This is a genomic window from Chitinophaga hostae, from assembly GCF_018224885.1.
GTDB lineage: Bacteria > Bacteroidota > Bacteroidia > Chitinophagales > Chitinophagaceae > Chitinophaga > Chitinophaga hostae.
The window spans coordinates 461,372-576,714 of sequence record NZ_JAGTXB010000001.1 but is presented as its reverse complement, the minus strand read 5'-3'; the positions used below and the strand labels follow the sequence as shown (position 1 = coordinate 576,714).

Here is a 115,343-nt window from a genome sequence, read left to right as displayed (position 1 = left end):
ATATGCTGTACCAGGTTATCGGCCTGTGTTTCTATGTCAGATCTTTTGGTATGAAAAGCATCGGAGAGCGACAGGAGCACATCGGTCCAGGAAGGCCGGTTATAAGCCTGCTTTGGCGGAAAATAGGTACCGCCGTAAAAGGGTTTTTTATCCGGCGTAAGAAATACGTTGAGCGGCCAGCCACCGGCGCCGGTCATCGCCTGAACGGCGTCCATGTATATGTGATCCAGGTCCGGCCGTTCTTCCCGGTCTATTTTAATGTTAATAAAATGCTCGTTCATGATGGCCGCAGTAGCCTCATTTTCAAAACTCTCCCTTTCCATTACATGGCACCAGTGACAGGCGGCATAACCAATGCTTACCAATATGGGTTTGTCTTCCTGCAAAGCCCGTTGTAAGGCTTCTTCTCCCCACGGATACCAATTGACAGGATTATGCGCATGCTGCAGCAAATACGGGCTTGTTTCACTGATAAGCTTGTTCATGGATTCCGCTACGCGATAAATTGATTGACAAAATATAATCTCTTACAAAGAAATTTATTTTTTCAGGATTACAAAGAAAAATTTTTGTCTTACCCCGGGATTAAACTGATTTTGATGATTTACAGGACGGCCTTTTTACGGCATTTGAAAAATTAACAAATACAAAAGCGGGTACCAGCGATTATATCCGCGTTTATATCCACCTGTCTTTTTTTAAACCACCGGATGAAAAAATCCTGTCAATCATCAAAATCAGTTTAATCCCGGGCAATACAAAACAGGGATGGCATAATGCCATCCCTGCTGAATTTTATTACAAAAAAACTGTTTACTTCTTTGCTAAGGTAGTGAGATACTGTTCCAGTGCAGCAGCCATAGAGGGCGCCTGCGGAAGTGGTGCTTTTACATCCAGTCTTAATCCTGCTTCTTCAACAGCTGCGGAGGTAGTAGGACCAAATGCACCGATATGGGTGCCGTTCTGCTCAAACTCCGGCATATTTTCGAACAGTGATTTAACGCCTGAAGGACTGAAAAACACGATCATATCATAAGCTGTAGCCGCCATTACTTCTTTTACATCAGTAGAAACGGTTTTGTAGAGGGTAGCGGTGGCGTATTCACACTTGTTTGCTTTTAACCACTCTTCTATGTCCTTTTTCTGGCTGTCAGAACTTGGGAACAGGAACTTTTCATTATCCCGGTGTTTGTTCATTACCTCCAGTACTCCTTTGGTAGAACCGTCTGCACCGTAAAATACCTTCCGCTTACGATAGAGAATGAATTTCTGCAGGTACAACGCTACAGCTTCTGTAATGCAAAAGTATTTACAATCCTGCGACACTTTCACCTTCATTTCCTCACAGATCCGGAAAAAGTGGTCTACCGAGTTACGGCTGGTGAAAATCACTGCCGTAAAGCTGAGAATGTCGATTTTCTGTTTTCTGAACTCCTTCGCTGGCAAACCTTCCACCCTAATGAATGGGAAAAAATCCAATTTAATATTGAACTTTTTGGCCAGATCAAAGTAGGGTGACTTTTCTGTTTCAGGCTTAGGTTGAGAAATTAGGATTGACTGAATTTGTTTACCTTGCAAATCTTTTTTTGGCCCGCCTTTTATCATACGTTTTTTGCTCTTGTGTTAACAATAGGCGGTAATCAGGGATTACCAGTTAACCAGATATTCTGCAGCACCTTGGTTAATATTAAAACAGGCGCTACTTCGAATGCGCAAAGGTAAAGAAAAAAATGCAATTTACTGAAAGATAGGTACTGCCTAACCAGTGAATAAGATCTAATATACCTATATACAATAAGTAATACTATGAAAAATAAAGATATATAGAGGAATGCGCGGGCAATTTCCGGGGTACAAAAGGCGATAATTACCAGGAAAGGCACCAGTAATACCCCTAAAATCTTGTTGATCAGGTATAAGATAAAAATATAAGCGTCCGCCAGCTCGCTATTACCGAATAACCAGCCGCAAAAGCGCAGCATCACATACTTAAAGCCATATACCACTGCCACCAACACAATTAAACCTGGAATCAGCAACCAGGGTTCCGCTTGTGGGAATACCTGCTGCCGGTATAATACGAGATAAAAATAAAGTCCCAGCGCAATGGAGAAAAAGATATTCAGCAACATATTGGGAAAGGGCGACTGTGACAGCTGGTCTTTCAACTGCCGCTGACTAAGCGTAGGATTCAGGAATGCCCTGAAAAGGTCTGCGAAATACTTCTGGTAAAACAGGCGGATAAGGCTCAATACCAGCAATACGCCTGCTATCAGGTAAATAAGCCAGTCCATATTGCGGTAAGGTCTTACCGGGTTGGTATCCACAAAACGGGGTTTACCAGGTTTCAACAAACTGTTTTCCTGCTCCAGCTTTTTCATGTACAGATCATACGGAGAAGGAACTTTCACCTTAGGAACCGCGGCCAGTGCCGTGCTATCTACCTTATGCCCGGTGGTATCAGCTGCCAACCGGCTGCTGTCTTTTTTTACATGCGCCGTCAACGGGGAAATGGCCCGGGTACTGTCTTTCTTCACTAAACCAACCCGTGTGGAATCTCTCTTCACCGGTGCTGTACGCGCCTTAGGACGCGATGAATCACCGGCAGCATGGGTGATAACCGGCTTTTTCTTTACTACCGGCGGCTTTACAGCACCGGAATCTGTTGTTTGTGCCAGTATCGGCAAATAACTGAGAGTGAATAACAGCAGTAACCAGTTTCGCACCAGGAAAATATTTTGCAATGACTTTAAATCGGTTTTTCAATAATCACGTTCCTTCCGGTGGCAATTAACACCGTCCTGCTCACATAACAAAACTGAAACGTAATTTTGACCTCACAAAGATATTAAAATAGTCCATAGTTGGCCCGTAAAACGGCAATGGCGGACCACTATAAAAACGCGCATGTCAGGAATTTATTTACATATTCCTTTTTGTAAACAGGCCTGTTACTACTGCAACTTCCATTTTTCCACTTCTGTTTCACAGCAGGGAGCCATGGTAAAAAGTTTGTTGCAGGAAATCACCTTGCAAAAAGACTACCTGGCCGGGGAACCGGTACACACCATTTATTTCGGCGGTGGTACGCCCAGCCTGTTACAGGCGGATGAACTGCAGGCATTGCTAGCGCATATATACGCTACCTTTCCCGTAGCCGCTGATGCAGAAATAACCCTGGAAGCCAATCCCGATGACCTCAGTGCGGAAAAGCTGCTCATGCTGAAAGCCGCCGGCATCAACCGGTTGAGCATCGGCGTACAGTCCTTTCATGAAACAGACCTCACCTGGATGAACCGGGCACATAACAGCGAACAGGCACTGAACTGTATCCGGCAGGCGCAGGAAACCGGCTTTCAAAATATTACCATCGACCTTATTTACGGCGGACCTACCCTGAGCGACGAAGGTTGGGCCCGGAATGTACAACAGGCCATTGCACTCGGCATCCCTCATTTGTCGTGTTATGCACTCACCGTAGAACCAGGTACGGCGCTGGATCATTTTATTAAGAAAAAGAAAATGGCGGCAACCGACCCGGATAAGGCAGCCCGGCACTTTGAAATGCTGATGGAATGGCTGAATACTGCGGGTTATGAGCATTACGAAATCTCCAATTTTGCCCTACCCGGATGGCATTCCCGGCACAACAGCAGCTACTGGCAGGGCCGGTCTTACCTCGGACTCGGACCTTCCGCACATTCCTTTAACGGCATATCAAGACAATGGAATATTGCCAACAACGCAGCATATATTAAAAGCATCGCCGCCAATAAAATACCTTTTGAAATAGAGTCGCTAACCACTGCCATGCAGTTCAACGAATATATTATGACAGCCCTACGCACTGCCGCCGGCTGTAACCTGGAATGGATAGCCGAAAAATTCGGGGCTGCGCTTGTTGCCCATCTGATCGCGCATAGCCAGCCCTATATAGTGATGGGGAGAATGGAGCGTGTAGGGGAAACCCTGCGGCTTACAACAGCAGGGCGACTATTCGCAGATGGAATAGCGGCGGGAATATTTATCTAGCGGTTAGCTATTAGCTATTAGCTGTTAGTAAATGTAGCGAGCCAGCCGTTTGCAAAATGCCGCAAAAGAAAGACGTGACGCGCCTTTGCCCCCGATTTTTAGCCCCGGCTTAAAACAAAAAAATGCAGCGAAGATCATCTTCGCTGCATTTCGCTAACAGCTAAAAGCTAATGGCTAAAAGCTGTTGGTAAACTGCTTCAGCAGTTTACCAACCCAGTATATATGCAAAGATCAGTGGTGCTACAATGGTAGCATCTGATTCTACGATAAACTTAGGTGTGTGAATATCCAGTTTACCCCAGGTAATTTTCTCATTTGGTACGGCGCCGGAATAGGAACCGTAGGAGGTAGTGGAGTCTGATATCTGGCAGAAGTAGCTCCAGAAAGGCACATCTGTCCATTCCAGATCCTGGTACATCATCGGCACTACGCAGATCGGGAAGTCACCAGCAATACCGCCACCTATCTGGAAGAAGCCAACGCCTTTACCAGCAGAGTTTGCACGGTACCATTCAGACAGGTAGATCATGTATTCGATACCGCTTTTCATGGTCGATGTTTTCAATTCGCCCTTGATGCAGTAGGAAGCGAAGATATTACCCATGGTACTGTCTTCCCATCCCGGAACGATGATCGGAATATTTCTTTCTGCGGCGGCAATCATCCAGCTGTTTTTTGGATCGATTTCGTAGTGTTCTTTCATCACACCGCTCAGCAGCAATTTGTACATATATTCATGCGGGAAATAACGTTCGCCTTTATCTTCCGCGTCCTTCCATATTTTGTGGATATGTTTCTGGATACGGCGGAAGGCTTCTTCTTCCGGAATACAGGTATCTGTAACGCGGTTGAAGCCCTGTTCCAGCAGATCCCATTCTTCCTGCGGACTCAGATCGCGGTAGTTAGGCACTCTTTTATAGTGGGTGTGTGCTACCAGGTTCATGATATCTTCTTCCAGGTTTGCACCGGTGCAGGAAATAATATCTACTTTACCCTGACGGATCATTTCTGCGAAAGAAATGCCCAATTCAGCCGTACTCATCGCACCGGCCAGTGTCACCATCATTTTACCGCCTTCCAGCAAATGTGTTTCATATCCTTTGGCAGCATCCACCAATGCAGCTGCATTAAAGTGGCGGTAATGGTGCTGGATAAATTGAGAAACGGGTCCCTTATTCATGTCGTTTAATCATTTATACATTAACAGTCTGGCTAATAAGCCTTAACAGGTGGCAAAGTTAAGATAATTTTTGGAGGGGCCGCAGGCAGGTGGAAAACAAAAGAGCCCATGGTAAAAACCATGAGCTCTGTATTTTTAACACTACTAAAACTAAGCTTTTTTAAGGTGGCTATATACCTTCATATTAGCCTCCTGGTCTGTTTTTATAACGGTCCAGGTATCGGTGCCTTCCAATGTTACGAAATATACGATGTTATCGCCGGAAGTATATTCCACTACGCAATAAATGCTGGTAGCAGGATATTTTTTATTCAGTTTACAGGCCACTTTCAGGGGCAGCTGTTCCGACTGCAGGTAGCGTGAAGTAGCCAGCAGGGTACCATCCTCCCGGAAGAAGGCCGTCACCTTGGTGTTGCTCATGGTGAACTTGGCAGTAAACGTTTTGTTGTCATCGGTATACCACTTAACGTCGGTAGCACCGGTGAAAGATTCTGTGAATGTACTGTTGATTTTTTTGTTAACAGTAGTTTCATAAGGGCTTGCGAAAAGCACATTTGCACTGAATATGAGTGCGGCACTGACTAATAAAATAAGTTTTTTCATGGCGGAAAAAATTTATGGTGATTGTGATTTTTTGTTTCGATGAGTCAAAGCTACGCCGGGAAGTGCCTGGTGGTCAAGGCATTCTTTACTGATGGGATCACATGATTAGTTGGTGTATCCGCTTATGAACGTCCGCCTGACCGATGGTGAACACAGGCCTGTAAAGACCAGCCATGGCTTGTTTGTTGGTGCCAGCCTGCCAATGTTGCATGGCCCGGAGTTAAGAAATTGTTAAAATGGATAAGGTTTGCGGGCCGGGGCTTCAAAAGGCTGTCCTCTCATAAATCCGTATCTTGAGGCCATGAACCACCTGGCCCATGCTTATTTGTCTTTCCGCCAACCTGAGCTGATCATTGGCAATCTCATTGCTGATTTTGTGAAAGGCCGGAAAAATATGGCTGACTTTAGCGCTGGTATACAACAGGGCATCCGCATCCACCGGGCTATTGACAGTTTTACGGACCAGCATCCGGTAACGGCAAAGGCCAAATTGTTTTTCAGGCCTTCCTGCGGTCTTTACAGCGGTGTATTTACCGACCTGGTATATGATCATTTCCTGGCGTCTGATCCTGAACGCTTTACAAACGATTCGCTGTATTCGTTTGCCCGTTACGTTTATAATGAAGTAAAACAGCAGTCGGCGGTGCTTCCACCGGCATTCCTGGAGATGTTTGAGTATATGCAGGCTTACAACTGGCTATACAACTATCATACAACAGCCGGTATTTCCAGTTCCATCAGGGGAGTGGCCCGGAGGGCCAGGTACCTTAAAACCGATGGCAGTATTGTGTTTGCGGTTTTTATGGAACATTATGCGGCATTGAAAACCTGTTACCAGGAGTTTTTCCCCGGGCTGCAGGCACATGTGGAAAACCTGCTTCAAAAGGAAAACCGCTAACAGCTTGTTAAAAGCGGATCACCGGCTTTTCTGATTCCTTAAAAATGGGTAGGTTTGCCGCCAATTACATTTAAAAGAAATAAAGCTTTCCAGGATGATGAAAAAAGTTCTCCTTTTTGCCCTAATCGCCGGCATGTTCAGCCTTCACGCTGCAGCACAGGATAAAAAATTGCCGCCACTTGATGCCAGTCCGATGGACATGGCTTATTACCCTGTAATGTATCCTTATGTGGTAAAAGTAAAAGGTGAACCAGGTTCACTGGTTGCCCGGGTAATATACAGCCGGCCGCAAACCAAGGGAAGAGATATATTTGGTAACCTGGAAGAATATGGCAAAATATGGCGTCTGGGAGCCAACGAAGCTACTGAAATTGAATTTTTCCGCCCGGTAACGATTGCCGGTAAAGCTATTCCAAAAGGCCGTTATACGCTGTATGCCATTCCTACGGAAAAAACGTGGACCATCATCCTGAACAAGGATACTGATATATGGGGCGCTTTTAAATACGATCAGAAAAAGGACGTGGTAAGAACCGCTCTTCCGGTAGTAACACTGGATACTGCTGTAGAGGCCTTTACCATGGTATTTGAAAAAGGAGATCCCGGCGCTAACCTGATCATCGCCTGGGACAAGGTAAGCGTAAGTTTGCCGATTAAATGGTCTGATGCAGTTACTGCCAAAGCCACCGGCAAAAAGAAAGCGTAAGGCAAAAAGCATAAAGCAAAAAGCCATTGAGCAGAAGATGTAAGCGAATAATATGCGCGCTGATCTTCTGCTCAATGGCTTTTTGCTTTATGCTTTTTGCCTTACGCTTTAAAAAAGAAAAAGCGGTAAGAATACCGCCTTAAGAATTTTAACCATATCCTATGAAAAACCTAAAACGAATTTAGTCCGATTATGCCTAACCGTTAGTAGCGAATTGGTGAACGATATAAAAATGTTCGTAACCGTTACATTTTCCAAGCTCATACGTTAATATTAACTAAAATGGACAAGTGATCCCTCTCATCATTTTGGGCGATCCCTGTTCCCAAAAACTGGAGTATATTTGGAAACCACCAGAAATTATTCATTTTAAACATTAAGACATGAAGCTGGGTACAAAACTCATACACGCAGGTGTAGCTCCCGATCCGTCTACCGGCGCTATTATGACGCCAATTTTTCAAACTTCTACCTATGTGCAAAGTGCGCCGGGAGTACATAAAGGCTATGAATATGCCCGTACACAAAACCCTACCCGCGACGCGCTGCAAAACGCATTGGCGGCAATTGAAAACGGCACTCATGGCATTTCCTTTGGCAGCGGTCTGGCGGCTACAGATGGCGTGATGAAGCTCCTGAACCCCGGCGATGAGGTTATTGCTACCAACGATCTGTACGGAGGTACCTACCGTATCTTTACGAAAGTATTTGAGCGTTATGGCATCAAGTTCAATTTCATAGATATGGCCGATGCCCGGAACATCGAGGCCCATATTACTCCCCAAACAAGGATGATCTGGCTGGAAACACCTACCAACCCCCTTTTAAGGATCATTGATATTGCGGCCTGCGCACAGATCGCCAGGAAAAATGAAACCATCCTTTGTGTAGATAATACCTTTGCCTCCCCCTATCTGCAAAACCCGCTGGACCTGGGCGCCGACATTGTACTGCATTCTGCTACCAAATACCTGGGAGGCCATAGCGACGTGGTGCATGGGGTGGTGATTGTAAAGAATGAAGAACTGGCTAAACAGTTATATTTCATACAAAACAGCTGCGGAGCCGTACCTGGGCCGCAGGATTGCTTCCTGGTGCTGCGCGGTATTAAAACCCTGCACGTAAGGATGCAGCGTCATTGCGAAAACGGCGTGGTAGTAGCCAATTTCCTTCGTAATCATCCTAAGGTGGACAAAGTATACTGGCCGGGATTTTCAGACCATCCCAACCATGATATTGCGAAACAGCAAATGCGGGGTTTTGGCGGCATGATGTCCTTTACCCTGAAAAACGACAGTATGGAATCGGCCAACCGGATTCTGAGCAATACACACCTGTTTGCACTGGCAGAATCGCTCGGCGGGGTAGAGTCGCTGATAGGCCATCCTGCCAGCATGACTCATGCCTCTATTCCGAGGGCAGAGAGAATAAAGAACGGACTGGCAGATTCCCTCATCCGGCTGAGCGTGGGCATTGAAGATGCAGACGATCTGACCGAAGACCTGGCCAAAGCTATCGGTTAAGTAATAGATTTTAATTCTTATCCGGTAAAAATTATCTTTACCTGAGCGTAAATATTTGCCCAACCATATTCAGCGCCTTTTTATATCAAATGTGACCATTGATATAAAAAGGCTTGTGGTAATACACATGTGATTTTAATTTATGAAAATCCAGAAACTGAGGGAGTTTTTAGATGCAAAGGCGGCATACTATAATCACCCGGATTTTATTGCAAATGATCCTATTTGCATCCCGCACCGTTTCAGTGTATTGCAGGATATTGAAATATCTGGTCTCTTTGCGGCCATACTGGCCTGGGGAAACCGGACCAGCATTATCAATAAATGCACGGAACTGTTGAAAATGATGGACAACGCGCCTTACGATTATATCCGTCATCATCAGGCGAAAGACCGTATGAAGCTATTTTCATTCTGTCACCGCACGTTTAACGGGTTGGATCTGTTGTATTTTGTCGAGTTCCTCCAGCACTATTACACCAATGTAACATCGCTGGAATTTGCTTTTAGTGCCCATATTACGCCCGAGGACGATAACGTGGAAAAAGCACTCATTGGATTCCGCAAGGTATTTTTTGCACTCGAGCACCCGGAAAGAACAGGAAAGCATATTGCCACGCCTGCAAAAAACTCCGCCTGCAAAAGATTGAACATGTATTTGCGCTGGATGGTACGACAAGACGAAAATGGCGTGGATTTTGGGCTTTGGCAGCACATATCACCTTCGCAGCTCGTATGTCCGATGGATGTACATGTAAGCAGGGTAGCTGCCCGGCTGGGATTAATACCTGAGGCTAAAGCCGATTGGAAAACCGCCGCCGCCCTTACCCACCAACTGAAGAAACTCGATCCTGACGATCCTGCCAGGTACGATTTTGCACTTTTCGGTCTGGGTGTGATTGAAAAATATGTTTGATCAAATAAAAAATGGTAATGAAAAGAATTCCGGGACTGATCGTAATGGTATTAATATTGGCTTTGTCCGCGAAGGCGCAGGAATATGTAGCCCTCAACTATACCTTCCATAAAGGAGAACTGTTTGAGCTGGAACAGAAAAGCAGAAGCGAAACCTATATGACAGTCAATGATATTGTACAACGTACCACCCGCGATTATAACAATATCATCACCATGGAAGTAACCGAAATACAGCCGGGTAAAACCACGCTTACCTTCCGTTACAAAGATCTCAAGTTCAATTTCAACGCAAAAAACCAGAACATCTATGTAGATGCCAAGGTCACCAAGGAAGACGAGCCATTCCAGGCTGGTCTTAAAAAAGTACTGGACCAACCTTTTACCGTTGAAATACAGACAACCGGTATCATCAATAAAGTAGAAGGCCTCGATAATATTCTTGATAATGCCGGCAGCGCTTTCAGCTCGCTGAAAAAAGACGAACAGGAAGCTTATATAAAACTGATGAAAGACCAGTTTGGCACCCCTGCTTTTCAGGGCTGGCTGGAACAACTCCTTATCATGTATCCTGCACATGGCATTAAAACCGGTACCCAATGGGAAGAGAACGTGCCTTTACGTGGCGGATTAGTGGGCAGCATAGACCTTTACTGGAACCTGCAGACCTGGGATGCGCAAACCGCTAAAATCGGAGGCACCTCTAAAATAAAAACAGATAAAGTACAAATGCTGACCCTGGAAGACGGCATCAAAGCTACTGCAGAAATCAGCGGTACTACTTCTTCCAATTACCTCATCAACCGCAGCAGCGGATTACCCAGTATCTGTGTACAAAATACCGATATGTCCGGCGACTATACTTACAAAGCCAACAAGGCCAAGCGTATAAAACGCGACCTGAAAGTACCTGTAAAAGTAGTGACCAACGCTTCTTACAAAATCAAACAAATGAAATAATGACAGCATCGCCAGCACAATACCTCCAGGAAACAGCGGCATGGACGCAGGAAAACTTTGAGATAAGTGTACCCGTTAATGTTAGCTATGAACTACTGGAAGAACTGTTGGCGAAACGGCTGGAGATACTGATCAGCGAAAATTTTCAGCAATTTATATTCATACTATACCGGACAGATGTAGCGGAAAAACGCGTGAAAATGATACTGGAGGAAGCAGCGGCTACAGGAACAGACCCCTATAAACCTATTGCTGCGCTGATTATTGAAAGACAATTACAAAAAATCACTTCCCGGGCTACTTATAAACAAGATCATCTCCCTGACGATGAAGAGAGATGGTGAGCCAGCTTTTAGCCATTAGCTGTTAGCAAATGCAGCAAACATCATGTAATGTTGATCTTCGCTGCATTTGCTAACAGCTAACAGCTAATGGCTAAAAGCTGATGCTAGAACATCAGTTCCTTTACTTTTTCCTTGTCTTCCTTCTCTTTATCCAGGTCGAAGAAGGTACCGAATACATGATCCCAGATAGAAGAACTTACGCCAAAACCCTTGTCCTCACTTTTGTAGTGATGCAGATGATGGTTGCGCCAAAGCGGTTTCATAAACCGGAACGGCGGATTCCACGCATGGATGGCGTAGTGCATACTGCCATAAATCAGGTAACCCAGGATAAAGCCGGGGAAAAACATAAATGTAATTTGCTGCAGGAAGATGTATTGTACACCAAATATAGCGGAGGCAAGTATCAGGCTTGGTACCGGGGGCATAAATAAACGCTGCTTGTCTCTCGGGTACTCGTGATGGTTACCATGCATTACATAAATAAAACGTTGCACTTTAGGCCTGTCGCTCGCAAAGTGAAACATAAACCTATGCATGATATATTCAAAGAAAGACCAGAATGCCATGGCCCCGATGAATATGCCCGCTACTGTACCGGGAGTAAAGCCTAAGGTATTGTGGCTATAATATAACATATAGCCGATAATGGGCAAATACAGCCCCCAGATCACCAATGGATGCGTTTTGGTAAGCATCTCAAGATACTGGCTCTCAAATAATCTTGCCTGTCCTTTGTTCTTAATCTTTTCAAACTTCATAACTCCGAATTTTAGAGTACAGTTACGGGATATGAATAAAACCTTCCTTATAAACACTGGCAGCCGCCTCAAAAATGATGCGCGTTTTAAATTCGACTGTCCAAATGGCACGCAAAAATACGACGTTCAGGTATTATTTCGCGCATATTGCATGGCTATAAGTTTATAAATAATATTTATTCCGCACTTGCTACTCTTTATATTTTATATTGAAATCATGCAGGTTGGGTTTATGTTTTCTCCTGCGTTGCAATTCATATTTATAAATAATTTCTCCTACTTCCCGGAAGAATGAATATCCTTCTCCTTCATATTCATATTTATTATCATTCAATATACCGTCCCGGTTAACGTACAGGTTACCTGTCAGCATAAACTCCACGCCATGTTTAAAATCCACAATGTATGCTGCATCTGTCAGGAAGCCATAGGACCACCCGGCCTTATTAAATACACGGATGTATGGCGGAATGTTCTGTTTACCATCTTTGAAAAAAAAAAATTTGGTAAAGCTGTTATAATACTCCGTAGTATCATACCTGGGCCAGGGGGTTTCCGACGGATATTGTGACATATAGCGGTATAAAAACCGGTAATCATTTTTTGTGAGATGAAAACGCTGTGTGGCCGGCACTGATGCGGGAAACAACACCGACTGCAACATTTGCTGTAATGCCGCCAATGGAAGGTTATTGTGCTTTGTAAAGTCCATTGGCAGAAATACCAGCTTATCATCTTTGTCGAGATATCCTGTACCGATTGTTGCCTTATGGCTGTAATCGAAAGACAGGGTATCATAAGCAGCTGGCTGCCCATATACCAGTTGCCCGTTTGTCACAAAGCGAATGGGATTGGTATGCCGGTTTTCTTCCTCGGTAAGCGGCATAAACCGTCTTACAATGCGTACGTTCGGGTATCCCATTGCCCATAGTCTTTCATGGATGTGCTGCTGCCCTACAAATTCATACAACCGGTTGTAAGCATCATTGTCGCTGATAAGAAATATTTGCCTGATATACTGATAAATGGAGGGCAAACCGTTTTCTGCGGTACTATCGGTGTACACCCGTACCTGTCCTTTCCAGGCACTGTCTGTAAGCATCGGTGTATTCCCGGTAAGACCCGGTATATTCAACTCGTGTAACTTTTCCAGCGCCAGCAATGCAATAGGCAGTTTAACGGTACTGGCAGGATTATAATACTTTGTTTCATCCACCTGCAGATAGTAATTTTTAAAATGGGGGGTGTTATCCGCGTCCCGGTCTATCTGGGTATAAATAAGCTGGTAACGGAAAGAATCCGGCCACTGCAAGATATGCCTTAGCCCCGGTGAAGCCTGCTGCTGCAGCAGGTTTTCCAGCATTGTATCTGTGCGGGATTGCGCCCGCACCATAAAGAGATGGCTATAAAATACCAAGAGCAGCAAACAGGGGCGCATATACGTTGGTCGTTCTGTGTATAAATATAAAGGAATTAGCCGGCTGCTGCGAGCATTTTTCCAGTCTTTTCACGGAAGCGGGCCGGAATAATGGAAAAAAATACCCAAACCATTTGAAGGCCGTTCTTATATTTGGTGCTTCATACAACCAGAACAATTATCAAAGACCATGAAACTAGTAAGCTATTTAAGAGAAGAAACAGACCAGCTGGCCATCCTGGTAGATGGGCTGTTATATAATACCCAGGAATTATTCCCCGATCTTCCTAATAATATGGGCATGTTCCTGATGATGTGGGAAGATGTGATTGATATTGCCAAACAGGCAGATAGCCTGCTAAAGGCAGGGAAGAATCCGAGCAGCGCTATTGGTATACCTGTAAAGGATGTGCAGTTGCTGTCTCCCGTACCGTTTCCCACCTCCTGCAGGGATGGTTATGCTTTCCGCCAGCATGTGGCTGCAGCACGCCGCAACCGCAAAGTGGCCATGATTCCGGAATTTGACCAGTACCCCATTTTCTACTTCACCAATCACAACGCATTACAGGGTCCCGGCGACATCCACTGCATGCCCGATCATTTCGAAAAACTGGATTTTGAGCTGGAAGTAGCGATCGTTATCTGCAAGGCAGGGCGTAACATTACCGCGGCCGAAGCCGACGATTACATTGGTGGCTATATGATCATGAACGATATGAGCGCGCGTACCCTGCAAATGGAAGAAATGCTGCTTAACCTCGGGCCCGCCAAAGGCAAGGATTTCAGCACGGTAGTAGGGCCTATGCTCGTTACACCGGATGAACTGGAATCGCTGAAAATACCGGCCAAACCTGGTCATACCGGCAACAATTACGATCTCAGGATGACCTGTAAAGTAAACGGCATCCCGGTGAGTGAAGGTAATATGGGTGATATGGACTGGACGTTTGCCGAAATAGTAGAGCGTTGCGCTTATGGTGTAAACATTCTGCCGGGCGATATTATTGGCAGCGGCACCGTAGGTACGGGCTGTTTCCTGGAGCTGAACGGCACCGGCAAACTGAACGACCCTGATTATGCAGAACAATGGCTGCAACCGGGCGACGTGGTTGAAATGGAAATAACCGGTTTAGGCATCCTTTCCAATACTATTGTGAAAGAAGACAGTGATTTTTCTATCCTGGCCCTCAAGAAAAAAGCGTAATCATGCAGATCGATCCGTCCCAGATAAAAACCAGTGAGTTGCATGCTTACCTGCTGGGCGCCGTAGCACCGCGTCCTATCTGTTTTGCCAGCACCATCGACACCAAAGGCAGGCCCAATTTGTCGCCCTTCAGCTTCTTTAACGTATTTGGGGCCAATCCGCCTACATTAATATTTTCCCCGTCGCGCCGGGTACGCGATAATACGGTGAAGCATACACTGGAAAATGTATATGCGACCAACGAAGTGGTGATCAACGTGGTAAGCTATGCCATGGTACAACAGGCTTCGCTGAGCAGTTGCGAGTATCCCGCCGGTGTAAACGAGTTTGAAAAGGCCGGGTTTACCCCGCTGGCCTCTGAAAAAGTAAAACCTTTCCGTGTAAAAGAAAGCCCGGTACAAATGGAATGTATCGTAAAGCAAATCATTGAAACGGGGCAGGAAGGAGGCGCCGGCAACCTGGTAATTTGTGAGCCGGTAATGCTGCACATTAACGAAAACATACTGAACGCCCAGGGAAAAATAGATCCGCATAAAATAGACCTGGTGGCCCGCATGGGAGGCGACTATTATTGCAGGGCTTCCGGCGATGCCGTATTTGAAGTGGCCAAACCCAACACCAAATGCGGTATTGGCGTAGATGCCTTACCACTGGCAATACGCAACAGCAATATTCTTACGGGTAATAATCTTGGTCAGCTGGGGAATGTACATGAAGTACCGTTTGTGGATGCCACCTTTCATGATGACCATCTCAAAAATATTATCCAGTATTACAGTGTAACACCGGAGGAAATGGATAAGGAACTTCATCATTATGCCAAAAAACTGCTCGACAGCGGAAAAATAGCCGAAGCCTGGCAGGTATTGCTGACAGCTTTTAGCCGTTAGCTTTTAGCTTTTAGTAATGCAGCGGAGATGAGTGTATGATCATGATCATCTCCGCTGCAATTATCAGAGGCGTTTATTTTGCTCCAAATACTTTTTTCAACAGGTCCGTTGTTCTGGCTGCCGGGTTAGCGCGGATAGCCAGTTCTTCTTTTGCAATCTGATCAAACAGGGCATTTACGGCCATAGTGGTTACGTAGTCCTGCAGATCTGGGTTTACCTTATTGAAAGTGGTAGGCAGCTTATTATAGGAAGTCACGATGTCTGAGTAATAGCGGGTAGCGCTGGTGCTGTCCAGTGTTTTTTTAATCACCGGTAAGAATGCTGTTTTCAGTGAATCGGTGGTTTTGCTCTTAAAGAAATCGGTAGCAGAAGTTTTACCTCCTTTTACCAGGTTCAACGCATCCGTGAGGGTCATTTGTTTGATGGCGCTTACAAAAATAGGCGCAGCATAACCTACTGCTTTTTCAGCAGAACGGTTAATCTGCAGAATGGCTTTATCCACCTGGCTGCCCAGTCCTATGGAGCGCAGGGTATTCCCGATTTTCACCGCATCCGGTGGCAACAGTAATTTGTATACATCACTCCCGAAAAAACCATCTGTTTTATTCAGTTTGGCGATACCGGCAGCTACACCTTTCGCCAGGGCTTCTTTGATACCTCCTCCGGCGTCAGCTTCTGTTAAACCGGCAAGCGAGGAACCACTGTTGTTGTTCTTGCTGTTACCGTTACCCGTGTTGTTTGTGTTGGTAGCAGTTTCCAGTTGTTTGCCCAGCTTTTTCAGAAATTGAGCCTGGGTGGCCTGCAGGCAAAAAAAGCCCAGCAGTACTAATAATGAACGTTTAAGCATAGTGTTATTATAAATATTAATATGTATCAAATGTATAAATTATTCATGTAAAGTCAGCAAAGGTATATGTGTCTGGTAAGCGAGCTTCGACGTACGACTGCGTTTAAAAATACTTTCAAACAACCCGTGTTTTTTTGGAATAGTAAGAATGATATCTGCTTTATTTTCTTCTGCAAATTCTACAATTCCCTCAATAACATTCGGGTTATCGATAAAATGATATTCCGGGTGAAAATCTTCCAGCAGCGTGTCGAGCATCAATGTTTCAAAAGGCGTATCTGTGCTAAAATGCCTGCTTTCATGATCAATATTGATCACCTGTAACTCGGCATTAAAAATATGCAATAGTTTCTTCAGCGGTTCTACCGGTGTTGTTTCCGCTACTTTACGCAGATCAGCTGCAAAAACTATTTTTTCAATCGGTTTATATTTCGCGGTGCCGGGTACGATTAGTACCGGGTAGCTGGTATTTTTTACCACATCGATGGTGTTAGAGCCTACTAATACTTCTTCCAGCTTACTGCCGCCTGTAATCCCCATTACAATCAGATCTACCTGCTCCATTTTACACACCTCTTCAATGGTAGCTGCCAGAAGGGTATTATCCGCGCGTGTAACCAGTGTAGTATCCGGAGATACGAGGGCATCCAGCTCTTTTTTCATTTTCTCCAGGCCCTCCAGGCTGGCTGTTTTCAGGTCATCAGGATTAACCATGGGTATCATGGTGGGAACGTCCGGGATGGGAACAATCAGCTCATATGCATGGTACAGTATAATACGTGTTGCGCCGAGGCTGTTTGCAAGGGCCAGGGCGTAAGTAGCAGCATTATAGGCGGTATCAGAGAAATCAGTGGGTACTAAAATTGTTTTCATATGGCTAATTTTAAGATCCTGATAAGTACTACTTAAAGTTAAGAATGTGCGTCGGTATATGAGCGCTTTATGAAAATTTAATGCCAGAATCGGCGGGGCGGAATGCGAAAAGGAGAAAGCATAGGGCCACCGGTAAAAGTAATGAGGAAAAATGGACGTCCATAAAACGATTGAAGCGAATGATAAAAGCGGGAAAATCCGCTCTTTTCATTCGCTTCAATAGCTTTATAATTTATACTTTAGGCCTTACGCCTTATGCTCCGGCTTCATTTGCGGGAAGAATAACACATCCTGTATAGATGGCTGGTTGGTCATCAGCATAGTTAAACGGTCGATACCAATACCGATACCGGATGTTGGCGGCATACCGTATTCCAGGGCACGCAGGAAGTCATAGTCAATATACATGGCTTCATCATCACCGCGTTCCATCAGTTTCACCTGGTCTTCGAAGCGTTCGCGCTGGTCAATAGGGTCGTTCAGCTCACTGTAGGCATTGGCAATTTCCTTACCGTTTACCATCAGTTCAAAACGTTCTACCAATCCGGCTTTGCTGCGGTGTTTTTTAGTAAGCGGACTCATTTCCACCGGGTAATCGGTGATGAAGGTTGGTTGTATGTAGTTGCCTTCGCATTTTTCACCAAATATTTCGTCGATCAGTTTGGCTTTACCAAATTTCGGATCTACGTGTATACCCAGCTGTTTGCATACCTCACGGAGCTGTGCTTCGTCCATGGCGGAGATATCGATCCCGGTATGTTCCAGGATTGCTTCATACATGGATACGCGGCGGAAGGGCGCTTTGAAGTCGATCGTTTTTTCACCTACCTGAACGGTGGTGGTGCCATGGAGGGTGAGCGCTACTTTTTCCAGCAGGGCTTCAGTGGTGCGCATCATCCATTCATAGTCCTTATAGGCGGCATACATCTCCATCACCGTAAATTCCGGGTTATGGGTACGGTCCATCCCTTCGTTACGGAAGTCTTTCGCAAACTCGTACACCCCTTCAAAACCGCCTACGATGAGGCGTTTCAGGTATAACTCGTTGGCTATGCGGAGGTAGAGCGGCATGTCCAGTGCATTGTGGTGCGTGGTAAACGGGCGTGCGGTAGCTCCCCCTGGAATTGGCTGCAGAATGGGCGTTTCTACTTCCAGGTAACCCAGGTTATTATAGAAATCGCGTATGGTTTGCATGATTTTGGTGCGTTTGATAAACACCTCTTTCACTTCCGGGTTAATCACCAGGTCTACATAACGCTGCCGGTATTTAAATTCAGGATCGGTTACCTCATCGAATACTTCTCCTTCTTTCTCCTTTACAATGGGTAATGGACGCAACGATTTGGCCAGCATGGTGATTTCTGTGGCATGGATAGAGGTTTCGCCGGTTTTGGTAATAAATACATATCCCTTCACCCCTATAAAATCACCGATGTCCAGCAATTTCTTCATCACTACATCGTAACCGCTTTTGTCTTCACCAGGGCAGATGTCATCCCTGCGAACGTATATCTGGATACGACCTACGCTGTCCTGGATCTGGACAAATGAGGCCTTACCCATGTCGCGTTTGTTCATCACGCGGCCTGCCAGGCAAACAGCCTGAAATTGTTCTTTCGTTTCTTCCGAAAAATTGGATTTTATGTTTACGGAAGTATCATTAACCGGGTACTCCGCCGCAGGGTAGGGGTCTATGCCTAAACTATGCAGCTCCTGTAATTTTTCCCGGCGTATAATCTCTTGCTCAGATAATTGTGTCATGTAGTAAGTTGTAATTGCCTGTTGGAGTGCAAAAATAGTAAAAAGGGCTGTAAGACTACAGCCCTCTTATTTTTTGACCATATCCTATGAAAACCAATTTAAAGATAACCGCTTCCACTGCTATTTTGAGCCAGAATTAACAGTCGCGGGGAAATCTTTCATAAATGGTGGAATTTGGCGAATGGGTGGTTTTGGGAAGATGCCCGTTTGTGTAAATTGTTGCCGCTATTTTTTAGTTATGCTTATTTTCGTCGGCCAAGTACAACAAAAAAAACCACCTGATACTATTCAAATGATGACAAGCGAACAATGGTTTAAGCCAACCACCATCGGTAGTGCAGCCTTGCTGCTGTTAACATCCGGTTTACATGCGCAACAAAAGCAGGATCTTACTTATGAACAGGCTTTTAAAGGAAAAGCCACCCACATCACTAAATCTTTACCAGCTATCCGGGAATGGGTAGATGGAGAGCATTACCTGGAATTGCGCCCCGACGCCGCCGGTGGCCGCATGCAGGCATGGAAAATAGATGCCCGTACCGGTACTGCATCCGTATATACGGCACCGATAGACGGGCCAAGTGTGGAGATACGTGAAAAGGATGTATTCTATAAGGCGGCTGATGGTAATAGCTTACGTTTAACCAACGACATTGCCGAAGAAAAAAATCCCACGCTTTCACCGGATGGAAAATATGTGGCCTTCACCCGCAACAATGATTTGTACAGCGTAGAAGTGGCCACCAAAAAAGAAACACGCTATACCAACGATGGTTCCGACGTAATCTACAATGGTTGGGCATCCTGGGTATATTATGAAGAAATTTTAGGCCGTCCTACACACTACCGCGCTTTCTGGTGGAGCCCCGATAGCCGCAAAATTGCCTACATGCATTTCAACGATACCAAAGTGCCTGTATTCCCTATTTATAGCGAGAAAGGCCAGCACGGTTATCTCGAAAATACCCGCTATCCCAAAGCCGGGGATCCTAATCCCGCAGTAAAGGTAGGCGTGGTACCGGTTACCGGCGGCGCCACCACCTGGGCCGATTTCAACGAAAACGACGACCAGTATTTTGGTACCCCATTCTGGACCGACGATAGTCACCAGCTGTGGATACAGTGGATGAACCGCGGCCAGGACAACCTGAAAATATATAGTATCAACCCGGAAAGTGGCACGAAGAAAGAGATCTACGACGAAAAACAGAAAACCTGGATAGACTGGTTTGATGCAGTTCCGTTTGTACAGGATAATAAAGGCTTCCTGCTGCAAAGCGATAAAACCGGCTGGTCGCACCTGTACCTGTATAATATGGACGGCTCCCTGAAAAAACAACTCACCTCCGGTAACTGGACCGTGAAGGATGTACTGCAAATAGATGACAAAAACCAACTGGTATACTTCCTGGCCAGGAAAGAAGCCTCCACCCGGTTTGACCTTTATAAAGTGAGCATGAAAACCGCTGTTGTTACCCGTTTAACAAAAGGCGATTACAACAATACTGTAAAAGTAGCACCGGGCGGTAAGTATTTTATTACCACTTACTCCAACCTGCAAACACCGGCGAAAATGGCGCTGATGGATAACAACGGGAAAGTAATCCGTGAGCTGGGCGACAGCAGGGGAGAACAGTTTGATAATTATAACCTGGCCCAAACAGAGTTAAAAACATACAAAACACGTGATGGTCTTACGTTACCCCTTACGATTACCATGCCGCTGCATATGGAGCCAGGAAAAAAATACCCTATCCTGATCAGCATTTATGGCGGACCTAATGCAGGAACCGTGTATGATACCTGGAAATTCAGCAATACACAACAATGGTGGGCACAGGAAGGGGTAATACAGGTGGCTATCGATAACCGCAGCAGCGGACAGCTGGGCAAAATGGGGATGAACTATATTCATCGCCAGCTTGGTAAGCATGAAATAGAAGATTATATGGATGCCGCTATCTGGCTCCGTTCACAGCCCTGGGCCGACAGCAGCAAAATATGCATGACCGGTGGCAGTTTTGGTGGCTATATGACCTGTATGGCGCTTACCTATGGCGCAGATGTATTTACCCATGGCATGGCCAATTTTGCGGTAACTGACTGGCAATTATACGATAGCCACTATACGGAGCGCTATATGGATACCCCGGCTGAAAATCCGGATGGCTATAAAGCAACAGCGGTAATGACCTATGCCGATAAATATAAGGGCCTCATCCGTATTGTACATGGCACCATGGATGATAACGTGCACATGCAGAACTGTATTCAGTTGATAGATAAACTGGAAAACCTGAACAAACACTTCGAATTTATGCTGTATCCGGGCGAACGCCATGGCTGGGGTGGCCTGAAAAGCGTTCATTCTTCCGGAGAAAGCAACCACTTTATTTACAATAACCTGCTGAACAAAGCCTACCCGGCGCAATTCCAGCAATAGTTATCTTATTATAGTTTTACCGGTACGGCCTGGCATGCAGATATACGCTGTTTGTCAGGCCGTAATCGTATAAGTTATTTGTAAGTGATTAATTAAAATTCCGGGGAGAGAAGATATGAAGTGGGAGGTCTTAAAAAAGAAACAGGGCTGCAAGACTACAGCCCCGAAAAATTTTAACCATATCTTTATTGAAAAACCTATACCAAAGGTGGCCGAATTTCCTGATACTGCAGTGCGCATTCTAGTGAATGATATATTTTTTCCGGTGAACGTATGAAATGAGACGGTGAACGTATAGGGTCAAAAAACACTTCATGATAATATAATATATGGTCCACCAGCGCTAATATGCTGATTATCAACTGGAATAGCTGTTAGAACATCTTTTTCATGGATTTCGAAAGAAATTGAGCTGAAAAGCAAAAAAAAGGGTGGTAAGAATACCGCCCTTGTAATAATTTTAACCATATCCTATGAAAAACCTAGAACAAAGATATACTGAGGAATTTAGTCTTAGGTTTCATTTCCGTGAACGATGTATTATTGTTCGTAAACAGGGGATAATGGTTTATATGCTATTATATTATTTTAATAATAATATTATTAAAAAATAAAATTAGATAAATTAAATATATACTACTTCGTATTAATCAATATAAAAATAATACCTTCTATAGTTTTCTTCATTTAATTATGCGATACGTTGCCCATTGATCACCTGCTTATCAGGTTGAAGTAAGGTAACTTCTTTGTTATCGCCTACCACACCCAATACGAGGCATTCGGACATAAAATTGGCAATTTGCCTGGGGGGAAAATTCACCACGGCGACAATTTGTTTTCCAATCAGCTCTTCTTTACGATAGAGACTGGTAATTTGTGCGGAGGACTTCTTTATGCCCAGTTCCGGTCCAAAATCAATCACTAACTGGTAGGATGGGTTGCGGGCTTTAGGAAAGTCGTTGGCTTCGAGGATGGTGCCTGCTCTTATTTCTACTTTTTCAAAGTCCGGCCAGTTGATAGTTTCCATTTTCTGTTATTTTTTCTGGCTGGAAATATAGCAAAGCCTCCCTGGGAATACAAATCTAAATACGGATGCCCGAGGCAACGCATTAAATTTTGTAAAAGGTAGCTATCCTGCATACATTATAATAAACCGGCATAATTATTGACATTGCTAACCCAAATTTTAGGTTAAAAAATAGGTTAAAGCGAAAGAACCCCACCTGCATAGGTGGGGTTCTTTCGTGTATATATTACCGTTACGATGACCAGATTAGTTTAATGCGGCGGTGCTGTCTTGTACCGTAATTGGTCCGCTCACTTTCAATATCTTCTTTTCACTGAAATCCTCATTGGCTTCCAGTCCCCATCCATGCAGGGAATCTGTTGGTGTTTTTATAAATACCTCCTGAGTGGAGTAGAAGATCTTTCTTTTGGGATCCCAGTTGAGTTCTTTGGTATCGAGCCGTTCTCCTTTCTTATTAATCACCACCACGCTGTCGGACAGGTATACGTAACCTTCCTCCTCGAGATACTTCCCTTTTTTGGCAGAAAGGGTACTTTCCAGTCCGAGGGTATCATTGTACATAAAAACCCGTAACCCATTATTAAAGGCCACATAGGAGGGCCGGTCGAGACTGCGTTCCATGGTATGCGCCAGTAATTTGGCGGTTACTCTTCCTCCCTGGCTGAAAATGGTGACAATTTCTTCCCCATTTTCCGTTGCGGCTTTTTTGGAATCAAACTCCATCACTGTCTGTATATCGTTTTCACAGCTACTAACGGCAATGGCTATAAGAAAAAATATGATGGTTCTTTTAATCATTTCAAGAAATAATGGGCCAAAGATAGCTATTAGCGGCTAGCTTTTAGCTACCGGTAAAAATGCAGCGGAGACATAAACAAAGTTTTAATATTAACTAAGCTTATATCTCCGCTGCCTTTTATTTATAGCTGAATGCTTTATTCGTACTTACGCTTAATGAACCACTTGTCGCTCAGGGTGAAACCGAGGGATATGCGGTAAATATTTTCTTTTAATACTGTTTGATTATTACCGCGATGCGCCACTTCAAACGCCAGGTTGATCATGCTGTACTGGTTAGAGTATGGCATACGACGAACAGGTAAGCCGGCGCCCACCGTAAAGCCCATAGTAGGCATATCAACACCATTTAATTTCAGATAGTCTTTCCCGTAGTAACCACCCAGGCGGTAGGCCACCCTGTTCCAATACCCGCTGAGTGCGGTGGCATTAGGTACAAATTGTCCGCCGACGGAGAGTTTCCAGGCATTTTGCAAGGAATCTCCCTTAGCACCGAAGCTTTGGAAATTATCCCATTGGCTGGTGTTGAAATCCACACCCACCATCCATTTATCATATTTGCGGAGCATGATACCACCGGCAAGTTCCTGCGGATAAACAACGGTACCTCTTTCTCCTTTTACATATTTAACGGTGTCCTGGGTAGAATAGTTGCCGCTATTGGCATCAAACAGCAGGGTTTCGCTGAGTGTTTCCTGGCGGGCATGCATATTTTGTTTCAGGCTACCGGAGGCGCCAAAGGTGAGGTCCATATCGGTGGCCACTTTTGCCCTGTACTGTACGCCCAGTTTATAAAAGAAGCTGCTATAGGAAGTACGGAACATTTTGTGGGAAGGGTAAATAGTTGGATCCGGGAACACGAGGCGGGTGTTATTTTCGATGTTACCAAAAAGGTAGCCCAGGTTCACTCCAACGCTGAAATTACCAAAGCGTACGCCTGTACCGGCATAGAGTTGATAAAGACCGCCGCTTCCTTCATATTTGTTGGTAAGCGGATAACGGAGGGTATCGAAAAATGTGCCGTTGAATCCTTGCTGTATGTTATAGGACACCCTGGTAACCGGGCGTAAACCCAGGTTCAGGCCCCATTTATTTTTCACGATGGGGATACCGAGCTGCAGGTAAGACAGGGTACCGAAACCGGAGCTGAACTTGTTACCCTGATCCGTGATGGATCTGCCTCCGCCTTCAACACCCACATCGAAGGTTGTCAGCAACAGGCTGGAATAGCTGGCCGGATTGACAAAATTTACTGACTGAGGATCACTATAAGCCTGAGAAACACCTCCCATACCACGGTTTACCGTATTCTGGTTGTTATTCAGGTCTCCTAATCCGTAGCGCGAATATGGTGAGTTGTCCTGTGCGATTGCCTTATTTGCCAACAGAAAAATGGTTCCCAGCAGGCAAAGAATACTGACTTTTGTCCAATGCATTTAGTTACAGAATTGAGTTTAAGCCCTTATTCCTTTGAAAATATGGGTCTGCAAATATCTACTTTTTAAGGCGGGAAGCAAAAAAAACAAAAATGCTACCTGTTAAATGCACGTTAAAGTTGCCTTTCGAGGGGCATCAAACGCATACCAGGCAGGCATCTTACTAAAAACTATAAATTGTCGGCAGATAAGTTTCTGAAGTGTCCGTTCAGCATCACCCGCTCTTTCAGCCTTTCCATCTCTGCCATCATCGGAATTACCTTATGCAGGTGGCGTTTCAGGTATTCGAGGCGCTGGGCTTCATAAAAGAGGTGGAGCATTTCATATTCCTCGTCGAGGGATAGCCCGGCGTGATGGGCCAGGTCGTACGACAGTAGTTCCTGGTCTTCCTTTTTGAAGGATTTATGAATCTGGAGAATGGCATGCAGCTCCCGGACCCCATGCAATACCTCCTGGAGCAGCCGGGAATGGCCCTCTTCATTATTTTCAGGATAATTTACGATGGCGCCGGCATATAATTTATCAGGAATGTCGGTTACCTGTTCCAGGATTCTGAAAACACTGTCGCCGGTGGTCACAATGTCCATTTCCCCGGAATCATATATTTTTTCTACCTTTTTTATTTGCACCAGTGTTCCATATTCCATTATTTTTTTATTTATTACAACAGGAATACCAAACGGCTTTTGTTCAGCTATACATGCACTGATTAATTGTTTGTACCGGGGTTCAAACACATGAAGGTTTAATTGTTCTCCCGGATACACTACAATTCCAAGCGGAAATATGGAAATAAAGTTTGTCATCTTAAATTAGCCGTATTTTGATAAAGTTAAAAAATCATCTGCCAACTACATAGCTAAAAGCAGTTAATAGTGGCTTAGCACCTATATATTAAATAAAAGGGATACCTTTATAAATAACATTATTACTTATTCGTAAACATGCTGACTACCACCCGCACAATATCACTGTTGATTTCTACTTATAACTGGCCTGCGGCCTTGGATTTATGTCTTAACAGCATCAGAAGTCAAACACTGTACCCAACAGAGGTTATCATTGCGGATGACGGTTCAAAAGAAGAAACCAGGGCACTAATCGACGAATTCAAAAAAGATTTCCCGGTACCTATTATTCACGTATGGCAGGAGGATATCGGGTTCCGGCTTGCTCAGATCAGGAATAAAGGTATTGCGCAATCGACCTGCGACTATATTATCCAGATAGATGGCGACCTCATCCTCGACAAACACTTTGTAGAAGATCATATGACATTGGCGGAAGAGGGTTATTTTATTGCAGGCAGCAGGGCAGTATTATCGGCCCGCACCACCCAGCGGATATTCAATGATCCGCATCCGTCTGTAAACTATACCTCAGTACCATTCAGTCATTTATTTAACGCCTTACGTATCCCGCCTATTTCAAACTTTTTGGCCAAAAAATACAAGATCAACGGTAAGTCCAAATACTATGTAAAAGGATGTAACATGTCGTTCTGGAGAAAGGACCTCATCCTGGTAAATGGTTACGATGAAAATTTTATCGGATGGGGAATGGAAGACAACGACATAGCGGTACGCCTGCAGAATGCCGGTGTGCAGAAAAAATTCATTAAGCTGAGAGGCATTGCTTACCATTTATATCACATGGAACGCTCCCGCAATAAGGAAGACGAGAATATATTACTGATGAATGCGGCACTTCTCAGCAAAAAAATATCGGCAGATAAAGGAATACGCGAATATTTAGTTCAATAAAGTGTGGGCATGTACCAATCATTAATAGACGGATTGGCGGGTAAAAATATTAAGTCGCTGGCCCGTTGCATTTCTTTGGTGGAAAATGAGGCAGTGGGTTACGAACAGCTGCTGGAACAGCTTCCAGTCAGCAACCACACCAGGGTGGTAGGCATTACCGGCCCTCCCGGCGCGGGTAAAAGTACACTTGTAAACGCATTGATCACCGACTTGCTGGAACAACAGAAAAGTGTAGCCATCATTGCAGTAGACCCTTCTTCTCCATTTAATTTCGGCGCACTCCTTGGCGACCGGATCAGGATGAGTCAGCATTTCAATCACCCTCAGGTATTTATCCGCTCTATGGCCAGCAGAGGCGCTTTAGGTGGATTAAGCCCTAAAATCATAGAAGTAAGCGACCTTATCAAAGCTGCCGGCTTTGATTACCTGTTCATTGAAACAGTAGGAGTAGGACAAAGTGAAGTGGAAATTGCCGGCGTAGCAGATACCACCATTGTAGTAGTAGTACCGGAAGCCGGCGATGAAATACAAACCATGAAAGCCGGTTTGATGGAAATTGCCGACATCTTTATTGTAAATAAGGCAGACAGAGATAATGCAGATATTTTTGTGAAAAATCTTCGCCTGCTGGCGCACAGCAAGCATCATGGCGACTGGGAAATACCTGTCATCAAATCAATAGCTACCAGGCAGGAAGGCATGCACGACATTATCGATGCTATAGCCTCACATCATAAAGCTATTTCCCATCAGCAGCAAAGGCATATACAACTGCTGGCTGAAAGAGCCTGGCAACTGATACAACACCGGCGAATGAAGCATATCGTGAAACAGGAACTGCAACAGGAAATCCAACAGCTGCTGCAGAAAAAAACGTTTAACCTTTACCGTTATATAAGCACCAAAAGCCAGGCATAAATGCGTTATCTTACTTTGGTTACCAATGCTTACACCGCAGCAGCAAACGCAGACAATGCGATCGCTATGAAGCGATATCTGCGGGATCAGTTTGAGCACCTGGGCATTAAAACCCCTGACCGACGTTATATCAACGCCACGATTAAAGCACAGCACGGTTTGCCGGCAGCAGCAGATATGCCCGCACTCATAAAGGCATTATGGAAAAAACCGGAACGTGAATACCAACACGCGGCCATCGATCTGATGCAGCAGCTACGCAAGGAATGGACAGCAGCAGATATACATCTCTTTGAATACATGATTACGCACAAATCGTGGTGGGATAGCGTAGATAATGTAGTATCATTTCTGGCGGGCCCCTGGCTAAAAAAATTCAGCACAGCGCAACCCGCCATCACCAATAGCTGGATCAACAGTGATGATATGTGGCTGCAGCGCTCCGCAATCATATTTCAGAATGCTTATAAGCAACATACCAACGAACAGCTTTTATTCCGGTATATCAGGCAGCATGCGCACTCCAAAGAATTTTTTATACAGAAGGCCATTGGCTGGGCGTTGCGGGAATACTCTAAAACTAATCCTGGCAGCGTACGCGCATTTGTTGACAGTCATACGCTGGCGCCATTAAGCAGGAGAGAGGCACTCAAAAGAATTGATTAAATAATTTTTGCCTACCTTCGCCGCATGCGTTTTACTTCATTCGGCATATCTATCACCTACGCGGTGTTTAATTACGGTCTCTGATCCCCGGAGCATAGGCATGTCATGCCCTTTATATCCAATATATTTTTTCTTTTTCTTACTTTCTAAATTCAGTATTATGCCTTGGTTACTCCTTGTCATTGGTGGACTGTTTGAAATAGGTTTTACTATTTCATTAAAGTATTCCGAGAACTTTTCCAGATTGTGGCCTTCCGTCAGCTTTGTTGTGTGTATCAGTCTGAGTTTCTTTTTTCTTAACAAAGCTATTAACAGCGGGCTTCCTATCGGCACTTCCTATGCAGTGTGGACTGGTATTGGTGCAGCAGGTACTGCTATTGCCGGCATGCTGTTTTTTAAAGAACCGGCTGCCCTGTGGCGCATATTCTTCCTCGCACTCCTGATAGGATCTATTATAGGATTGAAGTTTGTATCCGCTCACGATTAAAGTTCCGGTACGGGCGCAAGGTATTTAGTTGCCTTGCGCTTTTTTATGCGAAGCGATGATATACTGTACGCCATAATACAGGCGCCTGCTACAGGCAATGCTGTATGTATATCGTGGGTTAACTCCAGTGACAGTACCACGGCCGTTAACACAGCCCGGGAAGTGCCGGCCAGCATGGCTCCCATACCGGCCAATACCAATATGCCGGTATGCACAATGAGTGAGGGGAACAGTAACTGGATCAATACACCGAGCAACAAACTTCCCGCCCCGCCGGCAATCAGCAGAGGCGTAATACCGGTGCCGGTTTTATAAGCGCCGGAGAAAAAAAGCCATGCCAGCAGTTTCATGATCGCCAATCCAAACAAAATCGCCAGTGTTACATGCGCATGCAGCAGGTCATTAATATAATAACTTCCTGTTCCAGGCACCTTCGTGGAAACATAGCTGCAGCCGCCTACCAGTATGGCAGACAGCAGCAGGTACCATCGGCTTTTCATTGTTAGCTTTCCAAACCATTTCTCTACCACGCGGAACAGTTTTGTAAATAGTCTTGCCCATAATCCTATAAGAAGACCTACAGCCAGGTAGGCCAGTATTGCATTCCCGTTTACACCTGGTACCGGATCCATGCTATATAGCGGATTGGTTCCCCGGATCAGGTAACTGCCTGTGCCGGCTATAACGGCTGCACATATTACAGGTAGTAAACCTGCGAGTGTATAAGCTGAAAAAAATATTTCGATGGCCAGGAATATCGCGGCTACCGGGGCGCCGAAGATACCGCCTAAGGTGCTGGTGATGCCGGCCACCAAAAGAATGTAACACTCTGCCGGAGAGCAGCGGAATATTTTTCCCAGCCAGTTGCCGAGGGCGCCGGTAAATATCATGGCCGGGCTTTCTGCTCCCATGGGGGCGCCGGCGCCGATAGCCACTGCAAGTCCTGATGCCTGGAGAAAAGGAGAAGCGTACCTGCCAAGCCAGGTGAGCAACAGGGCGCCCGCTACCGGTATAAATATGATCCAGATGCCTAGTTCATCATTTTCTACCCCATTTGCTTCCGGCTGCAGTTGTCCATTATACAGCAGCGACATGATAGCCGGTATTATATGACTGATGAGCCAGCCGGCGGCAACACCTGAAGCCGCTGTAATCATTGCCAGTAAGGATATATATAAACTGCGGGGCCATGCAGCGGATGCAGCGGGTGCCGTGTTATCATCAGTAACGGGTACCGGTGGGAGACCTTTTCTATTGATATCGTACAATAAATTAATCATACAGTGTGGTTATACTCAGGAGTTCCAAAGCTATTGTGTTCGGTTTACAATCGCAAATAAAATTATATTAATATATAAATACTAACGCAAAGGAATATACGCCCTGATATAATTTTTTTAGTTAGGCAACCTTATTATATTTGTAATAACCAATCCGTAAAGGAATCTAAATCAAAATCTATGAACGATGCTATGCGGCATGGCACAGCTGGCTCTGAAAACCCCCAATACCCACCGGATGCCCAAACATTAGTCAGACTGAAAAGGATGCTGCTATTCACCAATGAAGACGAGCACTATCTGATAATGGCTGGTAATATACTGGTGGCTCATACAGAGGATATATTAAATAACTGGTATGACTTTATTCTAAAGAACGATTATCTCGCTTACTATTTTACGCGGGACGGTACCCCCGACGCAAGTTATCTGGAAACGCTGCGTCCTCATTTCCGTCAATGGATCACTGGTCTCTGTACCCGGCAGGAGGGGAAGAGCTGGTGGCAGTTTGAAGAACGGATTGCTGAGCAGCTGCACCTGACACCGGGATCTGCCAGTGAACTGGAGCCATTGCCGATGGTATACCTGCGGTACTTATCTACTTTCATTTACCCGGTTTCTGAAGCAGGCAGGCCTTACCTGGACAGGTACGGGCATCCCGGGGAAGACGTAGAGCGTATGCAACAGGCCTGGTTTAAGGCCATCAGTTTCAGTGTACTGTTATGGGTATATCCTGAAACCCGGCAGCTTCCTTTTTAATATAACCGTTTACGTTAGTTGCAAAAGTATACACTATGGAAGTCGCTGTTTTCGACACGTATGTTAAAAAGAAAGATGGGAAGTTCCTGCATTTCGACATTATAGTTACCAAGGAGACCTGTTTTGAGGAAGTGCTCATATTTGGCAATGACTATTTGCAATCCAAAAGGGAAAGGGGCCTGATGGTTTCGCAGAAAGATTGCCGTTTCTGTCATATTACTGAAATAATACCGCGGTGGCAGGAACAGATCCGGCAGAAGGGCTACTATATTCATGAACTGGAGGGATGTCATTAAAAAAAAGGTGTTTCCACAAGGAATGTCACTAATATGCTATTTCCCGCCATATATTTATATTGTACCTTGCCCCACTAACTAACTATTAAGGACAGCAAGAAAATATGGGGAAAGTTTCCACATTCAGCCCCGCACAGCAGGCAGAAAACACATCTAGTAAAGTAGTGGCCTCCCTGGAGCGATTATCAGAAGCCTTCCGCGTACTATTATGGCAGGAGGCCACCCAGTATGGGCTTAGTCCCATACAGATTCAGGTGCTTACCTTTTTACTGCACTACCCGGAGGAGAAACGAACTGTTACAACTTTGGCATCGTATTTCAATATGACCAAGGCCACCATCAGTGATGCAGTGAAATCATTGGAGCAAAAGCAGTACCTGACCCGTAAGGCAAGCGCTACAGACACCCGTAGCCACACCTTGCACCTTGTAAAGGAGGGACGGGCGGTTGCTAAAAAAGTAGAGCAGTTTGCAAATCCGTTACAGGATACAGTGGACCTGCTGCCTGCCAAAGAGCAGAACGGGTTACTGGAACAACTGATGCAGCTGATCTACCAGCTTAACCAGCAAGAGGTGATTTCCACCCAGCCAATGTGCTTTAACTGCGGTTGCCTTGGCGAAAAAAAGGGCTACTATTGTAACAAGTTGAAAATCTCCCTGAACAATGGTGGTTTAAGGATCGATTGCCCTGTATTTGAACTTCGGGAAGAAGAGTAGGGTGTTATTGTATGCGTGGTAGCTGGCAGGTCATTTCATTATCTCCTGCCGCAAACCCTAATTGTTCGTACAACAAGCGTCCATCCTGACTGGTATGTAAGCTTACCTTACCGGTATTACGTGCTTTTGCCTCTGCCATTAGTTTTTGCATTAAAGCTTTTGCAATGCCTTTACGCCGGAAAGCGGGGAGCGTATACACATTCAGGATATAGGCAACTTTGCCTTCAAGGTTGTGGTACAGTGGCGGCTGGTTGTAAAAAACGATGCCGGCACTGGCCACTACCCTGCCTTCTGCTTCGGCAAACCAGTTTACAAAGGTATTTTGGGAAAGATGTTCTTTTAAGTAGACCCTGAGATGATCCTGCAATACTACATCCTGGGAAGTATCTGCCTTAGGGTAAATTTCTTTCAGAAACTGCAGCCGCAGATGCACCAACTGCGGGATATCGTTTATATCCGCCTTTCTGTAGGTAATCATAGTTTTTTGGGTTGTTCGAATTTATTTATCAGGCTTCCTTATTGCTCTTCCACCAACGGAAGGCCAGGAATCCAATAATTGCAAGCGGAGTTAAAGCCAACATCAGGATACCGTTATTCAGGCCTTTCGCCGGACCTTCGCCCAGCTGCTGCGCCGTTTTGGTACACAGTGAACACTGTGCCATTACAGATCCGCTCATCATCATTAAAACACCTGTCAGCAATAACAAACCTGCCTTCTTCATAGTATTATCATTTGATCAGACAAAATTAGGCTATCTCTCCCAAAAAAATCTGCTAAATATATCAATGGTAGTAAGGGGAAATCATGATATAAACGATCACGCCGGTAACGGCCACATAAAACCAGATAGGCCAGGTAATACGGGCAATTTTACGGTGACGGGGAATATCGTTCTGGAACCCGCGCAGCAGGGTAAAAAGCACCAGGGGCACAATAATGCCTGCCAATACAATATGGGTCAGTAAAAGGAAATAGTACAGATAACGTATGCCACCCAGCACTCCTTTTTCTGCAGCATCGAGCACACCGTTGTGGTCAATATCGCCAAAGCGCGTTTCAGGCGCCAGGGAATGGTATGTTACGTATGAAAGCAGGAAAACCGCAGATAGTGCCACCGCCACCAGGTTAGTGGTTTTATGCGCCTTTACATGGCCATTTTTGATGAAATACAGGCTGGCCAGTAACAGTACAGCCGTAGCTGTATTCAGGATCGCATGGAACAGCGGTAATATCCTGATATCAAAACCAGGGTGCATATCCGGCTTGGGTAAAACAAACAATAACGCTACCAGTGCGGGGATCGCAATCGATACAATGGTAATGGGCGTATTGAGATTTCTATCTTTAAATTCCATATCTGCTCTAATAAAAAAAGGTGAATAAAGAAAGGTGAACACCTTTTCCCTATTCACCTCTCACATAAAATTATGTATGCTACTTCTCTCCGGAGAACAGTTTTTTGAGAAAGGCCCCAAAACCCGGCCGGTGTCTTTCCTTTGCCAGATGCAGTATGGCGATATCGCCTGCGCATCTTTTTACGGCATTGGAATCCAGGCCATCGTAGTATCCCCTGATATTTCCGTTTTTGTCGATCAGCACCAGCTTTTCGGTGTGTATAAAGTCGTCTGGCCCGCCGTCTCCTTTTGTCACAGAAACAAAAAAGTCGTTTCTGGCGAGGTCATAGATTTCTTTTTTACTACCGGTCAGCAGCCACCAGTTATCGGGATTGATCTGGTAGTCATAAGCATATTTACGCAGCTTGTCTACCGTATCCCTTTCCGGGTCTACTGAAAAAGAGAGTATCTGCAGCAAAGAATCGTTCTTTACGTAGGCGCTCTGAACCTTTTTCAGGTTTTTTGTTAAAGTAGGACAGATACTTGGGCAGGAAGTAAAAAAGAAATCAACCAGTAATACTTTTCCTTCCATGTCCTTCAAACTCACCTGTTCTCCTAATTGGTTAGTCAGGTGGAAGTCGCGGATCTTATGAAAAACGGTATCGTAAGATACTTTACCATTTTCAGAGACGGTATCTACTCTTTCAGGGACGAAGTAACCCGGAACCGGCACTACATTCTTTCCATAGTGATCTACAACGAGATAACCTATAAGCGGCACCAGTATAGCCAATGATACTCCTAATAAAGCCCTGCGAGTGATGATCCTTACAATTTATCGATGAAATTAATGATGCTTTTCAGCTGGTCCAATCTTTGGTGTTTCTACCGGAGTACCTGGTTTCAGGTCTTTCCGCATATTTTTCCAGGAATCTCCTTCATAAAGGAAGGCGATAATAAACCATACAAATAACAGCAACGGAATTAGTATGGTCATGATCAGGTTTTTGATTTCATGACCTAAGTGCATGAATTCAGCAACGATATAGAAAGCTTTTACCAGGGTAAGACCGATAAAGATTGCGTTCAACATTACTCTTGGGAGGAAACCGTATTCCAGGTGTAAGAACGCCAGACCTACTTCCACCAATGTGATACACAACAGGATCCAGAACGTTCTCCAGATTGATTTAGTAGATGAATCACTATGTGCACTTTCATGCCCTGCCGCAGTATGTGTATGCTCCATTATTCTTTAAATTAATAAATTCGAAAAATTCAGATTCCAAATAATTATGACAAACCTTGTATAATGCTACCTGTTGATGATCACAGCAGGTAGAAGCAGGTGAATACAAATACCCAAACCAGATCTACAAAGTGCCAGTAGAGACCTACTTTTTCCACCATTTCATAGTGGCCTCTGTGCTCGTAAGTACCTTTCAGTACGTTAGCGAGGATAACGATATTCAGTACAACACCGGAGGTTACGTGTAAACCGTGGAAACCAGTGATGGTAAAGAAGAAGTTGGTAAAGTTAGTAGAAGCCTGTGTACCGTCCACGTTAATGAAAGGATTGCGGCCCCACCATGCACCTTCATGATACAGGTGTGTCCATTCCCAGGCCTGGCAGCTCAGGAAGGCGATACCACCAACGATGGTCCACATCAGCCATTTGGCCACGGCTTTTTTATCTCTCATGTGACCGGCATGTACTGCCAGTACCATGGTTACAGAACTCATGATGAGAATGAAAGTCATTAAGCTCACAAACATCAACGGCAATTCGGCATGGCCCATGCCAGGGAATGATTTGAAGACTTCATTCGGATCAGGCCAGGATGGGCTGGAAAACCGGATGGTACCATATGCTATCAATAATGCGCCGAAAGTGAACGCATCTGACATCAGGAAGTACCACATCATCAACTTGCCATAGCTCACATTAAAGGGAGAATATCCTCCGGCCCACCATTTTTTCTTCGCTGTAACTGCTGTATCCATTGTTAGTTTTATAAAATTTTACAAAGTTTATCTGGCGATACTTAAAAAAATTAACAGGTAAATCCACAATACATCCACAAAATGCCAGTAAGTTGCGGCCACTTCAATGGGTACCGGGCTATAGGTTCGTACACGGGTTCTGTAAGCCCTGCCAAACATAATGAGCAGTGCTACTACACCACCCAGCACGTGCAGCATGTGCACTCCTACGATTACATAAATAAAAGAAGCGGAAACAGGCCCGTTGAGGGGCAGTCCCATATTTTTCATCTGAGAAAAACCGATCCATTGACACACTGCAAACGCCACACCCAGGATAGCTGTAAGTGTGATCAGCTGTTTGTAGCGTTGCATGTTCCTTTCTTTAAACTGCTTTAAAGCCAGGTGAACTGTTAAGCTGCTTGTTAAAATGATAGCAGTGGATAACCAGAAAATATGCGGCAGTTCAAATGCCAGCCAATTTGCCTGTGATCTTTTAACAATGTAAGCACTGGTAAACCCGATAAACATCATAGTAATGCTACCCATGGCAATCCATAGGGAATATTTATGCGGATGTATTTTCTTACGTTGTTCCAGTGTCATAGTATCCATCACTCCTCTTTTCTTTTTATGCTTTATCCAGCAGTTGTGCCAGCTGAACAATAGTCAGATAAATATAAGATCCGAACATGAGCTTACGCGCTGCCGGAACATCATTTTTCCTATACAGGTTAATAGCCCTGTACAGGAAGAAGATACCTGCAAGAATAGCCACTATGGCAGAAATACTGCCCGTGATTTTCAACAGGTACGGCGCTACGCCGGCAGGAATCAGCAACAAGGTGTACATAGCTGCCTGTATGGCGGTGTACTTGTTGGGTTCTCCGCTGCCCGGTAACAATTTGAAACCTGCTCTTGCATAATCTTTATACGCAATCCAGGCGATGGCCCAGAAATGCGGGAATTGCCAGAGAAACTGAATAGCAAACAGAGACCAGCCACCTTCTGCCAGGTTATTGGCGCCTGCAGCCCAACCAATGATTGGCGGCATTGCACCTGGAATAGCACCTACCAGTACGGCAAGTGAATTCCATTTTTTCCAGGGCGTATATACAAATCCGTACAACACCAGGGAAATCAGGCTCAGGGTGCCAGCCAACCAGTTAAAGCAATATCCCATAATCAGGATACCTGCTACCCCGGTTACTACTGCCAGCGTAATCGCTTCGCCTTCGTTCATGCGCCCGGAGGGCAGGGGACGAACGGCGGTGCGGGCCATCAGCTTATCAGTATTCTTCTCCCAAATCTGGTTGATGGTATTGGCAGATCCGGAAACCAGCAAACCACCGGCAAATAATAAAAGAACTTTTATTAAGTTAAACTCCACACCAGGTACCAGCAGATAACCCACTACCGACGAAAATACCACCATAAAGGTGAGATTGAACTTCATCAGCTGAGAGTAGTCCTTCGCCTTACTGGCTACGGCGTATGATGACGACAATTTTATGGAGTTTTCTTGCAACATTTTTTTTCTAGCCACATTCCGGTTTTAAGTCCGGAACAAATTTACAAACATCACAGGGAACAAAGTTCCGGAAGGAAGATTTTTCATCTGAAAGGCTTCTTCCTGCCGGAACCCTGAACTATATCTTAGTGCGCTGATTCATTAGGTCCAATTGGCTCAGTCTGCGGAATGAAATCTCTTCCATCCTTGCTATAGTCATAAGCCCAACGGTAAACTTCAGGAATTTCGCCAGGCCAGTTACCGTGACCGGCGTGGATTGGTGTAGTCCATTCCAGGGTAGTAGCGTTCCATGGGTTCTGGGTGGTCATCTTTCTACCTTTGAAAATGCTGTAGAAGAAGTTGAACACAAACAGAAGCTGTACCGCAAATACCAGGATTACCACAATCGTGATGAATTCGTTCAGACCACCAAACTGTTTGAAGGAAGCCCAGCCGGATACATCATAGTATCTTCTTGGCATACCCGCCATACCTTCGTAGTGCATAGGCCAGAAGATCAGGTAAGCACCAATCATGGTTACCCAGAAGTGGATATAACCAATGGTTTGGTTCATAAAGCGGCCATACATTTTAGGGAACCAGTGATAGATACCGGCAAACATACCGAAGAATGCAGATACACCCATTACAATGTGGAAGTGGGCGATCACAAACATGGTATCATGCAGGTGAATATCGATAGAAGAGTTACCCAACCAGATACCTGTTAAACCACCGGAGATGAAAGTGCTCACAAAACCGATAGAGAACAGGGAAGCAGGTGTAAAGTTGATATTACCTTTCCAGATAGTAGTGATCCAGTTAAATACCTTGATAGCAGACGGAACCGCGATCAATAAGGTTAAGAGTACGAAGAATGCACCCAGGAACGGGTTCAGACCTGTTACGAACATGTGGTGCGCCCAAACCAGGAAGGCCAGGATACAGATAGCGAACAGGGAACCGATCATCGCGAGGTAACCGAAGATAGGTTTGCGTGCGCTCACCGCCAATACTTCAGATACCATACCCATTGCAGGGAGGATGATAATATATACCTCAGGGTGACCTAAGAACCAGAATAAATGTTGATAGAGGATAGCGCTACCGCCTTCGTTTGCCAGGGCTTTCCCGGCGATAAAGATATCGGACAGGTAGAAGCTGGTGCCAGCGTGACGATCCATCAGCAGCAGGATGAAGCCTGACAGCAATACAGGGAAAGACAGTACGCCCAATACAGCGGTGAAGAAGAATGACCAGATAGTCAACGGCATTTTAGTCATCGCCATACCTTTGGTACGCATATTCAGGAGCGTAGAGATATAGTTCAAACCACCCAGCAACTGAGAAACAACAAACAGTGCCATACTGGTTAACCACAAATCCACACCTACTTTAGAACCGATAGAAGCATCTCCCAGGGCGCTTAATGGCGGATACATTGTCCAACCTCCGGAAGCAGGGCCTGTTTGTACAAACAGGGATGCCATCATTACCAGGCTGGCCAGGAAGAAGAACCAGTAGCTCAGACAGTTCATGAAAGGAGAGGCCATATCACGCGCACCCACCTGCAAAGGAATCAGCAGGTTAGAGAAGGTACCGCTCAAACCGGCAGTTAATACAAAGAATACAAGGATGGTACCATGCATCGTTACCAATGCATAATAAGCTTCCGCCGAAATACGGCCACCTTTCGCCCAATGACCCAGGATGCTTTCCAGCCAGGGGAAAGTAGCATCTGGAAAACCAAGTTGCAAACGGAACAGCACAGAGAAGAAAGCACCAATGATAGCCCAAACGATACCAGTAATCAGGAATTGTTTGGCGATCATTTTATGATCCATGCTGAACACATATTTCGATATGAAACTGCCTTCATGGTGGTGCTCATGATCATGATGATCATGCGCTCCGTGCATTACCTCCTGTTGACTGTGCAATGTTGCTTCGTTACTCATAATCAGTTCGGTTTATTATAAACTAACGCCCGGGAAGTATCGTCGTTTGTCAGTTTGTCTTTATTGTTTTTAATTGTACTCCGTCAAAAATTCTTCTACGCAAAATTACAGCTTACTTAATATTAGCAGCTACGGTTTTTTGTGTGCTGTCTGCCGCAGCGCCTGCAGGAGGAGCAGCAGCTTCATGTGTCAGGCTGTAAGTAGATTTTTGTTTAGCTACCCAGGCGTCGTATTCTTCCTGAGTTTCTACTACTATCACCCCTCTCATGGAGTAGTGACCGCTACCACACATCTGATCGCAGGAAATTTCATATGTGAAATCCGGGTTACCAGTTTTTTCCTTCATTTGTTTAGTGGTGAACTTAGGCGTAAACCAGAGTGTTGTAGGAATACCTGGCACCGCATCCATTTTCATACGGAAGTGAGGTAAACCAACATCATGGATAACATCGCGGGAGCCGATTACAAATTTAACCGGTTTGCCCACTACCAGGTGTACTTCGGTAGGCATGAAATCGTCCTTATTCAGCGGATCGTTCCAGTCCAGGCCTAATTCGTTTCCAGCGGTAGGGTCAATATTTTTAAAGTCGCGGCGACCGAGCTGACCATCTTTACCAGGGTAGCGAAAGATCCAGTTAAATTGTTTACCGGTAACTTCTACTACTGTTGCATCTTTTGGAGCATCGGAAGTCAGTTGGAACCAGTGTTTCAAACCAAAAGCTACCAGTACGGTTAAAGCGATGGCCGGAATAACGGTCCAGATAACTTCCAGTTTATTATTGTGCGGAAAATAGAATGCTTTGCGGCCTTCTTTTTCCTGGTATTTAAATGCGAACCAGAACAAAGCGATCTGGGTAAGAACGAACACCACGCCGGTGATGGCCAGTGTTACATAAATGAGGGTGTCTACGCCTTCTCCCTGTTCTGAAGCAGATTCGCCCAGGATTTTGCCTTTCAGCAAATCGTTACAGTAGTACACTCCTATAAGCCCCAGCACCAGGAATGCAATCAGCAGGAAACCATTTATACGGTTACTTTGCTCGCGCGCTTTCTTTTCTCCCTTCAATATGGACACATATTCGCTCGCCTTCGCAATCTGGAAGATGACTATGAATATGAGAACAACAACTAAGACTGCTAAAAATCCTGACATTGCTATATGAAATAATTAAGTTATCTAATGCTTTTCTATTGCCTAATCTCCTTGATCACCTGTTAGGTGTGGTGAACGATACTTTCTTTCAGGTAAGGATGATTTTTCGGAACCAGTGCCGCTTTAGTCAGCTGGTTGGATACCAGGAAAATGATCAGTCCCACAAAACCAAGTCCGAGTCCGAATTCATACCAGGGGAATACCAGGGTTTTAACAGTACCTGGAGAAACCATCTGCCAGAAATCCAGCCAGTGACCGAAGATGATCACGATAGCGATGAATACGATGGCAGTATAATTACGTTTGGTGTCCCTTTTCATCAGGAACAGTAACGGCGTTACAAAGTTGATCAGGAGGTTCAGGAAGAAAATTGGTCTCCACTGGCCCCAAACACGTGGCTGGAAGTATTCAGTTTCTTCCGGCATGTTGGCGTACCAGATCAGCATATACTGGGAGAACCAGAGGTAAGTCCAGAAGATGCTGAAGGCAAACATGAATTTACCCAGGTCATGCAGGTGTTCTTCTGTTACATAAGAGAGATAACCATGTTTCTTGAGATATACAACAAACAGTGCTATCAGTGCCAGACCGGATACCCAGGTACTGGCGAAAGTGTACCAGCTGTACATGGTAGAGAACCAGTGTGCATCGATGCTCATTAACCATATCCATGGGGTGGTAGAACCAACGCTGAGGGTGAAAACTACGAGGAAACCACCGCAAACAACGGTATTTCTCCAGAGTAATTTACGACCTGTTTCAGGGCGCAGATCCCATCCATCTTCTTCGATAGACATTTTACGAAGCTTCAGGGTAAAGAATATCCAGAGGCCCAGTGTGAGGATGGTAGCAACTGTAAAGAATCCTTTGTTCAGGAAAGCGGATTTCCAGGTCAGGATTTTATCTTCTGCTACGTGGTGAGCATTTACCCAGTGGTAGATATCATCTCTTCCACCAAACACCAGGATCATTACTACTACAAATAAAATGGCAGACAGCACAGGAACGGCCATTGAAATAGCTTCAGGTACACGGCGGAAACCAATCTGCCAGCCCCCATGCGCCAGGGTAGTAGCAGCTATAAAGAAGGTGCTCGCCAATGTAATCAGCAAAAAGAAGCTGCTGTTTTGCAACAGACCGGCCCAAAACCGTGTCGCGTTCTCACCATGAAACGCAATTAATCCGATCAATAACGTCAGCAAGCCCACGCCCATTAACACGAAGCTGGTCTTTTTTAATCTTGCCGGTACTACAAATTGGTCTTTCATTACTGTATATTAAAATACTTGATTGAAATTCAGTTTAACTCATTTATTTAGCCGCAGTGCTATCATTAGCAGGAGCAGCAGTCGGGGCGGCAGCACCTGGCTGTTTGCTTCTGATATAAGCCGCAATCGTCCAGCGTTGTGCCCTGTCGAGCTGGCTGGCGTAGCTACCCATCATGTTGTAACCGTAGGTCATTACATGAAACAGGCGACCTTCTGTGTAACCGGATTTTGCACCGGCTATCAGATTAGCAGGAGCTGCAGAAAAAGGTCCGGTACCATCTTTATAGAGAGGACCATTACCATCCAAAGCAGTACCATGACAGATACCACAGTAGATATTAAATAAACGTTCGCCTTCTTTAAGATCAGTTGGCGTAATAGTTAATGGATTCTTCACCAGATTAGCCAGTGCCGTATCAGCTTCTTTCAGATGATATGGCAAAAGTTCACCTCTTTTTACTGTTCCTTCCACTGGCTTCAGGCCTGACAAACGAGCACTATAAAATTCATACGCACGGGATTCGTACATGTCTGGCATATAAATCCTGCCGGGCTTTCTGTTATGCTCCCCTCTGTTACAGGCTGCCAGGAAAGCTCCAGTTGCCAATGCGGCTACAATCAATATGTTGGAAGTCCTTTTCATCAGAAATTATTTATCTAGCTTTCATTAGTTCTTGCTTGCTCAAATCCTAATGTCGCAACTGTATGTTTTAGCTGTTATTATAATTAAGCGTTTGCAGTCTGAATCTTACGCAGATAAGGTTCATCATCCTTATCATATCTTCCGAACCACCATCCTGCTTCTGCTTTTTGCTCATTGATACCCTGAGCGCCGGCAGCAGCGAGGAAGCTCTTTACTTCTTCCGCATTTGTTTTTTCTGTCAGCTCTATTACCATTACAAACTTATCGTCTGTTTGTCCGGGGTGGAAAATGTGTTTCTTCACACCTGGCATCAGCTGGCAGAGATAACAGAAAGTCATCACCATTCCTACCGCTGCAAATAATACGGTCAGCTCAAAAGTGATAGGAATAAATGCAGGCAACGGGAAATGTGGTTTACCACCAATGTTCAGCGGCCAGTCTACGTTAAATACCCAACTCATGAAGGATAATGCGGTAGTAGTACCGGTGATACCATATATGAAACCGGCTGTGTGCAGACTGGTTTCTCTTAAACCCATTGCATGATCGAGGCCGTGAACAGGAAAAGGAGTGTATACATCGTGCAATTTGTATCCTGCAGTGCGTACTTTCTTTACTGCCGGAAACAACACTGCCTCATCGTCAAACAAGCCTACAACAAATTTTTTAACAGCCATATATTTAAAAATTCAAATTCCAGGTAATAAATTCTCTTGATTCGTCTATTAGTGTGCGTGTGCTACGTCGTGTGCAAATTTCTCTGCCGGCTCTTCTTCGTACACCACCATTTTCTCTTTGTAGTTCTCACCGGAAGTTTTCAGAATTGACTTGATTTCAGCCAGTGCAATTACAGGGAAGTATTTAGCAAACAGGAAATAGCAGGTAAAGAACAGACCAAATGTACCCATGTAGAAACCTACTTCAGGCCAGGATGGACGATAGTAAGCCCAGCTGGATGGCAGGTAATCGCGGTACAGGGAAGTACAGATGATTACGAAACGCTCAAACCACATACCGATGTTTACGATGATAGACATAACGAAAGTTACCGCTACGCTTCTTCTCATTTTGCGGAACCAGAACACCTGCGGAGTGATTACGTTACAGGTCATCATGATCCAGTAAGACCAACCCAGCGGGCCGGCAGCGCGGTATTTAAAGAATGTGGCGAACTCGTAAGGGTTAGCGCCGTACCATGCCATGAATAACTCAGTCAGGTAAGCACAACCAACCACAGAACCGGTCAGTACAATTACCTTGTTCATGGCTTCCATGTGGCCCAGGGTAATGTATTCTTCCAGGTGTAATATTTTACGTGTAATGATCAGCAGTGTTTGTACCATCGCAAACCCGGAGAAGATCGCACCCGCCACGAAGTAAGGAGGGAAGATGGTAGTATGCCAACCAGGAATTACAGAGGTAGCAAAGTCAAAAGATACGATAGTGTGTACAGACAGTACCAATGGTGTTGCCAAACCTGCCAGTACCAGCGACAGTGCTTCATGACGTTGCCAGTGTTTGGTAGAACCGGTCCATCCGAAAGCAGCTACACCATATAACAGCTTGCGCAGTTTGGTTTTAGCTCTGTCACGTACGCTGGCGAAATCCGGTAATAAACCGGAGTACCAGAACAGGAGTGATACGGTAAAGTAAGTAGAGATCGCAAATACGTCCCAGAGGAGCGGAGAGTTGAAGTTAACCCATACCGGACCGCGGGTGTTAGGGTAAGGCAGGATGAAAAATGCCATCCATACACGACCCATGTGAATAATCGGGAACTGGCCGGCGCACATTACCGCGAAGATCGTCATCGCTTCTGCCGCACGGTTCACCCCTGTACGCCAACCCTGGCGGAACAGCAGGAGGATCGCAGAGATCAGGGTACCGGCGTGACCAATACCTACCCACCATACGAAGTTGGTGATATCCCAACCCCAACCGATGGTCTTGTTCAGATTCCATACTCCGACACCGAAATAGATCTGCCAGAACACTGAAAATGCGCCGAAGCCCAACAGTGTCAGGGAGATGAAAAAGCCTACATACCACAGTGTTCCAGGCTTCCCTTCAATGGGACTAATGATATCTTCCGTTACCTGGTGATAATCCTTAACCCCGTCTACCAAAGGTTCTCTCAGTGTGGATTCGTATTTTAAATGCATATTCTATAAGCTTTTAGCTGCTAGCTTCTAGCTACTAGCCCTTGTCTTTTGTTATGATCTCAGATTCTGTAACTTCTTTCTGTCTTTATCTCCTAACGATTTCCTGTTAAGATCTCTTACGCGTGATGCGCTTCTTCCTTATGAGCAGATTCTTTCTCTGCCTTTGGAGCTGCATCCTTGTTTCTGATCTTAGCCAGGTAGCTGATAGAAGGCAGTACGTGTGTTTCTTCCAACACATAATACAACCTGTCGGTCTGCATTTCGTTGCGGATCTTATAGATTTCGCTGTTCTTGTCGTTGATGTTACCGAATACGATCGCATCAGCGCCACAAGCTTGCTGGCAGGCGGTTTTAGCAGCACCATCTTTCAATGGGTGACCAGCTTTCTTCGCATCCAGTTTAGCTTCCTGCAGACGTTGTACGCAGAAGGAACATTTTTCCATCACACCACGGCTACGAACCACTACGTCAGGGTTCAGCACCATACGGGTGAGGTTATCGTTCATATCTGCCACATCGTAGAGGTTGTTTTCAAAGCTGTCCGCACCGTTCCAGTCTCTCCAGTTGAGGCGACGTACTTTATAAGGACAGTTGTTTGCGCAGTAACGGGTACCGATACAACGGTTGTAAGCCATCTGGTTAATACCTTCAGAGCTGTGGTTGGTAGCGCCAACCGGACAAACGTTTTCGCAAGGCGCGTTATCGCAGTGCTGACACAGCATTGGCTGGAACACTACTTCCGGATTTTCCTCATCGCCGCTGAAGTAACGGTCGATACGGATCCAGTGCATTTCGTGCGCTTTTGCTACTTCTTCGCGACCTACAACAGAAACGTTGTTTTCAGCCTGGCAGGCAATCGTACACGCTCCGCAACCGAAACAGGTGTTCAGGTCGATAGACATGCCCCATTTGATACCAGGATAGCTATAGTTAGGATACAGGGTAGCATCCTTACGGAAATCAGCACCAAATTTCTTCAGCTCCAGCCTGTCTTCGTTCACCTCCTTAGGGTTCTTAATGAACTCTTCCAGGGTGGTTTCTTTAACGATAGGACGGCCTTCGTAGCTGTTATGTGTTTGTGTTAAAGCAACAATTTCTTTGGTACCGGTAGCATCAACAGATGCGTCGGTAGTGAAGTAGTCAAAAGTCTGACCATTGAAGCTTACAAAAGGATAAGCGTTTTTACCGATACCACCGGCAGCTCTTCCTACTTTTTCACCACGGCCGTAACCTACTGCGATAGCGATTACTTCCGGGTGCATACCAGGAACAATCAGCAATGGCAGTTCAATTTCCTTACCGTTGGATTTTACTTTCAGTACTTTCTTCTCAGCATTGATTTCGTAGTCATCACCTAACTGAGTAGAGAAGGTTTTAGCCAGTTTGTTGGAGATACAAGCGTAGTTGCCCCAGGTAGAGCGGGTAATTGGATCCGGCATTTCCTGTAACCAGGGGTTGTTAGCCAGTTTACCGCTACCGATCGCTACTTTTTCGTACAGTACCAGTTCCAGTTTACCACCTTTCTTGCCACTGTTGATTTTACCTGCCGCACCAGCAATGTCGCCGGCGAAAGAGGCACCTCCTAAAGCAGGAGCAGCAGCTGGTTCAACCACACCATCCTGTAATGCTTTATCCCATGCTTCCTGTCCGCCCAGTTTGCTGATCCACTCGTTTTTCAGGTAATCAGCCCAGGCAGTGGTGTTGCCAGCCCAGGTGAGGAAAGTATCCTGTACCGCGCGTGTTTTGAACAGTGGGAGGATAGTAGGCTGCGCAAAGCTATAGTAGCCTGTTCTGCCTTCTGCATCATTCCAGCTTTCGAGGAAATGATGATCAGGCGCAACATATTTACACAGTTCAGTTGTTTCGTCGTTTCTTTCGTTGAAGGAAACGGTGAGTTTTACTTTCTTCAGGCCTTCCGCGAATTTGGCTGACTCGAAGTAGTCATAAACCGGGTTAGTGCCCAGTACCAGTACAGCACCGATGCTGCCTGCGTTCATGTCACTTACCAGTTTGGTCATATCGCTATCGATACCCTGACGGTAGTTGGAAGGGGATGCGAAATCGATAGTAGTACCATTAGCGCCGATGATGTTATTGATGGCGTTTACAATGGTTTGTACATTTACATCGTTAGAACCACTAACTACCAGTGCTTTACCAGCGTTAGCCTTCAGTTCTTTCGCTGCTTTCTGTATACCGTCTGCCACACGCTTGTCAGCAATTGCAGGAGCGGTTACGCTGCCGCCTACTGCTGCCAGCAGTGCCAGTGCGATGGCACCGGATTCAGATGGTTTGTGTGTATATCTTTCGTCTGCGTTTGCACCGGTGAGGCTCATATGGCTTTCGAACGCGAAAAGCTTAGACATTTCGGGTTTCTGCGCATTGATCTTACGGGTTTGAGCAAACTGGCGGGCGTATTCAACAGGGTTGAGCCAGGTTCCGATAAAGTCAGCTCCCAGACTCACTATCGCTTTGGCATTTTCAAAGTGGTAGGACGGGATAACTCTTTTACCGTAAGCTGCTTCGTTTGCCTGCAGCATACCAGAGTATGAAACTGCATCGTATACTACGTGGCGTGAGTTTGGATATTTAGCCAGGAACTCGCCGATTACCTTTTTGGTAGTGGGGCTGAGTAAGGTAGCGCTTAATAAAACAACAGGAGCACCGCCTAATCCGGCCAGTGCTGCACCTACTTGTTTATCCAGTTCTGCCCAGGTAGTTTCCGTACCGCCGATAGAGGGGAAACGGAGACGGGCAGTATCATACAGGCTCAATACAGCTCCTTGTACTCTGGCAGAAGTAGCCCCCTGTGTGATAGATGATAAAGTATTTCCTTCCAGTTTGATAGGACGACCTTCACGGGTTTTCACCACAACCGGTACATATTCTCCATCAATGGAATAGGAAGAAGCATAATAATTGGCTACGCCCGGGGTAATTTCTTCCGGTTTGTTTACATACGGAATAGCTTTCTTAACGGGGGTTTCACAGCTGGCAGCGATAGCGGCAGCAGCAGTGGTGAAGCCCAGATATTTAAGAAAATCCCTGCGGGGGGTAGTAGCATTCAACAGGCCTTCACTCTCGAACGGCAGTTCTTCACTGAATTCGTTCTTCACAATTTCCTGATGCGCATCGGTATTGTGCAACTCCTCCAAGCCTTTCCAATACTTTTTTTGCTCCATGTTATATTAACGAGTTACGTTTATAAATTTTGATATCTTCTGATCTGAGGGGGTATCCCTCTAAATCCATCCTAGTAGTGACATTTTTGACATTCAGTACCACCTACCATTTCAACTGTTACACTGTCGATCTTCTTATCTTTAATATCCTGATGAAGCTTTTCGAAGATGCTGTAATAGTTGTTGTCAGCGAACTGCACTTTGGTAGTACGGTGACAGTTGATGCACCATCCCATAGAGAGGTCAGCAAACTGGTGTACTTCATCCATTTCAGTAATGGCACCGTGGCAGGTTTGACATTGCTGCTGACCGGCAACCACGTGTTGGGAGTGGTTGAAGTAAACGTGGTCGGGCAGGTTGTGGATCTTGGTCCATTCGATAGGTTTACCTGGCTTGGTATATTTACCAGCTTCAGGATCCCAGCCTACGTAATCGTATAATTTCGCGATTTCTGCAGTACCGTCTACCTTCTTACCTTCTGCAGTTGTCAGCTCAGGACCGGAGTATTCCTTAATGGCCTTGTGACAGTTCATACAGATATTTTCGGAAGGAATCATGGCGTGTTTGCTCTTCTCGGCACCGGCGTGGCAGTATAAGCAGTTGATCTGGTTAATACCGGCGTGCACCTTGTGGCTGTAGAAGATAGGTTGCTCCGGCATGTAGTCTTTCTGACGACCCAATCCTACAGCTCCCTGGATAGTGAGATATCCGCCTACCATGAAGAGCACCAGGATGATCAGTGCGAGGTAAGCTTTGTTTTTGTAGAAAGGAACGGGATCTGGTGTTGGAACGCCTTCTTTATCACCAGCCAGCTTATTCAGGTTGCTGTTGATTTGCATGAGGATCAGCGCTACTACTGCCAGGATCAGGGTAATGATACCAAACAGTAAGCTGTTATCATTGCCTTTTTCAGCACCGGCAGGAGCTGTATCACCACCCGGTGTCTTAGCACCACCCGGTGTTTTTACTTCTTCAACTTTAATGTAAGCCAGGATGTCGTCAATCTCCTCGTTAGATAACTGAGGGAAGGCGGTCATCGCTGTCTTATTGAACTCGTTGAAGAGGTCATTGGCATATTTGTCCCCTGTAGCCAGTACTGATGCGGAGTTATGGATCCACTGGTGCAATAATTTCTTATCGGCCCAGCGACCTTCTACTCCCGCTAATGCAGGACCTGTCAGCTTCTTATGGACATTATGGCAGGAAGCACAGTTTGTTTGGAATAATGCTTTACCCTTCGCTGGATCCGCTGCCTTTACAGAAGAAAACGGAATTACTATACTAGCGCATAGAATAAGCACACTCACAAAATGCTTGCGCAAAAGAATGGAAACACGACGATACACAGCCTATATAGTTTAGATTTGACCTAAAGTTTCTTAAAAGTGCCAGCAAAAATAAGACAGAATGTTGACAATTTACCAACAATTAAAAAAAATTATTGTCTTATAAGATGCCTTTTTTTGGCCGTTTTTTTAACGAAGATTGAGCTGGAAGTCTTACTGCTGGCCTATTTGATCTCAACGCCGAATATATCCTTTCAAAACTTATTATTTTGATTGAAAGTTTGATTCCCCTGTGGAGGCTCGTCTACATCATAACGTGGGTCAAGGTTTCCGGGGATATAACTATAATAGATGTAGATGAAAATCAGATAGTGGTCCCCTATATCCTTCCTTACACAATATAATATATTATCTGTCAGCGTGGTTAATTTCTGCGAGAGTTGTTATTTTTACCCATAATAACCTGCCAGCGAACCAGAATGTTCAATCAGCTGCTAAAAACTCGGTCCCATGAAAAAAAGCATCCTCCTCCCCATTTTCCTGGCCGTTGCTGCCGCCTGTAACAACAATCCCCCGGCCAGCCAAACGGACAGTACCTTACAAACACCCGCACCAGGTCCCTCCACACCTACACATATTACCGGCACCTACCAGGGCACGCTGCCTTGCGCCGACTGCCCGGGGATGGACTACCAGATAAGCCTGTACGACGACCATACTTTCAGTGAGCTGGTTGCCTACCAGGGAAGAGGACAGGGAATCGCCACCGTGGAAACCGGCACCTGGAAACAAACATCTGACTCCACCATCGTGATCCAAAAGAAAACCGACAGCAGCTCCTTCCTGGCATCCGAGGGAAAACTACTCCTGCTCGATACCAAAGGTAAACGCATCGAAGGCGTACTGGCCAGCAACTATGTCCTGAAACCGGTAGAAGGGGGCGACCGCCGGCAACTACTGGCCGATAAAGCTAAAGCCGGTATCCGGTTTACCGCCAATGGCAACGAACCTTTCTGGAGCCTCGATCTTGATAATAAAAAAATCAACTTCCGCACCGCCGCCGGCGACAGCCTGCAAAGCACCCTGCCAGCAGCAAAGCCTAATACTGATACATTAAAGGTATATACCACCCCGGGCATCACCATCAGCATCCGTAATACCATGTGCGCCGACGACATGAGCGGCTTTATGCGGGCCAACACCGTACAGGTACAAATTAAAGATAAAACCTACCAGGGCTGTGGCGAATACCTGAAATAAAACCGGCGAATCAGGGGCTACGGATTACTGTCAATATATAATGGTGCGCCAGGTGTGTACTATTTACCCACAAATCCGGAAATCGTAATTCCTAATTCGTAATTTTACGGTTTAAAACAGAGTTAGTTGAAAAATATCGCCATATTCGCTTCGGGTGCAGGTAGCAACGCGCAGAAAATTATAGATCATCTCAGGAATTCGGACAAAGGCAGGGTTTCCCTCATTGTGTGTAACAAAGCAGGTGCTGGTGTTTTACAGATCGCCGAACGCGAAGGTATCCCCGCTATATTAATAGAAAAGGAACCGTTCTTCCATTCAGATATATATGTACAGTTATTAAAGGAGCAACAGATCGACTTTGTGGTGCTGGCTGGCTTTTTATGGAAAATACCCGCCAACCTGGTCCAGGCCTTTCCTAACCGTATCATCAATATCCACCCGGCCCTGCTGCCGAAGTTCGGAGGCAAAGGAATGTATGGCCACTTTGTACATGAAGCAGTAATAGCCGCAGGTGAAAAAGAAAGTGGTATTACCATACACTATGTGAACGAAAAATATGACGACGGTGAAACGATCCTCCAGGAACGCTGTATCATTACACCGGAAGACACGCCCGAAACAGTTGCGAAAAAGGTGCAGGCCTTGGAGCATCAATGGTTTCCGGTAATTGTGGAACGATTATTGACCAGTCTTTAAAGGCTGACATACGCCAGGAATAAGGTCCTAAAGCCAGTCTAACCCTTACAACTGTATGAAAAAGACACTGCTATTATCATGGTTATGCTGTTCGCTCATATTATCATCTTTTGCACAGGATGGTAAGAAGAAACAAGTGAGCAGAAATACCTATCTGAAGGTGAATCCCGCCACATTGATAAATGAACTGGATATATCACTCGAACAGGAGATATCAGATAACTTCAGCCTGGAAGTAGGTATCAGTGGTATTTATACCGATTACCCGGACTATGTACTGGCAAAAAAAATTGATATTGGACAAAAGAAACCCGATATCAGTACCGAACAGTTTGTTGATGGCCGGGGCCTTGGTTTTCGCGTAGGCGCACGCCTCTATCTTATTTCCAGGGAAATGGCGCCGTCAAGGGCGGCCGGTACTTACTTTGAGCCCATCGTATTTTTTAAGAAAGTTTTCTATCCTAACGAAGACCATACCTTCCAGGATGCCACCTATACTGACTCCGGTGATAAAAGCGTAATCGGGCTTCAATTATTGATAGGACGGCAGTTTACAAAAGACCGCTTCATACTTGATCCTTTTATTGGCATCGGTGTACGCAGCAAAATTTACCAGTACAACACCTATCACTTCGATGATAATAAAGTATCCCTGAATAATGGCCGTATGGTGAGCGTGTTACCCAGCTTACAGATCGGTATAAAAATGGGGCTCAAGCTGTGGTAACCGTACCTAAAAAGGTACGATTACTTTAGCACTGAAATTTCTTCCCATATTATAGATACCCAGCCGTCCGTTAGGAGAGGAGCTATAATATTCAAAATATTTCAACCTGTTCATATTAGCCTGGTAGGCAACATTCCAGATATTATCCAGCTGCAGGAATATCTCGCAGATCGTTTTTCCGTTTTTTCCTACAATGCTGCTGCCGGTACCGGCATTAATGAGCGTATACCCGGGTGTATATGTTTCGGTATCGTCTACCCCATAAAAATGCGGCTGACCGGCTATCACATCCGCCTCTACCCGGACATAGGTTTTTGAAAACACGCCGTGGTTACGTTGGGTGGTAGCCTTCAGTTCGCTGCGTATATGCGTAGGCGGTATAAACGGCAGATAACGTGCAGCATCGCCATGCTGCCGGATCATTTCAGCATTGCGGTTACGCCCCTGCGTGTAGGCGATACTGTTATTCATCGCTAACCACGCAATGCTCCGCGGATGAAGATTTACCGTTACTTCCGCGCCATACAATTGAGCAGCCGACTGCTGATACTTGTAGGTGGCATTCCCGGGCACTATTACCACGGGGTTGCCGGTATTATCGTATAGTTTTGCCTGGTAAATATAGTTTTCAATATTATTATTAAACAACTCAACACTGATGTCGGCATCCGGTAACCAGGCCTGTATGCCAATATCTTCCTGCAAACTAAACTCAGGCTTAAAACCCCTGTTACCAAGATATACAATATGCGCTCCCGGATCAAGACCGTTGGAACCAATCTCTGTAATATTAGGAGCCCTGTAACCGCGCGCAATATTAGCTTTAACCAGTATGCGCTCGCTGATATTCCAGGTAGCGCCGAGGCTGCCGGATATACCCGTATAACGGTGGCTGAACCGCGGAAACTGCAAATGCGCACCGGCCGTATCCGGTAATGATACATGCTGCTCAAAGCCATTTTGTTTATTGGGCCCTACGTAGAAATCATTCCAGCGGATGCTGCGGCTGTCGTAACGAATACCACCGGATACATCTACCTTACCAAAAGATTTCTTCGCAAAAACAAAACCGCCGATATCAAATAAATTATAATCCGGTATGGGAAAGTTGGTGCCATTTTTACTTTTGTTGGACTGGTACATCCCATTAATACCGACGGTGGTTTCGAGACCATTGATGGCCGGCAAATTGTAGCGTACATCATAGTTCAGCGTATTTAATACTACATATAACCCCGGCTGCTCCACCATCTGGGGGTGATTGTACTCCCGTCGTATACTTTGCTGCACACCTATCATGGCATTGATATCTCCCTTGCCGAGGTTACGCCTGGTGTGATTATAAAACCGGTAATGCTGTATATGCTGATGCAATGGATTAATGGTGTAGGAACGCAGCGCATCATCAGGCACCAGCAGCCTGTTCTTTATATCATCATCTTCTTCATTTACCTGTTTTGTAAACCTGCGCGTAAGAGAATCCCGGCTGCCATCGGGGATTTCCTGTGTATTATCGTAGAGGGTGGCGCCAAACTGGGAATGCCCCCAGGCTTTATCCACTCTTGCCAGTCCCGTAAGGTTATACTCACGGAAGGCGGTACCATATACGTATCCATCTACTTTATTCCGGTAGTTGTGTGCGGCTTTGGCAGTGCCGCGAAATACATATTTCCAGTCGTTCCGGCTGTAGGCAAGTCCGAGTGAAGTGCCCACCATTCCGTTATTACTGTGGTAATCAGCGAGGAAACTCCCCTGTAGTTTACCCGGCGTTAATTCCGGGATATCAGGGATCATATTAATGACGCCGGCGAGGGCATCGGAGCCATAAGTAAGACTGGCAGGCCCTTTCACCACTTCTGCACGGGAAATGCCGTACTGGTCTATTTCAATGCCGTGTTCATCGCCCCATTGTTGCCCTTCCTGGCGTACGCCGTCAAACAAGGTCAGTACACGGTTGTAGCCTAAACCGCGGATAAAAGGTTTTGAAATATTGGGACCGGTTGTAACTGCGCTCACACCGGGTACGCCTTTTATAATAGCATCGATGATGTTATTATTCACATTCATATTCATTTCCCTTTTTCCTATAACGGCAATGGGTATAGGATTTTTGCGTACTGCGGTTGCGCGGGAAACGCCGGTAACCACTACTTCATTGAGTTTTGACAAATCATCTTCCAGGGAGATGTTCAACAGGGTGGTTTGCGCTGCTGCAATAGTTTTCCGAATGGTTACAGACTGATATCCTACCATCGAAATTTTAATATCATAGGTACCGGGCGTAATATTTTTAATATTAAAAGCGCCTTGCTGGTTGGCGGTTGCGCCAGTGTGCAATGCAGGAATGGCAATGTTGGCAAATTCCACCGGTTTACGATCCCGGTTAACAATAACTCCTTTTAATACTCCCTGTTGGGCATATGCTGATGCAGTTAGACAGAATAAAAATAGTAAGGTAGATAAATATTTCATGCGTTTTAAAAATGTAGGTTTTAATACAGCCGGGGATTTCAAGGATAGTAACAATGATTACACTTCCGAGCTGTAATTTTCAACAAAACTATCATCTATTTTTACACTTGTCTCAATTATTTTTTAGTCCGGCCTAAATATCAGGAAAAGGATCCTTAAAAAACTGGCCTTCCTGAAAGCGATTGATTTCTGCTTCCGTACACAGGCAGCCATCGAGGTCCATGATCAGGTCATGTGCCCGCAGGTGTTGACCAATGATAACCAATTCATTATAGCGGTCGGCGAAGCGTTCATCCCAGCGGTTATTAATGAGTTCATAGGTTTCGGGATCCAGTTGCCATTGGTTGCGCGGAATGGCGCACCACCAGTAACCAGCTCTTTCAGCGCGCAGGGAGCCGCCGGCCTGGCTCCAGTTCATAGCTGTTTCGGGCCGGGAAGCCAGCCAAAACAGGCCTTTGCTGCGGATCACATTTCCCGGCCAGCTTTCGTTGATATACTGCCAGAAGCGTTCGGGGTGAAAGGGCTTCCGGCTGCGGTATACAAAGGAGGAAATACCATATTCCTCTGTTTCGGGAATATGCTCGTTCTCCAGTTCTGCCTGCCATCCGGCGCTTTGGGAAAAGGTGTCGAAATCAAACAGACCTGTATTCAGAAGCTCTTTGAGGGGTACCTGTCCTTTTACAGCTGTTACGATCTTTGCCTGTGCATTGAGCTTACGCAGCACTGCTTTCAGGTTTCCCAGCATCCCGGGCGTCACGAGGTCACATTTATTCAGCACAATAACATTTGCAAACTCTACCTGGTCAGTAAGCAGGTTTACAATAGTGCGACGATCGGCAGCATCATCGGTTAATCCGCTTTCATGAAGATGGGAAATGCTGCTGTAGTCATTAATAAAATTAAAGGCGTCGACCACCGTTACCATAGTATCCAGCCGGCTTACCTTGCTTAGATCAATACCGTTGGCCTCGTCCTGGTAACAGAAGGTTTGTGCCACCGGTACAGGCTCTGATATGCCCGTAGATTCTATCAATAAATAATCAAAGCGTTTTTCTGCCGCCAGGGCGGCTACTTCTTTGAGCAAATCTTCTCTCAGCGTGCAGCAAATGCAACCGTTACTCATTTCCACCAGTCGCTCATTTGTTTGATGAAGAACGTTTTCATTCCTAACCAACTGCGCGTCTATATTCACCTCGCTCATATCATTAACAATAACGGCTACACGCAAATTTTCACGGTTGTGCAGCACGTGATTAAGCAAAGTAGTTTTCCCCGCGCCGAGAAAGCCACTCAGCACCGTAACCGGTAATTTTTCCATATGTGATTTATTTATTGTGCCGGATAATCTGCTACGCCGCTTCAGAACGGTGATGGTAGTGAGGCCCCACACATTGCTTACAACGGCGGATATTTAATATATGCGCGCCCGTTACACCAACAGCGCCGGCGAAAATTATTGCAGGTTCCCAATAGCCACCCGCTATACCAAAGTGGCCGCCCAGCAACAGGGCAAAACCAAGCACAAACAACAGCAGGGGAGCAACACGCCGGTGATACCTGAAATATCCCCGCCCCAGTGAAAAACAACCAACCAGGAAGGAGAAAGAAAGCAGCCCATACTCCAGCGCCACATTTTCCAGCATGTTGGAGCCCAGTAGCGGCAGTATCGTAATCAGTAACGGCAACAAGGCGCAATGCACCGCGCAGGCCAGGGAGGCGCCTATTCCGATGGCATCCAGGCTTACCCGCTTCATGATATTATCTTCCATATCCCCAATTTTTCTATCCCAACAAAACTACATAAATTTGCAACAATGTTGCAAATTAAATTTAAGCATTTACTCAGATAATTTATTTTATCAACTGTAAAATGTTGCAGGCGTGTTAAAAAAAGTATTGGACAACTACGCTGCTGGGCATCTGTTAACTATGTGCTACCTTTGTATATTGAATAAAACAGGGATTATACCTATGTCGAAGAAAGCAATTATACTGATTACGTTTTTTGTGGTGCTGAGCGCGGGTTTTCTCGCTTACTCCGCTTATGTGATCAAAGGACAGACAGGCTCATTTATAGGAAAAGAGAAACTTCCGATCCTGGGCGCCCCGGGGCATACCGTACCCGGATTTTCGTTTACAGACCAGGACGGTAACACAAAAGCAAAAGCAGATGTGGCCGGCAAGATTTACGTATCTGAATTCTTTTTCACCACCTGCACCGGTATTTGTCCGAAGATGAATGCCAATATGGACAAGGTGTATGCAAAATATAAAGACAAATCGAATTTCCTGATCCTGTCGCATACCGTAGATCCTGAGCACGACAGTGTGCCGGTATTGAAAGCGTATGCAGACAAACATGGCGCGGATGCTAAGAACTGGTGGTTCCTCACCGGCGATAAAAAGCAGCTGTACCGCTTAGCCAGACAAGGCTACCTGGTAGACGACGGTACCTATACCGGCGACGAAGACTTTGTACATACGCAGTGGTTTGCGCTGGTTGATAAAACAGGACAGATCCGGGGCTTGTATGAAGGCACCAAACAGGCAGATATAGATAAGCTGATTACGGACATAGACCGTTTAATGGAAGAATAAAGTTTTTTCATCATGGGCACCAAACAACAAATAACAGAAAGAATTGGCAGTCTCCTACGCGAAAGCAAACTGAGTGTAACAGAAACCAGGACCAGGATCCTGGAGCTGTTTATGAAAAGCAGCGGGGCACTGGAGCACAGCGATTTTGAGAAACTGGCCGGCAAATCATTTGACCGGGTAACCGTTTACCGTACATTACAAACCTTCCTCGATAAGGGCATCATTCATAAAATACCCACCACCGATACTTCCGTACGATATGCGCTATGCAAATCGGAATGCTCCGAGCATGATCACCATGATCATCATATCCATTTCAAATGTGAGGAATGTGGTAATACGATCTGTTTAGAAGAAACAGATGTGCCGCAGATACATCTTCCAAAAGGTTATGCTGCACATAATGTGGAAGTGGTAGTGAGTGGGGTATGTAAATCCTGCAAGTAGCGAAAAGCAGAAAGCGGAAAGCAAAAAGCTATTGAGGCGAATGAACACATTAACAAGATTAACATCTCTATTGTTCATTCGCCTCAATAGCTTTTTGCTTTCCGCTTTCCGCTTTAGACTTTCTCTATTTCGGCTTTCACAAAATCGGCCAGCTCCTTTACATATGCCGGAGAAAAATCAAATTTAATTCCAGCCGCTTTATACAGCTCCGGTAAGGTTTTAGTATTACCTAAACTCAACGCCTGTACGTAATTATTCAGCGCCTGGGTTTTATTTTCCTTGTATTGTTTCCACATGGCTATGGCGCCCAGTTGAGCAATACCGTATTCAATATAATAGAACGGTACTTCAAACAGGTGCAATTGTTTCTGCCACATGATTTCACGGTAATCTCCATGATCTGACCAATCCACTACTGCAGGGGAGAATTCGTTGAGAATCTCCAGCCATTTGGCAGTACGTTCTGCAACGGTGTGTTGCGGATGTTCATATACCCAATGCTGGAATTTATCGATGGTGGCAATCCACGGGAATATAGTAATAGCACGCTCCAGCTGTTGCAGGCGGGCGCGGCGCAATTGTGTGGCATCGTCAAAGAAGATGTTCCAGTGGTCCATGGTAAACAGTTCCATGCTCATACTGGCCACTTCCGCGATTTCCATCGGATATTCCTTAAAAGCGCTGAGCGACAAGTGATGACTGAGGAAAGAGTGTACAGCATGGCCTCCTTCGTGCACCATGGTAGTCAGGTCTTTCATCTGGCCGGCGGCGTTCATGAAAATAAATGGTACGCCGGTTTCTGGCAGGGGACAGTTATAACCTCCGGGGGCTTTGCCCTTGCGGCTTTCCAGGTCCAGGCGGCCCATTTGTTTCATTACACGCAGGCAGTTACCAAAAAATGGTCCCAGTTCATCGAATGTTTCGATGGCTTTATTAACCAGTTCTTCACCGCTGTGGAAGGGTTCGAGAGGCTTAATGCCAACCGGCTCTGCGTCGGTGTCCCAGGGTTTCAGCACATCCAGTTGCAGCTTTTCCTTTTGTTTTTCAAGAATCTGTTGCACCAGCGGTACTATATGCGCTTTGATAGCTGCATGAAACTGGAATGCATCTTCTTTGGTATAATCGAAGCGCCCCAGTTCCTCGAACTTATAATCGCGGTAGTTGGCGAAACCAGCGTTCTTAGCCACCTGATCACGTTTTGCTACGAGGCCGGTATATAAATCGTCGAGTGTTTTCCTGTCTTCCAAACGACGTGTAGCCGTTTTAGTGAATACCTCTTCTCTCAGTGCGCGGTCGCTGTTTTCCAGGAACTTGGCGGCCTGTTGCAGCGTATACTCCTGGTCTTTCACAGTAATGGCCATTCTCCCGGATATTACACCGTATTGTTGTGCCATTACACTAAGCTCTGCCTGGATGGGGATGTTTTCTTCGCGGAAAAGCTTTACCTGCTTCTCCACATTGCGGAGGTAGGTTTTATACAGGTCCTGATCCAGTTCTTTTTTGAAGGGGCTTTCGAGCAATTTCTTGTTCAGTGCATCTGCATATGGTTGCAGTTTGGGCTGAATTTCCATGCAGAAGTAAGTAAATGCTTCTTCCAGCTCCTTGTTATTGGTATCGCAGGTCATGCGGATCTGGCGCCAGCAAGCATCTTCACTGATTACGGCTTCCAGTTCACTCATATCTTTCAGCCATTTCTCCAGGTCGGCTACGTTGTTGATGGCTCTTTGCTGCAGGGTTTCAAAGTAAGGCTGCAGGCCATCCCAGGTAGTTACTTTAAAATCTTCCGGGAGAAATTGACGGGGGAGTTTCTTTATATCTGCACTTAAATTATCCATGCTATCAAATATTTTTGAATTTATCGAATATAGAAATTTAGGAATTTTTGCGCGAATGCAAGAGGGAAACGGTTAAAAGAATCGTTAAAATAAGCAAAAGGCAGAAAGCATAAAGCTATTATAGCGAATGACGAAAGCGGATAACAATCGCTCTGGTCATTCGCTATAATAGCTTTATGCTTTCTGCCTTTTGCTTTTAGCTTTATACTGCTGATTCTTGCTATTCTTCTGTTTTCTTCTTGCGTGGTTTGGCAACTTTTTTAGGCTCTTCACCTTCTGCTGCCGGCGCGTCTTCTTTCTTTGCTTTGGCCTTTTTAGGTGCTTTTTCTTCAGCGCCTTCTTCACCTTCTTCTTTTTCAGCTGTGGCTTTTTTAGCACGCGGCTTTTTAGCCTTTTCTTCAGCTACAGTTTCTGCGGCCTCACTGGCGGCAGGAGCTGCTTTTTTCTTTTTTTCCGGAGCAGCGGTTTCTTCTACAGCCACTTCTTCTACTTCACCTTCACCATCAGCGAGGATCTCTTCAAATTTCAACAGATCGTTTGCTTTGAGGATACCAAACCATTTCACCATTTTCTTCATATCACTCACATACACTCTGTCTTCATCGAATTCAGGGAATACGTTTTTGAAATAAGCTTTGATAGCATTGTTATCTGCTTTACCTGCTGCAGGCGGGAATGTCGCTGCTTTTTCATCCATGGCTTTGAATACCTCTGCCAGGTTTACGTTTTCGCCGGTAGTGAATACTTCAATACTTTCCAGTGGAGTAAAATTATGCACGCGGGAAGATACAAACCTTGTACTTTTATCTTCCAGTGACCTTACGATGGCGCCATCTTGTTTGCTGGCTACTAACTGAAACAAACCGCCCAATCCGGTTACTGCAACAATTTCTCTGTACTGCATGTTCAAATTTTTAGGAAGCGCAAATATAAATAATTATAATAGATTGCCCGCTGCTATTTTTGACCTGCAAAAAGCCCGCAACGGGGGGATCGCTCAATTCAACTTTCGTGCCATGACCACCGTGCGTTTCCAGCGTTTCACCTGTCCTCTGAGATTAAATATTTCTATAAAAAATATATAAATACCTGATGGTAAAACTACTGCATTTTCTCCAATTCCATTCCAGGGCAAATATCCGCTATTTCCCAGCAACATATTACGCGCCAGGTAACGTACCGGTTTACCCCGCAGATCATAAATAATAATATTGGCAACAAAGCCAGGGGCGGGCAATTTCCAGGAAACCTGCATCTCATCGTCGATTCCGTCATTATCCGGTGTAAAGGCGGCGGGCGACAATACGATACTCAATGAGTCTGCCGCTGCCGGTCTGTGTTGGGAATTTGCAGCGCCCGGGGTCGCATAACCGGCGGTAGCCGCAGCAGAATGCCAGCTGTCGCCATCCGCCGAAGGCAGGTCGTATCCCAGGCGTTCCAATGATATACCCTGCAGCTCCGTGGCTAAGCGGAAATGTTGCCCGTCTGTATACGGCAACTCATCTATGATGGTGCTATCGGCCAGCACCAGGCTTATACGGCCGGCTTCCATAGGCATCAACGGCAAACTAGCTACCTCCTGTATATTTTCCGGCGCCCTGCACATATAGTGGCGGCATAGCAGCGAAGCATCTGTGGTAATGGCCACTAACCCGCCGGGCATCAGGAGCCGGCCCCCAGCGGTTATTTTCTTCAGCGGCTCAAACCGGCCATCTGCTTTCCTGGCGCAAACACGCAGCTGACTTAGCTCTATTGATTTATGACTGCGATTATATAGTTCTATAAACTCCGGCACGCCGGCGGGCGGATAAAACAGGATTTCATTAATCACCACATCGCATTTCTCCGGACGTTGCGGTATGCCCAGGGCTACGCTGGTATTGATACCGCTGACCTGACCGTTACAGTCTTCCAACCCATTAATACCTAATATATATTCCTGTTGAGCAAGGATAGGAGCTGAGAGTTGTAATTGTACGCTGTTAAATAAAGGGGGTAACACGGTGCAGCCCAGCACTTTTGCACTGCCGGAAAGCAGATAGTGTGCGGGATCTGCTGCAGACAGGCTATCCAGCGTTTTACTGAACTGCAATAATATATGCATACTATCCGGAATGGTGGCGAAGAGCAGGTCAGGACGGGTGTTGTCTATTGTGGTGGCGGCCACTGCATTGAGTTTCCCGGGTGTGCCGCCAGCAACAGCGGTACTGGCACGCCAGTTTAGTTTTCCACTGCAGGGTAAGCCACTATTGATCATTTCAAGACTGACGCCTCCTTTAGGCCGCTGGGCGCCGTACCAGCCCTGGTTATAGTCAATCGCGTGTATTACTTTTTTAAACGGATCGTATAATACAATCAGCGCACTATCATCTGCCAATGCGGGAAAACGATCTATTCCCCAGGTATTGGTGAGGTTATAACTATTTAGTGCTGCGGGTGTGCACAATACGAGAAGGCTGTCGGCCGGGAGCAAATATGCCGGGAGCGCCACTTCGCGCTTATTGACGGCTATCCGCCAATCTTTCAGCTGTACGGGTTGCCGGCTTACATTCCGCAACTCTATATACTCATATGGCGGCAATCCGGCTACCGGCGAGGGCTTGGGCATTATTTCATGAATAATAACATCATAAATACCGGCAGTTTGCGTAAAACCGCTGAAAGCCTGCAGCAGCAGGCATAAACAAACAATGGGTAATTTCATCATACTATGGGTTTTATAGCACTCAAACTTAGTATTCAAAATGTTACGCGCTGTTAATGCCATGCAAACAGCAAAAAAAATTCTTAATGCTATGAAAAGCGCTTGCTATACATTAATTTTGGGCTTCCAAAATTTAAAATGTAAAACAAAATGAAAGTTGCCGTAGTTGGAGCGACCGGACTGGTAGGCTCAAAAATGTTACAGGTGTTAACGGAAAGGAATTTTCCGGTTACAGAATTGATTCCCGTGGCTTCTGAGAAGTCCGTTGGTAAGGAAGTAACATTTAAGGGCAAGACCTGGAAGGTGGTAAGTGCTGATACGGCTATTTCGATGCAGCCCAATGTGGCGATTTTTTCCGCAGGTGGTGGTACTTCCCTGGAATGGGCGCCCAAATTTGCGGCGGCAGGCATTACAGTAATTGATAATTCCAGTGCATGGAGAATGGATCCTACCAAGAAACTGGTAGTTCCTGAGGTAAACGGGGATGCTATTGGCCGGGAAGATAAAATCATTGCCAATCCTAACTGTTCTACCATTCAAATGGTACTGGTACTGAAACCATTGCACGAAAAATATAAGATCAAAAGGGTGGTAGTGTCTACCTATCAGTCAGTAACAGGTACCGGTGTTAAAGCGGTTACACAGTTAATGAATGAAAGACAAGGTGTTAGTGGTGAAATGGCTTATCCTTACCAGATAGATCTGAATGTTATTCCGCAGATAGACGTGTTTCTCGAGAACGGCTATACGAAAGAAGAGATGAAGATGGTAAACGAGACAAAAAAGATTATGGGAGATGACAGCATCCTTGTAACGGCTACGACTGTACGTATTCCGGTAATGGGTGGTCATAGTGAATCAGTGAATATTGAATTTGAAAATGAATACGATGTAGCGGAATTACGCAGCATCCTTGGAAAAACGCCAGGAGTGATAGTTGTGGACGATCCGTCTAAAGCCCAGTATCCGATGCCTAAAGATGCGCACGACAAGGACGAGGTGTTTGTAGGACGTATCCGCCGGGATGAAACACAACCTAAAACAGTGAATATGTGGATAGTAGCAGACAATCTCCGGAAGGGGGCAGCTACTAACGCAGTACAGATTGCAGAATATCTCAGTGCTAAAAACTGGTTGTAATCATACTGTTGTGCTATGTAATTAAGGGTTCAATGTACCCATAAGTGCAGCTCCCGTATATGACTATACGAAAACATATCTGTAACTCATTAAGAGCAAGCGATTTACCGCTTGCTCTTTTTTATGTCATTCATATAACGATAACATAAAAAGCTTAAAAATTACACGGAAGTAGTATTGATTTGTGCGGGATAAAATCCAATTTTGGTAGTAATAATCCTATGCCAACTAAAACTCTTTGAAAAAGAAGAGCAGTCCAATTTTAGAAATGCCGGTATTTTTTCGTTATTTTCTAATCAGAAAACACCCTTAAGTCCTATGAAAACCAACACCAATCGCGAGCTTCTGTTAATGCACAAGTTCACCGAAGAGTGGAGCACTAATTTCTCTTCACAGGTATCACGGATCATGAACATTGTTGATCAGCAGGATACACTGGACGGAATTATACCTATTATAGAGGTGGCCAATGTTTACAATCAACGGTTTGCACATGCGCGTACGGACAAGGAGAATCTTTTGAAGAACCGCAAAGCACGCCCGTTTGAATTCCTGATCCACAAGAATTAACCTGGGAAGCCAGGAGTTATTTATTAGTTTATCAGATATGTAGCTGACATGAAGTTACCAGGAGAAAACAGAGAACCATTTGCCTATGTATTGGTTTGGATACTTGGTATCGTTTGCGGACTTGCTTTTTTAATGTTGTTTGCAGGCGCTATATATATGTTAGTAACAGGTAATTACTAAACCGGATATTTATCTGATAAACTAATAAACTACTTTTATCAATCCATCGCGCGGTTAATGAATTGCAACAGTGGTTGCATCAGCGCAAATGTTTTCAGAATATCCTTTACCATGGTAGGTTGTGTACATGCTTCATCAGTAAACGGATGAGATACAATCACACTTTTCAGCTTTAAATAGGCAATGGCCGGGTTATCCGGCTGATATCCCTGCGGCGCCGTTTTCAATGCTTCTCCCTCTACTTTCCCGAAGTGTTTAATAAAATCCTTATTAGAGATGATTTGTTCGAATTCACGGAAATTATAGTCAATTTCCTGGCGAAGCTTTTTCAATTCGGGAGCTGCCGGCATCCATATACCGCCTCCTGCAAAACTGTTGCCTCCCGGTTCCAGCTGAAAATAATACCCTGCGAGCGTGGATTTTTTGCCACCTACCTGGAAAGAAGCGCCAAGGTTGGTTTTATAAGGGGTTTTATCTTTTGAAAATCTGACGTCTTTGTAAATACGAAACACGCAGTCTTTTACCTGCAGCCCCTGCATAGTGGCGTCTTGCCTGGCAAGACCATCTATCAGCTGCTGTACCAGGCTTTCAAAATCAGCTTTTGCGGCGAGGTATTCGGTTCTGTGCTCGTCAAACCAAACTTTATTATTATTCAGCCTGAGAGATTTCAGAAATTTTAACGTGGACGGCTGCAACATTATTTCTCTTTTTGCAGCAAGATAATACAAAAAGCAGAAGGCTGAAAGCAGAATGCAAAAAGCTATTGAGGCGAACGAACTAAGCGGATAGCAATCTTCCGGATTAATCCTTCGTTTCAATAGCTTTTTACTTTCTGCTTTCAGCCTTCTGCTCCCTTAAAAATGGTAAGTAGCAGCTAACAGCACATTGGATGTCATATCGTAAGGTTTGCCGTCTGACTTACTGAACAGGTCAACAGAAGCCTTGTCCAGTCTGAATTCCGGCATAATAGTAAGGTTTCCTACCTTATAATTCAGCGTGAGTGTACCGGCTACTACATTTCCTCCCTTGGGGAAAGCGCCAAATACTTTTACACCGTCTTTATCGCTGAAGTATTCGCCGCGTACGGTTAACCCGATCTTATCAGTAAAGTCGAGATTTACGTAGAGCGCATTACCCCACCATTTGGCGTTTTCGCGGGTACTTTTAGGAGCACGGGTATCTGAATAGGTGCTGTAGGTGGCGTTATAACCAAGTCCCAGTACTTTATTGATCTGATAAGTCGCTACCAGGTCTACCTGGTGATTCTGTATGCCAAAAGTATCTTTTCCTTCCAGGTAATTCAGGTATAATTTGATGGGTGTTTCTGCAGGAGCAAAGCCCAGCTGAGCACCAATATATTTATGGCTGTTAAGGGATACTGATTTAAGATCGGTAGGGTTGAATACTCCTACCATGGCGCTTAAAGAAGAAGTGATGGCGATATCAGCCTTCACGCCTGTATTGAAAAAAGGACCGTAACTAAACATATAGCTCATGCTATAGTTCCTGTTGGCGTAGGCATCTACCAGTTCATACCCGATATGGGTAGCGAAACTACCGAGACTCACTTTTACTTTTTCGGTTAGCTGATAGGAAACATACAATTGTTTGATGGCCATAGACAGGCCATTTGAAGAACCAGGTACATCATTATAAGAAAATTCTCCCGCTCTTTTACCGAAGCCCAGGTCAGCAACGATACTACCTTTTTTAAATCCATGTTCCACTTTCAGGGATACCATTCCTAATTCAAAGGAGTTATGAGAGTTGGTGAAACTGGTTTTATTATCAGTATTGTTGCCGTTGAGATTATATTTATAATATACATCCGCAGATCCGGAAAGCTTGAAAGCCGGTGCAGCTGTAGTATCCGTTGTGGATTGAGACATGGCAGCCAGGGAGATTCCCATAGCAAATAAGGTCGTTAACATTCTTTTCATACTTAAAAATTTGATTGATAAAATGGTAAGTACTGGTGCGGCCTTTTCTTGCAGATTGTTTTATGGGATGTGTACGCGTGCCTTCTGATAATGCTACAATCAGAATAGGAATAGAAGGAATGGATAACCGGTAGCCAATGATTGGTGCGAGTTTCACTTCTTTACAGCGATTTAACTACCAATTATCCATTCCAGGTTCTTACAACATAAAGTATATGTTAATAAAGTTGATAAAGATCATATTCAAAGAACCGTAACTCATTTGTGATGCCGTAGTACGGCATGCTTTTTCAGGAGTGAACCAGTTCGTCTTCTTCTTTCAGGGAACCATTATCTGAGATACTGATCAGAGAAGGGTGATAGTTTTCGTTATGCTGCGTAACATCCAGGCCCAGTTCTTCTTCTTCTTCAGATACGCGCAGCGGGTGAATCAGGTTAATGAGCTTGAAGATACCATATGATACTGTGAAGCTGTAACCTACTACCAGCAACAGACCCAGTACCTGGTTTTTGAACAGATCGAAGTTACCATACATCCAGCCGTTGTTACCAGCTTCATTTACTGCTTTGGTAGCGAAGATACCGGTGAGCAACATACCCACCATACCACCTAAACCATGGCAAGGGAATACATCCAGTGTATCATCGATGCTGGTTTTTGATTTCCAGTGTACAGCGATGTTAGAAATGATAGCAGCAATGAAACCGATAAATATACTTTGCGGGATACCAACATAACCTGCAGCAGGCGTGATGGCCACCAGACCAACTACAGCACCGATACAGAAGCCGAGCGCTGATGGTTTTCTGCCGCGGATCACATCAAAGAATACCCATGATAAACCGGCAGCAGCAGTAGCAGTATTAGTAGTAGCAAAGGCAGAAGCAGCGAGGGCGTTAGCGCTCAAAGCAGAACCTGCGTTGAATCCGAACCAGCCAAACCAGAGTAAACCGGTACCCAGTAATACAAATGGAATATTTGCAGGCTGTAATTCTTTCTTTTCGATGTGATCCTTTCTTCTTTTCAGTACCAGGGCGCCAGCCAGAGCAGCACAACCTGCAGAAATGTGTACCACTGTACCACCTGCAAAATCCAGGACACCTAATTTAAACAGGATACCATCAGGATGCCATGTCCAGTGTGCAATAGGCGCATATACCAGCAAACTGAATAACACCATGAAAAGTACATATGAAGTGAAACGGATCCTCTCTGCTACCGCACCTACTACCAGCGCAGGTGTGATGATCGCAAACTTCATCTGGAAGAGTGCAAACAGTAACAACGGAATAGTGGGGGCCAGGCTCCAGGGAGCTCCTGAACCTACATTTTTAAACATAAAAAATGTGCTCGGATCACCTATAATACCATGATAAGATTTACCAAACGCCAGGCTAAATCCAACCACTAACCATACTACGCTGATTAAACCGGTAGCAATGAAGCTTTGCATCATGGTAGAAATAACATTCTTCTTATTTACCATGCCTCCATAAAAGAAGGACAAACCGGGGGTCATCAAAAATACCAGAGAAGACGCTACCAAAATCCAGGCAATATCAGCGGAATTATATTTGCTGGCATCAGCAAAATTTGGTAGAACAGGGATAAAAATTCCAATAATTGCTATAACCGCAAGGAATATGAAGGGAAGGTAGTCCTGAAATGATATTTTCTTCATAGCGTTTGATTTTTAAATTTCTTAAATAAAAGTAGGTCTGAAATTTAAAACATCAAATAGAAGCACCTAAAAATAGAAATATTTGAATATCGGGTACAATATTTAGGATTAAGTCAATCATATAATAATTAATTACAATATTAATTATTAATTTTCGTCATATCAGGAAAATAAAATCCGCTAAAAAAGGACACAATAATTTGTATATCAATGTTTTATACAGAGAGTTAAGGAAAGGTTAACAATTTTCAAATTTACCAGGTGCACGCATCACTGTAAGGTGAGAGATTGACGCATAAACACCTGATAAATAAAATATTATAAATTAAATATTTATTATTTTGAACTGGAAAAACAGTCAAATACATTACAAATAATTACATATAATGTTCTTAAACAAGGAAGCCGATTATTGCTTCATCTCTAACAATTCGCGCTCCATTGCAAACATTTGATCCCTCAAACGGGCCGCTTCCATAAAGTCCAGATCCCTTGCTGCCTTTTCCATGTCCTTTTTCACTTTGGCAATTGACTTCTCTATCTGCGGAATGGTTTTCACCGCGGCTGCAGAGGTTTTAGCCCAGGCCATCGCATCTTCGGCCACCAGCTGAACCTCGTCATGTACTGCCATAGGGGAATTTTCGTCGAAATGCTTGATCTCCAATACGGAAGTTTGTCCCAGGATCTGTTCCTTACTTTTACGTACCGTTCTGGGCGTAATATTATGTTCTATATTAAAAGCCACCTGTTTTTCCCGGCGGCGGTCGGTTTCATCAATGGTGCGCTGCATGCTTTCTGTGATCTTATCCGCATAAAAGATCACCAGGCCATCCACATTACGCGCCGCACGGCCAGCCGTTTGAGTAAGGGAACGCTCATCCCTGAGGAAACCTTCCTTATCCGCATCCAAAATGGCCACCAGCGACACTTCCGGTAAGTCGAGTCCCTCTCTCAGCAGGTTCACACCCACTAATACATCTATATTACCCAATCGCAGATCCCGGAGGATCTCAATACGCTCCAGTGTATCCACCTCAGAGTGGATATAACGCGACTTAATATTAATACGGCCCAGGTATTTATCCATTTCCTCGGCCATACGCTTGGTGAGCGTGGTAACCAGCACACGATCACCCTTCTGCACACGTTTATCTATTTCCTCCAGCAAGTCATCCACCTGGTTTACGCTGGGTCGCACTTCTATAGGTGGTTCCAGCAAACCGGTAGGACGTACCACCTGTTCCACCACCACACCTTCCGTTTTCTTTAATTCATAATCACCCGGTGTGGCGCTCACGAATATGGTTTGGTTCAGCATATTCTCGAACTCGTAAAAATTCAGCGGACGGTTATCCATAGCAGAAGGCAGGCGGAAACCAAATTCCACCAGGTTCAGCTTGCGGGAACGGTCGCCTCCATACATGGCCCCAATCTGCGGGATGGTCACATGGCTTTCATCTACCACCAGGAGGAAGTCTTTCGGAAAATAATCCAGCAGGCAGAAAGGTCTTGCTCCGGGCTTACGGCGGTCGAGGAACCTGGAATAGTTCTCAATTCCACTGCAATACCCCAGTTCACGGATCATTTCCACATCATAATTCACGCGCTCGGATAAACGCTGCGCCTCAATCAGTTTGCCATTGGCTTTGAAATACTCTACCTGGGCCTTCAGTTCGTCCTGTATTTCATAAATGATCTGCTGCATCATATCCTTGGGCGCCAGGTACATATTGGCCGGGAAAATGGCGGCATTATCCACCACGGTAATACGTTTGCTGTTCTGAACATCAATCGTTTCTATCTCTTCTATCTCATCTCCAAAAAAAGTAATCCGGTAACCATAATCCACATAGGAAAGGTTGATATCTACCGTATCTCCCTTTACCCGGAAATTACCCCGGTTAAAATCACCCGTAGTACGGCTGTACAGCGAATTTACCAGGCCATGTAACAGCGTATTTCGGCTCAGGGTTTGTCCCTTCTGAATACGGATAATACCATTTTCATAATCTGTAGGATTACCGATACCATAAATACAGGATACGCTGGCTACCACGATAATATCCCGGCGACCAGACAGCAGGTTAGCCGTTGCTTTCAGCCTGAGCTTATCCAGCTCCTCATTAATGGCGAGGTCTTTTTCTATATAGGTGTCGCTTACCGGCATATAGGCTTCCGGCTGGTAATAATCGTAATAGGATACATAGTATTCTACCGCGTTATCCGGGAAAAACTGCCTGAGTTCACCATATAGCTGCGCCACCAATGTTTTATTATGGGTCAGCACCAGGGTAGGACGCTGCACTTCCTGGATAACGTTCGCTACAGTAAATGTTTTTCCGGAACCGGTCACCCCTAACAGCGTCTGAAATGGCTCCCCTTCGTTGAGTCCGTGGGTTAATTGTTTTATTGCTTCCGGCTGGTCACCAGCAGGAGCATATGGAGCATTTATCTTAAATGACATATTGAAATTGTATTTGAGCAGTATCTGTAAAAATACTAAAGAATAAGGAAGTGGAAGTGTTAAAAAAGAAGCTTTAATTTGTCACTTATATCAAGAAGGACTTATGAGAAATAAAATGTTATTAGGCCTGCTACTGGCCTTTCTGCTTCCTCTTACCTCATTTGGATGGGGACCTAACGGCCATCGTATCGTTGCCGAAATAGCCTGGCTTCATCTTACCCCGCAAGCACGTAAAGCGGTGACTAACATTCTCGGACGCCAAAGCATGGCCATGATTGCCAACTGGCCTGATTTTATTAAATCAGACACCACCCACCAGTACGATCACACCAGCTCCTGGCATTACCTCGATTTTCCGGCCAATATTGACCGCGCCAAATTTAACCAGTTGCTGAGCGAAGCCACCGGCGAAAACCTGTACACCGAAACGCAAGCTATGATCAAAGAGCTGAAAAACCGTTCCCTGTCAAAAGAGAAACAGCTATTCGCGTTATCCTTCCTGGTACACATGATAGGGGATATGCATCAACCGTTGCATGTAGGCCGGGATGAAGATATGGGTGGCAATAAGATCAATGTAATGTGGTTCGACAAACCTTCCAACCTGCATCGTGTATGGGATGAAAACCTGATCGACTTTCAACAACTGAGCTATACGGAATACACCAAAGCGCTGGACATTGCTTCTCCGGCCCGGATTAAGGCCATACAAAGCGGTTCTATTGCCGATTGGATGTACGACTCCCATCAGCTGTCCGACAAGATATATGCCTACACACAGCCTGATGCAAAGCTCAGTTACCGGTATAATTATGTTTTTGTAAACGATTTAAATCAGCAACTGCTGAAAGGTGGGCTGCGATTAGCGGAGATATTGAATAAAGCTTTTAGCCGTTAGCTTTTAGCTTTTAGTAAAAATGCAGCGGATTTGGTCTTGCCCAGGATTAGACTGATTTCCCTGATGATAAGATTTTTTGTGATTTAGGAAGATTGAAAAAAATTGGGAAGACATAAGTGAATCTTTATCCACTTATATCTTCCCAAATCTTTTTAAATCAAAAATAAAATCTTATCATCAGGGAAATCAGTCTAATCCTGGGCAAGACCAAATCCGCTGCATTTTTACTAAAAGCTAAAAGCTAACGGCTAAAAGCTAAAAAGCTATACCAGATCAATGTCGAAGTTCACCAGCTGAACAAATTGTTCGAGGCGGGCGGCTATATCTTCATGGGTAATTTCCCGGAGACGTTCCGTACCGAATTTCTCCACGCAGAAAGACGCCATAGCAGAACCAACGATGATCGCGGTTTTCATATTTTCGAAGGAAATGTCTTTTGTTTTAGCCAGGTGTCCGATGAACCCTCCGGCGAATGTATCGCCGGCGCCGGTTGGATCGTATACATCATCCAATGGCATTGCAGGTGCAAAGAATACATGATTCTCGTAGAACAGCAGCGCACCGTGCTCGCCTTTTTTAATGATCAGGTAACGGGGACCCATAGACATGATCTTACGGGCTGCCTTTACGAGGGAGTACTCGCCGCTCAACTGCCGCGCTTCCCCGTCGTTCACCATCAACACATCTACTTTCTTTAACACTTTTAACAGATCATCCAATGCTACTTCCATCCAGAAGTTCATGGTATCCATCACGATCAGCTTAGGACGCACCTTAAACTGATTCAATACACTCATCTGCACCTGTGGAGTGAGGTTACCGAGGATCAGGAATTCGCTTCCCTGGTAGCTGTCCGGAATAACCGGCTGAAAATCTGCCAGTACATTCAGTTCTGTAGCCAGTGAATCGCGGGTGTTCATATCCATATGATACTTCCCTGACCAGTAAAAGGATTTTTCTCCCTGTTTCAGCTGCACACCTTCCAACGCTACTCCCTTTGTCTTCAGTGCATCCAGTTCTGCCTGGGGGAAATCTTCCCCTATTACAGATACCTGGTTAATAGGCTTAACAAAATTCGATGCTGCCCATGCAATGTAAACGGCGGACCCACCAATGATTTTACCTGATTTGCCAAAGGGGGTTTCGATTTCATCGAACGCCATTGAACCTACAACCGTGAGTGACATGTATTTTAGATAGTTTTATTGTTTTAAATTTTGTACAAAACCAGGCAAAGGTAATTACTTATATAGAAACTATATGCTAAATCTTCACCTGCTGCCAGTTACCGCGACGAAACAGCAGTATAGCGGCAACAGCAGCTGCGGATTCCGAAATTGCGATTGCCCAGAATACACCAACAGGCCCCATATTCAGCCAAACCGACAGGGTATAGGCCAGCGGCATCTGGAACATCCACATAGCAAAAAGATTTATCAGCATGGGGGTTCGGGTATCGCCGGCTCCGTTGAAAGACTGCGTGAGTACCATGCCGTAGGCATAAAAGATGTATCCGCCACTCATCAGCCGGATACATTGCACAGCATAGCCTGTTACTACAGCGTCATTTGTAAAGAACCCTATAATAGTGGGGGCGCCTGTCATGAAAACAATCGCCACCGCACCAAGGAACAGCATATTAAAGAACGCAGCCCTCCAGGCCGAGGTGGCGGCACGATCCGGTTGCTGTGCGCCAAGGTTTTGCCCTACCAGGGCAGCCGCTGCATTCGCCATTCCCCAGGCAGGCAAAATAGTAAAGATAATCACCCGGATGGCAATGGTATATCCGGCAACTGCATCTTTACCAAAATGAGAAATAATGCGGACCAGGAAAATCCAGCTGGCAGATGCGATCAGCATCTGTGCCGTTGCCCCAACAGCAATTTTCAGGATTGCCGCAATCACCTCCCAGGCCGGGGCCAGGTGCTTCCTGGTAATTCTTATGAGGTTTTCCCCTTTTACCAGGTGATACAGTTGATAAGCCACGCCGATTCCCCTGCCAATAAAAGTAGCGATCGCCGCCCCCTTCAGCCCCAAAGCAGGCACAGGTCCCCAACCGGAAATCAGTAACGGACAAAGTATAATATTCAACCCGTTGGCAATCCATAACGACCGCATCGCCAATGCAGCATCGCCCGCACCACGAAAAATACCATTGATTAAAAATAACAGGATAACTACAATGTTTCCGCCGAGTACAATTTTCGTATATACATAACCGTAATCAGCCACTTCTTTGGCGGCACCCATCATAAGTAATATATCTTTCGAAAAAAATATTCCCGCCACACTCACCAACACGGAAATAGCCAGGCCAGGGTACAGCGACTGCATCGCTGCGTGCGAAGCAGCATCCGGGTCTTTCTCACCCGTTCTCCTGGCAATCATGGCAGTAGCAGCCATGCTCAATCCCATAGCCCCGGTGTATACCAGCGTAAGCACGGACTCGGTGAGTCCAACAGTGGTAATCGCATTTACCCCAAGGTGACTTACAAAATAAATATCTACTACTGCAAAAAGAGATTCCATTGCCATTTCCAGGATCATAGGAATAGACAATAAGAAAATGGCACGATTGATACTGCCTGTTGTGAACTCTTTTTCACTACCGGTAACGGCTATCTTAAATAATTGGAAAAAACGACCTATGCGTAATAGCATCTTTGTTAAAATATGCATACAGAAATATTGAAAATAAAAGGGATGACAGCGCAACTCATGGCACTGCAAATGGAAAAAGAAGATGGAAGGACGACAATCGGGAATACCGCTGTCTGATTAAATTTTCATATTACTATCAGTTGGCGCATCCGGGGATACTGTACAAATGTAATTTAATTTTTCATTCGTCAAAAACCATCCTTATAAATGTATGGTTAAACATGCAGTTATAGTTACCAAAAGAGCCTAAAAAAGTTTATACCTATGAAACCCTTTACCACAAAGTATTACAGGGGGCAAAAAAAGACATTTAAAAAAACTTCTACCTATAGCTGTAACTTTTTATTTCATGCCTCGTTTAACATCTACTAGTAAGCGCCGAAAACCTATATAGCAAAAAGTAAACATCACAATCAAAACGAAGTTGTAAATCCACAGTTGTGCCAACACAATTGTAAAATCACAATCTTAACACTTTTTATAAAACTGAAATCATGCTTATGTTTAACAAACACACTCTCCTGACCGGAGCAGTGCTCGCTACTGTATTGGGTATTACTTTCACATCCTGCAAAGATGATGATAATCCAACACCTCCGCCTCCGACACCACGTTCCAAATCATTTGATCTGAAAGGAACCGGCGCCGACAAGGATACCAAAGTTGGTAATATTACGCTTACAGAAAACAAAGACAGTACTGTGAATGTGGTATTGAACCTGACAAAGAATACAAAAGATGCGGCCCATAACATCTATCTGATTGCAGGAACGCCTACTGCAGCCACTACCGACACTTTGTACAAAGGCGGATTCCAGGGTACCGGTGCGGCACTGAAAGTAGATATCTTTACCAACAAGAACAAGATTACCGTTTTCAAAGCTGGTGGCCAAACGAAAGACACTGCTTTTAAATATGACAATGCCCTGGCTATTGCATCTTACATGAAAGTATTGAAAGGTACGGATACCCTGGCTATTGGCAACTTTGGCAAGAACAACTAATTCTCCGTAAAATTTACATTAGAACTATCAAAAGCATGTTCATATAAAAATGGACATGCTTTTTCGCGCATCTAATAAAAATAGGATTCCTAACTATACAGGTATTAAATAAAGAAACCGGCCAAATGGCCGGCTCTTTAAATGGTAGAATGTAGGATATGGAAGCAGCCGGACTAAGCCGGTGCTTAGAAAAAGTTATTGACTGGTATTACTATCATATTCATCTTTCACCTGTACTTGTCTTTTCAATACCTTGAACTCTGTTCTGCGGTTCATCTGACGTCCTTCCGGATTATCTTTATGATTAGGCAATGAGTTCGGTGCAATCGGTCTGGATTTGCCGTAGCCTTTTGCGATGAGCCTGTCTTGCGAAATACCTTTACTGATCAGGTAATCAACACAAGATTGTGCACGCGCCTGTGACAGTTTCTCATTGTATTTCACGGAACCAACGCTATCTGTGTGTGCGCTCATTTCGATAGTGATCTTAGGGTTATCCTTCAACATATCCACCACTGTATCCAGTACTGCTTTAGATTCCTCACGTAATGTTGCCTTATTGAAGTCGTAGTAGATGTTGTTGAGTATAATTGGCTTTTCAATTTCGTAGTGTTGCAGGCAAAGGGTAGGATTATCCATAGAGTCGACTCTTTCCAGCATATCCGAATTGAAATAAAGTGCTTTGGTGAAATAATTATCTTTCTCCGCTACTATTTTGTAATACCGTTGAGGATCCACCTCAAAGGTATATCTTCCTGTAGCATCGAGTGTTATTTTCTTGATGGTCTTTCTTCTTACGGTATCCAGCAATGTAACAGTGGCTCCTTCCAGTGGTTGTTTGGTTTCACAATCGATGATCAGACCGCTGGCTATTTTCATGATACGGTTGATACCGAATACTTCCAGGCAGCAGATAGATTCCCTGTCGGAGCTGATAAAACCTGCAGCAAACGGATGTGTATTATCCAATGCTGTGTAATAGATATCATCTTTGGGCGAGTTCAATGGTTTTCCCATATTCACCGGAGCAGACCAGGTACCAAAGTCGCCTTCACTTTGAAAGAAATCAAGACCGCCCAGGCCCACGCGGCCATCGGTACTGAATACCAGCAGGTTCTTTTCCGCATCATAGAATGGACCCTGTTCTTCATCTTTCGTATTGATAGCGGTTCCCATGTTACGGGCGCCACCGGGAGTTCCATTAGACATAATACAATACCACAGGTCATTTTTACCCATACCTCCGGGTCTGTTGGATGCAAACAGGAGATATTTTCCATCGGTGGTAATATAGGGCTGCATGGAATTGTAGCCTGTTACATTTACATTGTCGCCCAGGGCTTTCGGCTCAGACCATTCGCCACCGTTCTGGCGGGTACTGATATAGATGGCAGATTGTTTCACCCCATCTTTTACGCTCCACCGGGTGAGGTAGAGGGTATTACCATCCGGTGTTAATGCTGATACGCCCTGATCATATCCTTTGGCGGCGGGAATCTTTACCTTCTCGCTATTCTCATAGCTATTATTCCTACCGCTGGCAATATAAAGATCATTTACATAGGGAGTGCCTTTTTTCGTCTGCTTTTTAGCTGCAGCCTGTTTATCGGTGGTAACAGGTAAGGGGGGAGTTTCAGAGCGGGAAGAAGTGTACATCAACCTATTTCCATTCAGTACTACGGGAGCATAGTTGGCGCCTCCTTCGTTTACGTTACCGGCGGTTTTTACAATCGTAAATCTTGGTTCTTTATTGGCTTCCGACAATGCGAACTGACAGCAGGCGATTTCGAGCGGGGTTCTTACAGACAATTCATCGGCGGCGGTATAGCTCTGTTTAAATTTTGTAAACTCATCCAGTGCCTGCTGGTATTTCCCATTAAAGCGCAGGCATACCGCATACCAGTAGCGTGCCTGCGGGTAGGCGGGATTATTAAATCCGACCAGTTGGGCATACCAGGTTTCGGCATTACCATAGTCATAAAAAAGCCGGTACGATTCCGCCAGTCTGGCTACTACCTGTTGGTAGTCTTTTAGTTTCCCCGTAGGGGCGGCGGCTCCTGAAACGGTATAGGGTAATACCTGTTCTGGTTTGATTTTAAAAGTGCCAAGGGCTTTATTGTAATACTGCGCTGCGGAGTAATAATCTCTTGAATTATAAAAGACATCCGCGGTATGTTTAAAATCATAAACATATTGCGCTTGTACCGCACCCATTATTCCTAGAAAAACCACCAGCCAACAGAGTGTAATTTTTTTCATGAGGGTTCCATTTCTTTTTTCTGTATAAGTTTTTTCCTCCATTCTGATCCGGTTGCTTGCAGATTATAACCTGGGACAAATAAAGTATTCTTCGTTCAACACTCTTCTTTTGCGGCTGATAAAAGAAAGAGAGATTTCAAAGCTCTGACTGCCATTTACCAGGCGGCGCATGTTAGATGTATTCGCATCATAACTCAGTCCCAGTGTAAAGCTTTTGAAATGGAATCCGGCAAAAGGTATTACCGCGTCATTAAAGCGATAGTTACCACCCACCAGGAAATCGAATTCAGGGTTTACCATTAGCTGTGCGTACAACCCTGCCACTACTTCCTCTGCATTTCCCTGTCTCATATAAAGACCGGTAGGCGTAAGGCTCAGTGCTTCATTAAGTTTAATTTTTGTACCGCCATGCAGCAGGTAGCGAACGGGCAGTTTTCTTTCTGTTCCGTCGGCAGAGAAAGGATCTTTGGGTTGCGTAAGGTGAGCAGCAGCGAACCCGGCAAACGGATTAAACATATGATTGGGGTTACCATCAAAGTATACCACACCGGCGCCGGCATCAAACTGTGTAGAAGTGGTGTTATTTACATTTTCACCATTGAAAATGCTCGGGTCAAATCCTGTAACCGGCTGATATTGGCTACCTGTCTGAAACTTGGCAGGATCCAGTCGCCTGTTAATCAAACCCGCATTGATTCCAAATACCAGTTGACTGGTTTTGGTAGGGCCGAATTTCACCCCGCTATAGGACACGCTGGCCATTGCGTTGAAGTAATTGTAGCCTGCATCTCCCGCAGACATGTTCATTACGTTCAGGCCTACGCCTATATTTTTGTCGGTGGCGGCATCGATAGACACCCCTGCTGTGGAAAACGGTTTGCCGTAATTAGCCCACTGGTTACGGTAGTCGCCGCTGATCCGGTAGTCCCCGTCTATGATGCCCGTTAATGCTGGATTCAGCCACAACGGATAAGCATAATACTGCGAAAAGTGAGGATCGACCTGCGCAACAGACGTCCGGGGCAACAAACTGCTCCACAAAATTATTGCAACTATAAAAATCCTTTTCATAGGAACATTTTTTAGCATTTTCTGGATAAACCGGGATGCGGTGCCGCATCCCGGTTTTATGATTGATTTAATCTTGACCTGTTGAATCATTTCTATCGCATGAGGGTCACGTTACCTTTCTTGGTGATTACTGTTCCATCCTGCATAGTAGCTTTCAGGATGTATACATAAACACCTACCGGTTGTTTCTGACCACTCATTGTACCATCCCATCCCTGGCGTTGATCTTTGGATGTGAACACCAGCTGACCCCACTGGTTGTAGATCCTGAATTCCAGTTGTGCGATAGCCGTTGAGTATACATATTCGATGTCATTTATACCATCGCCGTTCGGGCTGAAGAGGTTCGGAACAAAGATGTTGTTGCCTTGCGGGTTGGTTGTTTTACCTGTTACCGCAGTAGACAGTGCACTTGTTTCACAATCTGATGCTCCGATAGCTCTTACCTGTATAGTAGCGCTCTGGTTAGGCTGCAGACCTGTAACGGTATGTGTGGTTCCGTTCGGACCTGAGCTTGGTGGTATGAAGGTTACACCGTTGTCGAGTGATACTTCATAACGTTGCGCTCCTGTTACCGGTGACCAGCGGAAGGTGATAGTAGTAGCCGTTGTGTTATCTACGGTCACTACCGGCGCCGGCAGCGGCTGGGCGATGTTCACCTGTACGGTTGTTCTTTGTCCCGCACTGATACAGCCACCTGTTGTAAATGCTTCTACATAGTAGGTAGTGTTCGCATTCAGCGCCGGCGTTACAAATGTTGCACCGGTGTAGATTGGTGTGCCGCCTGTAGCAACAGTATACCAGCGGAAGTCGACACCTGCAGTTGTTGAAGCAGCAATCAATGTAGCTGTTTTACCAGGGCATACTCCGTTATCGTTACCGGTAACAGTTGGTTTACCCGGCGCTGGTGTTGCTACTACGCTCACAGCGGTACGTGTTGTGCTTGAACAGCCATTGCTGTTGGTAGCTTCCAGGTAGTACATCTGGTTAGCATTTATAGGAGGTGTTACATAAGTAGCTCCTGTAGCCACTGCCGTTCCACCTGTTGCTGTTGTGTACCATTTATAGGTAAGTGCCGGATCAGGATTCAGTGCATTCAGTGTAACCGTTTGACCAGGGCAAGCCTGCAGTGTTGCATTTGCAACGGCCGGAGCTCCAGGAGAAGGATTCACTGATACATTTACCTGTGTTCTGCTGGCGCTTACACAACCACCGCTGGTAGAAGCTTCCAGGTAGTATACTGCATTTGCTGTTGGTGTGATGGTGAAGTCTGCACCAGTGAATACTGCTGTACCACCGGTTGCTGTTGTGAACCATTTATAGATCACACCTGCTTGCCTGTTTTTCACCATTAATACACCGGTCTGGCCACTGCATATAGTGATCGGATCTGCGAGCGGTGCATCTATTGTACTTACTACAGTAGCGGTTAAGCCTTTACGTGCGCTGCTGCATCCTGCACTGTTCGTTGCTTCCAGGTAGAAGACAGTTGTTTGTGCGAGCGGCGCTGTAGTGTAGGCGGTGCCGGTAGCCAGGAGGAGTCCGTTGGACGGAGCATCGTACCAGCGATACGTCATTGCCGGATCAGGATTTTTAACGCTGAATGTAGCTGTACCGCCTATGCAGGTTACCACATTATCCAGGTCTGCTGTTGGAATTGGCGGAGCCGGATCAACGGATACACTCACTGCTGTTCTGGTAGAGCTGGAACAGCCACTGCCCAGGTTAGCCTGTACATAGTAAGTAGTATTGGTGGTCACCACAGGAACACTGTAAACAGGTCCTGTGAAGAGTAATGAGCCATTGGTAGCGGCATCATACCATTGGTAGGTAATGCCTGGCTGTATTGTTTTCACGGCTACGGTTACACCTGTACCTGCACATGTTTTGAGAGAAGATGCTACTACATCCGGTGCGTTCGGAGCTACCACTACTGTTACAGTAGCTTTCACTCTCGCAGATGGATTACCGCACTGACCATTAGTACCAGTTGCTTCTACCCAGAAGTCCATGGTAGTATTAAGCGGATCCGTAGTGAATACTGGTCCGGTGAATACTGCTGTTCCACCACTTGCCTGTGTATACCATTTATAGGTGATACCGTTGGTAGCTGAAGTTACGCGGAGCGTAGCCGAAGTACCCTGACAGGTAGTTACCGCGTTGGATTCCAGTGTTGGTGTTGGCGCCTGTCCTACACCGATAGACACTTTAGTCCGCTGAGCACTGCTACAGTTACCGTTGCTGGCTTCTGCATAGAAATCAGTGTTTGCATTTAATGCTCCTGTTGTGAAGCTGCTGCCTGTGAAGAGCAGGTTGCCTCCGGTAGCTGCATCGAACCAGCGGTAGGTTGTACCTGCAGCCGGGCTCTGAATTGAAAGCGTTACGGTTCCGCCCTGACAAACGAACAGGGAAGTTGCTGTAATTACCGGTGCTGCTGGTATTGCATTTACCTTGATGGTGGCGCTGGTCCTGGTGGCGCTTGGGCAGCCTCCATTTACCAATGCCTGTACATAGTAGGTAACAGTACTATCCAGGGCGGTAATATTGAATACCGGTCCTTCGAATACCAGCGTACCACCGGTAGCTGCATCGAACCATTGGTAGGTAGTACCTGCAGCCGGGCTCTGAATTGCCAGGGAAGCAGACTGACCTTTACAGCCCTGTACATTGGTGCTTACCAGGGTTGGAGCTGCTGGCACCGGTACCACTGTTACTTTCGCCGTTGCACGGGCAGATGGTTTACCACATTTCGAAGTATCACCGGTAGCTTCTACATAGAAGGAGGTATTCGCATTGATTGCACCGGTAGTAAAGATCGGACCGGTGAATATTGCAGTACCACCTGTTGGGGTAGTGTACCACTTGTAGGTAATATTATTGACAGAAGAAGTCACCTTCAGCACTGCCGTACCGCCCTGACAAACTGTTACGTTGTTGGATTCCAGTATCGGAGTTGGCGCCACGCCCACACCTATGGATACCTTCGTTCTTGTAGCACTGCTACATCCGCTGATGGAAGCTTCTGCGTAGAAGTCGGCCGAAGCGGTGAGGCCAGTTACTTTATAAACCGGACCAGTGAACAATAAGGTACCTCCGGTGGCAGCATTGTACCAGCGATAGGTGAATGTATTATCGGCGTTCTGTACGGTTAATGTTGCCGTATCACCTACGCAGATGCTGATAGCAGATGCTGTGATAATCGGTACCGGTACATCACGCAGGCTTACTGTTACAGCTTTCGCATCGGCGGCAGCATTAGCGCACTTGTTGGTTCCTTCTACTGTTACGTAGTAGGTAGTATTGGCAGCTATTACCCCGGTGGTATATGTTGCGCCGGTGAACAACAGTGTTGTCAGACTGGCTTCTTTATACCATTTGAATACAGGGTTGGTTACTGTAGTACTGGTAGCTGTCAGTTTAACGGTACTGCTTGCGCAGATAGTGGTATCAGCCAGTGTGATATCGGCTGCGGTAGCACCTGCGTTTACTGTTACCTTGACTGCTTTCAGATCACCGGCCGCGTTTTCACACTTACCACCGTTGCTTACGCTTACATAGTAGGTATATGTTCCCGGTGTTAATCCGGAGATGGTTAATACACCTGCTGCGCTTACGCCTTGTGTGATCGGGCCTGTTTTATCAGGATTTGCATACCATTTGAATACAGGGTTTTGTACAGTTGTACTTGTTGGTGTTAATACCGCTGTACCACCAGCACAGATCACCTTGTCGGCAGCCTGTATGTCGGCCGCAGTTGATGCACTGTTTACGGTGAGGGTAATCTTCGTACGTCCGCTGTCGTTAGCACAGTTACCTGTGTTCACCGCTTCCACGTAGAAGTTATAAGTACCCACCTGCAGATTTGCCGGCGTAGTATAAGTATTACTGTTTGATGCCAGTTTAGCACCACCAGTTGCTGCATCATACCAGTTGAACTGAACACCCGCCACCGCGTTTACGCTGAGGGTTACCGGTGTATTCAGACAGGTAGTTACATTGTTGCTTACCGGTACCGGTTTGGTTGGTATACCTTGTACCACCACCTGAACCGGAGCAGAAGCGGATCCTGTACAACCGTTCCTGGTGGCTCTTACATAATAGTTGTAAGTGCCGGAATCGAGCGTAGTTGGTGTTACGAATGCAATACTATCCAGCAGGCGGTTACCCTGGCTGTTGTACCAGCTGTAGGTAACTCCCTGTGCAGGGTTCACTACGCTGAGGGTAGCTTGTTTTCCTTTACAGATAGTAGCATTGGCCACCTGTACTTTTGGTTGTACGATTGCACGCTGTGCGTAGTTAAAGTCTATGTCTGTGAGCGCACCCAGGATACCTGACCTCAGTTTCACTTCCACACCATCAAATGCTTTCGTTGGAACGAAGGACAGTAATGCACTTCTGTTGCCACTGAGCAGATCGATGTGCAGGAGCGGGTTAGATACCAGTACGGAGTCGCCGGCAGTATTGCCATTGTATGTTGTCAGCTGTATGCTGCCAAGTACCGCGGCAGAAAGTATCTGGCTCGGGTTGGAGAGCATCACTCTTACGGTGTCGCCCGGAGTAGATAAGCCATTGAAGGTTGCTTTTTCGTATACTGATGCGTTGAGCGCACCCAGGTTGATTACGAGGGAAGCAGCGGTATTTTTATTGTTGTCGACTGCCAGTTGAGGGTTATAAACATTACCCAGAATCAGCAGGCCTGAACCTCCGATTGTTTGACCGGTAGCGCCTTCGCAAGGCACTATATCCAGGTTGCCATTAACGGTTACTGCATTCACCGCTACCCTGGCAGACTTACAGGTGCCTGCTCCCGGCAGAACAGCTTCCACCCAATAGGTGATAGTACCGACTGCATTGGATGCTGGCGGAGCAAATGTTGATCCCTTGAACAGCGTATCTGTAGCAGTTTGGCTGGCGAACCAGTTGAATTGGGCATTCGCAGAAGCGGCTGTTGCCTTGAACACAGGCTGCTGACCTATCACTACTGTATCTGCCATTGGCGTTACAGTTGGTACTGCTAATGCGGTAGCTGTCTTAACTGTTACTGCAGTTCTGGTAGCAGATACCGTGTTACAGCTATCACTGAATGCTTCTACATAGTAGATCGCCTGGGCGGTAACATTTGTCACTTTATAAACGAAGCCGCTATCAGTATTCAGTTTAGTGCCACCGGCAGCTACATTATACCATGCGTAGGTGTAACCCTTAACCGGATTCACCACTGCGAGGAGTGCGTCAGATCCTACGCACACTTCCACATTTGCAGATTGTACCTGCGGAGCGGCCGGTGTGGCAGTTACTTTCACATCTACTCTTGTACGTCCTTTGCTTGCACAACCACTTCTGAATGCTTCTACGAAGAAGGCAGTATCCTTGCTGAGGGCACCGGTAGTAAAGCTTACGCCATCTTTGCCGGTGAGGTAATTACCGTTGCTGTTGTACCAGCGATAAGTAACACCCGCTACAGGATCCTGTACATTCAGGGTAGCTGTATTTCCAGCGCAAACACTTATTTGTGCAGCCTGTACTTTTGGCGCCACCAGTGCACGTTGTGCGTAGTTAAAGTCTATTGTAGTTAATGCGCCAAGGATACCTGATTTCAGTTTCACTTCTACTGCATCAAATGCTTTCGTTGGTACGAATTCTACAATCGCCTGCTTACCATTGCCCAGTAAAGTGAGTTTAATGAGCGGGTTATTTATTGCCATGGAGTCACCAGGTGTGTTACCATTATAGGTAGTTAACTGTACGCCACCCAGCAATGCTGCGGAAAGTATCTGGCTTGGGTTAGACAGTAATACTCTTACCGTATCGCCCAGTCCTGATATACCGTTGAATTTGGCTCTTTGCCATACCTGTGCATTCAGCGCTCCAAGGTTGATCACCAGTGAAGATGCTGTGCTGGCGTCGTTATCTACCGCCAGTGCCGGATTATAAACATTACCCAGTATCAATAATCCGCTGCCACCAATTGTTTGGGTGGTAGCGCCTTCACAAGGTACAGGGGTAAATGGACCAGCAGGGATAGTCACTACAACCGCAGGTACTCTTATTGACTTACAGCTAGCACCGCCAGTCAGGGATGCTTCTACCCAATAAGTAACAGTACCAAGCGTATTGCTGATAGGAGGTGTAAATACAGGGCCTGTAAACAGACTGTCGTTGCCTGTTTGGCTGCCGTACCATTTGTACACTGCGTTAGCCGTGTTGGAAGTTGCGTTCAGCACTCCCTGTGTACCAATTACCACTGAATCAGGGTTTGGCGTTACAACAGGTGCACTCAGGGAAGCAGACAGTTTAATGCTGATGGCCTGTCTTGCAGACGCTGCGCCACAGCTGCTCACTGCCGCCACATAGAATGTGGTATCCTTGCTAACAGCAGATACTTTGAATACATAACCACTGTCGGTATTCAGTTTAGTACCACCTGTAGCAGTGCTGTACCAGCTGTAGGTAAGCGAGCGATCAGGATTAGCTACCTGCAGCAAGGCATCAGAGCCAGAGCAGATATTCACTGTAGCCGGCGCACCAGGTACTGCCGGTGCTGGAGAAACAGTTACGGTAACTGGTATCCTGTTCGGGTTAGCGCAACCATTAGCACCTACCGCCTGAACATAGTAAACAAAGGTACCTCCTGTTTTAAGCGTGTCGGTAGTATAGCTGTTCTGTGTGCTCAGGATGGTGGTAGTAGTAGAATCTGCGTACCAGCGTACAGTTGTACCGGCTGCTGGTGTGGCAGTAAGTGTGGCTTTTTGACCAACGCATACAGTTACATTTTTCGTAGCAACTGTTGGATCCGGTACAACGGAACGTATGCCATATATATCCAGTGAATTCAGCAGGTTGGCCACACCGGTGAGTTTTATTTCCACCTTGTTATAGGCGCCGCCGGCTGCTACCGTTGCAATGTAACGGTTGCCACTCATCAATGTCAGTGTCAGTAATTGTGATAAGTTATGTGTGCTTACCACCGAGTTACCATTATATACGGTTACTATTGCTCCTCCCAGTAAGGATACATCGGCCAGTCCTCCCGGTGAAGCCAGATCCAGCCGGATACTGTCTGTACTTGCGCCATTGGCAGGGAAGATCAACTGCTGGAATACGGAACCACCAAGTAAACCTACCGGTATATTCAGACGGGTGAAGTTCGTTGCATCTGCATCGATGTCGTTAGTTGGATTTGCCACACTACACAGTACGCAACCCAGGGTTGTTCCGGTTACCTGGCTGGTTGGTACGTTACAGCTGGTCGGAATAACCGGACCTGTTACGGTAATCGTAATGGCCAAACGGTTGGATACACAGCCACCTGGCAGACTATCACCTGCAAAATAGGTATACACACCTGGTGTGTTAAATGGAGGCAATGTTATAGAATTACCCGTGCCAATGGCTGCTTTGGTGGTATCGCTGTACCACAGCACTGTAGCACCCGGAGCAGGGGAAGCCACTAATGTGAGCGGCAATCCTGTGGTAACAGTATAGGTTTGTACCAATGTTGGCGGAGCCGTAGCAGCGGCTACACTGATAGTTGCAGCTTTCAGACTGCCTGCAGCATTTTCACAACGGTTGGTACCGGATACGCTTACGTAGTAAGTATGATTACCTGCAGAAAGACCGGTAACACGCAGGTTATTAGCCGCATCGATCGTGAATGTTGCGCCACCAATTACGGTACCATTTATTATCGGATTTGTTTTGTTTGCATTTGCATACCATTTGAATACAGGAGCAGTTACACCTGCAGCAGTTGGTGTGAGTAATGCTGTACCACTTCCGCAAATGGTAGTGGTATCTGCTACGGTAATATCCGCAGGGGTTCCCAGCGCATTTACGGTTACAATAACCGGTATGCGTTCAGGGTTTGCGCAGGTACCATCTATCACCTGTACCCAGTAAGTAACAGTTCCTGCCACTTTCAGTGTGTCAGTGGTATAGGAGGCCTGGTTGCTCAGGGAAACACCACCGGTAGAATCTTTAAACCACTGAACGGTTGTTCCGGCTGCCGGCGTAGCAGTGAGGGTAGCTTTCTGACCCGCACATACGGTGAGGTTGCCGGCGGCAATAGTTGGATTTGGTCCTACCGCGCGGATGCCATATACATCCAGTGAATTCAGTAGGTTGACAACACCGGTGAGTTTAACTTCCACCTTGTTGTAAGCGCCACCGGCTGCCACTGTTGCGATGTAACGGTTACCAGTCAGTAATCTTAATGTCGTCAACTGTGATAAGTCATGTGTGCTTACCACGGTGTTGCCATTATATACAGTTACCATTGCGCCCCCCAGTAAAGATACATCGGCCAGTCCTCCCGGTGAAGCCAGATCCAGGCGGATGCTGTCTGTACCTGCGCCATTGGCAGGGAAGATCAGCTGCTGGAATACGGAACCACCAAGCAAACCTATCGGTATATTCAGACGGGTGAAGTTCGTTGCATCTGCATCGATATCGTTGGTTGGATTAGCAACGCTACACAGTACGCAACCCAGCGTTGTTCCTGTTACCTGGCTGGTTGGTACGTTACAGCTGGTTGGAACCACCGGACCTGTTACGGTGATGGTGATCGCTAAGCGGTGGGAGATACAACCACCTGGTAAACTATCACCTGCAAAATAAGTATACACACCGGGTGTAGAGAACGGAGGCAGTGTAATAGAGCTGCCATTACCAATAGATGCCTGGGTGGTATCGCTGTACCAAACCACGGTAGCACCTGGTGCAGGGGAAGCCACTAATGTGAGCGGCAAACCTGTGGTAACGGTATATGTTTGTACCAATGTTGGAGGAGCCGGTGCAGCGGTTACTTTTACAGTAGCTGCTTTCAGCGCGCCGGCAGCATTTTCACAACGGTTGGTACCGGATACGCTTACATAATAAGTATGATTACCTATGGAGAGACCGGTAACTGAAAGTTTGCCTGCCGCATCAATAGTAAAGGTAGCACCACCGATCACTGCACCATTAGTGATCAGTGTTGTTTTATTGGCATCGGTGTACCATTTAAATACAGGTGTTGTTACACCGGCAGCAGTTGGCGTTATTACAGCCGTTCCGCTTCCGCAAACAGCGGTGGTATCTGCAACGGTAATATCTGCGGCTGTTCCCAGTGCATTTACGGTTACGGTAACTGGTATGCGTTCAGGGTTTGCGCAGGTCCCATCGATCACCTGTACCCAGTAAGTAACAGTTCCTGCCACTTTCAGTGTATCAGTGGTATAGGAGGCCTGGTTGCTCAGGGAAACACCACCGGTAGAATCTTTAAACCACTGAACGGTTGTTCCGGCTGCCGGCGTAGCAGTGAGGGTAGCTTTCTGACCCGCACATACGGTGAGGTTGCCGGCGGCAATAGTTGGATTTGGTCCTACCGCGCGGATGCCATATACATCCAGTGAATTCAGTAGGTTGACAACACCGGTGAGTTTAACTTCCACCTTGTTGTAAGCGCCACCGGCTGCCACTGTTGCGATGTAACGGTTACCAGTCAGTAATCTTAATGTCGTCAACTGTGATAAGTCATGTGTGCTTACCACGGTGTTGCCATTATATACAGTTACCATTGCGCCCCCCAGTAAAGATACATCGGCCAGTCCTCCCGGTGAAGCCAGATCCAGGCGGATGCTGTCTGTACCTGCGCCATTGGCAGGGAAGATCAGCTGCTGGAATACGGAACCACCAAGCAAACCTATCGGTATATTCAGACGGGTGAAGTTCGTTGCATCTGCATCGATATCGTTGGTTGGATTAGCAACGCTACACAGTACGCAACCCAGCGTTGTTCCTGTTACCTGGCTGGTTGGTACGTTACAGCTGGTTGGAACCACCGGACCTGTTACGGTGATGGTGATCGCTAAGCGGTGGGAGATACAACCACCTGGTAAACTATCACCTGCAAAATAAGTATACACACCGGGTGTAGAGAACGGAGGCAGTGTAATAGAGCTGCCATTACCAATAGATGCCTGGGTGGTATCGCTGTACCAAACCACGGTAGCACCTGGTGCAGGGGAAGCCACTAATGTGAGCGGCAAACCTGTGGTAACGGTATATGTTTGTACCAATGTTGGCGGAGCTGGTGCAGCGGTTACCTGAACAGGCGCTGCTTTCAGGGCGCCGGCAGCATTTTCACAATGGTTGCTGTCGGATACGCTTACATAATAGGTGTAGTTTCCGGTAGCGAGACCGGCGATGCTTAATTTTCCGGTAGTATCAATAAAATACTTCACTGCACCTTCTACAAGACCATCTGTTATAGCCGTTGTTTTATTGACATCTTTATACCACTTAAATACTGGTTTACTATTAACAGTTGTTGATGTAGGAGTGAGGTGTACCGTATCGCCAGGGCAGGCTGCGGTAGCTGCTGGTACGGTGATATCTGCTGCGGTGGCGAAACTATTCACTTTTACGGTGACCAGTGTTTTAGCTGATTGCGTAGAGCAGTTAAGCCTGGTAGCCGATACATAATAGCGGAAAGTTCCCGCGGTATTTACCGGGGGATTATAGCTGGTGCTGTTGGATGCTACAATTGTGGTTTGCGTAGAGTCGTACCAGTTATAGGTGAGCCCTGCATCCGGGTTGTTTACACTTAACGAAACGGCGCTTCCCAGGCAGGTGGTCTTGAGGGCGCTGCCAACGATAGCCGGTCCTGGCGGGAACCGTTGTATTTCATGCACTCTTACGGTAGAGAGTGCGCCTACCAATACTGAGCCGATCAAAACCTCGACATGATCAAACGGTGCCGAAGCCTGAAACGAAACTGCCTGCAGGCCAGTGCCATCTGACAGTAAACCCAGGTCTAATATATTACTTGAAGCAATTATACTGTCAACGACTGTTGCTCCGTTGTAAGTTTTAATTGTTACAGATCCCAATACCTGCGGGGAGATGAGCGTGGAGGGGCTTGACAGCACAATGCGAACAGAGTCGCCAACTTTTGAAAGGCCGGGGAATACCGCTGTTACCTGTGCACTGCTGCTTAGTAAGCCAACGGCACTGAATAAGGAAGCATAGTTTCCTGCACTGACAATACCGTCACCTGCCTGAGCGGGATTGGTAACGGTTCCCAACGCGCCAACCGAACCAGTTACACCGGAGAGCACATCGATGGGTGCATCACAGGCAATAGTGCCGATAGCAGGTACATTATAATAAGCAGAATATACATTAATGCTGCCGGCAATACCTGCCAGTCCGCCATCTACCGTTACTCTTACCCTGTCGTAGGTTCCTCCGGGAGCGGTCAGGAATATTTCGGCCTGGTTACCGCTTGCCAACAGGCTTAACACGGAGGAGTTTGCGAATACGGTGCCGCCTACAGGTGTTGCACCATTATAAGCTTGTACATATACACCTCCTAACAACTGTAATCCAACAACACTGCCCAGGGTGCCACCGGTTCCTATTTTCACGATGGCTGGTGTGTTGTTGGTTACCGGAGCGGGGAATATCAGATCCTGGGATGCTGTTGCCCCCAGCAGGGTCACCAATGTATTAATAGTTGATGCTGTGCCCAGGTTGCCATCCACGGCCTGACCGGCATTGGAGGTGCTACAACCGACGCATAACCCGGTTGTCCTGTTCGCCTCGGAGTTTGCATATACTCTTGCAGTATACGTTTGCGCCCAGCCTTCCCTGGCTCCTATACCAAATATGAGGAGGAGGATCAGCAGGCTTTTCCATGCCATGGAGCCGGCACTATTACAAGTATAGGCAAAACTGATTGCAGCAGTTTCCGGCCCTTTTTGAAGGGAGGAGCGGAAAAGGGCAGTAAAAGGGCAATTAGGAGTAGCTTTTGAATGCATAGCATCAAATATTTGGATAAAAGTTGTTCGGTTTCATTGTGATTACAACAAAACTCTAAGGACGGCAGGCAGGCTAAGAATGTTCTTGGGAAAGGATACGGCTGATAAAAAAAAGTATACTTCCTTGCGTATTTGTTAAAAGAATGTTAGTAAAACTGTACGAAAGTATATTGAAGGGGTGGTTTATCGAAGTGTCTTTTTGTTCATTCTATTTTCCAGGTTCAGTTTGTTCAATTTCAATTTTCGCTGTTCATTTTGTTCATTCGGATTTTCCTGCCCGAGTGATTTCAGGGGTTTGAAAAGGGTAGCCGCGATTGGGAAAAGCAGATTATTTTAAAATATTTAAGCAAGCTCATCAAAACATTTGTGATATAATATTTCCTTATCAAAATAAAAAAAATTAATATATTATTAAAATTCATATAATAATATTATATTGTACTACTCATATTTATATATGATATTCATCCTACAACTAAAGAGCACGCAAATCTTATTATTTATATTTATATATATAATTCAACTTAATGTTTTCTGTTCATTTTGTTCATTCGCTTTTCGCAAAATCTAAACGCAAAAAGCATTCGTAATTAAACAAGTACCGACAATTCGAAAATCCATTTATTGTCCCCTATGATTGATCTATCCTATGACTTTATCATGACCCTGCAGAATGAAGTTCTACGCAGGTTCGGTGTTGAAGTCATGTTACCAGGAGATTGCAAACATCTCTCTCAGTCCATATTGGATGACACCACGAAACTGGTGAGCGAAACTACGCTCAAAAGGGTGTTTGGATTTGCTGTAGCTCAACACAGCTTCTCCAGATACACGCTGAACACACTTTCGCAGTATTGCCAGTATAAGGATTGGGAGGATTTTCAGCAACATCATTACAGACTGCTGAACACAGATCCGAGGTCTCTTACTGAGACCAACACGATGCCTGCGTTTGATATGAGCAAATGGACTGACCTGAAAACCAAGGCAGATGCCGTTTCCCATTATACCATGGTCACCCTTAAAAACCGGTCTGGTATTGCCTTCCCGTACACCGTTCACCGGCCATTCTGTAACGCACATATCGAAAAGTTCCTGGAAAGCGACTATGCGGCTACCGCTTTAATTGCACCTTCCGGCTGGGGCAAATCGCTGTCGCTTGTACACATGGCAGAACACTGCTGGTTTGGAAAAGATGCGCGTTATAAGCAGGATGTTTGCTGGTTTATTCACGCGCATGCCGCCGGAAGCCTGTTATTAAAAGGCTTCTCGCTCTCTACCTGGCTCGACAACCAGATGAACCTGGGTAATGGCGAAAATTTCCGTGAATATTTTTCCAGTCACTTCGATAAAAAAGGCGGACGCCTTATATTAATAATAGACGGTTTTGATGAAATCGCCGTAGCCGGTGAAAAGCTACGGGTACTTTACTCAAAGCTGGAAGACTTTGTATATTCCAATGACCTTTACCCCTGGGTGAAAGTGATCCTTTCTATCAGGAGCAGCACCTGGGCTGAAATATTCCAGCACTCCCAGCAATATCCGGCCTTCCGCCGGTATTGGTACCTCGGTGCCGAAATGGATGAGGAAACCAATATTAACATGCCCCAGCTGGCAGAACAGGAAGTGAAGTCCATATTATATAACCATCAGTTTGATCCGGCAACTGTACGGTTGTTTTCGGAAAGCTTCCTGCAGAAGCTGCGGTATCCCTACTACCTGCAACTGTTTTGCCAGTTGAACAGCGGACCCGATCAAACATTTGTTGATGAACACCTCAGCTTATTTGAAATTGTTTCCCGCTTTATTCAAAACCGGGTATTCAACTCGCAAAGCAATTCTTTCAAAATAAAAATCATTGAAAAATTACTGACCCTGCTGGATCTTGGCAGAACAGGTATTTATACGGATAAAAACCTGTTACTCGCCCAGAATGCCGATCTGTTCCCTGCCTACAAGGAATTACTGGCAGATAATATATTGGTGGAAGAGAACCTGAGCCAGGAGATCATGTTCAATGTAAAAGTGCGCTTTGCCCATACCATGCTGCTCGAATATTTTGTGGCCATGCATTACCTGAAACAGAATGGCCAGGAAATAAACGAACCATTGCTGATGGCCATACTGGATCACCTGCCACAGTCGCCATACCGCATAGGCGTGTTCAGATGGCTGCTCCGTTATGCGATCAATCATGCGCAGATAGATGGCATCATTAAAATGCTGCATTTACCACTATCCAATATAGAAAAATCACACCTGCTGGAGTACCTGGTATTACATTACCAGCACGACGGCAATAATCACGGTGAACTTAAATCCATCTTCCCGGCAGGCTTCTTCAAAAAGAATCCGATTGGTCCTTTTATCAGCGATGAATTTATCCATTTCAGAAAACGAAAGGTACTAACGGCACTGCTGGGCCTGGCAGAAGCCCGGGAAGATAAATTAAAAATCAGGAGTAAACTCTTCACCATGGCCCTGCTCCAGCTGGATGCGGAACAGTGCGAGGTAGAACTAAACAATATTAAAAAAATATATACCGCTGACGAATTTGAAGATGAACTGTGGGTTACACCTTATGAAATCCAACTGTTTATCTATGAATTTCTCAAGTTTGGTATTGTAAATGAAGATATCAGGGAAAAAATCTACAATTATTTCCGTTACTGGACCGGTAACAAAGGTGGGAAAAAACCCATTTCAGAACCACAGGAAATTGTATTCCGCAACATGGGTATTGTATTTACCCTGCTGGAAGACAATGAAAGCCTGCTCAATTTTACCACCCGTATTTTTGAAACATATCCTTCCTTACAACATCGTAAAACAGACTCCCTCCGTTTAATGCTGCTCTGCTGGCAGGCACAGGCCTACCTTGGCCTGGGTCAAACGGCATCGGCTGCACGAATTTGCAGGCATACCGACCAGGTAATCAAGAAATATTCTGCTGACTATTTTGGCGGAAAATACCTGGAGTCCCTGCAAAAGCTGCTGTATGCCGGGGTGTATTTTAATGAACACGAATTCAATAAGGCCATCCGTACTGCGGAAACAGCCGTAGAAAATGCGCAGAAGCTGGATTTCAAGGTATTGGCGCTGATGAATTTTGGTTTATTGAATAAGATCTATCAACAGTTGCAGATGGACAAACAAAAAAATGATACTGTACTGCAGATAGAACTCATCAGGAAAAGCACCTCTTTTAAACAGGCAGTTTCAAATTTTGCCCGTTGATTATGGCATAATTTTGCTTTATTGCGTAGCATAATGGCTATTGACGAAAGCAAATACACAAGGGTACAGTTAATACTACTCAACTTATTGAGTTTGTTAACATTACTACTGCTCGCTCCATACATCAACCACTTTGTTCCTACGTTGGTTGCCAATGGCTGGCATATCGACCTGCTGTTGGCTGTGGTCGTGAGCTTTTGCGTGGTGTATTTGTTCCGTTGGATTTTCCGGCCGCTGATCATTCCTGTCTTCCTGCTGGTATGCGGGGTCATGGTATTTAATAAATATACCGACAGCTATACTTTCAATAATGTATTGATTGACTACAAAGGAATGGTGCAGGGCAACCTGGGCGCCAAAGACAGCAAGCAACTGGATATCCTCAGCCTGTATCCCAGAAGGGTAGAGAGTTACCGGGATAAAACCGTAAGGGGCATGCGGGAAAAAATCAACTTCCAGGATTCGGTAGTCCGTAACTTCTCTGTAAAACACTCGCTTGATTATTATGACGAATATTTCTATAAATACGGAAAAATAACCCGCTTCCTTTCCCTGTTCCGTTTTATCAACAGCCATTTTAAATATGTGCTCGACTCCCGGCGTGATGAATATTTTGCCACCCCGCAGGAAACCATACAAAATGGATTAGGTGGCGACTGTGACGACCATTCCATATTGATGACTTCCTGTTTGCAGTCGATCGGCGCCCGCTGCCGTATTGTATTGATTAAAGGACATGCCTACCCGGAGCTTTATTGCGGTGACCGGGATGATTTCGAAATCATGAAACAAGCCATCATTACGCTTTTCCCCAGGCCAGTGGTAAAGGAAATATATTATCACGAGCTGAAGGGGGAGTACTGGATCAACCTGGATTATTCCGCGCGTCACCCGGGCGGACCATATATGAATGATAAAGTTTACGCGCTGATTGAGCTCTGATCCTTAAATTTGCCGCATGCGTCATTTTACCCGCCTCCGGAAACACCATAGCTTTTTTCGATTTAAAAAGGACTTCGAACAGTACAGTTTAAGGCGTGCCAAGAGCTATGAAGTAATTTTACATTGGTTGCACAGCAAAATGAACCGCCAGCAATTTCTGTTGTTGTCAGGCATATTGGTCGGATGCACGGCTGGTTTGGCTGGTGTGATTTTAAAAAGCCTGGTTCATTATATCCACTATGTTATTACTTATAAAGTACATTTCAGCACCCAGGTAATTTTTTACGTGTTATTTCCTTTCCTGGGAATTGTGCTGACAACGCTGATAGTCATCTGGTTTTTTAAGGGACAGTCGAGAAAAGGAATTCCTGCCATATTGCATGAAATTGCCCGGAATTCCAGTCTTATTCCACCTGTGAAAATGTATTCACAGATACTTCAAAGTGCCATCACCGTAGGTTTGGGCGGATCGGCCGGATTGGAAAGCCCTATTGCCGTGACCGGGGCTGCGCTGGGTTCCAACTATGCGCGTACCTATCACCTTGGATACAAAGAACGAACCCTGTTGCTGGCGGCAGGCGCTACTGCCGGCATTGCTGCTGCGTTTAATGCACCCATTGCCGGGATGATGTTTGCCTTTGAGATATTACTGACGGGCGTGGTATTTTCTGATTTCATGCCACTAGTAGTAGCTGCGGTTTGCGGCAGTTTGCTTTCCAAAATCATTTTACAGGAAGAGGCATTGTTTCATTTTGAATCGCGCGTTGCCTTCAACTATCATAATGTGCCTTACTATATAGCGCTGGGCATCCTCAGTGGATTTTATGCACGCTACTATGTTGTTATTTCCCAGAAGATCGAGCATTTTTTCCATCATCTCAAATGGTCGGCGCTGCAGCGCGCCATCCTGGGAGGCGTCCTGGTATCGGCACTTTGCGTGGCATTGCCGCCTTTGTTTGGAGAAGGGTATTCCAGTGTAAAATCACTGGCTTCAGGAAATGGCGAAGCCATCCTGCAAAACAGTTTCTTCCGGTACCTGCCCATACAAAGCTGGATGCTGGTGGTATTTACAGGTTGTGTTTGCCTGCTGAAGGCGTTGGCGGCATCTGTGACTATACAAAGTGGCGGTAATGGCGGGAACTTTGCCCCTTCGCTTTTTGCAGGCGGATTTCTTGGATTCTTTTATGCTATGCTTTGCCAGCAGATGGGGTTAACAGATATTCCTGTTACCAACCTCGTTATTGTAGGCATGGCCGGGGTAATGGCCGGGGTCATGTATGCGCCGCTTACCGCTATCTTCCTGATAGCCGAATCCAGCTCGGGATATGATCTTTTTATTCCGCTGATGATTGTTTCCACGATCTCCTTTTTGATGGCAAAGTGGTTTTCTCCCATCTCACCGGAAATCAAAGAACTGGCAAAAGACGGCAAAGTATTTACGAAGGCTCATGACAGCAACATATTGCTGCTGTTGAAAATGGATGACCTGGTAGAAAAGGATATACAACAGATCAGTATTGACGCCACCTTGCGACAGGTGATTGAACTGGTAAAAGAGGGCAGCCGGAATATTATAGCCGTCATCAACAAACAAGGATTATTTGAAGGTATTATTACGCTGGATAATATCCGGCCCATTATGTTCAGCCCCGAATTATACGATACCATTACTGTTAAAAAACTTATGCAGGCGCCGCCGGCGGTGGTTGGTCTGAAAGATAATATCAACCTTGTAATCAAAAAATTTGATGAAGTAAATGCCTGGAATCTGCCCGTGGTACAGGATAAGCGCCTGGTGGGCTTTATCTCCAAATCAAGTATTCTCAATAAATACCGGCTGTTATTACAGGAGTATTCGGAAGGGTAGGCTTTCTTCCACAAAATATTTGTTGCCGCGAATGGCCTATTTTTATTATCAAATACCAATGTTCAATGGCCAGAGTCCTGATAAATTTTGCTCATCCTGCCCTGGAAAAATCCAGGGTGCATGCACAGTTGCTGCGTATCATTAAAAATATTCCCGGTATTACGCTGAATGACCTGTACGAGCAATATCCCGACCTCGATATAGACGTAGCCCGTGAGCAGAAGCTGCTTGAACAGCACGATATTATATTTATGCAGCATCCTTTTTACTGGTACAGTGCGCCGGCGATGGTAAAACAATGGCTGGACCTCGTACTGGAACATGGCTGGGCTTATGGCCATACAGGCAAGGCCTTACAGGGAAAATATTTTGGCAATATTATCAGTGCCGGCGGGGCGGAGCATTCGTACCAACCAGATGGACATCATGGTCATACGGTGCATGAGTTTTTGCTGCCTTTTCTGCAAACGGCCAAGCTGTGTAACATGCACTATGTAGCGCCTTTTGTGCTTTATGGTGTACACCGGGAAGACACATCCGATATAAAAGAAGATGCCGCACAACTGGGGCAGGTACTGGAGCGCCTTCGTGGCGAAAAATTCGACCTGACGCCGTTACCCGGTCTTAATTACCTGAATCAAATACTTCAACTTCCCGCACAAACGCGTTAATATGGATCAGCACTCATTATTATTTCAGTCGATGGTATACCTGGCGGCAGCCATTGTATTTGTACCTATTGCCAAAAAGATGGGCCTGGGCGCGGTGTTGGGTTACCTGATAGCAGGTATTATAATAGGTCCCTCGTTGTTGGGTTTTATAGGCAGAGAAGGAGAAGACATTATGCACTTTGCCGAATTCGGGGTGGTGATGATGTTATTCCTGATAGGTATTGAGCTTGAGCCCGCGTTGTTATGGCGATTACGCGCGTCCATCCTGGGTTTAGGGGGGCTGCAGGTGATATTAAGTTCGGCAGCGATAGCCGGTATCGCCTTACTGATAGGGCAGCCGCTGAATACGTCGCTTGCGCTGGGGATGATTTTGTCGTTATCTTCCACGGCCATTGTGTTACAAACCTTGAATGAAAAGGGCTGGATGGGTACGGCTGCGGGTCAGAGTGCTTTCTCCGTATTGTTGTTCCAGGATATTGCGGTGATCCCGATGCTGGCGATATTTCCATTGCTGGCAGGTAATGCTGCGCCTGATACAGCTGCCCATACGCATTCGCTCCGCGACAACCTGCCTGGCTGGGGGCAAACGCTCGTGGTATTAGGCGCTGTAGCCGTTATTATAATTGCCGGCAGGTATCTTGTGCGGCCGCTGATGCGGATCATAGCCCGCACCAGGGTAAGGGAATTGTTTACTGCCACCGCCTTGCTGATGGTAGTGGCTATCGCCGTACTGATGAACCTTGTTGGGCTAAGCTCCGCACTGGGTGCGTTTCTGGGCGGGGTAGTGCTGGCCAACAGTGAATACCGGCATGAGCTGGAAAGTGATATTGAGCCATTCAAGGGTTTGCTGCTGGGTTTATTTTTTATAGCGGTAGGCGCATCTATAGATTTCAGGTTGATATTCGCGCAGCCCTGGCTAATACTTGGTCTCGTGTTGGGCATCATGACATTGAAAGGAATAGTATTATTACTTCTCGGGAAAATATTTAAACTAAATACAGATCAGAACCTGTTATTTGCCTTTGCCCTGGCGGACATCGGAGAATTCGCCTTTGTGCTGTTATCCTTTACCAGTCAAACACATCTGATGAGCGACGAAATGACGGCGATGATGACAGCCGTTGTAGCCATCAGCATGGCGCTTACCCCGTTGATCATGTTGCTGTATGAAAAAGTGATACAGCCCTATTTTACGCGATCGGAGGTAAGTACTGAACGGGAGGCTGATCAGATCAATGAAAAGAACCAGGTTATTATTGCCGGCTTTGGCCGCTTTGGTAGTATGACGGGCCGTTTCCTGCGGGCAAACGGCATCCATGCCACTATCCTGGACCTGGATTCTGACCGGGTAGATGCCTTACATAACCTGGGCATAAAAGTATATTATGGAGATGCTTCGCGGTATGATTTACTGGCAGCTGCCGGTGCAGCCGATGCCAAAATGCTGATTATTGCCACAGATCACCCGGAGCAAACGCGGGACATTGTGAAGATGGCGCAGCGCTATTTTCCTCATCTGCAGCTGTTGGTGAGAGCAGAAAATAATGAAGATACTTTTGAGCTGATGGACCTGGGCGTATTGCATATTTACCGGGAAACGGTAGACACCTCCCTTCGGGTAGGCGTTGACGCTTTACGCATGCTGGGCCAACGGGCTTACCATAGCGAGCGGGCAGCCCGTACTTTCTTCCGGCAGGATGAGCGAACGCTGAAAGGCTTATCCGCTTTGCGCGATGACAAAAAACAATATATCAATTCCATGAAAGAGCGTATCGAGGAAATGGAGAAACTAATTTCTTCCGACCGTGTAAAAACCTGGCTGGATGAGGGTCAGGGCTGGGACCCGGAAACGTTACGCGATGAAATCAGGGGAGAAAAGGAAGGGGAAGAATGATCCGCGGCTGCACAAAAAAGCAGCCGGGATAAACTGTTTATTGAATATGCTGCACAATCAGCTCTGCTACATGATGCAGTAAACCTACGTCGACCGTATTTAAATGATCATGCATCGGTTTGCTGGAGATAGCGCGTACAAAACCTTCTTCATCAGGTTCGTATACAATTTCGTGCTCTTCAATTACCACTTTGTATACTGTTTTATAAGTCTGATGAGCGGTTTCCACCTCCACAATATGCGGATGTCCTTTGTATTCAAATTTGAGCGTGAAAATATCTGACATAAATTGTTACTGTTGTGCAGTATTGGCTACTGAATCATCCTGTTGCCGGTGATAGTAACGTTTTATCCTGTTTTTTTCACCGCGGGAGAGCAAGTGAATAAACCACAGGGAAAAATAAGCAAGACCGCTGATGATAAATATGTAGCCGACAAACCCGAGGGTATGGAATACTTTAAACCACATCCAGTCGTTGGTTAAGGCGTACTGTGCTAAGATAGCTAAAATCACTCCTGCTAATACCAATACAACAGCAATTTTTTTCATGGGGGAAGTTTTTGGGACAAAAAATGTTGTCGTCGCACACAAAGCGGCAAACGCAATGCCACCTCATATCTCTGTGATACACAAGTATACGGATGTATTTCACGTGGAGATATCTCTACATAACGTGTTCCTTAAACGTTGACCTGTTCCGAATTGTTACAGTTGAAGGCGAATACCGAGCTTGTTTAATCCCTTTACCACGAAGAGCATGATCACTGCAAAAAAAGCGCACCAGGCGATACCTGGCAAACCCTGCCCCAGTATGGCGGGTAGCGCTATCCCCGCCAGCAACATTCCATAGAAAACGATGTCCGGCAAAATATACGTCAGCAGCGGGTTGGAACCGGCAGGCCGGAAGAAGGCTGTCCACCTGCTGATATGTTTTACATCTATCAAAAAATATAAAAAAGAAAACAGGGCTATACAGATAGCCGCGCTATACAAGCACCAGCTGGGTGTTGCCTGGATCTTGGATATTTTATACGCCGGCCGTAAGCGCCATGCGGCAATTAAAATGATGATCAGCAAGCCCGTAACACGGGAAACCAGTTTACTGCCCATCAGTCCCATATCTTCATCAAAATAAAACAAGGTTAATAGCATCCCGCATAATACAATCGCTGTATGCGCTGCATTACGCTGCTGAGTGGCCAGCCAGCTCCAGTTGCCGTTCCTGACAGATGGTTGTTGACATATAGCGTAGTATCCAATACAAACCGCGATCATTAACATAATACCACCGGCATTCCCTTTGAACAACTGGTAAATAATACATGCATACAAATAAGCCCAGCCAATAAGTCCCAGAATGCCCCACCACTGCGGTCCTAATCGCTCGCTGCCATCTCCGCCACGATATATTATACCCAATATTACCAGGCCTGCAATGCCGGCACTCTTAAAACACCAACTGATCCAGGGCTGCCGAAACGTATATACATTCCATACCAATATTGCGCTAGCATAAAATAATAAGGCCCATAAAGCGCCATTCATCCCTGTTGCCTCTGCATTCACTTCCTCTGCATTCGCCATAAAAACACCCAATACCAGTAAGCCCAATGTGCGCCATATAATATGCTGCTGCAATTTCCAGAAAGAATCGCCCTTTGCCAGCCGGCTGTTAACCGCAAAAGGAACAGACATTCCAACAATAAAAAGGAAGGCCGGAAATACCACATCCACGAAAGTCATCCGGTCTTCATTCCCGTGTGCATGCTGCATCCACGACGGAATACCACTCACACCGGCCACGCTGTTGACAAAAATCATGACAAGAATAGTGATGCCCCGGAATGCATCGATAGATAAAATACGGCCGGACTTTAAGTTGTTGATCATATGGGTAACGGGTATGCAGTTGACTTTCCAAACAAAATACGATATAAAACGGTCATTTATTTCAAATTATCCTGCCTGCCGTTAAGCCCATTTTAATAACCGGATGATAAAAAAATAATTACCTTTCTCCCCGCAACAAAAATCTCACACAGCTTATGATGAAACACATCCTTACCGGGGCAGGGTTAGCCAGCATGGCTTGCTTTATGGCCTGTAACGAAGGTCAGAAAAACGCTGCTGCCACCACCCCCACACCCGATGCAGTAGCCGCTAACGTAGACAGCACCATTCATCCCGCGCAAGACTTTTTTGATTATGCCAATGGCGGATGGATCAAACGTAATCCTATTCCGGCTGAATACAGTTCCTGGGGTATTGGTAACCTGGTACAGGAAGAACTCTACAAACGCCTCCGCATCATCAACGAAAAAGCCGTGGAGAATCCAACAGATGCCACTTCTAAAAAAATAGCCGCTTTCTGGAAAAGTGGAATGGACTCTGTAAAAATCAATGCTGATGGTATTAAACCCATCGAAGCAACATTGCGGGCAATAGATGCTGTTACCAACATACAGCAGCTGATACAGCTGAGCGCAAAAGAACACAATCGTACCGGCGTTATGTGCGACATGTACATCGGGCAGGATGCCAAAAACAGCGAGGCTATTATCGTTCAGTTTTCACAAGGTGGCTTAGGCCTCCCCAACCGTGATTACTATTTTAATACCGACGACCGTACCACTAAAATAAGACAGGCTTACCCTGCACATGTGGCTAAAATGCTGGAGTTTACCGGTCTTGACAGCAACGCCGCTAAAACTGCCGCTGCTTCCGTTGTACAGCTGGAAACCATGCTGGCAAAATCGAGCCGCAAGCTGGAAGCCCTGCGTGATCCGGAAGCCAACTACCATAAAATGGCAGTTACCCAGCTGAATAAAATTGCCGGCAGCGTAGACTGGACGGACTTTATAAAACAACAGGGCATCAGCAAATTCGCCGATACGGTCATCGTTGGTCAGCCTGAATTTTATACTACGCTGAGCGATGCACTCAAATCGCAACCGCTCGATACCTGGAAAAACTATCTGAAATGGAATCTCATCAGCAGCGCCGCCGGCACACTGAGCGATACCATCGCCAATACCAGCTTTGCTTTTTATGGCAAGCTGCTTCGTGGGCAAGACAAACAAAAGCCTCGCTGGAAACGCGTGCTGGACTCCGAAGAAGGCGCCATGGGCGAAGCGCTCGGCCAACTGTTTGTAAAAGAATTTTTTAATGCTACCGCTAAAAAAAGATATGAAAACCTGGTAGAAGAAATACGGGGAGAACTAAAAACACGTATTGAACACCTGGACTGGATGAGCGACAGCACCAAAGCAAAAGCATTATATAAACTTTCAAAAATTACCAAAAAAGTCGGCTATCCTGATAAGTGGAAAGATTTCTCTGCTATGGATATCAAAGATCAGTCGTACTACCAGAACGTAGATGCTGCCCGCCAGTGGTGGTTAAATTACCAGATCGCCAAACTGGGCAAACCTGTAGACCGTACCGAATGGGATATGACACCGCAAACCTATAATGCCTACTACAACCCCAGCAACAATGAGATCGTACTGCCTGCCGGTATCTTTACCGTTCCCGGTAAACGCGACGAAGAGCTGGATGATGCAGTCGTTTATGGTTATGCGGGCGCGTCTACCATTGGCCACGAAATTACACATGGCTTCGATGACGAAGGCCGTCAATTTGATGCCGCCGGTAACCTGAAAAGCTGGTGGACCAAAGAAGATGAAAAGAAATTCAACGACCGCGCAGCCGTTATGGTACAACAATTCAATGGCTACGTAGTAGTAGATAGTTTACGCATCAACGGTAAAGCTACGCTCGGTGAAAACATCGCTGACCTGGGCGGTATACTCCTTGGATGGGAAGCATTTAAGAAGACCGAACAGTACAAGAAAAATGAAAAAATTGCGGGCTACACCCCTGCACAACGCTATTTCATGGGCTATTCACTGGGATGGTTAGGACATACCAAAAAAGAATCACTGGCCAGGCAAGTACTGACCGATGTGCATTCTCCTGCTAAATTCAGGGTGAACGGGCCATTTAGTGATGTGGACGCGTTTTATGAAGTGTATGGTATTAAACCGGGTGATGGAATGTATAGAGCGGACAGTGCGAGAGTCCACATTTGGTAACGGATTTTGTCTTACCCAGGATTAAACTGATTACAGCGATTATGATGATTTTATTTTTTTGATTTCCTTTGATCTTTTAACTTGAATAATTTGGGCGCCGGGCTAATGTCCGGCTCTTTTTTTATTAAATTAGAGTATTGTTTGTTTTAACACCACTTTTTTATGATTAACCCGCACTACAAGCATTCTGAGCTTACAGGAAAAATTATAGGATGTGCGATGCATGTTCATCGCATTTTAGGTTCGGGATTTCAAGAAGTCATATATCAGCGCGCATTAGCGATTGAAATGGCTGAAAACGGGATTCACTTCGAACGTGAAAAAGAAATATCTGTTTATTACAAAGGTTTACACGTTGGGAGTCGCAGAGCCGACTTTATAGTAGAAAATCTTATTTCAGTGGAATTAAAAGCCTTAACCATAACAGAACAAGTACATATATCTCAGGCTAAAGGTTATCTGAAAGCTTATAATGTAGAAACGGGATTACTTATTAACTTTGGCACTCCAAGCCTTGAATTTAAAAGGCTCTTCAACGACAAGTATAAATGAGAAAAAGACACAACAGTATAAAGGGTAAAATCATTTTAATCGCTATAATCAGTTTAATCCTGGGGAAGACAATATCCGCGCAAACCTTCTCCAATGCCTTCCTTCCTTTTACCGGCACGCCAAAGCACTACGTTTGTTACCGTGCAACAGACAGCCTGGCAATAGATGGAAAATTAGATGACGCCGCTTGGAAAAACGTGAGCTGGTCAGAGGATTTTGAAGATATTGAAGGCAGCGCCAAGCCGCGGCCACGGCTGCGTACGAGGGTGAAGATGATATGGGACGATAAGTACCTTTATATTGCGGCCCAATTGGAGGAACCACATATATGGGCTACTTTGCGCGATCATGATGCTATCATCTTTCATGACAACGATTTCGAAGTATTTATTGATCCTGATGGAGATACGCATCAGTATTATGAAATAGAGATCAATGCCTTGAATACGGTGATGGACCTCTATATGGGAAAGCCATACCGCAATGGAGGGGAAGCCATGCTGAACTGGGATACCAAGGGTATTCGCACTGCTGTACACATAAATGGTACGCTTAATGATGTGAAAAATACGGACAAAGAATGGACAGTGGAAATGGCAGTTCCATTTAGTGCACTCAGCTTTTTCAATAACCAGCTGCGGCCTGTAAACAATAGCCTTTGGCGCATAAATTTTTCGAGGGTAGAGTGGGATACTGATATTAAAAACGGGGAATATGTAAAACAGCGGAAGCCGGAAAACAACTGGGTATGGTCGCCACAGCAAATTATTAATATGCATGCCCCCGAAAGATGGGGCTACCTCTTGTTTACTACGCAATCAAAAGCTATATTTCAGCTCCCCGCGGCGGAAGATGCCAAAGTATACCTGTGGCGCATTTATTACGCCCAACAGGCTTACCGGAAAAACAATGGGCGATATGCCGGCAGTCTTGATGCATTGAAACTGCCTGCTACCGTAACAGGCGCCAACGGGCAGGTATATACCATCACACTGGAAGGAATTTCTTCACAGTTTACGGCTGGTATTACCGGCAGCAACTTCGCTGGTTCCATTAATATAAACCAGGAAGGCAAAGTTTATAACAATAGAAAATAACGGATATGGATAAACGTGTTTTTATTAAGTCATTGGGAATCGGCGGTCTTGCACTAGCAAAGGCATCCCTGCCGGTTAGTGCAGCAGCCATCGCTGAAAAGTCCCCTTCCCTGGAAAAAACATCGATACAGCATCGTGTATGGATCAATCCCGATCATAAAGAAACTGCCGCTGTTTTGCAACCGAGATATGCGGCTTACAGAAAAGCCGGCATTACGGATATTATGTTTGAAGCCGACAGCGAGGTACATTTCAAAGCGGCGAAAGCTAATGGAATAAAGGCGCATCGCTGGATATGGACCATGAACCGCGGAGAAAAGGAACTGCTGGCCAGTCACCCGGAATGGTATGCTCAGAACCGTAAAGGCGAGTCCTGTGCCAATCATCCCCCTTATGTAGACTATTACAGATGGCTTTGTCCCAGCAAACCGGAGGTAGTGAATTATCTGAAAGAGCAGGTAGAGAAGGCGCTCTCCCTGGATTATGTAGATGGCATACACCTGGACTATGTACGTTATTGTGATGTGATTTTACCGGTGAACCTGTGGAGTCATTATGGTATTGACCAGTCGAAAGAATTACCTGAATATGATTTCTGTTATTGCGAGCAATGCCGCAACGCCTATAAAGAAAAGAATGGGATAGATCCGCTGCAGATCGAACATCCGGACCAAAGCCCTTCCTGGCGCAAGTTCCGTTACGATCGTATTACAAACGTGGTGAACAACCTGGCGCAGGTAGCGCGGCAGCATAAAAAGCCCATTTCAGCAGCGGTATTTCCTACACCGGAAATTGCTAAACGCATTGTGCGGCAAGACTGGACCAACTGGCCGTTGAACGCTGTGTGCCCGATGATCTATCATGGTTTTTACCGGGAAAATGTAAGCTGGATTGGCGACGCCGTTGCAGAAGGCGTGAAGGGGTTACATGGGGCGTTCCCATTATATGCCGGTCTTTATTTACCTGATTTTAACGGCAACTATACATCGTTGGCGGAAGCAGTAAGACTGGCCATTCAGAACGGCGCAGCCGGGGTTTCTATCTTTGGCAGCGTAACACCGGAGGTGTTGCGGGTGCTGGGGGAAAGCGCGTAAGCGAATTTTGTCTTGCCCAGGATTAGACTGATTTTGACGATTAGACTGATTTTTTCTAATGATATTTTGATTTAAAAAGATTAGCGAAGACAAACGCGGACACTCGCTTTTATCTTCGCTAATCTTTTTAAATCAAAATATCATTAGAAAAAATCAGTCTAATCGTCAAAATCAGTCTAATCCTGGGCAAGACAAACTACAACACGTTTGCAGGCCTGTTGGCTGCAGCTTTCCCGAAGTCGTAATTAGGTTTATTACCCATTTTCACCACCATGGTACCGCCTTTTACCACATCTTCATGTGTGATAAAGCTCTTGCTGTAAGGCTTTCCATTAAGGGTAACGCTCTGGATATAGATATTTTCAGGACTGTTGCCGATGGCCTGTACCGTGAAAGTTTTGCCTGCGCCTACTTTTATGGTAGCCTTATCGAATAACGGGCTACCTAATACGTACACACCGCTGGCTGGGTTTTCAGGATAGAAGCCCATCGAAGAGAATACATACCAGGAAGACATTGCGCCGCAATCTTCGTTACCTGCAAGACCTTCCGGTTTATCGAAATAGAAGTCTTTCATTACCTGTCTTACTTTCTCTGCAGTTTTCCATTGGTTACCAGAAAAAGCATACATGTAGGTAACGTGATGGCTTGGCTCATTACCGTGAGCATACATGCCTATGAGGCCGGAGATGTCGCTGGAGGCTTCTGCGCCCATGTCGCCTTTTGCAGTAAAGAGGCTGTCGAGCTTGCGGGTAAAGGCTTCGTCGCCACCCATGAGTTGAATAAGACCTTCCACATCCTGTGGTACCAGCCAGGTATATTGCCAGCCGTTACCTTCGGTAAAGTCGCCTTTTTCGTGGATAGAATTAAATGGATCGTATGGTGTTTTGAAGCTGCCGTCGCTCATACGTGGACGAACAAAACGGATGCTGCTATCGAAGTAGTTCTTGTAATAGCCGGCGCGTTTTTTATAATATTCATAGTCGGCTGTTTTGCCCATTTTCTTTGCCATAGCAGCAATACACCAATCATCGATGGCATATTCCAGTGCCTTTGAAACAGATTCATATTCTTTGTCTGCAGGGATATAGCCTAATTCCTTAACATATTTTACGCCGAGGTCGTCGCGGGTAGAAGAGGCTTTCATGGCGGCCAGTGCATCTTCTGCATTAAAGCCGGTGAATCCTTTCAGGTAAGCATCCACGATGGGGGGCACTGCGTGATAGCCTACCATGCAATTGGTTTCACTGCCCATCAGGTGCCAGATGGGTAATTTTCCCTGTTGCTTATAAATGGTGAGCATAGAGTTCACGAAGCTGTTCACCTTTTCCGGGTGCAGGATGGTGCTGAGTGGCGCGCAGGAGCGATAGATATCCCATAAAGAGAATACGGAATAATTATCGAAGCCTGGATTGGTGTACACTTTTTTATCGGTGCCGCGGTAGCTGCCATCATGATCATTGAACAAAGCCGGATCGATCATGGTATGATACAATGCTGTATAGAAAACGCGGCGGGCGGCGTTATCCGTTGTTTCAATGTTTACTTTGGATAATTCCTTATCCCATTTGGCGTTGGCGGTATTCACTGTTTTGGCAAAGTCCCAGCCTGGAATTTCCGCTTTGATATTAGCGAGTGCTCCTTCGCTGCTTACCGGCGAGATGCCTACTTTCAGCATTACCTGTCCGGGCGACTTATCAAAAACGATGACGCCTTTGGCAGCCTTTGATTTCACGGAGTTACCGGATTGTTTGGTATCTCCATCAAAAACCAGGAATTGTTTTACGGGTACGTTGGATTTGATGGCAAACCAAAGACGCTGGTCTTCTGCCCAACCTTTGGAATAACGATAACCTTCCAGCGTATATTCATCTACCTGGCGGATAAATGTTTCTACCGGCGCATCCCAGCCTATACCTTCTTTCAGATCAACAATAATATTTGCAGGCTGACCTTTTGGAAAAGTATACCTGTGAAGCGCTACTCTTTCGGAAGCCGTTAATTCTGCTTTGATGTTGTAGTCGTCCAGCTGTACGGAGTAGTAGCCTGGACGGGCTTTCTCACGATCATGTGAATAATGGGAGCCATACCCGGAAGTAGGATCTTCCTGGGTGCCCCTGTTGGTTCTCACTTTACCGGTATAGGGCATGATGAGCACATCGCCCAGGTCACCGATACCGGTGCCGCTGAGGTGCATTTGGGAGAATCCTATTAATACGCTGTCGGAGTAATGATACCCGGAGCACCAATCCCAACCTTTCACAATATTGGTAGGGCCTGTTTGTACCGCGCCATAAGGTACGCTGGCGCCTAAAAATACGTGTCCATGTCCACCGGAGCCAATATATGGATCTACTGAAGCAACTGATTTACTTTCTACAAATGTTTCCTTCTTTTGAGCATCTGCCTGAATGCCGTGAAACAGCATGGCGGATAACGCGAAGGCGCTACCTATCTTGAATCCCGAGTTCATAATCAAAAACCTTTAATAATCCGGCAATTTACGGCCTGATTATTACTTTTTTAGTTAATTTTTTTATAAATGGGTAATGGCGGCCAATTCCTGCACTGGCCTGGAAACGGGTTCTTTTTTTACTAAAAATTTGTGGGTGTAGATCTCATAGGCGATCATGAGCCATAATACCAGGCAGGGCAAAGCTTTCAGCGCATAAGGCACTGCCAGGTTCTTTCTTACCCAGGGTGTTACCACGTCTGAATGGGAGAAGCTGACAAGTAAGATGGCGAAAAAGATGAATATATTATTCCATTTGGTAGCGGGCTGCATCACGTACCAGATGCAGATGGCAGGGATAGCAATAATATAGGTAGGCGATTCTGAACTGGTGCTGAAGAGTACCGGGAACATCAGCGTAGAACATAAAATGTATAAACGGTAACGGGAGTTATAGCGGTATTTGAGTTGTGTATACTGTAAAAGGAACATTACTACTGCCGGCACGAGTACTGCCATATTACTCAACCATGGAATATGAAATACCCGTTTGATAAGGCCCCCGGCAGAAATATCCTGGAACAACACGTTTGCGCCCACATTCAGTTCATTCTTATGCACTAATGCAGCATACCATTCAAAATAACAGTTGACAATATATTGGGGAGAAGAAATTACCATGGGTAAGGCAAACATCACCACTGCCCAGAGGAATAGTCCACCAATAAAACGTTTGGGATTAGGGCTGAAAAAGAAAAATGCCAGTCCTACGATACCGTAAAACTTGGTAAAGGTTCCTAATACAATAAAGAAAGTGGCCCAGAGTTCTTTTCCCTTGATGGTATTGGTGAAGGTAAGAATGATGAATGCCCCTATAAACTGGTTGAGCTGAAACCAGCCACTGGCGCCCATCAGCTCCTGGGTACACAACAGGAGAATAATATTTTGCTGTAAGCGGGTAAGAGGAAGCTGGCGAATGGCATAAAAAAGGGCAGCGGCTCCTGTAAGGGCCCACATCATGGCGCCCAGGTGCGTGTCTAAGCCCGCAAAAGGCGCGATTACGATGCTGAATACAGGACCATAGAGGTTAACATCGTAATATTCTGCCGGGTAGTGTATGTATAGGGGTTGCTGATGCAGTACGTGAAAAAAGACGTTCTTAAATATGAGGAAATTATTAATATTTTCCCGGGAGATCTCCATGATAGCGCCCAGGAAGGCCAGGCCAAACCATAAAGACATGATCAGCCATTCCTTTTCCGCCAGATAAGTCAGCACATTTCTTTTTTCACGCATACGATGGTTGCTATATAATTAATTGCTACAGTACTCAGGTATAACGCATGGGAAAGCGTATCCCCCTACTGTAAACGGTAACTATCCGGCCACATACCGATGAGCGGTCAACGCTGTACTGCAGTAGCAGCGCAGTATCAATTTTCTGATTCGGCCCATTGTTTTGATTGCTCATTAACGGCATAAACAACCGCCGCCATTATTACACCCACAATGAGTAAAAAGGAACATATCAGTAAGATCATAGCAAACCCGATTTTTTCACATGAGCTCAAATGTAAAGAAAAATTCAGGATCTCATTTTAGTATAGCCGTATGCGATGCTGCTGCCGGATATTTTTATTAAGGGAGACAGGTACCCGCTGAATGCCCTTCATGCCGGGATCGTCCACAACGGGGTTTACTGCCGGGCAGATGGCCAGCTTCCGCAGGTTTGGAGAAACAATTTTCGTAAATTACTTCCATGAGTGCAATGAGAAACCCTGGAAAGAAGCGTTCCGGCAAAGATGAAAAACTGACTTTTAAAGAGCGCCTGGCAGCGTTACAAAACCTGCCGGCATTTTTCCGCATGGTATGGCAAACCAGTCCTGGTCTTACTATTGCGAATACCGTGCTGAGGGTAGCGCAATCCGCCATGCCATTGTCGCTGTTATACGTAGGTAAACTGATCATCGACCAGGTAGTACACCTGAACAAAGATCCTCACCATTCCGCCACCTGGCTCTGGCAGCTGGTAGCCATTGAATTTGGCCTGGCCATTATTTCGGATGCGCTCAGCCGGGCCATCTCCCTGTTGGATGGTTTATTGGGTGATCTGTTTGCCAACCATACTTCTGTAAAGATCATGGAACATGCAGCCAAACTGGATCTTGACCAGTTTGAAGATGCTGAATTTTATGATAAGCTGGAGCGCGCACGCCAGCAAACCACTGGCAGAACAGTGCTGTTGGCGCAGGTGTTAAGCCAGGTACAGGATATCATCACCATTATTTTCCTGGCAGCGGGACTGGTGCTATTTAACCCTTGGTTGATATTGCTGTTGTTGCTGGCGGTAATCCCTGCATTTTTAAACGAATCGCATTTCAATGACCTTTACTATAAACTGGCCTGGGGCCAAACATCCGACAGGCGGGAGCTGGATTATATCCGCTACCTGGGGGCCAGCGACGAAACTGCCAAAGAGGTGAAGGTATTTGACTTATCGAATTTCCTGATCAACCGTTTCCGGGTGATCTCTGATAAATTTTACACCGATAAAAAAGCGTTGCAGACCCGCGATTCCATCTGGGGGACGATATTTGCCATATTGGGTGCTGCCGGCTATTACGCCGCCTATGTGATCATTATCATGCAAACCATCAGCGGACACCTGAGCATAGGTGATCTGGCCTTCCTGGCGGGATCGTTCCGGCAACTACGCACAACTTTCCAGGGCATCCTGATCCGCTTTTCTGCGGTCACACAGGGAGCTTTGTACCTGCGTGACCTGTTCGAATATTTTGAGATACAACCTAAAATGACGGATCCGGTTCATCCGCGGGCTTTTCCTAAGCCCATGCGGCAGGGATTTACTTTTGAAGATGTGGGTTTTAAATATATCAACTCCGACAAATGGGCCATCCGCCATCTGAACTTCACCCTGCATCCCGGGGAGAAACTGGCGCTGGTAGGGGAGAACGGCGCCGGCAAAACCACGCTGGTGAAGCTATTGTCCCGTTTGTACGATCCTGTAGAAGGCCGTATTTTGTTAGACGGCATAGACCTCCGGGAATATGACCTGAAAGAATTACGTACCCAGGTGGGCGTTATATTCCAGGATTTTCAGCGTTACCAGATGACTGTTTCACAAAACATCGCCGTTGGTAACATTGCGCAAAGCAGCAACCAGCCGATGATTGAAGATGCGGCAAAACAAAGTCTCGCTTATCCTTTAATAGAAAAAATGCCGCTTGGCTATGATCAAATGCTTGGCCGCCGCTTTAACCAGGGCATAGAGCTATCTGGCGGCGAATGGCAAAAGATAGCGCTGGCGCGCGCTTATATGAAAGATGCGCAGTTACTCATATTAGACGAGCCCACCTCCGCACTGGATGCCCGGGCAGAATACAATGTGTTCCTGCGCTTTGCTGACCTTACGAAAGATAAAACCGCCGTGCTGATATCGCACCGGTTTTCCACCGTGCGCATGGCCAATCGCATACTGGTATTGGAACAGGGGACATTGGCAGAAATCGGCAGTCATGAAGAACTGCTGGCCAAAAAGGGGCGGTATGCGGAGTTGTTTGAGTTGCAGGCAGCAGGCTACAAATAAAAAGAGGTTGTATCCCCAATGATACAACCTCCGATCTATGTAACACTATGGCGGAAAGAAGAGGTGGTCCTCTTTTAAACGACGACGCAGCAACTGCGGCGTTACCCCTATTAGTTGCTTATAAAAGCTTATTTATTACATCCTTCAGCAATTTTTCTGAACTGGGCCTTGGCGCATTTGCATTGACTACTTTTCCTTCTTTATCGAAAAGCAGGAAGGTAGGGTACCCGGGGACCTGGTAATACTGCATAAAAGCTGTTTTTTCGCCGGAATATAGTTGTAAAGTTTGCTTATGGCCGGCCATTTCTATCCAGGTAGCCTTGTCTTTAGGTCTGTCTGCCGAAATACCTAAAAACACGATATCCTTACCTGCATAGTCAGCGGCCATTTTCTCAAACAGCGGCGCTTCCTCGCGACAGGGGCCACACCAGGTAGTCCACACGTCGATGTATACTACTTTACCTTTAAGATCACCGAAGTGCCAGATCTTACCTTTATGATCTTCCAGCGCGAAATTGAGTCCAGGCGTGCCTGGCAGCACATTGCCCATGGTAACGATCAGTTGCTGCAAACGGTTTTGGAGGGCAGTATCTTTTACCGGCGCGGCTGCGGTGGCAGCCAGTTTCCGGGCAACGGCCAGCTCTGAAACAGAATGACTTTGTTGCAGGTAAGGAAAATATACATCCTTTATATACCAGTACTGCACCAGCTCTCTGAAGGGTGCATAGGTGCTCAGACCTAATGCTTTTTTGCCGATAAACGCCATTTTGGTGCTATCGTTCGTCATAGTTGCACGTTCCTTTTTAAATCGTTGCTTGAGCATCCAATCGTACAGGAAAAAGAACCCGCCTTTCACTTCTCCCGGAAGAATATGTTTAATAAAAACGGGTTGATTAAACAGTCCGAAGGCTTTATCATCATAAGCCGGCGCTGCCAGCGATGCCGGTATGGCACCCGTCATCTTGTTTTCATCACAATACCACCAGCAGTAATTACGGGTATTGATCATGTTGAAAGCATGCATTGCCTGCAGGTAATTATTATTGCCGGCTATCTGTTGCGCCTTTGCATAAATGCTATCCATTGTTTTCAGCTGCTGCTGCATGAAAGAAAGCGAAGCCTGCTTTGTTTCAAAGCGATCCCACATGACTTTTGCGAAAATGCTGTTGGTGAACTCATACCAGGCCAGGGCGTTATTGAGTGCGCCTGCCTTGGAGCGCAGGGTATCCATCATGATATCATGATCCGTGGTATCCTGGTTATTAAACACCAGGCTTAACGAATCGCCGGGTTGGAGGTAAACCTTCTGCGAAGCCGTGGCCGACCCGCTCATCAATAGCAGGTTAATAATCACCGGTTCGCTGATGTTGGTGACCCAGGTAAGGTGTGCTGTACTATCCGTTGGCAGCATCAGTGCCGGCGGAGTTCTGCGCAGCAGGGCATTTGTAGCGGTGGATAATTGTTCCAACCGGAATTTTCCTTTTACATGATGGGCTGTTAAAGTAAGACTACTTCTGACAGGCTTATTAAACTTTTGCTGTGCATTTGCTACCGATGTGGCAATCAATGCTATGAGAAAAATGAAAATAACTCGCATGTTGTATAATTTACCTGGGGTTTTGTTCCAGGTGAGTGGCAGTAATTTCTTTTGCAGGAATAGGAAAAACGTACCGGTTATCTCCGGGCGGCAAGGTGAATGTTTCGTCATTTAGTGTGCGCGTTAACGTTATAGCATATTCCGGGTCTGCATTCAGGCGTTTGAGGTCCATGAGACGGAGGTTTCTGAAAATGAGTTCCTTCCGGCGTTCCTGCAGTATTATTCTCAGGGCTACCTTAGGAGAGCCGGCCGTTGCAGGTTGAAAGGAACCTTCTTCGAAACGATTTACCAGTAAGGCATTCAGGTCATCCATTGCTTTACCGGTTTCGTTTTTACGCGCATAGCATTCCGCGCGGATCAGATACAATTCTGCCACCGTAAACCCGGAAAAAGGACTCGGCACATTCGTACTGCCGCCATCGTTATAACTACCGATGTACTGATAGTTACCCTGATCCGGTATCTCTCTGAAAAATAAAGACGCGCGCAGGTCATGGACATTGTAAAGCTTATGCATATCTGAAGAGATGGAATAATTTTTCGCGTACATCCCTGTAGTAGATGAAATAAAAATTACTTCAGGATTGCTCACGACTGTTACCGGAAACACTGCATCGAAAGGAGAATTATTCGGATCTACCGTCCTGTAATCCAGCAGGGTATTTTGGAGAGAAATACCAGCGGTGGCCTGCTCCATGGCCCGGTCGTAATCCCCCATTTGCAGGTAAATACGGGCTGCCAGCGCATGGGCCGCGGCGCGGGAGGGTCTTGTTTTAAATGGCGCCTTTACCGGCAACAGCTTTATAGCGTCGTTCACATCCGTGAGGATCCGTGTATATACTTCTTTTACACTATTACGTGTAACCGGCGCCGTTACATCAGATGATAGGCGAAGCGGCACGCCCAAGTCTTTATCCGCGGTAGCTGCATTGTACTGTTTTGCAAAAGTATTCAGCAGGTTAAAGTATGCATAGGCACGATAAAAATCAGCTTCTCCCTGCACCTGGTTACGTGCTTCCTGCAAGCCGGTTGGGTTAGCCGCCAGGCCTTCCAGGATGGTATTGGCATAAAAAATTATTGTATATGGCGCGCTCCAGTCCCGGATATCCTCATCGGCGGTAAAGAGGTCCCGGCTCCAGGTGTAGGATCGCTGGAAGTAGTCCTGTGGCACATCCCCATATTGATCTTCCGTTAAAAAAAGATCATCTGCCATGATATCAGCGATCCCTGGTGTTAGCGTCATGGTCCACTGATCATCGAGCAGTAAACGGAAATCTTCTACCCCGCCTGGAATGAGCTTGTCTTTCGGCTGTATATCGAGGTAATCTTTGCAGCCGGCAAAAGCCAGTATGAAAGCAAATATTATAAATTTCTTCTTCTTCATTGCTTAGTTGTTTGATGTGATCAGAAACCTACCTTGGCGCCTATTGCCAGTGTGCGCACTGGTGGCATCACTGAAGAAAATGTTTGTGGTGCATAGTCAGGATCTATTCCGTGTTTATTCGCTCTCCAGATAATGCCCAGGTTACTGGCCTGCGCATATAGTGTGATACGGTTCACGGGCAAACTGGCCAAGGTTTGCCGGGTGATATCGTAACTTAACAGTACATCCTGCAGGCGTACATGATCTGCTTTCTCCACATTCACATCTGAAAACTGGTAGAAGTCATTATTGGTCCGGTCCTGCGCTCTTACGCCGGTAAAGGCAGGAATATTTGTTTTTGCTTCATCGCCGGCCTGTTTCCAGCGATCTTTAAAGCTATCGGGCCCGCGCTGGTACATTGCCGCCATGGTATAGTATCCCGGATCGCTGCCACGATAATAGTGGCCCAGTTTATACAGGATATTTACTGTAAGGCTTAGTTGTTTATAAGAAAAAGTATTGGCCAGACTGCCAAATACCGGCGGGTTTACCGCACCCATATACTTCAACTTATAAATGTTATCATAAATGCGTCCGGCCTCAAAACGATCTGTGATGCGTTTGCCGTCGGGCCCGATAATCCCCGCATTCCCTTTTGCATCCAGTCCGCCCCATGGATAGGCCCAGAGGCCAAATAAAGGATATCCTTCTACCGGCAGGTAAGTAGACCGGTCGTCATCATCGCGTCCTCCATACAGCAGGAAGAATGACGGACTCATACTGCTGCCCGTATTATAAAATTTAGTCACTTTATCTTTTGCCACACTCAGCATAAAAGTGGTGTTCCACCTGAAGTTATTTGTGCTGATATTACGCGAGTCCAGTTTCAGTTCCCAGCCCTGCGTACGCATTTCCGCAATGTTGCTGCTGATGCTGTTGAAGCCGGTGGATGGGGCCAGGAAGGCGCTTCCAAAAAGATCCTGTGCACGCTTATTAAAATACTCCAGCGAGCCATTCAGTGATTCATGAAAAAGCGCGAAGTCGGCGCCGAGGTTTACCTGCGCTACTTTTTCCCAACGGAGATTAGGATTGGCGGGGTTAATAATAGTCGCATACGGGATATAGGAAGTGGCGTTTTCGCCGGATGTCATAAGATTAGCCGTGGTATAAGCAGTGGCTGTTTTATTGATATTACCGTTGAAACCATAGGTAGCACGGAGTTTCAGCATATCCACCCATTCGGCGTGAAAGAATTTTTCGCGCTGTAACTGCCAGGCGGCGCCTACTGACCAAAGTGGGTTCAGGCGGCGATTGCGCTGAACTCCAAAAAGATTGGAGCCATCTATACGGCCACTGGCGGATAAAGTATATTTATTGAGGTAAGTATAAGAAGCATTGGTAAAGTAAGAAATGAAACGGTCCTTTATATAAGTTACCGGTGCGCCTACGCCGAGTATACTGCTAATAGAATTGGTGAAACCGTAATAGTTCGGGAATTGCGTGACCATATCCACATCTGCATATTGCAGTGTGCGATCGTTGTATCCAAAGAGGCGTTGCCGGCTTCCTTCTCTCAAAATTTCCCTTGACTCTGCACCGGCAATAGCTGCTATTGTATGTTTTTCACGCCAGTTGCGGTTAAAGTTCAGCTGTCCGCGGAAAGTTTGCGCGGTGAGGTCATTTTTTGCAAGCGTTAAAATATCCCCCAGCGGCAGATGCCTTACCTGCTCGCCATCAGGCATTACTTCTGAGAAGAGATTTACGTTATCCCTGACCATAAATGTGTTTTGATCCTGCAGGTCCCTGTCTGACCCGTTGTTTTTTTCCAGGTTGTATTTCAGATCCAGGTTCAGGCCTTTGGCGATCTCGTAGTTAACACCGAGTCTAACGTTAACGGCCATACTCTTTACCTGCCGGTTCATTAACTGGAATTCGGTGAGCGGGTAGTAGTCCATGTTCAGGAATCCCTGACCATAGTTAGCTTGTTTAAATGCTTCATTGTACCTCCAGGGAACTTTCAAGGCATTGCCCTTATCGTCGACCAGCCGGGAGTAGGGGGAAGGGATCTGGGCAGCTATATTGGTAGCACTGCGTGTTCCGGCAATGATGTCAAAGGGGGAGCTGCCCGTTACATCAAAAGGGTTGCTGGTGTTGCCCTGAGACAGCTGTCCCGCGATGCTGAGTTCCAGTTTTTTGGTAACGCGAACCGTGTTGCTGGTATTCAGCGTAAATCGCTCATAATCGTTGCCCACCATATAGTTTGCGTTTTTATCATATCCTGCAGATAGATAATACTGCATGTTTTCACCACCGCCACTTACATTTACCTGGTACTGCTGGGTTAAAGTGTTCCTGGTGAATAAGCGGCTGTAGTCGTTCAGAATATCGATATCCCGGAGCGCATTAATTTTTTGTGTAGCTACGCTGCTGCTGATCTTTCCGTCTTTTTCATCTTTCCAGATCTGCACTGCTTCCGGGAT

The 115,343-nt window shown here is 45.8% G+C and carries 90 protein-coding genes (2 of these 90 running past the window's edge); 36 read left to right on the top strand and 54 right to left on the bottom strand.

What is annotated here, in order from left to right; all coding sequences use genetic code 11:
- The 3 genes from KE626_RS02415 to KE626_RS34990 all read right to left on the bottom strand — a co-directional run.
- Positions 1 to 485, bottom strand: the 5' end (the start) of a protein-coding gene (locus tag KE626_RS02415; RefSeq protein WP_211971284.1) for a thioredoxin domain-containing protein. 1,561 nt of this gene lie to the left of the window's left edge; 485 of the gene's 2,046 nt are visible here — the first part of the coding sequence; its start codon is at positions 483 to 485; the stop codon falls past the left edge of the window.
- 328 nt (positions 486 to 813) lie between these two features.
- Entirely contained in the window at positions 814 to 1,605 is a 792-nt protein-coding gene (locus KE626_RS02410) for a uroporphyrinogen-III synthase (protein WP_211971283.1), read from the bottom strand.
- A 35-nt stretch (positions 1,606 to 1,640) separates the two neighbouring features.
- Positions 1,641 to 2,726, bottom strand: coding sequence for a DUF4271 domain-containing protein (locus tag KE626_RS34990; protein ID WP_211971282.1), 1,086 nt, complete (start codon positions 2,724 to 2,726; stop codon positions 1,641 to 1,643).
- A gap of 181 nt (positions 2,727 to 2,907) precedes the next feature.
- Between KE626_RS34990 and hemW the strand changes: the two genes are divergently transcribed.
- Positions 2,908 to 4,032 carry a radical SAM family heme chaperone HemW gene (gene hemW, locus KE626_RS02400; protein ID WP_211971281.1) on the top strand — a complete coding sequence of 375 codons (1,125 nt, stop codon included), beginning with the start codon at positions 2,908 to 2,910 and terminating at the stop codon, positions 4,030 to 4,032.
- Between the two features lie 205 nt (positions 4,033 to 4,237).
- Here the strand turns inward: hemW and KE626_RS02395 are convergent, their stop codons facing one another.
- Positions 4,238 to 5,212 (bottom strand): deoxyhypusine synthase family protein, encoded by a 975-nt coding sequence (locus KE626_RS02395; protein WP_211971280.1) that lies wholly within the window; start codon positions 5,210 to 5,212, stop codon positions 4,238 to 4,240.
- A gap of 150 nt (positions 5,213 to 5,362) precedes the next feature.
- Entirely contained in the window at positions 5,363 to 5,815 is a 453-nt protein-coding gene (locus KE626_RS02390; RefSeq protein WP_211971279.1) for a hypothetical protein, read from the bottom strand.
- 301 nt (positions 5,816 to 6,116) lie between these two features.
- Here KE626_RS02390 and KE626_RS02385 point away from each other — a divergent pair, with 301 nt between their 5' ends.
- From KE626_RS02385 to KE626_RS02360, 6 genes are all read left to right on the top strand, one after another.
- Positions 6,117 to 6,713, top strand: coding sequence for an acyl carrier protein phosphodiesterase (locus KE626_RS02385; RefSeq protein WP_211971278.1), 597 nt, complete (start codon positions 6,117 to 6,119; stop codon positions 6,711 to 6,713).
- Between the two features lie 94 nt (positions 6,714 to 6,807).
- Positions 6,808 to 7,419 carry a DUF2911 domain-containing protein gene (locus KE626_RS02380; protein ID WP_249207209.1) on the top strand — a complete coding sequence of 204 codons (612 nt, stop codon included), beginning with the start codon at positions 6,808 to 6,810 and terminating at the stop codon, positions 7,417 to 7,419.
- Positions 7,420 to 7,802: 383 nt separating this feature from the next.
- The gene (locus tag KE626_RS02375; RefSeq protein WP_211971277.1) at positions 7,803 to 8,942 is read left to right on the top strand and encodes a cystathionine gamma-synthase; all 1,140 of its coding nucleotides are present in this window, start codon (positions 7,803 to 7,805) and stop codon (positions 8,940 to 8,942) included.
- Positions 8,943 to 9,084: 142 nt separating this feature from the next.
- On the top strand, positions 9,085 to 9,858 hold the full coding sequence (locus KE626_RS02370) for a TIGR02757 family protein (RefSeq protein WP_211971276.1): 774 nt from the start codon (positions 9,085 to 9,087) through the stop codon (positions 9,856 to 9,858).
- Positions 9,859 to 9,875: 17 nt separating this feature from the next.
- The gene (locus tag KE626_RS02365; RefSeq protein WP_211971275.1) at positions 9,876 to 10,817 is read left to right on the top strand and encodes a DUF6263 family protein; all 942 of its coding nucleotides are present in this window, start codon (positions 9,876 to 9,878) and stop codon (positions 10,815 to 10,817) included.
- Positions 10,817 to 11,161, top strand: a complete 345-nt coding sequence (locus KE626_RS02360) for a hypothetical protein (protein WP_211971274.1) — start codon at positions 10,817 to 10,819, stop codon at positions 11,159 to 11,161. Before KE626_RS02365 ends, KE626_RS02360 begins: the two co-directional genes overlap by 1 nt.
- 104 nt (positions 11,162 to 11,265) lie before the next feature.
- On the opposite strand, the gene KE626_RS02355 is transcribed toward KE626_RS02360, so the two are convergent.
- Both KE626_RS02355 and KE626_RS02350 read right to left on the bottom strand, forming a co-directional pair.
- Positions 11,266 to 11,922, bottom strand: a complete 657-nt coding sequence (locus KE626_RS02355) for a sterol desaturase family protein (RefSeq protein ID WP_211971273.1) — start codon at positions 11,920 to 11,922, stop codon at positions 11,266 to 11,268.
- A gap of 190 nt (positions 11,923 to 12,112) precedes the next feature.
- Positions 12,113 to 13,360 carry a serine hydrolase gene (locus KE626_RS02350; RefSeq protein ID WP_211971272.1) on the bottom strand — a complete coding sequence of 416 codons (1,248 nt, stop codon included), beginning with the start codon at positions 13,358 to 13,360 and terminating at the stop codon, positions 12,113 to 12,115.
- A gap of 169 nt (positions 13,361 to 13,529) precedes the next feature.
- On the opposite strand from KE626_RS02350, the gene KE626_RS02345 reads away from it, so the two are divergent.
- Positions 13,530 to 14,543: a fumarylacetoacetate hydrolase family protein gene (locus KE626_RS02345; RefSeq protein WP_211971271.1), complete on the top strand. Its 1,014-nt coding sequence runs from the start codon at positions 13,530 to 13,532 to the stop codon at positions 14,541 to 14,543.
- Positions 14,544 to 14,545: 2 nt separating this feature from the next.
- Entirely contained in the window at positions 14,546 to 15,433 is an 888-nt protein-coding gene (locus KE626_RS02340; RefSeq protein WP_211971270.1) for a flavin reductase family protein, read from the top strand.
- A 73-nt stretch (positions 15,434 to 15,506) separates the two neighbouring features.
- On the opposite strand, the gene KE626_RS02335 is transcribed toward KE626_RS02340, so the two are convergent.
- The 3 genes from KE626_RS02335 to lysS all read right to left on the bottom strand — a co-directional run bounded on the left by KE626_RS02335 (position 15,507) and on the right by lysS (position 18,914).
- Positions 15,507 to 16,280 carry a DUF4197 domain-containing protein gene (locus KE626_RS02335; RefSeq protein WP_211971269.1) on the bottom strand — a complete coding sequence of 258 codons (774 nt, stop codon included), beginning with the start codon at positions 16,278 to 16,280 and terminating at the stop codon, positions 15,507 to 15,509.
- Between the two features lie 39 nt (positions 16,281 to 16,319).
- Positions 16,320 to 17,153, bottom strand: coding sequence for a universal stress protein (locus KE626_RS02330; protein WP_211971268.1), 834 nt, complete (start codon positions 17,151 to 17,153; stop codon positions 16,320 to 16,322).
- A gap of 246 nt (positions 17,154 to 17,399) precedes the next feature.
- Entirely contained in the window at positions 17,400 to 18,914 is a 1,515-nt protein-coding gene (lysS, locus tag KE626_RS02325; protein WP_211971267.1) for a lysine--tRNA ligase, read from the bottom strand.
- Positions 18,915 to 19,206: 292 nt separating this feature from the next.
- On the opposite strand from lysS, the gene KE626_RS02320 reads away from it, so the two are divergent.
- Positions 19,207 to 21,357, top strand: coding sequence for a S9 family peptidase (locus tag KE626_RS02320; protein ID WP_249207208.1), 2,151 nt, complete (start codon positions 19,207 to 19,209; stop codon positions 21,355 to 21,357).
- Positions 21,358 to 22,048: 691 nt separating this feature from the next.
- On the opposite strand, the gene KE626_RS02315 is transcribed toward KE626_RS02320, so the two are convergent.
- The 4 genes from KE626_RS02315 to KE626_RS02300 form a co-directional block, all read right to left on the bottom strand.
- On the bottom strand, positions 22,049 to 22,387 hold the full coding sequence (locus KE626_RS02315; RefSeq protein WP_211971266.1) for a tRNA-binding protein: 339 nt from the start codon (positions 22,385 to 22,387) through the stop codon (positions 22,049 to 22,051).
- Between the two features lie 246 nt (positions 22,388 to 22,633).
- Positions 22,634 to 23,185 (bottom strand): LPS export ABC transporter periplasmic protein LptC, encoded by a 552-nt coding sequence (gene lptC, locus KE626_RS02310; protein WP_211971265.1) that lies wholly within the window; start codon positions 23,183 to 23,185, stop codon positions 22,634 to 22,636.
- Between the two features lie 137 nt (positions 23,186 to 23,322).
- Positions 23,323 to 24,621 carry a BamG family beta-barrel-assembly machinery protein gene (bamG, locus tag KE626_RS02305; RefSeq protein ID WP_211971264.1) on the bottom strand — a complete coding sequence of 433 codons (1,299 nt, stop codon included), beginning with the start codon at positions 24,619 to 24,621 and terminating at the stop codon, positions 23,323 to 23,325.
- A 170-nt stretch (positions 24,622 to 24,791) separates the two neighbouring features.
- Positions 24,792 to 25,427, bottom strand: a complete 636-nt coding sequence (locus KE626_RS02300) for an LON peptidase substrate-binding domain-containing protein (protein WP_211971263.1) — start codon at positions 25,425 to 25,427, stop codon at positions 24,792 to 24,794.
- Positions 25,428 to 25,565: 138 nt separating this feature from the next.
- Here KE626_RS02300 and KE626_RS02295 point away from each other — a divergent pair, with 138 nt between their 5' ends.
- The 4 genes from KE626_RS02295 (at position 25,566) to KE626_RS02280 (ending at position 28,455) form a co-directional block, all read left to right on the top strand.
- Entirely contained in the window at positions 25,566 to 26,384 is an 819-nt protein-coding gene (locus KE626_RS02295; protein ID WP_211971262.1) for a glycosyltransferase family 2 protein, read from the top strand.
- A 9-nt stretch (positions 26,385 to 26,393) separates the two neighbouring features.
- Positions 26,394 to 27,302: a methylmalonyl Co-A mutase-associated GTPase MeaB gene (gene meaB, locus KE626_RS02290; protein ID WP_211971261.1), complete on the top strand. Its 909-nt coding sequence runs from the start codon at positions 26,394 to 26,396 to the stop codon at positions 27,300 to 27,302.
- A complete protein-coding gene (locus tag KE626_RS02285) occupies positions 27,303 to 27,968 on the top strand; it encodes a DNA alkylation repair protein (RefSeq protein WP_211971260.1) in 666 nt (221 codons plus the stop codon).
- A 160-nt stretch (positions 27,969 to 28,128) separates the two neighbouring features.
- Positions 28,129 to 28,455: a DMT family transporter gene (locus KE626_RS02280; RefSeq protein WP_211971259.1), complete on the top strand. Its 327-nt coding sequence runs from the start codon at positions 28,129 to 28,131 to the stop codon at positions 28,453 to 28,455.
- Here the strand turns inward: KE626_RS02280 and KE626_RS02275 are convergent.
- The gene (locus tag KE626_RS02275; protein WP_211971258.1) at positions 28,452 to 29,735 is read right to left on the bottom strand and encodes a chloride channel protein; all 1,284 of its coding nucleotides are present in this window, start codon (positions 29,733 to 29,735) and stop codon (positions 28,452 to 28,454) included. The genes KE626_RS02280 and KE626_RS02275 overlap by 4 nt on opposite strands.
- A 180-nt stretch (positions 29,736 to 29,915) precedes the next feature.
- Between KE626_RS02275 and KE626_RS02270 the strand changes: the two genes are divergently transcribed.
- The 3 genes from KE626_RS02270 to KE626_RS02260 all read left to right on the top strand — a co-directional run bounded on the left by KE626_RS02270 (position 29,916) and on the right by KE626_RS02260 (position 31,506).
- On the top strand, positions 29,916 to 30,494 hold the full coding sequence (locus KE626_RS02270) for a protoglobin domain-containing protein (protein ID WP_211971257.1): 579 nt from the start codon (positions 29,916 to 29,918) through the stop codon (positions 30,492 to 30,494).
- 35 nt (positions 30,495 to 30,529) lie between these two features.
- Positions 30,530 to 30,790 carry a DUF2024 family protein gene (locus KE626_RS02265; RefSeq protein ID WP_211971256.1) on the top strand — a complete coding sequence of 87 codons (261 nt, stop codon included), beginning with the start codon at positions 30,530 to 30,532 and terminating at the stop codon, positions 30,788 to 30,790.
- Between the two features lie 104 nt (positions 30,791 to 30,894).
- Positions 30,895 to 31,506: a MarR family winged helix-turn-helix transcriptional regulator gene (locus KE626_RS02260; RefSeq protein ID WP_211971255.1), complete on the top strand. Its 612-nt coding sequence runs from the start codon at positions 30,895 to 30,897 to the stop codon at positions 31,504 to 31,506.
- Between the two features lie 4 nt (positions 31,507 to 31,510).
- Here the strand turns inward: KE626_RS02260 and KE626_RS02255 are convergent, their stop codons facing one another.
- The 16 genes from KE626_RS02255 to KE626_RS02180 form a co-directional block, all read right to left on the bottom strand.
- Positions 31,511 to 31,984 carry a GNAT family N-acetyltransferase gene (locus KE626_RS02255; protein WP_211971254.1) on the bottom strand — a complete coding sequence of 158 codons (474 nt, stop codon included), beginning with the start codon at positions 31,982 to 31,984 and terminating at the stop codon, positions 31,511 to 31,513.
- Positions 31,985 to 32,012: 28 nt separating this feature from the next.
- Positions 32,013 to 32,228 (bottom strand): hypothetical protein, encoded by a 216-nt coding sequence (locus KE626_RS02250; RefSeq protein WP_211971253.1) that lies wholly within the window; start codon positions 32,226 to 32,228, stop codon positions 32,013 to 32,015.
- 61 nt (positions 32,229 to 32,289) lie between these two features.
- Positions 32,290 to 32,862, bottom strand: a complete 573-nt coding sequence (locus KE626_RS02245; RefSeq protein WP_211971252.1) for a DUF420 domain-containing protein — start codon at positions 32,860 to 32,862, stop codon at positions 32,290 to 32,292.
- 79 nt (positions 32,863 to 32,941) lie between these two features.
- Positions 32,942 to 33,634 (bottom strand): SCO family protein, encoded by a 693-nt coding sequence (locus tag KE626_RS02240; RefSeq protein ID WP_211971251.1) that lies wholly within the window; start codon positions 33,632 to 33,634, stop codon positions 32,942 to 32,944.
- 54 nt (positions 33,635 to 33,688) lie between these two features.
- On the bottom strand, positions 33,689 to 34,090 hold the full coding sequence (locus tag KE626_RS02235) for a cytochrome C oxidase subunit IV family protein (RefSeq protein WP_211971250.1): 402 nt from the start codon (positions 34,088 to 34,090) through the stop codon (positions 33,689 to 33,691).
- Between the two features lie 80 nt (positions 34,091 to 34,170).
- Positions 34,171 to 34,845, bottom strand: a complete 675-nt coding sequence (locus KE626_RS02230; protein WP_211971249.1) for a cytochrome c oxidase subunit 3 — start codon at positions 34,843 to 34,845, stop codon at positions 34,171 to 34,173.
- Between the two features lie 27 nt (positions 34,846 to 34,872).
- Positions 34,873 to 35,439, bottom strand: a complete 567-nt coding sequence (locus tag KE626_RS02225) for a cytochrome c oxidase subunit 3 (RefSeq protein WP_211971248.1) — start codon at positions 35,437 to 35,439, stop codon at positions 34,873 to 34,875.
- Between the two features lie 16 nt (positions 35,440 to 35,455).
- Entirely contained in the window at positions 35,456 to 36,331 is an 876-nt protein-coding gene (gene cyoE, locus KE626_RS02220) for a heme o synthase (RefSeq protein WP_249207207.1), read from the bottom strand.
- Positions 36,332 to 36,480: 149 nt separating this feature from the next.
- On the bottom strand, positions 36,481 to 38,292 hold the full coding sequence (locus tag KE626_RS02215; RefSeq protein WP_211971246.1) for a cytochrome c oxidase subunit I: 1,812 nt from the start codon (positions 38,290 to 38,292) through the stop codon (positions 36,481 to 36,483).
- A gap of 112 nt (positions 38,293 to 38,404) precedes the next feature.
- Positions 38,405 to 39,445: a cytochrome c oxidase subunit II gene (locus KE626_RS02210; protein WP_211971245.1), complete on the bottom strand. Its 1,041-nt coding sequence runs from the start codon at positions 39,443 to 39,445 to the stop codon at positions 38,405 to 38,407.
- Between the two features lie 62 nt (positions 39,446 to 39,507).
- Complete coding sequence (locus tag KE626_RS02205; RefSeq protein WP_211971244.1) at positions 39,508 to 40,713, bottom strand: quinol:cytochrome C oxidoreductase; 1,206 nt, start codon at positions 40,711 to 40,713, stop codon at positions 39,508 to 39,510.
- 43 nt (positions 40,714 to 40,756) lie between these two features.
- A complete protein-coding gene (locus KE626_RS02200) occupies positions 40,757 to 41,356 on the bottom strand; it encodes a c-type cytochrome (RefSeq protein ID WP_211971243.1) in 600 nt (199 codons plus the stop codon).
- Positions 41,357 to 41,439: 83 nt separating this feature from the next.
- Positions 41,440 to 42,033 carry a DUF3341 domain-containing protein gene (locus KE626_RS02195; protein ID WP_211971242.1) on the bottom strand — a complete coding sequence of 198 codons (594 nt, stop codon included), beginning with the start codon at positions 42,031 to 42,033 and terminating at the stop codon, positions 41,440 to 41,442.
- A 48-nt stretch (positions 42,034 to 42,081) separates the two neighbouring features.
- Positions 42,082 to 43,518 carry an NrfD/PsrC family molybdoenzyme membrane anchor subunit gene (nrfD, locus tag KE626_RS02190; RefSeq protein WP_211971241.1) on the bottom strand — a complete coding sequence of 479 codons (1,437 nt, stop codon included), beginning with the start codon at positions 43,516 to 43,518 and terminating at the stop codon, positions 42,082 to 42,084.
- A gap of 116 nt (positions 43,519 to 43,634) precedes the next feature.
- Positions 43,635 to 46,700, bottom strand: coding sequence for a TAT-variant-translocated molybdopterin oxidoreductase (locus KE626_RS02185; protein ID WP_211971240.1), 3,066 nt, complete (start codon positions 46,698 to 46,700; stop codon positions 43,635 to 43,637).
- A 71-nt stretch (positions 46,701 to 46,771) separates the two neighbouring features.
- Positions 46,772 to 48,046, bottom strand: a complete 1,275-nt coding sequence (locus tag KE626_RS02180) for a c-type cytochrome (protein ID WP_346344326.1) — start codon at positions 48,044 to 48,046, stop codon at positions 46,772 to 46,774.
- A gap of 450 nt (positions 48,047 to 48,496) precedes the next feature.
- Between KE626_RS02180 and KE626_RS02175 the strand changes: the two genes are divergently transcribed.
- From KE626_RS02175 to KE626_RS02165, 3 genes are all read left to right on the top strand, one after another.
- A complete protein-coding gene (locus KE626_RS02175; protein ID WP_211971239.1) occupies positions 48,497 to 49,246 on the top strand; it encodes a copper resistance protein NlpE N-terminal domain-containing protein in 750 nt (249 codons plus the stop codon).
- Positions 49,247 to 49,372: 126 nt separating this feature from the next.
- Complete coding sequence (gene purN, locus KE626_RS02170; protein WP_211971238.1) at positions 49,373 to 49,942, top strand: phosphoribosylglycinamide formyltransferase; 570 nt, start codon at positions 49,373 to 49,375, stop codon at positions 49,940 to 49,942.
- Positions 49,943 to 49,997: 55 nt separating this feature from the next.
- Positions 49,998 to 50,669, top strand: coding sequence for a hypothetical protein (locus tag KE626_RS02165; protein WP_211971237.1), 672 nt, complete (start codon positions 49,998 to 50,000; stop codon positions 50,667 to 50,669).
- Positions 50,670 to 50,675: 6 nt separating this feature from the next.
- Here KE626_RS02165 and KE626_RS02160 read toward each other — a convergent pair whose 3' ends face one another.
- From KE626_RS02160 to KE626_RS02150, 3 genes are all read right to left on the bottom strand, one after another.
- Positions 50,676 to 53,141: a TonB-dependent receptor gene (locus tag KE626_RS02160; protein WP_211971236.1), complete on the bottom strand. Its 2,466-nt coding sequence runs from the start codon at positions 53,139 to 53,141 to the stop codon at positions 50,676 to 50,678.
- 133 nt (positions 53,142 to 53,274) lie between these two features.
- On the bottom strand, positions 53,275 to 54,459 hold the full coding sequence (locus tag KE626_RS02155; RefSeq protein ID WP_211971235.1) for a GTP-binding protein: 1,185 nt from the start codon (positions 54,457 to 54,459) through the stop codon (positions 53,275 to 53,277).
- A 31-nt stretch (positions 54,460 to 54,490) separates the two neighbouring features.
- Positions 54,491 to 54,910, bottom strand: a complete 420-nt coding sequence (locus tag KE626_RS02150; RefSeq protein WP_211971234.1) for a MerC domain-containing protein — start codon at positions 54,908 to 54,910, stop codon at positions 54,491 to 54,493.
- Positions 54,911 to 55,112: 202 nt separating this feature from the next.
- Here KE626_RS02150 and KE626_RS02145 point away from each other — a divergent pair, with 202 nt between their 5' ends.
- Together KE626_RS02145 and KE626_RS02140 are read left to right on the top strand one after the other, a co-directional pair.
- Complete coding sequence (locus tag KE626_RS02145) at positions 55,113 to 55,739, top strand: SCO family protein (RefSeq protein ID WP_211971233.1); 627 nt, start codon at positions 55,113 to 55,115, stop codon at positions 55,737 to 55,739.
- Between the two features lie 12 nt (positions 55,740 to 55,751).
- Entirely contained in the window at positions 55,752 to 56,186 is a 435-nt protein-coding gene (locus tag KE626_RS02140; RefSeq protein WP_211971232.1) for a Fur family transcriptional regulator, read from the top strand.
- A 113-nt stretch (positions 56,187 to 56,299) separates the two neighbouring features.
- Here KE626_RS02140 and KE626_RS02135 read toward each other — a convergent pair whose 3' ends face one another.
- From KE626_RS02135 to KE626_RS02125, 3 genes are all read right to left on the bottom strand, one after another.
- A complete protein-coding gene (locus KE626_RS02135) occupies positions 56,300 to 58,021 on the bottom strand; it encodes a M3 family oligoendopeptidase (RefSeq protein WP_211971231.1) in 1,722 nt (573 codons plus the stop codon).
- 220 nt (positions 58,022 to 58,241) lie between these two features.
- Positions 58,242 to 58,925 carry a DUF5606 family protein gene (locus KE626_RS02130; RefSeq protein WP_211971230.1) on the bottom strand — a complete coding sequence of 228 codons (684 nt, stop codon included), beginning with the start codon at positions 58,923 to 58,925 and terminating at the stop codon, positions 58,242 to 58,244.
- 93 nt (positions 58,926 to 59,018) lie between these two features.
- On the bottom strand, positions 59,019 to 60,728 hold the full coding sequence (locus KE626_RS02125) for a lamin tail domain-containing protein (protein WP_211971229.1): 1,710 nt from the start codon (positions 60,726 to 60,728) through the stop codon (positions 59,019 to 59,021).
- Between the two features lie 147 nt (positions 60,729 to 60,875).
- Between KE626_RS02125 and KE626_RS02120 the strand changes: the two genes are divergently transcribed.
- Positions 60,876 to 61,865, top strand: a complete 990-nt coding sequence (locus KE626_RS02120) for an aspartate-semialdehyde dehydrogenase (protein WP_211971228.1) — start codon at positions 60,876 to 60,878, stop codon at positions 61,863 to 61,865.
- Positions 61,866 to 62,216: 351 nt separating this feature from the next.
- Entirely contained in the window at positions 62,217 to 62,435 is a 219-nt protein-coding gene (locus KE626_RS02115) for a hypothetical protein (protein ID WP_127042883.1), read from the top strand.
- Between the two features lie 218 nt (positions 62,436 to 62,653).
- Here KE626_RS02115 and KE626_RS02110 read toward each other — a convergent pair whose 3' ends face one another.
- From KE626_RS02110 to uvrB, 4 genes are all read right to left on the bottom strand, one after another.
- Positions 62,654 to 63,313 (bottom strand): DUF2461 domain-containing protein, encoded by a 660-nt coding sequence (locus tag KE626_RS02110; RefSeq protein WP_211971227.1) that lies wholly within the window; start codon positions 63,311 to 63,313, stop codon positions 62,654 to 62,656.
- A 156-nt stretch (positions 63,314 to 63,469) separates the two neighbouring features.
- Entirely contained in the window at positions 63,470 to 64,555 is a 1,086-nt protein-coding gene (locus KE626_RS02105) for a porin (RefSeq protein WP_211971226.1), read from the bottom strand.
- Between the two features lie 290 nt (positions 64,556 to 64,845).
- Positions 64,846 to 66,237, bottom strand: coding sequence for an ammonium transporter (locus KE626_RS02100; protein WP_211971225.1), 1,392 nt, complete (start codon positions 66,235 to 66,237; stop codon positions 64,846 to 64,848).
- A 409-nt stretch (positions 66,238 to 66,646) separates the two neighbouring features.
- Positions 66,647 to 68,701, bottom strand: a complete 2,055-nt coding sequence (gene uvrB, locus KE626_RS02095; RefSeq protein WP_211971224.1) for an excinuclease ABC subunit UvrB — start codon at positions 68,699 to 68,701, stop codon at positions 66,647 to 66,649.
- Between the two features lie 103 nt (positions 68,702 to 68,804).
- Here uvrB and KE626_RS02090 point away from each other — a divergent pair, with 103 nt between their 5' ends.
- A complete protein-coding gene (locus tag KE626_RS02090; RefSeq protein ID WP_249207206.1) occupies positions 68,805 to 69,599 on the top strand; it encodes a S1/P1 nuclease in 795 nt (264 codons plus the stop codon).
- A 263-nt stretch (positions 69,600 to 69,862) separates the two neighbouring features.
- Here KE626_RS02090 and KE626_RS02085 read toward each other — a convergent pair whose 3' ends face one another.
- Both KE626_RS02085 and KE626_RS02080 read right to left on the bottom strand, forming a co-directional pair.
- Positions 69,863 to 70,786 (bottom strand): PfkB family carbohydrate kinase, encoded by a 924-nt coding sequence (locus KE626_RS02085; protein ID WP_211971223.1) that lies wholly within the window; start codon positions 70,784 to 70,786, stop codon positions 69,863 to 69,865.
- Positions 70,787 to 70,862: 76 nt separating this feature from the next.
- Positions 70,863 to 72,278, bottom strand: a complete 1,416-nt coding sequence (locus KE626_RS02080; RefSeq protein ID WP_211971222.1) for an MATE family efflux transporter — start codon at positions 72,276 to 72,278, stop codon at positions 70,863 to 70,865.
- Between the two features lie 482 nt (positions 72,279 to 72,760).
- Here KE626_RS02080 and KE626_RS02075 point away from each other — a divergent pair, with 482 nt between their 5' ends.
- The gene (locus KE626_RS02075) at positions 72,761 to 73,264 is read left to right on the top strand and encodes a hypothetical protein (RefSeq protein ID WP_211971221.1); all 504 of its coding nucleotides are present in this window, start codon (positions 72,761 to 72,763) and stop codon (positions 73,262 to 73,264) included.
- Between the two features lie 195 nt (positions 73,265 to 73,459).
- On the opposite strand, the gene KE626_RS34590 is transcribed toward KE626_RS02075, so the two are convergent.
- The 3 genes from KE626_RS34590 to KE626_RS02060 form a co-directional block, all read right to left on the bottom strand.
- Positions 73,460 to 75,523: an OmpA family protein gene (locus tag KE626_RS34590; RefSeq protein ID WP_249207205.1), complete on the bottom strand. Its 2,064-nt coding sequence runs from the start codon at positions 75,521 to 75,523 to the stop codon at positions 73,460 to 73,462.
- A 63-nt stretch (positions 75,524 to 75,586) separates the two neighbouring features.
- Positions 75,587 to 76,594 carry a PorP/SprF family type IX secretion system membrane protein gene (locus KE626_RS02065; protein ID WP_211971220.1) on the bottom strand — a complete coding sequence of 336 codons (1,008 nt, stop codon included), beginning with the start codon at positions 76,592 to 76,594 and terminating at the stop codon, positions 75,587 to 75,589.
- A 92-nt stretch (positions 76,595 to 76,686) separates the two neighbouring features.
- On the bottom strand, positions 76,687 to 88,395 hold the full coding sequence (locus KE626_RS02060) for an Ig-like domain-containing protein (protein ID WP_211971219.1): 11,709 nt from the start codon (positions 88,393 to 88,395) through the stop codon (positions 76,687 to 76,689).
- 633 nt (positions 88,396 to 89,028) lie between these two features.
- Between KE626_RS02060 and KE626_RS02055 the strand changes: the two genes are divergently transcribed.
- The 5 genes from KE626_RS02055 (at position 89,029) to KE626_RS02035 (ending at position 97,006) form a co-directional block, all read left to right on the top strand.
- Positions 89,029 to 91,632: an NACHT domain-containing protein gene (locus KE626_RS02055; protein WP_211971218.1), complete on the top strand. Its 2,604-nt coding sequence runs from the start codon at positions 89,029 to 89,031 to the stop codon at positions 91,630 to 91,632.
- 93 nt (positions 91,633 to 91,725) lie between these two features.
- On the top strand, positions 91,726 to 92,574 hold the full coding sequence (locus KE626_RS02050; protein WP_249207204.1) for a transglutaminase-like domain-containing protein: 849 nt from the start codon (positions 91,726 to 91,728) through the stop codon (positions 92,572 to 92,574).
- A 16-nt stretch (positions 92,575 to 92,590) separates the two neighbouring features.
- Complete coding sequence (locus tag KE626_RS02045; RefSeq protein ID WP_211971216.1) at positions 92,591 to 94,441, top strand: chloride channel protein; 1,851 nt, start codon at positions 92,591 to 92,593, stop codon at positions 94,439 to 94,441.
- Positions 94,442 to 94,506: 65 nt separating this feature from the next.
- Positions 94,507 to 95,112, top strand: a complete 606-nt coding sequence (locus KE626_RS02040) for an NAD(P)H-dependent oxidoreductase (RefSeq protein WP_211971215.1) — start codon at positions 94,507 to 94,509, stop codon at positions 95,110 to 95,112.
- A 1-nt stretch (position 95,113) separates the two neighbouring features.
- Complete coding sequence (locus tag KE626_RS02035; protein ID WP_211971214.1) at positions 95,114 to 97,006, top strand: monovalent cation:proton antiporter-2 (CPA2) family protein; 1,893 nt, start codon at positions 95,114 to 95,116, stop codon at positions 97,004 to 97,006.
- A 37-nt stretch (positions 97,007 to 97,043) separates the two neighbouring features.
- Here the strand turns inward: KE626_RS02035 and KE626_RS02030 are convergent, their stop codons facing one another.
- The 3 genes from KE626_RS02030 to KE626_RS02020 form a co-directional block, all read right to left on the bottom strand.
- Entirely contained in the window at positions 97,044 to 97,292 is a 249-nt protein-coding gene (locus tag KE626_RS02030) for a hypothetical protein (RefSeq protein ID WP_211971213.1), read from the bottom strand.
- A gap of 6 nt (positions 97,293 to 97,298) precedes the next feature.
- Positions 97,299 to 97,556: a hypothetical protein gene (locus KE626_RS02025; RefSeq protein ID WP_211971212.1), complete on the bottom strand. Its 258-nt coding sequence runs from the start codon at positions 97,554 to 97,556 to the stop codon at positions 97,299 to 97,301.
- A gap of 156 nt (positions 97,557 to 97,712) precedes the next feature.
- Positions 97,713 to 98,897 (bottom strand): DUF5009 domain-containing protein, encoded by a 1,185-nt coding sequence (locus tag KE626_RS02020; protein WP_211971211.1) that lies wholly within the window; start codon positions 98,895 to 98,897, stop codon positions 97,713 to 97,715.
- A gap of 155 nt (positions 98,898 to 99,052) precedes the next feature.
- Here KE626_RS02020 and KE626_RS02015 point away from each other — a divergent pair, with 155 nt between their 5' ends.
- The 4 genes from KE626_RS02015 (at position 99,053) to KE626_RS02000 (ending at position 103,844) form a co-directional block, all read left to right on the top strand.
- Complete coding sequence (locus KE626_RS02015) at positions 99,053 to 101,101, top strand: M13 family metallopeptidase (RefSeq protein WP_211971210.1); 2,049 nt, start codon at positions 99,053 to 99,055, stop codon at positions 101,099 to 101,101.
- Between the two features lie 162 nt (positions 101,102 to 101,263).
- Entirely contained in the window at positions 101,264 to 101,653 is a 390-nt protein-coding gene (locus tag KE626_RS02010) for a GxxExxY protein (protein ID WP_211971209.1), read from the top strand.
- Complete coding sequence (locus KE626_RS02005) at positions 101,650 to 102,750, top strand: carbohydrate-binding family 9-like protein (RefSeq protein WP_211971208.1); 1,101 nt, start codon at positions 101,650 to 101,652, stop codon at positions 102,748 to 102,750. Before KE626_RS02010 ends, KE626_RS02005 begins: the two co-directional genes overlap by 4 nt.
- 5 nt (positions 102,751 to 102,755) lie before the next feature.
- Complete coding sequence (locus tag KE626_RS02000) at positions 102,756 to 103,844, top strand: family 10 glycosylhydrolase (RefSeq protein WP_211971207.1); 1,089 nt, start codon at positions 102,756 to 102,758, stop codon at positions 103,842 to 103,844.
- Between the two features lie 196 nt (positions 103,845 to 104,040).
- Here KE626_RS02000 and KE626_RS01995 read toward each other — a convergent pair whose 3' ends face one another.
- The gene (locus KE626_RS01995) at positions 104,041 to 106,317 is read right to left on the bottom strand and encodes a GH92 family glycosyl hydrolase (RefSeq protein ID WP_211971206.1); all 2,277 of its coding nucleotides are present in this window, start codon (positions 106,315 to 106,317) and stop codon (positions 104,041 to 104,043) included.
- Positions 106,318 to 106,380: 63 nt separating this feature from the next.
- A complete protein-coding gene (locus tag KE626_RS01990; protein WP_211971205.1) occupies positions 106,381 to 107,592 on the bottom strand; it encodes a glycosyltransferase family 87 protein in 1,212 nt (403 codons plus the stop codon).
- Between the two features lie 463 nt (positions 107,593 to 108,055).
- On the opposite strand from KE626_RS01990, the gene KE626_RS01985 reads away from it, so the two are divergent.
- Positions 108,056 to 109,903 (top strand): ABC transporter ATP-binding protein, encoded by a 1,848-nt coding sequence (locus KE626_RS01985; protein ID WP_249207203.1) that lies wholly within the window; start codon positions 108,056 to 108,058, stop codon positions 109,901 to 109,903.
- Between the two features lie 118 nt (positions 109,904 to 110,021).
- Here the strand turns inward: KE626_RS01985 and KE626_RS01980 are convergent, their stop codons facing one another.
- The 3 genes in view from KE626_RS01980 to KE626_RS01970 are tightly spaced (at most 20 nt apart) and all read right to left on the bottom strand, a layout consistent with a single transcriptional unit that may run on beyond the window.
- Positions 110,022 to 111,500: a TlpA family protein disulfide reductase gene (locus KE626_RS01980; RefSeq protein ID WP_211971204.1), complete on the bottom strand. Its 1,479-nt coding sequence runs from the start codon at positions 111,498 to 111,500 to the stop codon at positions 110,022 to 110,024.
- 10 nt (positions 111,501 to 111,510) lie between these two features.
- Positions 111,511 to 112,884: a RagB/SusD family nutrient uptake outer membrane protein gene (locus KE626_RS01975; RefSeq protein WP_211971203.1), complete on the bottom strand. Its 1,374-nt coding sequence runs from the start codon at positions 112,882 to 112,884 to the stop codon at positions 111,511 to 111,513.
- A gap of 20 nt (positions 112,885 to 112,904) precedes the next feature.
- Positions 112,905 to 115,343 carry the 3' portion of a SusC/RagA family TonB-linked outer membrane protein gene (locus KE626_RS01970; RefSeq protein WP_211971202.1) on the bottom strand. The gene runs 1,092 nt beyond the window's last position, so only the last 2,439 of its 3,531 coding nucleotides appear in the window; the start codon falls outside the window, past its right edge; the stop codon is at positions 112,905 to 112,907.

Bases quoted from the DNA above. Each gene is read 5' to 3' on its own strand.
- KE626_RS02410 (WP_211971283.1), bottom strand. From the start codon at position 1,605: ATGATAAAAGGCGGGCCAAAAAAAGATTTGCAAGGTAAACAAATTCAG.
- hemW (WP_211971281.1), top strand. From the start codon at position 2,908: ATGTCAGGAATTTATTTACATATTCCTTTTTGTAAACAGGCCTGTTAC.
- KE626_RS02395 (WP_211971280.1), bottom strand. From the start codon at position 5,212: ATGAATAAGGGACCCGTTTCTCAATTTATCCAGCACCATTACCGCCAC.
- KE626_RS02390 (WP_211971279.1), bottom strand. From the start codon at position 5,815: ATGAAAAAACTTATTTTATTAGTCAGTGCCGCACTCATATTCAGTGCA.
- KE626_RS02385 (WP_211971278.1), top strand. From the start codon at position 6,117: ATGAACCACCTGGCCCATGCTTATTTGTCTTTCCGCCAACCTGAGCTG.
- KE626_RS02380 (WP_249207209.1), top strand. From the start codon at position 6,808: ATGATGAAAAAAGTTCTCCTTTTTGCCCTAATCGCCGGCATGTTCAGC.
- KE626_RS02375 (WP_211971277.1), top strand. From the start codon at position 7,803: ATGAAGCTGGGTACAAAACTCATACACGCAGGTGTAGCTCCCGATCCG.
- KE626_RS02370 (WP_211971276.1), top strand. From the start codon at position 9,085: ATGAAAATCCAGAAACTGAGGGAGTTTTTAGATGCAAAGGCGGCATAC.
- KE626_RS02365 (WP_211971275.1), top strand. From the start codon at position 9,876: ATGAAAAGAATTCCGGGACTGATCGTAATGGTATTAATATTGGCTTTG.
- KE626_RS02360 (WP_211971274.1), top strand. From the start codon at position 10,817: ATGACAGCATCGCCAGCACAATACCTCCAGGAAACAGCGGCATGGACG.
- KE626_RS02355 (WP_211971273.1), bottom strand. From the start codon at position 11,922: ATGAAGTTTGAAAAGATTAAGAACAAAGGACAGGCAAGATTATTTGAG.
- KE626_RS02350 (WP_211971272.1), bottom strand. From the start codon at position 13,360: ATGCGCCCCTGTTTGCTGCTCTTGGTATTTTATAGCCATCTCTTTATG.
- KE626_RS02345 (WP_211971271.1), top strand. From the start codon at position 13,530: ATGAAACTAGTAAGCTATTTAAGAGAAGAAACAGACCAGCTGGCCATC.
- KE626_RS02340 (WP_211971270.1), top strand. From the start codon at position 14,546: ATGCAGATCGATCCGTCCCAGATAAAAACCAGTGAGTTGCATGCTTAC.
- KE626_RS02335 (WP_211971269.1), bottom strand. From the start codon at position 16,280: ATGCTTAAACGTTCATTATTAGTACTGCTGGGCTTTTTTTGCCTGCAG.
- KE626_RS02330 (WP_211971268.1), bottom strand. From the start codon at position 17,153: ATGAAAACAATTTTAGTACCCACTGATTTCTCTGATACCGCCTATAAT.
- lysS (WP_211971267.1), bottom strand. From the start codon at position 18,914: ATGACACAATTATCTGAGCAAGAGATTATACGCCGGGAAAAATTACAG.
- KE626_RS02320 (WP_249207208.1), top strand. From the start codon at position 19,207: ATGATGACAAGCGAACAATGGTTTAAGCCAACCACCATCGGTAGTGCA.
- KE626_RS02315 (WP_211971266.1), bottom strand. From the start codon at position 22,387: ATGGAAACTATCAACTGGCCGGACTTTGAAAAAGTAGAAATAAGAGCA.
- lptC (WP_211971265.1), bottom strand. From the start codon at position 23,185: ATGATTAAAAGAACCATCATATTTTTTCTTATAGCCATTGCCGTTAGT.
- bamG (WP_211971264.1), bottom strand. From the start codon at position 24,621: ATGCATTGGACAAAAGTCAGTATTCTTTGCCTGCTGGGAACCATTTTT.
- KE626_RS02300 (WP_211971263.1), bottom strand. From the start codon at position 25,427: ATGACAAACTTTATTTCCATATTTCCGCTTGGAATTGTAGTGTATCCG.
- KE626_RS02295 (WP_211971262.1), top strand. From the start codon at position 25,566: ATGCTGACTACCACCCGCACAATATCACTGTTGATTTCTACTTATAAC.
- meaB (WP_211971261.1), top strand. From the start codon at position 26,394: ATGTACCAATCATTAATAGACGGATTGGCGGGTAAAAATATTAAGTCG.
- KE626_RS02285 (WP_211971260.1), top strand. From the start codon at position 27,303: ATGCGTTATCTTACTTTGGTTACCAATGCTTACACCGCAGCAGCAAAC.
- KE626_RS02280 (WP_211971259.1), top strand. From the start codon at position 28,129: ATGCCTTGGTTACTCCTTGTCATTGGTGGACTGTTTGAAATAGGTTTT.
- KE626_RS02275 (WP_211971258.1), bottom strand. From the start codon at position 29,735: ATGATTAATTTATTGTACGATATCAATAGAAAAGGTCTCCCACCGGTA.
- KE626_RS02270 (WP_211971257.1), top strand. From the start codon at position 29,916: ATGAACGATGCTATGCGGCATGGCACAGCTGGCTCTGAAAACCCCCAA.
- KE626_RS02265 (WP_211971256.1), top strand. From the start codon at position 30,530: ATGGAAGTCGCTGTTTTCGACACGTATGTTAAAAAGAAAGATGGGAAG.
- KE626_RS02260 (WP_211971255.1), top strand. From the start codon at position 30,895: ATGGGGAAAGTTTCCACATTCAGCCCCGCACAGCAGGCAGAAAACACA.
- KE626_RS02255 (WP_211971254.1), bottom strand. From the start codon at position 31,984: ATGATTACCTACAGAAAGGCGGATATAAACGATATCCCGCAGTTGGTG.
- KE626_RS02250 (WP_211971253.1), bottom strand. From the start codon at position 32,228: ATGAAGAAGGCAGGTTTGTTATTGCTGACAGGTGTTTTAATGATGATG.
- KE626_RS02245 (WP_211971252.1), bottom strand. From the start codon at position 32,862: ATGGAATTTAAAGATAGAAATCTCAATACGCCCATTACCATTGTATCG.
- KE626_RS02235 (WP_211971250.1), bottom strand. From the start codon at position 34,090: ATGGAGCATACACATACTGCGGCAGGGCATGAAAGTGCACATAGTGAT.
- KE626_RS02230 (WP_211971249.1), bottom strand. From the start codon at position 34,845: ATGGATACAGCAGTTACAGCGAAGAAAAAATGGTGGGCCGGAGGATAT.
- KE626_RS02225 (WP_211971248.1), bottom strand. From the start codon at position 35,439: ATGGATACTATGACACTGGAACAACGTAAGAAAATACATCCGCATAAA.
- KE626_RS02215 (WP_211971246.1), bottom strand. From the start codon at position 38,292: ATGAGTAACGAAGCAACATTGCACAGTCAACAGGAGGTAATGCACGGA.
- KE626_RS02210 (WP_211971245.1), bottom strand. From the start codon at position 39,445: ATGTCAGGATTTTTAGCAGTCTTAGTTGTTGTTCTCATATTCATAGTC.
- KE626_RS02205 (WP_211971244.1), bottom strand. From the start codon at position 40,713: ATGAAAGACCAATTTGTAGTACCGGCAAGATTAAAAAAGACCAGCTTC.
- KE626_RS02200 (WP_211971243.1), bottom strand. From the start codon at position 41,356: ATGAAAAGGACTTCCAACATATTGATTGTAGCCGCATTGGCAACTGGA.
- KE626_RS02195 (WP_211971242.1), bottom strand. From the start codon at position 42,033: ATGGCTGTTAAAAAATTTGTTGTAGGCTTGTTTGACGATGAGGCAGTG.
- nrfD (WP_211971241.1), bottom strand. From the start codon at position 43,518: ATGCATTTAAAATACGAATCCACACTGAGAGAACCTTTGGTAGACGGG.
- KE626_RS02185 (WP_211971240.1), bottom strand. From the start codon at position 46,700: ATGGAGCAAAAAAAGTATTGGAAAGGCTTGGAGGAGTTGCACAATACC.
- KE626_RS02175 (WP_211971239.1), top strand. From the start codon at position 48,497: ATGAAAAAAAGCATCCTCCTCCCCATTTTCCTGGCCGTTGCTGCCGCC.
- KE626_RS02165 (WP_211971237.1), top strand. From the start codon at position 49,998: ATGAAAAAGACACTGCTATTATCATGGTTATGCTGTTCGCTCATATTA.
- KE626_RS02160 (WP_211971236.1), bottom strand. From the start codon at position 53,141: ATGAAATATTTATCTACCTTACTATTTTTATTCTGTCTAACTGCATCA.
- KE626_RS02155 (WP_211971235.1), bottom strand. From the start codon at position 54,459: ATGGAAAAATTACCGGTTACGGTGCTGAGTGGCTTTCTCGGCGCGGGG.
- KE626_RS02150 (WP_211971234.1), bottom strand. From the start codon at position 54,910: ATGGAAGATAATATCATGAAGCGGGTAAGCCTGGATGCCATCGGAATA.
- KE626_RS02145 (WP_211971233.1), top strand. From the start codon at position 55,113: ATGTCGAAGAAAGCAATTATACTGATTACGTTTTTTGTGGTGCTGAGC.
- KE626_RS02140 (WP_211971232.1), top strand. From the start codon at position 55,752: ATGGGCACCAAACAACAAATAACAGAAAGAATTGGCAGTCTCCTACGC.
- KE626_RS02135 (WP_211971231.1), bottom strand. From the start codon at position 58,021: ATGGATAATTTAAGTGCAGATATAAAGAAACTCCCCCGTCAATTTCTC.
- KE626_RS02130 (WP_211971230.1), bottom strand. From the start codon at position 58,925: ATGCAGTACAGAGAAATTGTTGCAGTAACCGGATTGGGCGGTTTGTTT.
- KE626_RS02125 (WP_211971229.1), bottom strand. From the start codon at position 60,728: ATGATGAAATTACCCATTGTTTGTTTATGCCTGCTGCTGCAGGCTTTC.
- KE626_RS02120 (WP_211971228.1), top strand. From the start codon at position 60,876: ATGAAAGTTGCCGTAGTTGGAGCGACCGGACTGGTAGGCTCAAAAATG.
- KE626_RS02115 (WP_127042883.1), top strand. From the start codon at position 62,217: ATGCACAAGTTCACCGAAGAGTGGAGCACTAATTTCTCTTCACAGGTA.
- KE626_RS02110 (WP_211971227.1), bottom strand. From the start codon at position 63,313: ATGTTGCAGCCGTCCACGTTAAAATTTCTGAAATCTCTCAGGCTGAAT.
- KE626_RS02105 (WP_211971226.1), bottom strand. From the start codon at position 64,555: ATGAAAAGAATGTTAACGACCTTATTTGCTATGGGAATCTCCCTGGCT.
- KE626_RS02100 (WP_211971225.1), bottom strand. From the start codon at position 66,237: ATGAAGAAAATATCATTTCAGGACTACCTTCCCTTCATATTCCTTGCG.
- uvrB (WP_211971224.1), bottom strand. From the start codon at position 68,701: ATGTCATTTAAGATAAATGCTCCATATGCTCCTGCTGGTGACCAGCCG.
- KE626_RS02090 (WP_249207206.1), top strand. From the start codon at position 68,805: ATGAGAAATAAAATGTTATTAGGCCTGCTACTGGCCTTTCTGCTTCCT.
- KE626_RS02085 (WP_211971223.1), bottom strand. From the start codon at position 70,786: ATGTCACTCACGGTTGTAGGTTCAATGGCGTTCGATGAAATCGAAACC.
- KE626_RS02080 (WP_211971222.1), bottom strand. From the start codon at position 72,278: ATGCATATTTTAACAAAGATGCTATTACGCATAGGTCGTTTTTTCCAA.
- KE626_RS02075 (WP_211971221.1), top strand. From the start codon at position 72,761: ATGTTTAACAAACACACTCTCCTGACCGGAGCAGTGCTCGCTACTGTA.
- KE626_RS34590 (WP_249207205.1), bottom strand. From the start codon at position 75,523: ATGAAAAAAATTACACTCTGTTGGCTGGTGGTTTTTCTAGGAATAATG.
- KE626_RS02065 (WP_211971220.1), bottom strand. From the start codon at position 76,594: ATGAAAAGGATTTTTATAGTTGCAATAATTTTGTGGAGCAGTTTGTTG.
- KE626_RS02060 (WP_211971219.1), bottom strand. From the start codon at position 88,395: ATGCATTCAAAAGCTACTCCTAATTGCCCTTTTACTGCCCTTTTCCGC.
- KE626_RS02055 (WP_211971218.1), top strand. From the start codon at position 89,029: ATGATTGATCTATCCTATGACTTTATCATGACCCTGCAGAATGAAGTT.
- KE626_RS02045 (WP_211971216.1), top strand. From the start codon at position 92,591: ATGCGTCATTTTACCCGCCTCCGGAAACACCATAGCTTTTTTCGATTT.
- KE626_RS02040 (WP_211971215.1), top strand. From the start codon at position 94,507: ATGGCCAGAGTCCTGATAAATTTTGCTCATCCTGCCCTGGAAAAATCC.
- KE626_RS02035 (WP_211971214.1), top strand. From the start codon at position 95,114: ATGGATCAGCACTCATTATTATTTCAGTCGATGGTATACCTGGCGGCA.
- KE626_RS02030 (WP_211971213.1), bottom strand. From the start codon at position 97,292: ATGTCAGATATTTTCACGCTCAAATTTGAATACAAAGGACATCCGCAT.
- KE626_RS02025 (WP_211971212.1), bottom strand. From the start codon at position 97,556: ATGAAAAAAATTGCTGTTGTATTGGTATTAGCAGGAGTGATTTTAGCT.
- KE626_RS02020 (WP_211971211.1), bottom strand. From the start codon at position 98,897: ATGATCAACAACTTAAAGTCCGGCCGTATTTTATCTATCGATGCATTC.
- KE626_RS02015 (WP_211971210.1), top strand. From the start codon at position 99,053: ATGATGAAACACATCCTTACCGGGGCAGGGTTAGCCAGCATGGCTTGC.
- KE626_RS02010 (WP_211971209.1), top strand. From the start codon at position 101,264: ATGATTAACCCGCACTACAAGCATTCTGAGCTTACAGGAAAAATTATA.
- KE626_RS02005 (WP_211971208.1), top strand. From the start codon at position 101,650: ATGAGAAAAAGACACAACAGTATAAAGGGTAAAATCATTTTAATCGCT.
- KE626_RS02000 (WP_211971207.1), top strand. From the start codon at position 102,756: ATGGATAAACGTGTTTTTATTAAGTCATTGGGAATCGGCGGTCTTGCA.
- KE626_RS01995 (WP_211971206.1), bottom strand. From the start codon at position 106,317: ATGAACTCGGGATTCAAGATAGGTAGCGCCTTCGCGTTATCCGCCATG.
- KE626_RS01990 (WP_211971205.1), bottom strand. From the start codon at position 107,592: ATGCGTGAAAAAAGAAATGTGCTGACTTATCTGGCGGAAAAGGAATGG.
- KE626_RS01985 (WP_249207203.1), top strand. From the start codon at position 108,056: ATGAGTGCAATGAGAAACCCTGGAAAGAAGCGTTCCGGCAAAGATGAA.
- KE626_RS01980 (WP_211971204.1), bottom strand. From the start codon at position 111,500: ATGCGAGTTATTTTCATTTTTCTCATAGCATTGATTGCCACATCGGTA.
- KE626_RS01975 (WP_211971203.1), bottom strand. From the start codon at position 112,884: ATGAAGAAGAAGAAATTTATAATATTTGCTTTCATACTGGCTTTTGCC.